The following is a 115,343-nucleotide window of genomic DNA, read 5'->3' on the forward strand; positions in this document are numbered from 1 at the left end:
GTAGCTCTAATATTTCAGCTCATTACTACATGAAAAGAAGAGATTTTATCCAGTTGTCTGGTTTGGGAGTTGGTGCGCTGATGGGTTCATCCATACCTGTATTAGGCAACGCGGTGCCGCTCGAACACCTGCTCGAACCGGGTGTTGATGTGGCCGTTAAGAAACGTCTCGCTGATGTTGCCCTCAATGCGGCAAAAAGCAAAGGCGCTACGTATACCGACGTTCGCATCGGGCGCTATCTGCAGCAGTTCATGTTTACCCGCGAGAAGCAGGTCCAGAACATTGTCAACGCTGAATCGTACGGCATTGGCATTCGGGTTATTGCGAATGGTACCTGGGGATTTGCGGCTACGAGCGACGTAACACCCGACGCCATTGCTCGATGTGCGGCCACCGCCGTAGCTATTGCCAAAGCAAATTCGAAGCTCCAGACCGAGCCTGTACAACTGGCACCACAGAAAGGCGTTGGCGAAGTAACCTGGAAAACGCCCATCAAAAAAAACGCCTTCGAGATTCCGGTTCAGGAGAAAATTGACCTGCTTATGAAGGTCAACAGCGAAGCCATGAAGAATGGAGCTGCCTTCGTTACGTCTAACCTCTTCTTCGTTAACGAGCAGAAATATTTTGCCTCGACCGACGGCTCCTATATCGACCAGGACGTTCACCGCGTTTGGCCGACGTTTACCGTATCGGCAGTCGACCGGACGTCGGGCAAGTTTAAAACCCGCGACGCGATTAGTTCGCCAATGGGCATGGGTTACGAATACCTCGACGGATTGGCTTCGGAGAAGATCCCAGCGCCCAATGGTTTAGTCGGCTACCGCAACTCGTACGACATGATCGAAGACGCCGTAATGGCGGCTAAGCAGGTTAAAGAAAAAATGACCGCCAAATCGGTTCAACCCGGTAAGTACGATCTGGTTCTGGACCCGAACCACCTTGGCCTGACAATCCACGAGTCAGTAGGCCACCCTACCGAACTCGACCGCGTACTGGGTTATGAAGCCAACTACGCCGGAACCAGTTTTGCCACCCTCGATAAATGGAAAACCAAGAGCTTTAATTACGGCAGTAAACTAGTCAATATTGTGGCCGACAAGACGCAGCCTTATACGCTGGGTACGGTTGGTTACGATGACGAAGGCGTTCCCTGCAAAGAATGGAATTTAATTAAAGACGGCATTCTGGTGAACTATCAGGCCATCCGCGATCAGGTAGCTATTCTGGGCGAGAAAGAGTCGAACGGATGTTGTTACGCCGACAATTGGAACTCCGTGCAGTTCCAGCGGATGCCAAACGTATCGCTCCAGCCCGGTACCGAAAAGCGCTCAGTTTCCGACATGATTAAAGGCGTTGACAAAGGAATTTATATTATTGGCCGGGGCTCCTACTCCATTGACCAGCAACGATATAACTTCCAGTTTGGTGGCCAACTCTTCTACGAAATCAAAAACGGCGAAATTGTAGGCATGCTCGACGACGTAGCCTATCAATCCAACACCCAGGAATTCTGGAACTCCTGCGCCCAGCTTTGCGACAAAGACGATTACCGTACGTTCGGTTCGTTTTTCGATGGCAAAGGGCAGCCCTCGCAGGTCAGTGCCGTTTCGCATGGTTCTGCTACAACGCGGTTCAACGGTGTCAACGTGATCAATACAGCCCGGAAAATATAATAGTCAGTTAGTGGTCAGTAGTTGTCATGAGTAGTCATTTTTTGTTGCCCTTCAGGAAAAACAATGAATGATTACATAACGACGATCAACGGCGCTCTCTGACAAGCAACTACGAAAACAATGGCGATCCTAAGTAAAGAAGAAGCAAAGAAGATAATTGATAAAGTACTGGCCTACTCGAAAGCCGATGAGATGAGTGTCAATCTGGCCGGTGGTCGTACGGGTAACATTCGATATGCCCGTAACTCTGTATCGACTAGTGGCGAGAGCAGTAATTTGTCACTAAGTGTTACGTCGGTTTTCGGCAAGAAATCTGGCACCGCCACCATCAACGAGTTTGATGATGCGTCGCTGGAAAAGACTGTTCGGCGGGCTGAAGAGATTGCCAGACTGGCCCCCGAGAATCCGGAGTACATGCCCATGCTGGGGCCGCAGACGTATTTGACAACAGATCCATACGCTGAAAGCACCGCTAAAATTAACCCGGATTTCCGGGCACAAGCAACCTTTGATAGTCTTGATCCCTGCCGAAAAAAGAACCTGACGGCGGCTGGCTACATGGAAGACCGCACTGGCTTCAATGCGATTGGCAACACAAAAGGCTTGTCAGCTTACAACCGCGAAACATCCGTTGAATTTTCGATCACAGTGCGCACCGCCGATGGATTAGGATCTGGATATGCCACCAGCGACGTAACCGACGTATCGAAGCTGAGCACGAAAAACTCAACCGAAATTGCGATGCAGAAAGCGCAGGCATCGGTGAGTGCACGAGCTTTGGAGCCAGGTAAGTATACGGTTATTCTGGAACCAGCAGCTCTGGTATCCAATGTCGATGCCTCGCTAATGGTAGCTCTTGTTCGATCGATGGACGCACGTAGTGCCGACGAAGGTCGTTCTTTCTTGAGCAAGAAAGGCGGAGGTACCCGTCTGGGCGAAAAACTCTTCGATGAACGCGTAACCATTTACTCGGACCCAACCAATATGGAAGTGCCGAACGGTGCCTTCAGTGGCGACGGACGTCCACAGGAAAAAGTCACGTGGATCGAAAAGGGCGTAGTCAAAAATATGCCTTACAGTCGGTACTGGGCAGAAAAGAAAGGCGTAAAGGCAATTCCGCCAGGGGGCAATTTCATTATGGAAGGTGGTACGCAGTCGCTGGCCGACATGATTAAAAGTACGGAGAAAGGCATCCTGGTTACCCGGCTGTGGTACATCCGTCCCGTTGATCCGCAAACGCTGCTGTACACCGGCCTAACCCGCGACGGGACGTTTTACATTGAGAATGGCCAAATTAAGTTTCCGGTGAAGAACTTCCGCTTCAACGAAAGCCCGGTCATCATGCTCAACAACCTAGAAGCCATGGGTAAACCCGTTCGCATTGGTGGAAACTTGGTACCTCCGCTGAAAATCCGGGACTTCACCTTTACGAGTTTGTCAGACGCTGTTTAGTTTTTTGAAAACACAGAGGCACAGAGCTTTTCACAGAGTAAACAGAGCCAACTTTGTGTTCTCTGTGCTTCCTCCGTTCCTCTGTGTTTAATCCTTATTATCATGAATCGTCGAGATTTTAATCAATTATTAGGTATGGGTGCGGCCGGGATCATAATGCCCACGCTGCCCGCTTTTTCCCGTACCGTTAGCCCCGAAGCCCTGCTGGAGCCAGGTTTGGACGTAGCCGTCAAGAAACGCCTGGCCGATGCCGCTCTGAACGCAGCGAAAGCGAAGGGCGCCACCTACGCCGATGTACGCATTGGCCGGTATCTGAACCAATTCGTACTCACCCGTGAAAACAAAGTACAGGGCATTATCAACTCCGAATCATACGGCGTTGGCGTTCGGGTCATTGCCAACGGTTGCTGGGGATTTGCCTCTGTTGGCGACGCACGCGACGAAACTGTTGTAGCGAAAGCCGCTGAACAAGCCGTTGCCATTGCCAAAGCCAATGCCCGTCTGCTCACTGAACCCGTACAACTAGCTCCGCAAAAAGGCTATGGCGAAGTAAGCTGGAAAGCGCCTATCAAGCGGAACGCGTTTGAAGTGCCCGTTAAGGAAAAAGTCGATCTGCTCCTGGAGGCTAACGCAGCGGCCATGAAAAACGGAGCCAACTTTGTGAACAACGTACTCTTCCAGATTAACGAACAAAAGTATTTTGCTTCAACCGACGGTACGTACGCCGATCAGGACATTCACCGCATCGGGCCAAGCTTTACCGTAACGGCCGTTGATCCGCAAAATGGAAAGTTCGCCACGCGGAACTCTTTGAGTGCTCCAATGGGCATGGGCTACGAGTACTTACAAACAAATCCAAGCGACAAACTTACTGGCGTCACGACCCGCTACAATAAAGGGTATGACATGCTGGAAGACATTACCGCAGCCGCCAAACAAGCTAAAGAGAAATTGACGGCTAAGTCGGTGGAAGCCGGTAAGTATGATCTGGTTCTCGATCCGTCGCACCTGTGGTTGACCATCCACGAATCCGTAGGCCACCCCCTCGAACTCGACCGCGTGCTGGGTTACGAAGCTAACTATGCTGGTACGTCGTTCGCGACCCTCGACAAGTGGCAGGCAAAGAATTTTAACTACGGCAGTAAAGAAGTCAACTTAGTGGCTGACAAAACGCAGGTAGGTTCGCTGGGCGCCGTTGGCTGGGACGACGAAGGAGTGAAGACCAAGAAGTGGGATTTGGTCAAAGATGGCATCTTGGTGAATTATCAGGCCATCCGCGATCAGGTGCACATCATTGGCGAGAAAGAATCGCAGGGCTGCTGCTACGCCGACAACTGGAGTTCGGTGCAGTTTCAGCGCATGGCAAACGTATCGCTGGAGGCTGGAAAAACACCTTTATCGGTTCAGAACATGATTAAAGACGTCAAAAAAGGAATTTACATCATCGGCGACGGTTCGTTCTCGATTGATCAGCAACGCTACAATTTCCAATTTGGCGGGCAGCTGTTCTACGAAATCAAAGACGGTCAGATCGCTGGTATGCTCAAAGACGTAGCGTATCAGGCCAACACCCGAGAATTCTGGAATTCCTGCGTTGCGGTCTGCGACCAAAGTGATTACCGGTTAGGAGGAGCATTCAATGATGGCAAAGGCCAGCCAGCGCAGTCGAGTGCCGTATCGCATGGTAGCGCTACGGCCCGGTTCAACGGTGTCAATGTAATTAATACAGCCCGGAAGATATAGACAGTTTACGGTTTGTAATCTACGGTGGGTTAGCGAGAAGTTTATCGTATCATCTCATCGTAAACCACAAACCGTACACCGAAACCTCAGAAATATGGCGATCTTAACCAAAGAAGAAGCAAAGAAGATAATCGATAAAGTACTGGCCTACTCGAAAGCCGACGAAACGAGCGCCAGTCTGACAGGCGGCCGTACGGGTAATATTCGATACGCTCGTAACTCGGTCTCGACCAGTGGCGAATCCGATAACATTGCCCTGAGTGTTACAGCCGTTTTCGGCAAAAAATCCGGCACCGCCACCATCAACGAGTTTGATGATGCGTCGCTGGAAAAGACCGTTCGGCGGGCCGAAGAAATTGCCAAACTAGCCCCCGAGAATCCAGAGTACATGCCGATGCTAGGGCCCCAGACCTATCTGGAAACGAAAAACTACGCGGAAAGTACGGCTAAAATCAATCCTGAGTTTCGCGCCCAGGCAGCCTTCGACAGTATCGACCCCTGCAAGCAGAAAAACCTGACCGCAGCCGGGTACATGGAAGACACGACGAATTTTGTGTGCATTGGCAATAGCAAAGGTAATTTCGGGTACAATCGGTCGACAAATGTTGATTTTTCGATTACAGTCCGTACCGCTGACGGTTTGGGGTCAGGCTACGCAAATCCAGACGTAACCGATGTATCTAAACTCGACACGAAAGCGACCACACAGATTGCCATGCAAAAAGCTATGGCATCGGCGAGTGCACGAGCGTTGGAGCCGGGTAAATACACCGTTATTCTGGAACCGACAGCGTCCGTCGAACTACTGAACAACATGATGCGCAGCATGGATGCCCGCAATGCTGACGAAGGCCGTAGCTTCCTCAGTAAAAAAGGGGGCGGCACACGCCTTGGCGAAAAGCTCTTTGACGAACGCGTTACGATCATTACTGATCCTTTAAATGCCGATTTACCCTTGTCGCCTTTTGGTGGCGGGGGCGGAGGAGGTGGCGGTGGCCGCTTCGGCGGGGGTGGTAATGAAGGTTTACCCCAGGAAAAACGGACCTGGATTGAGAATGGAGTCGTGAAAAACATGTTCTATTCGCGCTTCTGGGCCGACAAAAAAGGGGTTAAGCCGATTCCAGCGCCCGGCGGATTTATCATGCTGGGTGGCACGCAATCCTTAGCGGATCTGATCAAAAGCACTGACAAAGGTATTCTGGTAACGCGTTTTTGGTATATCCGCGCCGTTGATCCACAAACTCAACTATACACAGGGCTGACCCGCGACGGGACATTTTACATCGAAAATGGGCAAATTAAATTCCCGATTAAAAATTTCCGTTTCAACGAAAGCCCGGTCATTATGCTTAATAACGTTGAAGCACTGGGCAAGCCTGTTCGAGCAGGCGGCAACTTGATTCCGCCGATGAAGATTCGGGACTTTACGTTCACAAGCTTGTCGGATGCGGTGTAGTTTTTAAACACAGAGCCACAGAATTTCTCACCGAATTAACTGAGAAACTCTGTGCTCTCCGTGCTTCCTCTATTTCTCTGTGTTTAAATAGTCACCACGCAATGAACCGCCGAAACTTCAATCAACTTCTAAGTATGGGAACGGCAGGAATACTGCTTCCTACCCTTCCTGCCTTTTCTAGATCCGTCAGCCCCGAAGCCCTTCTGGAGCCGGGCTTAGACGTTGTTACTAAAAAGCGCCTGGCCGATGCCGCAATGAATGCCGCGAAAAGCAAGGGCGCGACCTATACCGATGTTCGCATTGGTCGCTACCTTAACCAGTTCGTAGTGACCCGCGAGGATAAGGTACAGAACATTGTAAACACAGAATCTTACGGTGTTGGCGTACGCGTCATTGCCGACGGCTGCTGGGGCTTTGCCGCTGTGGTAGACGCCAAGAACGAAGCCGATATGGCAAAGGCTGCCGAACAAGCCGTTGCTATCGCCAAAGCGAACGCCAAACTTATGAAGCAGCCGGTACAACTGGCTGCACAACAAGGTTACGGCGAAGTGAGCTGGAAAGCGCCTATTCAGAAAAATGCGTTCGAGGTACCTATTAAAGAGAAAGTCGACTTACTGCTGTCGGTAAACAACGCAGCCCTGAAGAATGGTGCCAATTACGTCAACTCGGTACTGTTCATGGTGAATGAGCAGAAGTATTTGGCCACCACAGACGGCACGTATGCCGACCAGGACATTCATCGTATCTGGCCCCAATCAAATGTAACAGCGATCGACCCAAAGACCGGCAAGTTTGAAACCCGGCAGGCACTGAGCGCTCCGATGGGCATGGGCTATGAGTACCTGCAAGCGAATCCGACTGACAAAGTAACGGGCATTACAACCCGCTACAACAAAGGGTATGACATGCTGGAAGACATTACCGCAGCTGCTAAACAAGCCCGTGACAAGCACAAGGCTAAATCTGTAGAAGCGGGTAAATATGATCTGGTTCTCGACCCGTCGCACCTATGGTTGACCATCCATGAATCCGTAGGCCACCCCCTCGAGCTAGATAGAGTCCTGGGTTACGAAGCCAACTTTGCGGGTACGAGCTTTGCTACGCTGGACAAATGGCAGTCGAAAAACTTTAACTATGGTAGTAAGCAAGTGAATCTATTTGCTGATAAAACGCAGGTTGGCTCGCTGGGTGCCGTTGGCTACGATGATGAAGGCGTTAAAACCAAACAATGGGATCTGGTAAAGGATGGTACGTTAGTGAATTACCAGGCTATTCGCGACCAGGCTCACATCATCGGCGAGAAAGAATCACAAGGGTGCTGCTATGCTGATAGCTGGAGTTCAGTGCAGTTTCAGCGCATGGCTAATGTTTCGCTGGCAGCGGGAAAAACGCCGTTATCAGTACAGGACATGATCAAAGATGTTAAGAAAGGCATCTACATCATTGGTGACGGCTCTTTTTCCATTGACCAGCAGCGCTACAACTTCCAGTTTGGCGGGCAGTTGTTCTACGAAATCAAGAATGGCCAGATTGCGGGGATGCTCAAAGACGTAGCGTATCAGTCGAATACCCAGGAATTCTGGAACTCGTGCGTGGCCGTTTGTGATGAAAAAGACTATCGGTTGGGCGGCTCATTCTTTGACGGCAAAGGCCAGCCACCGCAGTCGAGCGCGGTCTCGCACGGCAGTTCGACCGCCCGGTTCAATGGCGTTAATGTGATCAATACAGCCCGGAAAATTTAAATACCACCATGTCTATCATACTCACCGAAGCAGAAGCTAAGGCCTTGCTTCAAAAAGTCTTAAGCTACTCAAAGGCCGACGAGTGCGAGGTTAATCTATCCGGCGAAGAGCGGGGCAACCTACGTTATGCCCGAAATGAGGTTTCGACAAGTGGTTCGCTTCTTAATCAGAACCTAGTTGTGCAGTCGGCATTCGGCAAGAAAGTTGGCGTAGCAACGATTGATGAATTCGACGATGCATCCCTCGAAAAAGTGGTACGTCGTGCCGAAGAGCTCGCCAAACTAGCTCCTGAAAACCCTGAATACGTTGGCGTACTGGGTCCTCAACAATACATAAAATCAACCGGCTTTTTCGACTCAACGGCGAATGTAACCCCCGATACCCGTGCGGATGCCGTTGCCAAAAGTTTACAACTGACGCGTGATGGCAAGCTGACAGCTGCCGGTTTTCTGCAAGATAACCGGGGCTACTCGGCCATGATGAATTCAAAAGGTCTGTTCGCCTATTACCCAAGCACGAATGTCAACTTTTCGCTGACAGTTCGTACGGACGATGGCAAAGGCTCAGGCTATGTAGCAAGGGGCTACAGCGATTTCACAAAGCTCGATACCGCTACGGCTACTAACATTGCCATTCAGAAAGCACGCGGTTCAGCCGAAGCCCGGGCCATTGAGCCCGGCAAATACACCGTCATCCTGGAGCCAACAGCGGCTGTGGTACTGCTGGAAAACATCTACTTTAACATGGATGCCCGTTCCGCCGACGAAGGGCGGTCGTATTTCAGTAAAGCAGGTGGTAAATCCCGGCTGGGTGATAAAGTGGTAGACGAACGCGTAACGATCTACTCCGATCCAACTCACCCTGAATTACCGGCATCGCCCTGGTCAGGCGATGGCCGTCCCCAGGAGAAAACAATGTGGATTGAGAAGGGGGTGGTTAAGAACCTGGCTTACTCGCGGTATTGGGCGCAGAAGCAAGGTAAGAAAGCCGTTCCTAATCCGAATAATATGATCATGACCGGCGGTACCGCTTCGTTGGAGGATATGATTAAGAGCACGCAACGGGGCATTCTGGTCACCAAGCTTTGGTATATTCGTGAGGTTGACCCGCAGACGATTTTGCTGACGGGCTTAACCCGCGATGGTACGTTCTACATTGAAAACGGCAAGATTAAGCACCCCGTTAAGAATTTTCGTTTTAATGAAAGCCCGATCATCATGCTCAACAACCTCGAGGCACTGGGCAAGCCAGAGCGCGTTGTGAGCACGGAGTCGGACCAAAACTATCTGGTTCCCCCCATGAAGATTCGGGAGTTCACGTTCACGAGTTTGTCGGATGCGGTGTAATATGTTGTCAAGATTTTTCAATTAAAACTCTTTCTTAAATATGCAGTTCGGTAAAACTATCAAGATTTTTTTAATTGATGGCGACCCAAACGGCCGTATGAGTTGCGAGCTTTCAAACTGGACTGGGAAAGCTTATAAAATACCACGAATAAAAGTAAAGGACTGTGTTGATAGGCCTGACCTATTGAATACTGGCGTGTATCTTCTTTTCGGTAGAGATGGGGAAGGTCAAGATCAGGTTTACATTGGTGAAGCAGAAGAGGTCCGTACACGATTAAATCAGCATTTGACCCAAAAAGATTTTTGGAATGAAACTATCGTCTTTGTCAGCAAAGATGAAAACCTTAACAAGGCACATATCAAGTATTTAGAGAACCGACTTTACAACATTGCTAAAACATCAAATAGATATACAATTGAAAACTCTGTTATACCGACACAGTCCTCCATTTCGGAATCCGATAGAGCGGAAATGGAAGAATTTTTAGAAAACATCAAACTTCTAGTCAACACTCTTGGACATAAAGTTTTTGAAGAAAAAAGAGAGCAGAAGCCAAAAACGAAGCAGCAAGATATTTTTGTTATAGTTGCTGCTCGTGGAGCTAATGCTCAAGGAGAACCCACATCTGAAGGTTTCGTTGTTTTAAAAGGCTCAATGATTGCTACTTCAACTGTTCCTTCCTTCCCACCGTCGATGCATAAACTTCGTCAGGAAATGCTTGACAGAAAAATAATACTAAGGAACGGAGATGATCTTGTGCTTTCAGATGATTATATTTTCGGAAGCCCATCAACAGCAGCCGCACTCGTAATGGGACGACCAGCTAATGGACTTACAGAATGGAGGACTACCGATGGGCGCACCTTAAAAGGATTCGAAACAGATTCATCTGAATTACCTTCTAAAAAGTTTTTAATCTCTAAGAGCCCATCTAACGGTTCATTTGTTGAAACATAAACGCAACACTAAATGCTCGAATCACGCGTTCACGACCTCCTTGAAGCTCCCGATGCTAAACTTGTCATCGAACGGGCACAGGCTATTCTGGCCGACGAAGCCGAACGTCGTCGGGCATTCCGCGAGTGGTTACGAGATGACGTAAAAGCCGAGTTTATCAATGGCGAAGTCATTATGCACTCACCAGTAAAACGTCGGCATCTGGACGCTACAAAATATTTGGAAAACTTACTTCTGAACTTTGTAATGCTCAATGACCTTGGCGTTGTTGATTCAGAAAAGGCGCTGATAGGCTTGACACGTAACGATTATGAGCCGGACATCTGCTACTGGAACAGCGAAACAGCCGCTTCGTTTGAGGATGATCAGATGGAACACCCGGCACCGGATTTGATTGTGGAGGTCTTGTCGAAAAGCACGACCGGCCGTGACCGGGGCGTCAAATTTGAAGACTACGCGGCTCACGGCGTTCTGGAATACTGGATCATTGATCCCGTCCGAAAATCGGTTGAACAGTACAGATTAGACGAGCCGACAATGGCGTTTGCGTCGGCAGCTACGTTGTATAATGACGATACACTTGAAGCTTTAACCGTTCCAGGCTTTGCCATTCCGGTGCAAGCCATCTTTGACAAAAAAGTAAATATAGAAACATTACAGAAGCTGATGACAAAGTCAACCCTGTAATCTCTTTAAACAACTCACTCAACCGTTTGAAACCCTTCATCTTCACACGAATTCAATATACGTCCGGTGACTGGGACACCGACCAGCGAATGCCGGTTAATCTGTTGCATTCAATTGTTGAGTACACCACGATTCCCATTGATCAAAAGGAGAAGGTTGTTCAGTTAACTAGCCCCGACCTCTTTAAAAGTCCATTTTGTTATCTGAGTGGGCACAAGCTGGTCGAGTTTTCGAGCCAGGAGCGGGATCACTTCAAACGTTACGTTCAGAATGGCGGCTTTGTGTTTGTAGACGACTGTAACCACGACGTTGATGGGCTATTCGCCAAGTCATTCGAGCAGGAAATGGCTCGCACCTTTGGGCCCAAAGCCTTGCAGAAGATACCCAATAACCATCCGCTTTACACCTGTTTTTTCAAGTTTGCCGATGGTCCTCCAACCACATCATTCGAGTTGAATGGCTGGGGGGATGATCTGGTACACGACTATTTGAAGGCTATTACAATCAATGGACGAATAGGTGTATTGTACAGTAACAAAGATTACGGCTGCGAGTGGGATTACGATTTTCGGAATAAACGCTTTCTGGCCGAGGATAATACAAAGTTTGGAATCAATATCGTAACCTACGCCTTGACAGCGTAGATTTTTATCATTCCGACGCCGGAATGATAAACAATAAAGCATACAACCTGATAAACTGGAAATTTTGGAATCAACCGACTTAACCCACTACAAAACGCTGGTGGCTAAACTGCCGCAGCTTCGAAAAGAGATTGGAAAGGTCATCATCGGGCAACAGGAAGCGATTAGCGAAGTTTTGATTTCGCTGTTAGCCGGTGGGCATTGCTTGCTCGAAGGTGTTCCTGGTCTGGCTAAAACACTTATGGTTAAAACCATGTCCGATGCGCTGGCGATGCGTTTTAAACGTATTCAGTTCACGCCTGACCTTATGCCTGGCGACATCGTCGGCACAGAAATCCTGGAAGACGACCACGAAACAGGACACAAAGTATTTGTGTTTAACCGGGGGCCACTCTTCGCCAATGTTGTATTAGCCGACGAGATCAACCGAACACCGCCCAAAACCCAGGCAGCCATGCTGGAGGCCATGCAGGAGTATAAGGTCACCTACGGCGGCAACGACTACCCGCTGCCCCGACCCTTTCTGATCATCGCCACCCAAAATCCCATTGAGCAGGCCGGTACGTATCCCCTACCCGAAGCGCAACTGGACCGTTTTCTGCTGTACATTAAGCTCAGCTATCCGTCAGAACGCGAAGAGCTGGATGTGTTAAAGAGCACGACTGGTACTGCCCGACCTGAACTTCATACAGTGCTCTCCGACCAGGATATTATTGATCTGCAAAGCCTGACTCGGCAGGTGCACATCAGCGACGAACTCATTGAATACATCAACCGACTCGTGCGCGCCACCCGTCCGCAGGACAGCCCGTCCGCTTACGTGAAGCAGTGGGGCGAATGGGGTGCCGGTCCTCGTGCCGGTCAGGCGCTGGTACTGTGTGCCAAAGCCCGTGCGGTGCTGAACGAGCGTTTTTCGGTCATACCCGACGATATCAAGGCCCTAGCTTACCCTGTGCTCCGTCACCGCGTTGCCCTTAACTTCCGCGCTGAAGCAGAAGGGATTACAACGGATAAAGTCATACAGGAGTTGCTTCAAACTGTGAAATAAATCTTAAACCCAGAAGCACGGAGAAAACAAATTATTTTCTCGGTGAGCTCTGTTCTGTACCTCTGTGGTAGAGTGCTATGCTAACTACTGATCTGATCAAACTAAACAACCTGCAACTGGCCAGTAAACTCGTCAGTGATGAGCTGTTGCTGGGTATTCAAACCAGCAGGCGATCAGGCATAGGCACAGAGTTCGAGCAGTTTCGACACTATACGCCCGGCGACGATCCGAAACGTATTGATTGGAAGTTGTTCGCCAAAACGAGTCAATATTTAGTCCGCGAGTCAGCCACAGAGAGCAACCAGCAGATTCGGCTTCTGCTCGATTTGTCAGGGTCAATGAACTACGCCGAAGCCGATATTACCCGATTAAATTACGCCAAAATTTTGCTGGCCTCGCTGGCGTATCTCGGCAACCGACAAGGCGATCAGCTGAGCCTGTACAGTCTTCAGCATGGTGCTGTTCAGGCATTGGTTCCGGCCGGGAAACAGGCATTTCAGAAGATTGTGGCTGTCCTTGAACTGGCTCAGGCAGCCGGGCCGTGGCAAAATCAAGGAAGTTCTTTCCCGGAATTTAGCCGCAAGCAAAGCGAGGTACTCATTATAGCCTCAGACTTTCTTCAGGTGAACGATGAGTGGTTAAGCCTGATCCGAGGTGTAGCTGGCCCGCGTCGGGAAATTGTCATTTTTCAGATTTTAGGGGATCAGGAGCTTGATTTCAGCATGAGTGGCTTTTATCGCTTTCAGGATTTGGAGACCGGCAAAGAAGTAGAGCTGCAGGCCGACACTGTTCGGGATGTTGTCCGGCAAAGAGCCTCAGAATACATGACACATCTAGAAGAAAATTTACGCATACCCCACGTTCGGCTCATTCGGGTTCGCTTAAGCGATCCGCTAGCGTTGGTGCTGAAGAAATTCCTGACTAGTTGAGAAACCGTTTACATCATAACGAGATTATCCTCACGCTTGTGCGTTAGTTTATGCAGTTTATCGAGCCGTCTTTATTATGGGGTGCACTGGCTGTGGCAATTCCAATAGCTATTCACTTCTGGCATCAGAAGCGAGGAAAGCCGCAGCCCTGGGCTGCTACGCAATGGCTTGTTGAACGCGACCAACAGCAAAGCCGTGGGTTGCGCCTAGACAACATACTGCTACTGGTTGTCCGCTGCCTATTACTTGTTCTATTAGCATTCATGCTAAGTCAGCCACTTTTGCGACAAAATGCCCAATCAGAGCATAAGCATAAAGTACATCTGGTGCAGCCGAACGCCCTGTTGATAGACAACTTTAAGTTTGAATTAGATGAAGCAAGAAAGAAGGGCGAGTCCGTTTTTTGGGCCACGAAGGCTCTGGAGCCGTTTAACGATCAATCCATCAAATCGTTGAAGCCCGAATCGTTCAATGTGCTTACCTTACAAACAGCGCTCCAGCAAATAGACGCTCCAAACACCGAACTACATCTATACCTCATTAACGATCAGACACTGGCCAGCGTACCAGTTATTACGGTTCCGGCCGGATTTCGATTGCATACGGCTATCGATTCAACGATTCAGCCTAAAGCCTATTTGACAGGCAAAGACAACAAGAAACTGTTCGTAAATCGTGCTGGTAAATTAATAAGCAGCACCGTACTAGATCCTGGTTCAACGTATCAGAATTCGCCAGCACATACAGGCCCGATTCGGGTACTGCTTAATTTCCGAAACCAGCATGAACGGCAGACGATCAAGGCAGCACTGGCCGCCCTTACCGATGTATATGCCTTCGACCTGATGATTGAAGAGAAAGTAACACCTAATCAATCGTACGATTGGGTGCTAACTGACCAATTCCCAGTTAAGGTATCACCGAGAACGCTTTACGTACTTTCAGGAGCTGAGCAACCGGCCACGCCGAGTAACGTAATTTTCACGAACGAACCACTGACTCCGCAAACTTCTGATTTAGTAGCCACCGGCCGATTACCGGAGTGGTTGGGTGAGCGATTGATAGAAACATACGGACTTCTGAATAGTCGGCAGCCGTTGAGCCAGCAAGCTTTGCAAAGCCTGTTTGTGACCACCGTGACGTCAAATACAGCCAAACAGGCTGGTATTCAGAATCTGTTACTCCTTCTGTTTGTTGTTTTACTAGCAATCGAGCGGTGGCTCGCTTTGACCAAAAACGCATGAACGAACTGAAACGCCTTATATCGTCAGTTACTTACCAGCTCTACGCCAACGCCGTCCTTCGTTGCGTTTTGTTAGCGGCATCGGCTTATTTCCTAACGGCTACTTTCACCACGTCGCCAGTCTGGCCAATACTGGCTGGATTCGTGGGTTTTGGTCTGGGGGTTTGGCTCAGCCGACTTTATCAGGATAAGAAACCGCAGGCTATTCGGGTGATTCACCAAACCGTTGGCGATACAGAATACAGTTTACCGCTTCTCACGAAGTCTCCGTTAAATCTGGCAGAACAGCTTCAACTTGAACGGCTGAACGAACAAGTACAGAACGTTCGAATACCGCGGGTGCTATTATCTAACGCTGGACTTTATGGAGCAGGTTTATTGATTGCCCTGGTCATTCATTACGCCTACCCTTTGTTACAGAGCAATTCGCAGACACCGAACCAAAGAAGCTTCCTCCAGGCCTTTGTGGCAGAGCCTGCACCAACAGCTCCAACCTTTCAATCGGCAGAGGTACGCGTTCAACCGCCAGCCTATACGCGTTTGCCAGAAACTAATTCCAAAAACCTAAATGTATCGACAATCGTCGGTTCTATGTTGAGCTGGCGCTTACAATTCAGCCAATCTCAACAAGTAGCCGTGCGATTGGTGAATAGTCGAGGGCAGGAATTAACCTTTAAAGAGTCCGGAGGATCGTTTACGTATCAGGACCGGCTGGTGAGCTCAGGGCTTTACGCGCTCAAAGCTTACTGGCATGACCCGAAATCAGACCGTGATTCGTTGATTTACCAGTCTGATTTTTATCGGCTCGAAGCTAAGCCGGATTTAGCGCCTAAGATTGAGCCCGACTCCAAAGAATTATATCGCTTTCATTATTTAAAAGACCCTAAAACACTCAATGTAGCGGCTACGTTTTCTGATGATTTCAGCGTGTCACAGGCGTTCATTGTCGCCACCGTGGCACGCGGTTCGGGGGAGAACGTAAAATTTCGGGAAGTTAGAATGCCGTTGGGCCAGGCAAACTTTAAAGAAGCCCGGTTGAACAAAACAATCGACCTGAACGCTTTAAACTTCGCTCCCGGCGACGAACTGTATTACTACTGGGCGGCCTTTGACAACCGCCAGCCGGAGCCCAACTTTACGAAGTCGGACACTTACTTTGTCGTTTACAAAGATACGACGCAGGTAGAAGAGAGCGCCTTAGCGACAATGGCGGTTAACATCATGCCAGAGTATTTCCGGAGCCAACGACAAATCATTATTGATACAGAGAAGCTCATTGCTAACCGCAAAAAAACACCGACGAAGACGTTTAATAGCACATCGAACGAGATTGGCTTTGACCAGAAAGCGCTACGATTGCGATATGGCCAGTTTCTGGGCGAAGAATTTGAAACGTCAATTGGTGGCGGTCACGCTGGCCCACCGGACGATGATGAGAATCCACTGGCGGGCTACATGCACGACCACGACAAAGGCGAGGGCGAGCACGAAGCGGAGCACCATAAAGAAGAGCATGAAGAACACGGCCATGGCGGTGCCACCAACGAAGATAAAGACCCACTAGCGGCTTTGATGGAGCAGTACATGCATTCTCACGACAACGCCGAAACGAATACATTCCACGAGCAATCGACCAGGAGTTTGCTAAAAATGGCCCTGGAGCAGATGTGGCAATCTGAGTTGCATTTGCGTTTGTATGAACCCGAAAAGGCATTACCATACGAAAAGAAAGCGTTGGAATACCTGAAGTTATCGCAGCAAAAGGCCCGGTCTTACGTTAAGAAAACCGGCTTTGACCCTCCTCCTATTAAGGAAAAAGAACTACGCCTAACGGGGGAATTAAAAAATGTAACGCCAACATTTCGGCAGGACCGGGTCTACGATCAACAACGTATTGAGTCGCTCGTTGCACAGGCGCTTGGTTATTTGGAATTATCAAAGCTCTCGACCCAACAACGCCAGCTTATGCAGCAACTCGGCAATGCGCTGGCAAATAACCTCGTTAACAGCGGATTACAGAATTGGTCGGTACTGGCATCTCTTCAAAAGTTGGCCAGTGGAAAGTCTGTTTCAGACCAGGAACGCACTCAGTTAAAAACGAAGCTTTACGCGCTAAGTGGAGCCGCCGAGCGCACAGGCACGTCCTATGTTAGTGATCAATCATTGCAAAAAGCTTTTTGGCGGCACTTAAAATAACAAAAAAGGTAGCCTGGCCGGGCTGGCTACAATTATGCGAACATCAATAAATTGGAATGAGCCCATTAACTGGGCTATAGGGGGTATCCTGCTGCTAGTACTTGTTGGTCAAGTATGGCTCATTAACCGTAATAGCTCTTTATCAACTATTAGTAAATGGCTTAAAGTCGGCTTAAACTTCCTTTTATGGCTAGTGGTGGTCGGCTATTTCCTGCAGTTTCGCTGGCAAAGTGCCCAGTCAGCAAATCATGCCCTACTGGTTAGTAACGACGTTCCAGCAGACTTTGTACGCCGGGTAAAAGACAGCCTTCGCATTCAAGACAGTTTTACAGCCCGCAACTTTAAAGCGGATTACGACTCAATTACGCTAATAGGTCAAGAATTTCCGACCGCAAGCCTTACTCGGTTAAGCAATGCGGCTGTACATTGGATACCGTACGATGGGGTAGATCAGGTACAAGACATCCATTGGAAAGGAATTGTACGACAGGGGGAAATGCAACGAGTAACAGGGCAGCTTCGGTCGTCTAAGAAACAAACGCTGGCCATTCGATACGGAACTCGAACCATAGACAGCGTTGCTCTAAAGGAAGGGGCTAACCGCTTCGCCCTGGAATTCCCAGCGTTCACACGAGGGCGTACACAAACCGCACTTACGCTGGGTGACGTAACACTTGATACAGTTCGCTTCTATTCTCGCCCGACGGAGCCACTTACTGTGCTGTTTTTGCTAAACAGTCCTGATTTTGAAAGTAAAACACTGGCCAACTGGCTGGGCAAACAGGGCCATACCGTGCAACTGTCGACGACGCTTTCCAAAAATATAACCAGCGACGTTCGCATCAATAAGGTCGACAAAGCAACGAATAAAGTACCTGACCTGATTATAACAGAACCTGATAATGCAGCCAACGTAACGGTTCGCAAAGCCCTTGCAGATGGCAGATCCGTCTTATTTATTAATGTAGTCAATCCGGAGGTCGACTGTCGGACTATCAATCAAGCGGTTGGTAGCCGGTGGCAGGTTCGTAAAGTATCCAACGAACCGACGATTCCGCTTGGGAATGGCTTAAATGCCCTCCCCTATCGTTTCAGCGATGCCGTCAATCAGTTTCCGGTCACTGGGTACCCAATTGCGGTGCAACGAACCACAGGTCGGGTAGGCGTTAGTCTTTTAAGCGAAACGTTTCCGTTGTCGTTAAGTGGCGATAGTGTAACGTACAACCGCATCTGGACGGCTACGTTAACCCGTTTGTCAAATTCCGACAAGAATAATGCTTTGGTAGACGCGCCAATCTACAGCGGCTTACCCGAACCTGTTTCGGTTAACAACCTTACCAGCAGACCAGCTAAAGTACGAGTCGGTCAGGACACCCTTCAATTGTCATACTCCCCAATTAACCAACGTACCGCAAGCGCCACGTTTATTTCGCGCCGGTCAGGTTGGCTACCAGTACAGGACTCGTTAGCTGTCTACGTGGAAGGCAGGTCAGACGGCCAGGTTAGCGACCGTCGAATGGTTGAACAATTCGTGCGTGCTCACTCAGCCTATCAGACGGCAAGCCTTGACAATGCTCGTCAGATAAATGAGCAATTGCCCAACTGGGCCTGGTTTATTCTGTTTATCGTTTGCCTGACAGCTCTTTGGCTAGAGCCTAAGCTTTCGTAATGGCACTAATCAAGAATAACGGTCATTGCGCCAGGGATACGCGGTATTAGAGTAGCCACGTTCTTCCCAAAAGCCTAACTGATTCTTTGACAAAAACTCAATGCGCTTAATCCATTTCGACCCTTTCCAGGCATACAACTGTGGCGTAATCATACGAAGCGGTCCGCCATGTTCGCGGGCTAAGGGTTGGCCATCGGCAGTATGCACCAGCAGCACATCAGGCTTAAGTGCCTCTTCTAGAGCCACATTCGTTGAATACCCGTCGTAGCCATAGCACATTACGTGTGTAGCCGTCCCCTTTGGGTCAACCAGGGCTGCCAGATCCATGAATCGTACGCCAACCCAGGGAATATTTAACCGAGACCAGGTTGTGACACAGTGAAAATCGCTGGTATCTTCTACTTGCGGTAACGCCATCAGATCATCCCATTTAAGCCGGATGGGGTGGTTCACGTCGCCATCAATAGCAAGCTGCCATTTGTCGAGCGGAATGTTTGGCTGATACCCTAAATCCAGTACTGGCCATTTGCTGGTGACAGTTTGCCCGATAGGCACAGTTGGCATACCATGACGGTTAGTTGCGCCAGAACCACGAGGTTTATCGTCGATTACAGAGGGCGTTTGGGCCATTTTATCCTCAAACCGACGCTTAAGCTTCATTCGGGCTTCGACAATCCGATCCAGTTTATCAGGACTTTCGGATGAAGAGTTCGCTTCCATAGTAGAATAGTGTTTCTTACATACAATACATCTTCATAAACCGAAGATTTCCTTTTGTAGTTTTGAAAACTTAATGCTGATTTTATGAATACCCAGCCTAAAGCCTACTATACACCAGAACGTTATCTTAAGCTTGGACGGGAAGCCCAATACAAAAGCGAGTACTACCAGGGCGAAACTTTTGCGATGGCAGGTAGCAAACCATACTAGCACGCCGAAATGCAAAAAATTCTGTTCTGATTGAATGAGCAGTTAGGCCACTCGTACGTAACTGCCCAATAGCTTTACTTCAGCCGCATGGTGATTCAGGATTTCCTGAAGAGCCGGATCGCTGGCATGGCCTTCGCATTCCAGCAGAAACCAGTACCGGAAAGTGGCTCCGTCGCGCAATGGCCTACTTTCGATTTTAGTTAAGTTGATTTGTCGGGCATTAAACTCCTGCAAGAATTCGGCTAACACACCTGGCGACTCCGTATTGGGCAGCCGAGCGATCAATGTAGTTTTATCTTGCCCACTCGGCTGATTTATAAAGTCTTTTGCTAAGATTAGGAAGCGGGTCCGGTTTAAATCACTGTCTTCAATGTTGTCGAAGAGAACAGGCACATCAAATAACTTAGCGGCAATGTAAGAGCAAACAGCCGCTGTATTCGGTTGCTGAGCCGCTAGTTTAGCAGCCTTTGACGTCGACTCAACTGGCACCAGCTCGGCCTTGAGCCCCTCAAATGAGTCGTTCAGGAACCGGCTGCACTGCCGGAACGCAATATCTTTTGAATAGATATGCGTTATGTCAGCTAGATTTTCGGCCTTGGTTGCAAACGTAAAATGCACCGGAATCTGCGCTTCAGCAGCAATTCTCAGGTCTTTCTCGAGTAGTAAATCAATAGCTTCGCTGACAACGCCTTCCTGATTGTTTTCAATCGGCACCACGCCGAACCGAACGCGGCCCGTCTCTACGCTTTCAAACACGGATCGGATGGTGGGCAAAGCCATGTAAGCGCTCATAGCGCCAAATCGACTTTCGGCGGCCTGATGCGTGAAGCTCCCTTCTGGCCCCAAATAGGCTACTCGCTCGGGAAGTTCGAGGTTTCGGGATACGGCAAAAATTTCCAGGAATATAGCCTCAATTGCCGACCGGTTCAGCAGTCCACCGTTTTGCTGATGAAGTCGATCCAGAATCTGCTTCTCGCGTTCGGGTCGGTAAATAACGGTGTTGCTCGTGCGTTTGAGTTCACCTACCTGACGTACTAATTCCATTCGCTGATTAAGCAGGGTCAAAAGCTGGTCATCGAGAGCATCAATATTGTTACGGAGCGATTCGAGGGTTACGTTCACGGAAGCAGGTGTCGGTTATTGAAGTAAGATGTTAAGGCTACAGCGTTGAGATGTGGCCGCAAAAATAACGCTTCTGTTCACCGTAAAAGGATAATTAGCCACTTTTTATAAATTCTCCACATAAGGGCGCTTGCCAGGCCCTGTCAAACAACTTACTATCATATCATGTTTAAAGCCCTAATCAGCGCCGTCGCTCCATGAAAAGTGTATGATGCTGACTACGTGTATTCACTAAACTACGTCAACGCATGAAAAAGATAACATCAATTTAGGAATCAGTTAAGTTCATAATTGCCCTGTTTCTATGCGCAAGTACGTTTCTGGTAAGCTGCCAGCGAAATGATCCTGATCCGCAAGTACCCCCTACCGGAACCACAGGTCCGGGATCTTCGACTACTACCCCAGGCTCATCAACTACAGCCACTACGCCAGGTTCGTCAACAACGGCAACTACGCCTGTCGTTGTATCAGGAACGGACTACATCAACGGGGCCGCAAATCTGGCTTTGCTGGCGGCTGCCGTACAGAGAGCTGGCTTGGGCGATCAGCTGAAGCAAGGTAAGTTAACGATTTTCGCGCCTTCAGACGACGCTTTTCGGGCGGCTGGTTATGCCAACGTAGCGGCTGTTAATGCCGCCCCGGCCGCCGACCTGCAACGGCTTCTTCAATACCACGTGATTGCTTCTACGGTTGATGCTTCGGCTTTTCCGACGGGAGTCAACACGACCTATGCAACATTATTACCCAATACGCAGCCTCGGCAGGGGTCATCACTGTCGATAAAGCAAAGGTTATCCAGACTAATATTCCTGCTACGAACGGGGTTATTCACATCATTGACCAGGTGCTCACTCCACCTACAGTCAGTGTAGTTGACCTGGCAAAAGCTAATGCTGACCTTTCATTGTTTGTAGCTGCTATCAATCAAGCGGGCGTTCAATCCAATCTGACAGCAATTACTGATAAAGGAATTACTGTTTTTGCCCCTAACAACGCAGCCTTCAAAGCGGCTGGGTATGCTGACGAAGCCGCTATCAAGAAAGCTGATCCAAAGGTACTGGCCAATCTGCTGAACTACCACGTGCTGAACTACCGGGCTTATTCGGCCACATTCCAGGATGGGGCGGATGTAGTTACGGCTCAGGGTGGAAGCGTTCGTTTCAACGTTAGCGGTGGTAAAGTTACCATTACAGGCAAAGGCAATGGAACGAATGCCGCAAACATCACTCAGGGGGATTTAGGAACAACCAATGGTGTTGTTCACGTCATCGACCGAGTGTTATTGCCCTAACGGACAGTGATTAGTCTTGGAGCGACAAACAAAAACGGGAGATCTTGTGCAAGATCTCCCGTTTTTGTTCAACTAGTGCTTTTCAAACTAATGCTGCATCTTCTATATCTTTCTCAATGCGCAGGTTATCAATAATGAATCGCTGACGGTCGGGCGTGTTCTTGCCCATGTAATAGCTGAGCAGTTTGGGCACCGAAGTTTCCTTCTCCATAATAACAGGTTCCAGGCGCATGTTTTCGCCAATGAACAAGCCAAACTCTTCGGGTGAAATCTCGCCAAGGCCTTTAAACCGGGTGATTTCCACTTTCTTACCGCCCTTTGTCAACTTGTCAATAGCGGCTTGCTTCTCTTCTTCCGAATAACAGTACGTGGTCTCTTTGTGGTTTTTAGGATTACGTACACGAAACAACGGCGTCTCTAATATATATAGATGTCCGTTACGTACTAAATCAGGAAAGAATTGCAAGAAGAAAGTCAGCATCAACAGTCGGATGTGCATACCATCTACATCAGCATCGGTGGCAATAACGATTCGATTGTAGCGTAATCCTTCCAGCCCGTCCTCAATATCTAAGGCGTGTTGTAATAAGTTAAACTCTTCGTTTTCGTACACCACTTTCTTGGTCAGGCCAAAACAGTTAAGTGGCTTACCCCGCAAACTGAACACGGCTTGTGACTGTACATTACGCGATTTAGTGATCGATCCACTAGCCGAATCGCCTTCGGTGATGAACAGGGTCGACTGGTATCGATCGTCTGCTTTCAGATCGGGCAGGTGGTTGCGGCAGTCACGTAATTTCTTATTATGCAAGCTTGCTTTTTTGGCACGATCATTGGCCAGTTTTTTGATACCGGCCAGTTCTTTGCGCTCACGTTCCGACTGTTCAATCCGCTTTTTTAGGGCATCTTTCACAGCGGGGTTCATGTGCAAAAAGTCGTCCAGACGTTCTTTGATAAAATCTTTAACAAACGAGTTAACCGACTGAGCATTCGGCTCGGGCGACATGTTGATCGAGCCTAGCTTTGTTTTGGTCTGCGATTCGAACACCGGCTCCTGCACCCGAATGCTAACGGCCGCAATGATTGAAGCTCTGACATCGGCTACATCGTAGTTTTTGTCGAAGTGCTTGCGGATCGTTTCAACAACGGCTTCACGCAGGGCTGCGAGGTGTGTACCGCCCTGCGTCGTATACTGACCATTAACGAACGAATAATACTCTTCACCGTATTGATTACCGTGCGTCATGGCTACTTCGAGATCATTGCCCTTGAGGTGAATAATTGGGTAACGTAGCGAATCTTCGTCGGTTTTGTTACGTAGCAGATCCAGTAAACCGTTTTGTGAGATGTATTTCTGCTTGTTGAACGCAATAGTCAACCCGGCATTCAGGTAGCAATAATTCCAGATCATATTCTCCAGATATTGCGGAATGAAATGAAAATGCTTGAACACCGTATCATCGGGCTCGAAGCAAATAAGCGTTCCATTGCGCTCAGTGGTCACCTCGTCGCCTTTGTGCTTGAGGTCACCCCGCTCGAATTCGGCCCAGACCGTGCGGCCGTCCCGGAACGATTGAACCCGAAAGTAGCTGGACAACGCATTGACCGCTTTGGTACCAACGCCGTTCAGGCCTACCGATTTCTGGAAAGCCCCGGAGTCGTATTTGCCACCGGTGTTTATTTTAGAAACGACCTCAACGACCTTCCCAAGCGGAATGCCACGGCCATAGTCACGAACCTCGACACGGTGATCTGTCACACGCACGTCGATTGTTTTACCAAAGCCCATTACGTGCTCGTCGATGCAGTTATCTATCGTTTCTTTGAGCAAGACATAGATGCCGTCATCAGCGGCCGATCCATCGCCAAGTTTACCAATGTACATACCTGGGCGAAGGCGGATGTGCTCACGCCAATCCAATGAGCGTATACTATCTTCGTTATATTGGACGGGCTGATTTATCAATTCTGACATACAGGGTAATTAAGTAATAGATCAAAACAGGTGAAAACACGAATAAGTCACCTCGTGCAAACATTGGAAAAATTATACCTTGATGGAACAAGATAAGAAAATTTTCCGCATAATAGAAAACTGTTCGCAATCCGGCAAAAGTTCACTTACTTTGCCGACTGAACTGTGCTGCGTACTATAAAGCTAGATATATCGTTACAAACAGGTCTTCTCCTTCATGATTGCCAGCAGTGTTCGAGATCTTAAAAATATGCAAAATCCGCGACTTTTCCACGACATCCAGTCAAAAATCATTCTTTCTCTTACGGCTCTTTTACGACGCCAATCCAGCACAGGATTAGCTATCCTGCTCCTGTCAGCAACCAGTCTTATAGTCCAGGCTCAGGTTACCCCTGGCACCACAACCGGTGGCGGAACAACCGCCCCTGGTGTCATACGCTCGGGTACCTCGCCTGCCGGCCCAGCGCAGCCCGGACGCGGTGCTGCGCTACCAGCAGGTGTCAATGCAAGCAGTTTACCTCCCAGCATTCAGCAGCAAATTAATCAACAGGGCGGTCAGCTTCCTGGCCGCACTACTCCTCAAGGAACACAGACTCCAGCGGGAACTCAAAACCGCGGCAGAACCGGTCGGACACAAAATGCGGCCCCTGGCGATACAGCAGCTCAAGCTCAGTTGAACAGCAAAGAAGCGGTTGAGGATGGGTATGAACAAGCTCGTAACCGCGAGCGTGAAGAGGCTCGCCGGAAAATTTTCGGCTACTCAACTTTTAACGACCCAGCGATGGCCACTACGTTCCAGCCAAACCTGAACATTGCCACCCCTCGTAACTACATTATTGGACCAGGGGATCAACTGAATATTCAATTATATGGCTACTCGGAAACGGATTTCACCCAGACTGTCTCTCCAGATGGTAATGTGTATTTTGGGCAAGCCACCGGTATTGGTCCCGTGTTTGTATCAGGGCTGACGATTGAACAGGCGAAAAGCCGAATTACCAGCCGTTTGGCAAAACGATACGTTGGTCTGCGCAATACCTCCTACGGACCTGCCAACACCTTCCTGGAATTATCATTAGGAACAATCCGTAGTATTCGGGTAACGGTTACCGGCGAAGCTATCCGCCCCGGCACATACACGCTTTCCTCGCTTTCAACGGCTATGAACGCGATTTATCAGGCCGGAGGTCCAAATGAGCTAGGTTCGTTCCGAAAAGTACAGCTCATTCGTAATAATAAAGTATTGGCTACGCTGGATCTGTACGATTACTTGTTAAATGGTACACAGCGGAATGATTACCGCTTACAGGATAATGACAACATTCGGTTTAGCACGTACACAACTCGCGTCGAGATAACGGGAACCGTAAAGCGTAACAATCTTTTTGAGATGCTACCTGGCGAAACCCTTGACCGGCTTCTGTTCTACGCCGGTGACTTTGCCTCAAACGCCTACAAAGGGTTGGTAAAAGTAACCCGACTTACTGACCGCGAACTTAAAGTAGTTGACGTAAGCGCCCCTGAATTTAAGACGTTCGTTATGCAGGATGGCGACGTAGTTACTGTTGAGCAATTACTCAGCCGCTTCGAAAACCAGCTCACGATAGAAGGGGCCGTTTACCGCCCTGGTCAGTATTCACTTGAAAAGAATCGGACATTGAAACAACTCATTGCCACTGCTGAAGGCCTGAAAGGTGATGCGTTTACCGGTCGAGTAAATATTGTTCGGACACGGGAAGATTTAGCGCTCGAAAATATAACCGTGAATCTGGCTGCGATTTTAGCAGGTAGCGAACCCGACATAAACTTACAGCGCGAAGACCAGATCATCATTCCATCGCGTTTCGATTTGGCACAGCAGGCTACCATTTCGGTGATGGGCGAGGTGAACAGTCCGGATGAGTTTATCCCTTATCTGGCTAACATGACCTTGAATGATGCGATCGTGCGAGTCGGTGGCTTAAAAGAATCGGCAGCCGCATCGCTGGTTGAAGTAGTACGTCGCAAGAAAGATGTAGATCCCCGCTCTGCTTCTGCGCAGATAGCAGACATTCAGCGATTCAACGTCAATCGTGATCTATCTATCGATACGGATCAGAATAAGTTTGTTCTGGAGCCTTTCGACCAGATTATTGTGCGCCGGTCGCCGAACTACATGGTTCAGGTATACGCCAACGTAGAAGGCGAAGTGATTGTACCTGGCTCCTATGCTATACAGAGGAAAGACCAGAAGATATCCGATTTGATTAATTTAGCAGGAGGATTAACTCCTCAGGCGTATGTTGAAGGTGCAACGCTGATCCGTCGAGTAACACTTAGCCAGGAAGAAGTTGCCAGACTACAACGGTCGATTCGGGAAGGGTCTGATGCCGTTAGCACGGCAGGGCGGGTTGTTGTTGAGACTGATACCATCGCTACCAACAAACAGGAGTCAATTGGTATCAATCTGAAAAAAATCTTAGCCAAACCAGGTTCGTCGGAAGACATATTAGTACAAGAAGGAGATATCCTCCGGGTTCCGAAGGTTCTGGAAACAATCCGGGTTGAGGGCGAAGTATTGCAACCAACAACGGTCAAATTTCGCTCTGGGCAAACGTTCCAAGACTACATTTCTCAATCGGGTGGGTTTACTTCGAAATCACAGCGTCGTAAATCATTCGTGATTTATGCGAACGGGTCAATTGATCGCACACGGAAGTTTATGTTCTTTAATATTTATCCACGTGTAGAGCCCGGTTCTCAAGTATTCGTTCCTAAAAAGACGACGACACCACTGACGCCACAACAAATATTAAGCTCTACCGCCGGTACTATTTCCTCACTTCTCTCAGTTATCGGACTAGTAATTGCCTTGAGCCGAGTAGGAAATTAATTCATTAAAAGCCATGACGCCAACGAACGGTACACCCAATACTTTGACGAACGCGAGGCCGCTTCCGCCAGATCAGATTTCACCCAAGTCTGTTATATTACGCATTGCGCAAATAAAGCACGTAGCTCGTCGCAACTGGAAACTGCTGCTGGTCATTACCCTTATTGCAGGCTCAATAGGCCTTGCTTACGATTTGACGCACCAAACACGGCCAACGTACAACGCAATTATTACGTTTAACCTCGGTGGTGGCTCATCTGGCAGTGGCTTTGGTGGTGAATTAGGCCAGCTAGCGGGTGCTTTCGGCTTAAGTGCGGGAGCACCAGATGCCAACATTTTTGTAGGTGATAACTTCATTATTTACGCCAAATCGCGTCCAGTCGTCGAAAAGACACTGATGAAAATGGACACCATCAACGGTAAGGATACGTTACTGGTGAATTATTATATTCGGCATAGTGGTATCCGCGACGACGAATGGGCCGATAGTGATACTTTGCGTTCCTTTTACTTTAAGCGCAGTAAAAAACCGGAAGAGTATACCAAACTTGAGCAGTTAGCCATGACGGGAATATACGCCCGTATCAAAGGCGAGATGGGAGTGTCACAGCCTGAGCGAAAGTCATCGTTTATGGAACTTCGTTGCGCCATGGAAGATGAGCAGCTGGCCGCTAACTTCCTGACGACGCATCTCACGACAATTGAAGAAGACTACCGTCAGAAGCAAACCAAGAAAACCAGCGAGATGTATACCTTGCTGAGAGAACGAGCCGACTCAGTAGCCCGAATTCTAACTGGTACTGAAAATCGGCTGGCTCAGTACATGGATCAGAACTCGCAGGTTGTTGTTGCGCAGGGTCGTCTTCTTGAGAACAAACTGTCCCGTAACTCGACGTTTCTAACGCAATTGTATTACACGGCGCTTCAGGCAGCAGACAATATGCGCCTAACGCTTATTAAAGAAGCTCCGCTGTTCACGATCATTGAACCCGTGACCTTCCCCCTCTATAAAGACCAGAAGTCTCAAGTAGGTATGCAGGCGGGTATTGCCCTGGGGCTATTTTTAGCTATGATCATAATTTTCTTCCGGGAAACGTACCGCTCAATCATGCGGGAAGAATGATATCAACGTCGGTGAACGATTATCGAGCCAATTGAGTAGTAGCTTACTGCTTTGCCTAGTAGACAAAAGCAGCGGATTATTAATGAAAACACACGAAGTAATTATTCAACCCGGCCGCTCAGAACGGCATTATTGGCGGGACTTGTGGCGTAACCGCGAGCTCATGTTTATCCTGTCAATGCGGGACGTATCAGTGCGTTACAAGCAAACAGCTCTTGGTACAGCCTGGGGGCTTATCCGCCCGTTATTAACCATGATGGTCATGGTACTTGTTTTCAGCAAGATTGCTAAGCTCCCACCCGATCCGGGTATTCCATATGCATTAATGGTGCTGGGTGGCATTACCATCTGGACGTTTTTTTCCACCGCTTTTACCCAGATAAGCAACAGCGTAACTGTGAACGCTAATCTGGTCAGTAAGGTTTATTTCCCAAGATTGATCATGCCAATCAGTGCCATTGCGATAAGCCTTGTCGACTTTCTGGTTGCGCTGGGTTTGTTTGTTCTGCTGGCAATCTGGTATAAGTTTGTGCCCGACTGGCATTTGTTATTCTTACCCGCTTTCATACTATTAGCTGTACTGGCGGCCTTTGCTTTTGGCTTATTCTTTGCGGTTGTAAACGTGAAATTTCGTGATGTAGGCCAGTTAATTCCCTTTTTAGTACAGGTTGGCTTTTATGCCTGCCCCATTGCTTACAGCAGTCGGCTAGTTGCCGAAAAGGGCGATGTTTGGTGGGTTCCTTTCTATTGGGCGAACCCGATGGTAGGTATAATTGATGGGTTTCGCTGGTCATTATTAGGAGAAAAAGCGTATTTTAACCCCGAAAGTTTGGTGACCTCTGTAGCTATTGTAATCGTTTGTTTAGCTTTGTCGGTTTACTTTTTTCGTAAACGTGAGAACACATTTGTTGATGACATTTAAGGAATTACGAATTTCGTAGCGCAGTACGTTGTAACTCGAAATTCGTAGATCGAAATTCACTATGTCCGTAATTACCGTCGAAAATATAAGTAAGCAATACATTATTGATCATCAGAAAGGCAAAGGCGCTAACACCCTCCGTGATGTTATAACGGAGAACGTCAGGCACCTCTTTGGTGGTAAAAAACAGGAAAACGGGATAACCCAGGAAGAATTCTGGGCCTTACGCGATGTAAGTTTTTCGATCGAACAGGGCGACCGTGTGGGCATTGTCGGGCATAACGGGGCCGGTAAGTCAACCATGCTCAAAATTTTGAGCAAAATCATTGAGCCGACTACGGGTACAGTGCGAATTCGTGGCCGAGTGGCAAGCTTACTAGAAGTTGGCACAGGTTTTCACCCAGAGTTGACCGGCCGGGAGAATATTTACCTCAACGGATCGCTATTGGGAATGAGCCGCAGTGAAATTCGCCAGCAGTTTGATGCCATCGTGGCATTCGCGGGTGTTGAAAAGTTTTTAGATACCCCCGTTAAACGCTACTCTTCCGGAATGTACGTGCGGTTAGGGTTTGCCATATCGGCTCACCTCGATCCCGAAATTATGATTGTTGACGAAGTGCTGGCGGTTGGCGATGCTGAGTTTCAGAAAAAGAGCTTAGGCAAAATGCGCGACAACTCAGCCAGCGGCCGGACCATTATCTTCGTAAGCCATAACCTGACGGCTGTACAGGCGCTGTGTAACAAGACTTTGTATTTCGAGAAAGGTCAACTGATTGAGCAAGGCGAAACCAACCAGGTAATTGCATCTTACCTGAGTAAAGTCTCCAAAACCCGTCTGACGCGCCATTGGGATACTCCCGAGGAAGCCCCTGGTAATGATCTCGTTCGAATTCGCCGGATTGAGCTCACGCCAGAATACCAGGATAACCTTACGCACATTGACGTTCGCACACCAATGAAGCTCAGGTTCGAGTTCTGGAACATGATGGAGCGGGCGAACCTGAACCTCAGTATGCACCTCAATTCGCTCACGGGCGAGTGTATCTTTAACATCGGAACACAATCGCAGCCATATGGGAAAGGTTTGATTGCAGGAGAGTGTACCATTCCTGGCTATTTCCTGAATGATGGTTCTTACACTATCTCGGTAATGGTGGTTAAGGACACCGTTACCCCTCTTTATATTATGGAGGAAGGCATTACCTTTGATGTAGAGGACTACCGCGAAGGCATCGCCTGGTATGGTAAGTGGCCGGGGTACGTGCGTCCTCAATTCCCCTTCCATATGGAAATGCAGGAGGAAGTATCCGTTAAATAAGGGGCTTTGGTCTATGGTTTACGCTTGGCACATTCGATAATTTATGCACCACGAACCGTACACCGAGAATCCCGGTCGGGAGTCCCTAAAACCAAAACCATGATCAACGTAACCAAATCATACCTACCGGACTTAGAGGAATACACCAACTATTTGAAGGGCATTTGGGAACGGGTGTACCTAACAAACGATGGCCCGCTGCTCCGCGACCTAGAAGCTCAGATGAAAGAGTTCCTGGGTGTAAAGCATCTGAAATTCTGCACCAATGGCACCATTGTCCTTCAGATGGCGCTGAAAGCCCTAGACATCACAAAAGAGGTTATAACAACTCCTTTCTCCTACGTGGCAACAACCAATGCGCTGCTGTGGGAAGGATGTACGCCTGTTTTTGCAGATATTCGCCCCGACGACTTTTGTCTGGACGCTGCTAAAATTGAGCCGCTCATTACCGAAAATACGCAGGCGATTATGGCAACCCATGTCTACGGAAATGCCTGCCGGATTGAGGAGATTCAGGCTGTTGCCGAAAAATATAACCTAAAAGTCATATATGACGCGGCTCATACGTTTGGCGCTAGCTATAATGGCCGTTCTATTTTGAGTTACGGAGATATTAGCACCTGTAGCTTTCACGCGACTAAGGTGTTTCATACCGTTGAGGGAGGCTGTATCATTACCGATGACGATGAAATCGCCCAAAAATTGCATTTCTATCGTTCATTCGGGCACCGGAACGACGACTATTACAGCATTGGTATTAATGCGAAGAACTCTGAGTTTCATGCGGCCATGGGCTTATGCGTTCTGCCCAAAGTGCCCAATCTGATTGCCGCACGGAAACAGGTTTTTAGTTATTACGACACGCGACTTGATTTTTCGCAGGCTGATGGTCGCAAAATAAGACGCCCTACCCTAACGCCCGGCGTAGACTATAATTATGCTTATTACCCTGTTGTATTTGAATCTGAAGAGGTGTTACTGCGGGTTGTGGACGCCTTAAAAGCGCAGGACATTGTTCCTCGTCGTTATTTTTATCCTTCGCTCAATACCCTGCCATTTTCGGTAGGCCATCAGCCCTGTCCAATATCAGAAGACGTAGCTTTACGTGTGCTATGCTTGCCGATGTATCCCGATCTGGAAGAAGTCGATGTTGAGCGCATTGCCATGATTGTCAATGAAGCGGTTGCAGTCGTTAGTATCGAATAATACATACTGAACATTTTTCCATTGGCTGCTCAGCATTTAGAGAGCCTGATCTACTAGTTCGTATTCGATAGTATGACTTTCTTATATATTATTCCTTTAGTTGCCTTCATTTTTTACGTCGGCCAACTTTCAGCCAAGATTTGTCGTCGTTCATTAATAGAGTGGCTACTAACCACGTATTTGTTAGGAGTGGGCAGCGTCATTCTGACAGGTTTTGTTTTGTCGGCGCTATATCTGACGGCTAGTGAAGTGGCGTGGGCAGGTGCTGTTTTCGTTACGGCCACGTTACTTGGAGTAATTCTGCGACAATTATCGCCCAGTATTCAACCATTTTCAGTACTGGCACTCATTAAAGAACGCCAACGTACATTTAAAGAGTGGTTCCGTGATCTGTCCACTTTTCCTAAATTTTTATTCTCAACACTACTTGCGACACTGACCGTTATTGCTGTCACGAACCTTTTGCTGGTACTGTTTACCGTACCTAATGAATGGGATAGTATGACGGGGCACCTTAACCGGGTGATGCAATACATGCAACGGGGAACCATGCGGCATTTTGGAGGCACGAACTGGAATATCGACACGTATCCAAAGAGCGTCTGTAACCTACAGATTTATGGGTTCCTGATGACTGGCCATTTTGAAAATGGCTTTAAATTTATTCACCATTTAAGCTATTGGGCAGCCATTGTAGCCGTCTTCGGTATCGTACAACGGATCGGAAACAAACTGTCGGCTAGCTTTTTCTGTGCGTTAGCTTACGCCCTGTTGCCTGACTTTTTAATGCAGGCCATTACTACAGAAACCGACATTGTTTTAACGTCGTATTTGAGCGTTCTGCTCTATATGCTGTTTGCCTACCAAAGCGTTGGCACACAACTTGCTACAACAACAGGGAAGCCGACTACTAAAGACAGCCGGTATCTATATCTCGCGGGTATGGCTTTTGGCATTGCATTTGGTCACAAAATCACGTTTGCGTTGCTGCTGCCTTCGGTGTTCGTGATTATGGTCTATACCGTCTTCCTGTCGCCCTCGTGGTCAGTTACTATCGAGCGAACCTGGCGGCTGGGTGCAGCTATACTAGTGGGCGTATGTCTGTGGACATTACCTACGGGTTATCTTAAAAACATTGAAGTGTTCGGGCATCCCATTGGTCCACCAACGGCGTTGAAACACCAGTCGGTAGAGCGGGCGGGGCCATTGCGAAATCTACTTGAACAAGGAAGCCGCAATGTGGCGCGTTATGCGTATGACCACGTTAACTTAGATGGCATTCGAAACACGCGACTAGGTGCTACTGTAAACCATGCCATGCGCAAACCAATTGTGGTTTTGGAAGACAAGCTGCACATGCGATTAGACGAGGAAACCGACTTTTCAATTCAGCCCTTCGCCTTTGACCGCCGGTTTGCCTTTTACAACGCTAATCCTTACTGGGGCGTGTTCGGCTTCGGCTTGATTTTTCCGTTATTAGTTTTGGTTTTGATTGGTTTTGTGCGGTCAACTCCGCATTTGTTTTTAGGTCTGGCCTTGCTGCTTCATTTTGCGGCTCTCTCTTATTCGGCGCCCTATGATCCGTTTAAGGGCCGTTATTTCATAGAAACTGGCTTGTTTGGGGTTACGTTTCTAGCCCTTTTGTTTCTACATCCCAGGGTTAGAGTAGACCAGCCAAACCGCACCCTATGGAAGACTTACGTAGGCTTTGTAACCGTGCTAGGTTGCATTTCGGCCTTGCTATGCGTATTTTTAAACACACGAGCTTTGCCCTTTGCCTGGACCGCTCCCGACGGCCGATCGTTTCCGTCAGCCTTTAAATCGGATCGTATTCAGCAAATGACTCTCGGCCGACCCGATATTTCGGTAGCTTACAAGCGGTTTGATGAAATTGTGCCAGCCAACGCGACTGTCGGTTTGTACACGATTAATGACGATTACGAGTATCCGTTATATGGCCCTAAATTATCACGTCGGCTTCTGGCCCTTAATCCGTTCGAGCAGAGACTAAGGCCTGTTCCTAAAGAAGCTGATTATTTATTTTTTGCAAGAAGTATTGTTTGTCCGCAACCTGGCGATATACGTTTAGGCACAGACACAACAATGAAAAACGCCGTAATTGTACCCGGCGAAGACTATTATCTCAGAAAACTTAAACCGCATTAGATGACAGGCTAGTGTTGCCCCTCGTGGATAAATAAGCTTGTCAATTTTAGATGTATAGCACTATCATATTGTCAATGTCTTATTCTACAGTTTCTGACTACTACTATGAAACGCTGGGGTACACCTTTGCATCACTATGTAAGGTACATCGCCTACCTCTTGGTGATCACACCGATTCTGCTGTATAGTTATGTTTTTCTAAAATCGTTGGTCAACTTTCCCTTCTACGACGATTTCTTTTGGTATAATAAGCTTATTTTGAGAGCGGAGGGGCAGCCGCTGCTAACTAAACTAGCCTTGATTACTGAGCAGCACAGTGACCATCGGCTTATACTGTTGAAGGGGTTAGCTCTACTCCTATCGTCAATCGGCACGTTTGATTTTCGAGCCCCCATCCTTTTAACGAACTGTCTATTCCTACTTTTTTCAATTCATTTAATTGTTCACGTTTATCACGTTTCCAAGCATTGGTTCTTTACAGTTCCGTGTCTGTTCATACTCTACCAGTTCATACCCTACACGGTAGTTTTTTCGTATGGCTTGCAGACGCTAGGCGTTTTATTGTTTCTCTACTTTGCCCTGTACTACGTTTGGCTGACAAGCCGCTGGTCGTATGGGCTAACAGCTTTGATGGCGCTGCTCTGCGTATTATCAAACACGAATGGCTTATTGGTATTACCGATTCTTGCCCTAGTTTATTTCCTGACGCATCGGTATCAAGTAGCTGCTCTGTACATTTCGCTAACGGTTCTGATACCAGCCGTTTACTTTTCTTTTGGCTATCAGTGGAATGCGGGTGCAGTTCAGTATACTTCCCATTTCAGTAAGCCTGTCAATACATACTTATTTTTAGCTGAATTGATTGGCACCTGGGCAAATCTTAGCCACGCCTTCGGATACGCTATGGCGGTTACAGTAGGAACGCTACTACTACTATTGATTGCTTGGAGCTTAGTAGGCTTTGTGCGTTCCGTGAACTGGAGATCCTTATATGTGCCGCCTGTCACTGGCGCATCGGATACCGCCCGGCATCTTATCTTAACGGCTACGTTCATGTTGGGTTTTATTCTGCTTACCTGCCTACTGTTAAGTTACAAACGCTTTGCGGGTACCGAGCACACCAATAATGTTGTGCCCCACTACCGACAGTATTCTATGTTTGCACTTTGTTTTTGCTACGTTCTTGGCGTAGCAAAGATTGCGCAATCCCGGTGGCTTTGGAGTTATGCCGTTATCTGCGCCGTGTTAAGCATTACCGGCAATATAGCTTCTTACTTATATATTCACGATTCTCTTCGTCAGTACACGCTAGCTCTGCGAGCTGATGTGTACAATTGGCAGCATAATCAGTCATTCTTGTTTTTTCCGCATGTTGAAGGCGAAGTGGCCTGGCAAACGGTTACGACGGAGATGGCAACTAATTACCAAAAACACTTAATTGTGGAGCCTCCTCCTACTAAGCCTGTACATCTTATTTCGTCAAGTTTGTCTGCCACTGTATGCCAACGAGATCATGAGCAAGTTATCACCTTAACTGATCCGGCTACTCCCCATAGTTATTTAAGCAATGTCTTTTTAGTGCTTAAGAACCAACAGGCCACTTACTTTTTCCCATTTGTAAACACATTAAATTCCCCCCGAACGATTCTGAAACAAGCAGCCTTAGTAAGTTCCTATGGGCAGTCGGCTATCAGTCATTACATTTGCAAAGATTTTTTACCGTGTGGGTCTTATCAGCCCTTTCTGTACAATGAAGACCTGCATACGCTTCAACGTATTAACACAACAGTAACTATCTTTCCTGAAGCAAATTCGCAACGTCACAACAGGAAGAAAGTGATCAACAAGCAAATTCCTATAGCGTTAAATCAATAAGACAACTCCTATCTATTCGCTCACAACTCATTGCTATTTATGACGCTTGCTATAATGCAGCCCTATTTTTTGCCTTACATTGGATACATGCAATTAATGAATGCTGTTGACACGTTTGTGCTGTATGATGATGTGGCTTTTATTAATCGGGGCTGGATTAACCGGAATCGACTTCTGATAAACGGTCAGGAGTATTTGTTTACGGTACCTTTGAAAGATGCCAGCCAGAATAAACGTATCAATGAAGTTACGCTGGCAAATGACCCAAAGTGGCGTAGTAAACTATTGAAGACCGTTGAGCAGGGCTACCGAAAAGCGCCCAGTTACGGAACGGTCATGCCGCTAACCGAAAAAATAATCAACTTTGGCACCGATTCTATCGCCGAGTTGGTTCACTTCAGCCTTATTGAACTGAACGCTTATTTAGGTCTTAGCACTCATCTGGTGGCATCATCGTCGATTTATAATAACGTAGAATTGAAAGCTCAGGAACGAATATTAGATATCTGTCGGCAGGAGAATGCGGCACGTTACATCAATCCAATTGGTGGCACAGAGCTGTATGATAAGCCAACGTTTGAACAGGCCGGTATTGAGTTGAACTTCATTAAGTCGAAGTTAGTCACCTATCCTCAGTTTAGCCGGGGCAACGGACAAAATGAATTTATACCCTGGCTTTCCATCCTCGACGCACTCATGTTCAATGATGTGGCGACGGTAAGAACGATGCTCGACGCCTACGAATTAGTTTAATAAAGTACGCAAAAATTGAGTGCGGCATGGTTCATAGCAACGCTCGACTACCACCTAAACAAGCATGGCCAAAGTTATTATTTTCGGAGTAATGGATACCGCTGAACTGGCCCATTTCTACCTTACCCACGATTCTGAACATGAAGTAGCGGCTTTCACTGTAAGCCGTGAGTACATCAACGGGACAGAGTTTAAAGGACTTCCGCTGGTGGCGTTTGAAGACGTTGAAACCCTTTTTTCGCCCCAGGAATACAAGTTTTTTGCGCCTATGACGGGCCGTGGTATGAATCGCAATCGAGAGCGAATCTATTTGGAAGCAAAGGGAAAAGGCTACGAGTTTATTTCCTACATCAGCTCAAAGGCAACTACGTTTGGTAACCAGATCGGCGAAAATTGCTTTATTCTGGAGGACAATACCATTCAACCGTTCACCACAATCGGCAACAACGTCGTACTATGGAGCGGTAATCACATTGGCCACCATGGTCAGATTAAAGACCACGTCTTCTTTACGTCGCACGTGGTTATGTCGGGACATTGTGTCATTGAACCCTATTGCTTTTTTGGGGTGAACAGTACCATTCGCGACTTTCTGCACATTGCCACTGGCACCCTACTTGGCATGGCTTCGGCGATTTATAAAGATACCGATGAGTGGGGTGTGTACATTGGTAACCCCGCCCGGAAGCTGCCCAAACCTAGTCACGAAACGTATTGATAAACCGTAGGACAGGAAGGTGTGAGTTACGCATTTTCTTCCTGCCTTTCCTGTTCTCCATTGAAAAAACTTCTCGTTATTGGCCACGACGCCAATCGTGCTGGTGCGCAGCTGGTGCTCTTGAACCTTATGCGGCTGCTGAAAGCACAAGGCATTCAGATGCACTTAGTCCTGGGAGAAAGTGGTCCGCTTGTAGACGAATACCGCGCCATCTGCCCCGTTACGGTCTGGCCAGCGCCTAACCGTTACGTTGTCGACGCGGTAACGGACAAAGTATTGGGTAAGCTAGGGCTGTGGGAACAGTTTCATAATCGGCAGCTGAAAGAGCAACAAAAGACGGTTCAAGCGGAAGTACGCCCAGATTCGTTCGATGTAGTACTGGCGAACACCGTCATGAGTAGCCGCTGGTTCAGTCAATTAGGCGTTCCAGATAGAATTCCGGTTGTAACGTTTGTGCACGAGTTGGATATGTCTGTGCGCATCTATACCCAACCGGACGAATTGAAATATCTCCTCCATCGCACCAAGCGTCTGCTATCCGTTTCGAAAGCCACGGCGCGTTATTATGAGCAAAAGCATGGGGTTGATCCTACCCGCATAACGCTTTTTACCCTCATCGATACGCCTGCAATGGTGCGTAATGTAGCTCAGGCGCGTCAGCAACCAGATGTATATGCATCACTGAACTTATCCAATGCTGCATTAATTGTTGGAGGCTGCGGAAATGCCGAATGGCGTAAAGGCAACGATTTGTTTGTCACACTGGCTCGGCAGGTTATTGGACGTGCCCCTGACAAAAACATCCATTTTGTATGGGTTGGCATGCCACCAGGACCGCTACGTGACGATTTATTGCTCGATATTCGCAAGGCTGGGCTGGCCGATCAAGTTCACCTGATCCAGCCGACACCTGAGGTGCTACGCTACATGAGTCAGTTCGATGTGTTTGTGCTGTGCTCCCGCGAAGACCCTTACCCACTCGTAGTGTTCGAAGCTGGTTTGTGTCAGGTTCCCGTAGTTTGCTTCGATGGAGCCGGGGGAGCGCCTGAATTGATTGAGACAGACGGTGGATTTGTGGTTCCTTATCTCGACCTCGACGCGATGAGTAGCCAAGTTCTTACCCTGCTTGACCAACCCGACTTGCGTCGAAGGATGGGCGAACAACTCGAACGAAAAATACTGGAACGCCACCCGGCGCAACAAAGCGTCGAAACTCTCTTAACTTTGTTGATCCAATTGAGTAGTTAACAATAGATTGTTTAAGTCTCCGGCAGCACTGCTTGTAAGAAGGCATTGGATAATAAATGAAGCATTGCCTAACCATTGCAGTGTTACAGAAAAGAGACATTGTCATACTAGGGCATAAATTAGCTATTTGTGCGTTTGGAGCCCAGGAAGAATTCACTCATGAAGATAGCAGTTTGGCATAACGTACCTAGCGGTGGCAGTAAGCGAGCGTTGTATTATCACTTAAAGGGGCTTAAAGAACGTGGCCATACGATTGAAATCTGGACGACTCCACAGGCTGACAGCGAGTATCTGGATTTTTCGTCGTTAGGGCCAATTCATGTTGTTCCTTTGCCTCCACCGCAGCAAGTCGTTCCCTTCAAAGATCGATTTGGGTATTTTGTCTTCAGACAAGACTCTTACATGCGTCAAATGCAGATTCATTCGGCGTTATGTGCCGAGCAAATGCAGGCAGGCGGATTTGATGTTCTGTTCGCTAATAGTTGTATGGTATACGCTGCGCCTTACATTGGTCGCTTCATTAAAATTCCATCGCTCCTGTACCTGGCCGAACCTTCACGGCATCTGTACGAAGCAAATCCTATCTTACCTTGGATGGCTCCTGACGCAATGCATAGTTGGACTAGCCTGAGTTACTGGCGGATGTTGATCAACGATTTTTGGCGGGAACGCCGGTTTCGGGTGCTCGTACGCGAAGAACGCACTAACCTACTGGCCTTTCGTAAAGTTCTCGTCAATTCTTTGTTTTCGGTTGAGACCTGCCTACGTGTTTATGGTAAATCTACGGAGGTGGGCTATTTAGGTGTAGACACCAGTATATTTAAGCACTTAAATTTGCCCCGGCAGAAGTTTGTTATCTGCACTGGAAGTTTTCAGGCCCGAAAAGACCCGGCCTTTATTATTGAATCTCTCCAACAGGTAAAAGCCTCAAAACGCCCTGCTTTGGTATGGGTAGCCAACTACACTGACGCTGCTTTTGAAGCTCAGATGCGGGCATTGGCTAAGCAGTCAGGTGTTGAATTAATCTTGAGAAAGATGGTGTCGGATGAAGAACTCGTTAGCTTACTAAACCAGGCCAGCGCTTTCGTTTACGCGGCTCAGCTTGAACCATTCGGGCTCGCTCCCCTCGAAGCCTCCGCCTGCGGACTACCCGTAGTGGCCGTAGCAGAAGGTGGCATACGAGAAACGGTTGTTCATCAGCAGAATGGTCTGTTGGTTAGCCGCAGTACTCGTCAAATGGGCCGGGCGATCGAACGCCTGCTAGACGACGAACCTCTGTGGCAGCAACTCTCTACACAAGCTCTCGAACTCATCGAAAATCAGTGGTCCATGCGGCACTGTATCGACCGGATCGAGACGGCATTGTACGACACAGCTATGCTGGTTAAACAACCTACTGTTGAATGACACTTGCCTTTACCATTTGCTCGGTCAACTACCTGGCCCAAGCCCAAACGCTGGGAGATTCGTTAAAACAAACCAATCCTGATTATCAGTATGTAATCGGATTAGTCGACAAGCTCAGCGTAGCCAATTTACCGCCCGATCTGATGCCAGACTATCCGATGGTGGAAGTAGATAAAATCGGCATTCCCGACTTTGCAGGGATGTGCGAACGTTACGACATTACCGAGTTGAACACGGCCGTTAAACCGTTTTTCATTGATTACTTCTTTAGCACTCAAGCGGATGTTAAACAGGTTATCTATTTCGATCCTGACATTATTGTGTTTCAGCCGTTGGTGAAGCTGAATCAGGACCTGACGCAGTACAGTTTGGTACTAACCCCGCACATGTGCTTCCCGACACCCGACTGGGAGCGCCCCAACGAGCTTCACCACCTAAACACGGGTATTTATAACCTTGGCTTTATTGGCCTACGTAATGATGCCACGGCCCGCCAGTTTGTGAATTGGTGGAAAGATCGGCTTGTTTACGAGTGCCGTAACGATTTGTGCGCAGGACTTTTTGTCGATCAGCTATGGGTAAACTTTGCACCGATCTACTACGAAAACGTATTAATAGATTGTCGTTTAGGGTACAACGTTGCTTATTGGAATCTGCATGAACGATACTTGTCCAGGAACGAGGCCGATCAATGGCAGGTGAGCAACCCGGAGGCAGAAACAGCCGATGAGTTACAATTTTTTCACTATAGCGGTTACAATCCGTATCGACCAAAAGAGGTATCTAAATACCAAACTCGATACGATTTTACGATGCGCCCCGATGCCTGGCCGCTCTTCGACTTATACCGCGAACGATTATTAACTAACCACAACGACCGCTATCGCCACTATCCGTGTGTATATATAAAACCTCCTGTAGTATTACGTTACAAGCGAGTGCGAAAAGCGCTTAAAGCGCCTTTTAATCAAATAATTGCGTTACTGGAATCCTATTAAACTACCTTCCCGGCAGATTCTGCCATGACAAGACAATCTCAGGCTTTACGACGAGAATTAAGCGAGTATACTTCTCTACTAAGAGTGGCAGCCAGTAACGTATCCTATATAATTTAAGGTCACGCTGTTTGTGACTTATCTATCGAGTTTGGGCAATATGTTCGAATGAGTTAGTTTTGCAATCACTGTGTTAGTAACAATCTGTACAATCCGCCAACTACCTCAGGCTTTTGCGCTTGGAGATAGTTTCATTAAATACGCTGCTAGTCCAAACGGGCACCCTCAGGTGGTAATCGGTTTAGCCGACAACCCGGCGAATTTACCAGCTAGCTTCGTTCCGCCGTTTCCGCTGTTGCCGCTCGATGAGGTTCTTCAGCCTGTAACAGAGCTATCGTCAATGTATACGCCAACGGAATTTGCAGCCGCTTGCAAACCCGGCTTCATTACTGAAGTGTTTCGGCGATATCCGCAGGCCAATGAAGTCATTTACGCTGATCCTAATCTGCTTTTTTTTAACTCGTTAACGCCTATTAACGAAGGCTTGTCCGAGGCCAATGCCTTGCTAACTCCATTTATTACGCGTAGTCCGGCCGATGCTTGCTGGCCTGATGAAAAGTTTTTTCAGAACATCGGCTTATATAGTTCCGATTTTTTGGCCTTTCGGCGTTCGTCGGAAACGGATCGGCTGTTAGCTTGGTGGGATGACCGAGTACGTATCCGTGCTCGTATTGATTTTTGCGCTGGTTTGTGTCTGGATCAGATCTGGCTGATGCACGTGCCTGTATTATTCAAAAAGATAACCGTCGTCAGAAACCAGAATTGGCATGTAGGCCTTTGGAATTTACATGAGCGCCATTTACAACAGGAAGGCACTACCTGGTTCGTGACAGATGCTACCGGGCAATCTCAGTCGTTGCAGTTTGCCAACTTTAAGGGCCTGTTTCACTGGAAAGAAGGCTTTTTTCCGCATCAGAACCGCTTACAATTAACAACGCGACCCGACATAGCAAGGCTTACCTCAACCTACCAGGAGTTAGTTAATGTCCATAATCCAACTGCTTACCTAACTATAAATCCTGCCTACGGCTTACAAATCGAGCCAGTAGTTTTGCGAGGATGGCGCCAAACGACGGTCCAGGCATTGAAACGAATGAATCGATTTATAGATAAGGTGCCACTCCCTGTTATTCGGTAAATGACAGGCAGAGCCTTAAAATTGTATCGACAAAAATGCGTACTTTTGGAGCTGATTTTCTTAAAAAAATACAAAAGTTTACCTTTTTTCCAGATCTTAGTCGTTACCTATTGTGACACAACTTGTCAACGCGTACCAGCGAATTGGTACTACAATTTGTCCAAGTAGTAGGTAGCGGCCATTTGAAAAAAAGCGGTAAAGCCTAGTATCTTTATCCGTACAGCGCATTGAATCTTTAGTTAAAAACAAGCTCGCATTAAGGTTTTTCAAGTCTTAGCTAAAGTTAACAATTACCTAATCTGAGCTTACCTCAAAAATTCACTAGTCTATGAATAGCATTTTTCGCACGTTGAAGATGCTTGATTACATGCGAATGGTTCTGGGCATTTGCATTATGATCGATGGCTATCCGTTGATATTTTTCTTTCGGGACGCCATGCGGCTTGCTCCTGGAAATACAACCTTTACGGCTTTGGCCTTGGCGGGCGGTTTGATCTTGTGCGTTCCCTTTACGGTACTACGTCGGCTTTATCGGCCCAACTTCACGTTATTCTGGCTAGGCCTTGGGTTCATCGTAGTTTGTATCTTTTACATGTATGTGTACATGGGTGATTTGTCCTTTCAGCCTAAAGACTACCAAAAAGACCTAATCTATTACACATATATCCTTATTTTCCTGTTCATCCTGATCAATGTTCCTAATGATATTGCGCAAGTATTCATTCCGGTAGTCGTCCTCTTCACCCTGGTGTCTAATATGGGGCTTGTTTATTCGCTAATAACCGACCCAAGCTGGACCCTAGGGCAACGGGCCACCATCACGCTTAACAACAATGATGAAGGGTCGGGCAACCCGCACGTGTTTTCGCGAAATGCCTACATGAGTATCATTGCCTGTGCGATATGGTTATTCCGGCCAAACACCAATTTCTTTTTCAAGCTAATTGCCTTATTCTCCGGGGTATTTAGTGTAGCCATTCTGATCCTGACCCAAACCCGGTCGGCCACCTTAGCTTTTATTTTCGCCGTCATTATCTTTTTTTACTTCAATGTTCGGCCCGCCCAAATTCGGTCAACCGTTCGTAGTCTGTTCCGGCCCGGTCCAATTTTGATAATGCTTATCGGGGTGCTTGCGATCGTCTTCCTTTTAAAAAAGTATTACGGCGTTTACTCCATTGTGGAGGGCTACTTATCAAATTTCATAGAACGCAACATGGAGAACGTCTATGCGATCCTGGGCCTGAAAGCGAAGGGAACTAATTATAAAGCAGTATTGGACGATTCGGCTGCGGGACGTACGTTCAGTACTACATTTTTCTCAAACGTGCTTGTTGGCCACTTACACAGGCTTGTCTTTGGCTTTGGCTATAAGTATCTGTATCTCGACATACCGCTGTTAGAATCCTTAACCAATTTTGGGATTGTGGGTTTCGCCCTGTTTGGAGGGCTTAATGGCTTGATCGTATATCATGTCTTCGGCATTATGAGAGCTAACCCAAATCCTTTAAGTGTTTTTCTCGCTTATTTCTATTTGTTATTACTAGTTCAATTATTTGTGAACGGTCGACCCAATGAAATCTGGTTCTGGTTTCCGTTGGGGCTAATGATGCGGTTTATTGGCGTAGAGCATTTATTCCCTGCTTATTTGTCTGATCCCAAAACTCCTCCTGTCGAAGAAACCTACGCGGTGGTCCCAAATGCCCAGTCGGTCTGATGCGCGTTCTAATCGTACATAACATTCTGTGGGCTCACTACAAATCCAGTGTGTTTCAGGCCTTGCAGCAGCTTGTCGATAAACAGATTAATGTCGACATGAAGGTATTGCAGATCGCGCGTAATGAGCGGTCGCGTGCCGGCATAGAAACGACTGCTAACACGGATGGTGAAACTACGGCGGCCCCTGCTTACCAATACAATTATGAACTCCTTTTCGACCGCTTTGCCGAAGACATAGGGGTTGTAGAACGCACGCGAGCGTTACTCCAGCGGGCAAAGGCTTATAAACCTGATGTAATCAATCTTACTGGCTATTACGATCCTGCGCAACTCATGTTGCTCGTATGGGCGAAGAGACGCGGCATCCGGGTTATTATTCAAAACGAGAGTACAGTAGCCGACCACGAGCGCGGAGGCTGGAAAGAACGTTTGAAACGCTGGATTTTCAGCCAGTGCGATGGTTTTTTCTGCTTTGGGAGTAGCTCGGCCGACTACCTTATTCAATTAGGGGTTCGGCCTGAGCAAATTCTGCTTCGTAAAAGTGCCGTCGACAATAATGCCTTGCTGTCGGCTTATCAACGCGCCCTTCCTACCCGTTTGGCTCAGCAAAAAGCTTTGGGACTTTGTGCTAACAACTTTGTTTTTGTCGGGCGGCTCATTGACTTTAAAAACCTGCCAAGTCTGATCAATGCCTTTGCAGAAGCCCGGCGGCAGTCGATAGAATCGGCCGGATGGGGCTTAATTATGCTAGGCGATGGTCCGCAGTATGATGCTTTAATCCGCCAAGTTGCAAATTTAAATCTATCTGATTGGGTAAAAATATTACCAGGGCGACCTTGGTTTAAGGTGCCTGATGTACTAGCCTTGGCCAACGTTTTAGTATTACCCAGCCGCTCAGAGCCTTGGGGATTAGTTGTCAATGAAGCTATGGCTTGCGGCATGCCGGTGTTGGTTTCAAACCGCTGTGGCTGTGTGCAGGATCTGGTGCATGACGGTCAGAATGGTTTAGTCTTTGATCCCGATCAGCCCGCCCAGTTAACGCGCAGTTTACTACGCTTTATGCAAAATGAAGTCAACGCAGCACAAATGGGCCAGTTGTCCCAGCGTATCATTGCTCCCTATGCCCCAGAAATGGTAGCCCAAGAAATGCTGGATGGCTTTAAGAAAATCGTATAACATGAAAATTTTACATATCTGTGCCTATACATGGGCAATTGGTGGTCCTGCTAAAATGATCTTTGATCACACCCGAGTTCATGCCGCAGAAGGTCACCAGATTACTATTTTAACCCCCGTGTCGGCCGATGATGTGATCTACGACGCAGCCCCCGGTGTTCAGGTCGTTCCAGTGCCTCGCCATTGGTTCAGTCGTTTCTTTCCAGAGTTTTCTATTGAACTTTGGCACTACTTAAAACAGCACGGTAACGACTTTGATCTCATTCACGTCCATGGCCTTTGGCACTTTGGTAGCGTAGCACCTTACTTGTTGAAGCTGCGCCCCCCAAAGCTGATGACAATTCATGGTTTGCTGGATCGCTGGACAATCAGGCACAGCTACTGGAAAAAGCAACTCATGTCGACAATCGGGCAACGGCAGTGGGTGCGCCAAACGCCAATCATTCATGTAAACAACGAGCAGGAACGTGAAGATGTCCGCCGATACTTAGGTCATCCTCATCCTCAGGTCACCATTATCCCGAATGGCCTGCGCCCGTCGGAGTTTGCTCAGATTCCGACTCGTGGTCAGTTCAAGCAAGAGTATGGTATAAAGCCAGAGCAGCGGATCATATTGTTCCTGAGTCGGCTCAATGTCAAAAAAGGGTTAGATATTTTACTACCTGCGTTTAAGCGCCTGAGCCAGGAAAGGGCTGACCTACATCTGGTTTTAGCGGGTCCCGACGACGGTTATCTGCAGGAAATAGAACAGTTCATTCGTCAACACAAGCTGGAAGGCCGGGTTCTGTTACCAGGAATGTTAATAAAAGAACAGAAGCTGGCCGCGTTTGCCGATGCGGATGTGTTTACACTACCAACTTACTCTGAAAGCTTTGCCATTGCAGCTCTGGAAGCCTTAGCCACTGGCACTCCTTCATTGCTGACCGAGCACGTTGGCTTTGGCAATTACATTCGGTCCTACCAGTCGGCCCACCTTTGTGAACCGACTGAACAGTCTGTATACGACGGCTTAACGTATCTGCTCGACCATCCGGACTACTCGAAAGATTTAGCGAAAAATGCGCAACGGATGATCGCTCAGGAGTGCGACATTGATGTACTGGCCAAGCGGCTCCTTAAGGAATACGTTAAACTGACCAGTAACTGATCAAACTACACTTTATCTATCTGGCTAATTACCCGCGTAGGTACGTTCGTCCAGTCTACCTGGCGCTCCGCTTCGGCTAAGTCAATAAAAGGAAACTCCGTCAGCAACTGTTTTAACTTAGGCAGGCAATTCTTAAGACCATAATACGATTTAAACCGACGCGCCCGGCTTAAACCAGGGATCATGGGTTGCTCTGCATCAAAATCTCTCGGGTGAAAGTAGGTCATTACGTAATCGGACCGGTGCATAAGCCCCCGAATGGCCCGATAAGGTAATAAGCGAAAGTAGCCCCCTCCCGAAAAAATTAAGTCTTGGCCCATCACGGCAGCCGTGTTAATCGGAAACTCCTTCAACAGAGTACCACCAACATTGAGGTAGCCCGGTGCAAACATACCTAACGACGCATCGCCACCGTGTGCACGTCTTGCCGAAAATACCGAGCAGTCTATTTCAATACCTTGCTCCACTAAAATTGGAAACACCCAGCGGTTAAACTCTTTGATAGAAAAACCAGGCGCTCGGTATGATCGTACTTTTTTACCGGTTATGTCCTGCAAATGCTTGATAGACCGCTCTAAATCAGCCTGAAACTCGGCGGGAGTTTGTTCGTAAGCCAGCTGATGTGCGTATGAGTGGGTTGCAATTTCATATCCGGCCGCATCGATCCGCCGGATCACATCGGGATGCTTATCGGCTACCCAACCCAGGCAGAAAAATGTTGCCCGGCTGTTGGTATCGGCTAACAGCTGAAAAATGCGGTCCATGTTTGTATGGATGCGTGTATCGTAACGGCTCCACTCAGCCTCCGTACGAGTAGACGCGTTATCCAAAATATGAAACCACTCTTCAATATCGAAGGTCAGGATGTTCATGATAAGATGGGGCAGTCAGTAGCAATTTCAGACTGATTAATAGAAACGCTTGCCAGCCGCCAAAAATGCTTGTACATCGTCGCGGGTTGGAAACGAAAAATAGGTCATTTGAGACGCATCGTTCTCAATCAGCTCGTAGTTACCCGAATGAATTTTGTCGATGGATTCCAAGATAGCGTCCATACCCATTTTCTTCGTCACATCGATCAGTTCGGCCTGGCTCATGTTGCCGATAGCGAGCTTATTTTGTACCAGAATAGGTCCGCTGTCAATGCCTTCGTCGACAAAAAACACCGAGACGCCGGTATGTGTCTCACCGTTTTTAAGCACCCAGAACGACGGCATTAGGCCGCGATATTTGGGTAAGAGCGCTGTGTGCAAATTGATACAACCGTGGGTAGCGACGTCCAGAAGCTTCTGCTTGAAAATCTGGTTACCCGCAATGGATACCAATAAATCAGGCTTATAGGAACGTAACTTTTCCAGGTTCTCATCTTTATTGATGCTCCCTTCTATATGAATCAATGGAATGCCCCGATCCGCCAGCGTCTTACGGACATTGTTACGGCTATCTAATTTTGAAGCGACAAATTTGACTCCGTAACGCACAAAAAAGGGCAGCCCGAAAATATCGTAGGTCTTTTTTATCTTCTCCGTAAAACTTTCCCGTTTGCCAAATGGCGACACCTCAAATACCACGGTTGCTACCACTTCGGCATAAGACGGTAACTTTTTCAGTAAGTAGTCGATGTTACGGGCTAAATAAAACGGGTCATCCTGCGTAAGAATCACTAGGCGCATAAACGGTCATATAGCGATGGTTGAAGACACAAAACTACTGATTCTAATTGAAGGCTCATGTTCATTTTATCGACTGACATTTAAATAGTAAATGAGTTTACTAGCCCATCATTTATAAATCAGATTTAAATGATACGTTAATGCATTTTTCATAAAACTTGTACTCAGCTAATCATAGGTACTATTTGATGCTCTACCACAACTGATAATCAAGCATATATGTAATATCTTAATACTAGTAAATAGCATAAAAACAATATAATGCTTACGTAAAGTCTTTTTAACGACTTTTTCACGTCTAAAAAAAGTTATAGTATTGCGTAACTTATCAGATTAGTAGTACTAGGATAACAAAGTACCATATAAGGAGTGTCTGTTTGCCACCAGAACGCTTTTATAGTCTTATCATTTAAGCATGACTGACGTATCTGTCATCTTACTGACACACAACGAAGAAAAACACATTGCCCGGTGTTTGCAGAGCTTGCACTTATTTACTGATAAAATCTTCATTGTTGACTCCTTCTCGACTGATAAAACCGTTGAGATTGCACGTTCGATGGGCGCGGTGGTTGTACAAAACCCCTGGATTAATTATGCAAAACAGTTCAACTTCGGTATAGCCAATACGCCTTTCCAGACGACCTGGCTCATGCGGATGGATGCCGATGAATACGTGTTGCCGGAATTAGCCGAAGAGATCTCGCAACGCTTGTCTTCTCTGCCAACCGATGTTTCGGGTATTTATGTGAAGCGCAGAGTCTTGTTTTTCAACCGCTGGATGCGCCGGGGAGGTTATTACCCGATTTGGCTGCTCAGACTATGGCGCCGAGGTCAGGGAGTTTGCGAAGAAATCTGGATGGACGAGCATATTAAGCTCTCAGACGTTGCAGGTAAACCAGCTCAAACCATTCAGTTCCAGCACGATTTAGTAGACCACAACCTCAACAATCTAACGTGGTGGACTCAGAAGCATAATAACTACGCCATCCGCGAGGTCATTGACTTATTAAATATCAAATACAATTTTGACGAAACGCAACGCGTAGAACCGAAGTTATTTGGATCGCAGGAGCAACGTACTCGCTATCTGAAAATTCAATATGCATCTCTGCCTTTGTTTACCCGTCCATTTTTGTACTTTTTATACCGATACATAGTTCGCTTGGGTTTTTTAGAAGGCCGAGTGGGGCTTATGTGGCATTTTTTACAAGGTCTCTGGTATCGATTCTTGGTAGATGCTAAACTGTTCGAGGTATATTTTCACGCTGGTCGCGAGAAAGAAGCCATTATAAATTATTTCAAAACCGAATATGGGAAAGACCTTAGACCAACTCGATCCCCAAAAGTCGGGCAGCCCTGAGTCGGTTCAGCCAGTCAAAACCGATCTGTCACGATTCAATAACAGTTGGTATAATCCAGGGCCACGCTGGAAAGTATTGCTGTGGTTTTTAGCGAATCCAGTCTTTATAAACTCCTACCTTCCCATTCCTGTCTCTATCAAATTAGCGATTTTACGGCTTTTCGGGGCTAAGCTAGGAACGGGCGTTATGGTTAAACCAGCCTTAAATATTAAGTATCCTTGGTTACTTCAGGTCGGAAATTACGTCTGGATAGGTGAACATGTATGGATTGATAACCTGAGCAAAGTAGTCATTGGCGACAATGCCTGTTTATCGCAGGGGTGTATGATTCTGACGGGTAATCACGATTATCGGCGATCTACGTTCGACCTCACTACGCAGCCCATCACCATTGAAGATGGTGTATGGATCGGCGCTAAGGCCGTCGTTTGTGCCGGTGTTCAATGCGGGTCGCATGCGGTATTATCGGTCAATTCAGTAGCCACCCGGTCGTTAGACGCCTATGGTGTTTACCAGGGCAATCCAGCCATTTTTGTTCGCCAACGAACCATAAACCCGTGAAAGTATCTATCATAACAGTTGTCTATAACGGAGCCGAACACGTTCGGGACTGTATTGAATCAGTTGTCAGTCAGACGTATCCAGACATTGAATACATCATCGTAGATGGTAAGTCTACCGATGGCACCGTAGACATTGTAAAATCATACGGCACGAAAGTTGACCGATTCATCTCAGAATCCGACAAAGGGTTGTTTGATGCCATGAACAAAGGCATCGGGATGGCTACCGGCGACATAATAGGCTTGCTCAATGCCGATGACTATTATCGGCATAAACGGGTGATTGAAAATATGGTCGCTACGTTCGAACGCGCCCAAAGCGATGCGGTTTACGGTGATATGTTATATGTTGATCGCAATGACACGGGAAAATTGAAACGTTACTGGCGGTCAGGATGGTACAGCGAAAATGCGTTTTTGTGGGGATGGATGCCAGGGCACCTGTCGTTCTTCGCCAAACGATGGGTTTATGAACAGTATGGCGTGTTCAGGCTTGATTTGAAAACTGCAGCAGACTACGAACTTCTCCTGCGCTTTATCCACAAGAATAAAATCAAGCTTGCCTACATGGACGAGGTAACAATTGTGATGCGAGCGGGAGGACAGAGTAACAGCAGCCTTCGGAACCGACTGAGGGGCAACCGGGAAGATAAACTAGCCTGGAAGCTCAATGGACTTAAACCATACTTTTTCACACTATGGCTCAAGCCGTTACGGAAGATAACACAATACATAACTAAGCCACCGGGAGATCCAACGTATAAGGCCCCCGAAGTGTCGAACCGTTAAATCAAATAAAAATTGAAAAATTGGATAAATCAGTGAATTTTACGCAGCCACCGTCTATAAAATTCTTTGTTTCATGGTAAGGTTACGTAGCCTAACTGATATAGATTTTCCACGCCAGGTTTTATTGGGCGCTACAGTATTAAATAATCCTGCCTTATGAATATTGATTTATTGATTGCATTTCTGCAACATAAATTAAACGATGACTTGTTTACACTCGGTTTGTATCAGTGCACCCTCTCCTTTTTGGTAGCCTGTTTCATTTCGGTTGTAGCCATCCCTGTTGTCATAAAAATATCCGAATTAAAATCGCTCATGGAGAAACCTGGCGAACGCCGGTCTCACTCCACACCAACGCCTACTTTTGGAGGAATTGCCATTTATGCAGCCATTCTGATTGCTTATTTCCTATGGCCTAGCATTGACCAAACCGATATTTACCGTACAAACCTGTCAGTTGCAGGCATGACGATCTTATTTTTTATTGGTATTAAAGATGATTTAGTTGGCATCGATCCTAACAAAAAGATTCTTTTTCAGGTGCTGGCAGCTATGATTCTGATTTTCTTCGGCGATCTACGTGTTGATTATCTATATGGTATCATGGGCTTCCATCATATTCAGGAGATCATCGGCATCCTGCTAACGTGCTTCATTTTTATCGCATTAACGAATGCTATCAACCTGATCGACGGCATTGACGGACTCGCCGGAGGCATTGCCACCATTGCCAGCGGCACGTTTGGTGCTTGGTTTCTGCTGACCAATCATTTTACGATGGCGTGTTTAGCCTTTACCCTGTCGGGCGCTTTGATTGGCTTCCTGCGTTTTAACTTTTCAAAGACCAGTAAGATATTCATGGGCAATACCGGCTCATTGATTATTGGTTTTATGCTGGCTTTCTTCGCCGTACGTTTTGTCAATTTAAACGCATCTTACCGCTACGAACCAACCGCCTTTTTCAACGCACCAATTATTGCGATCGTAATTTTGATTATACCAATCTTTGATACGCTGCGTGTTTTCCTGGTAAGAATTTTAGCCGGCCGTTCACCGTTCTCCGCTGACCGTAATCACATGCACCATATTTTGCTGGACAACGGTTTATCGCATGCTAAGGCAACGGCTGTGTTGTGTGGCATGTCGTTGTTGAACACAATTCTCTTTTTCTTACTGCACAGAAACATCTCTAACACTCAATCACTGATTATTTTAGGCTGCTTATTTGGTATCTATATGATGGTGAGCTTTGTGCTTAAGATGCGAGTCATGTACGTTTCAACCCACCCACGTCGTCGCAAGGCAGTGTTACGCCGAGAGTTACAGAACGGCATAGTGAGTCGGCGTTTGGTCGATTACTTATAAACGAAACAGTATAAACAAAGAAAGCCGCCTGGTTCATCGACCAGGCGGCTTTCTTTGTTTATACTGTTCTCAACTAATACAGCACTAGAGAGACTATCTACCAAGCCGTTCCTACGTAAAAAAGAAAAATCTACGCTCACAACGCGTTTGGCATAGTAAATGTAGCAGCTTAGTCAAGCCATTAGATCATTTTACCATACCATTGAATGGCATTCGCTTAAAATAATTAGGCTATGGACGCAGCACTACAGAATGATTTTTTGACAATTATTGATTCCGCAATCACTAACCATCGGGTTGTTCAGATTAGGCACAAAAACACCTGGCGTACAATTGAACCTTATATAGCAGGTTTGTATAAAGGCACTCAAACCACAAGTCTTTATGGTTTTTGTAGAGATGTAGTTCCTACTGAACAGTCTGAAGCCAATAATCGATGGCAGCTATTTAGCCTTAATGACATCGAGGACATTGAACTCACATTGTACGAGTTTCATCCTCATTCAGATTATCTCGGCACTTACGAGTACATTCAGCCTGTTTATCTTAAACTTAACCTCTCAGACCGGTTACAAGTGAGCAGACGGTTTTAATAAGCTTATTCGTTCTGGCCGAGCTGCTAATAAGAGATAATAATTAACGACTATACAAACATTGCACATTCTGTAGTAACAATATAATCGATACAAGAGCCCCGGCCCAAATCGGGGCTTGCGCGTCTGTAGCTTGTAGGCTACGCTACGAACTTGAAGGCGTGGCTTAGAAAAAACGTTTCTTATCTAGGAGGACATTAGTACTTACCAACGACCATTACATTTTCGTTGTATAAGTGTAACAAGGTTATAAGAAGTACGTTTTTTGGGCTATGTTTATGTTAGTATGTTAAATGTTATCTCATATTGGTAAATAGCCGTTTATACAATATACAATAGAGAAATACCTTCTTATTAAAATATACTATACTTTCGCAAAGACTTTCTCCATCACCATGATAAGTTTAGATTTAACCCACCAAATGAGAATAGTTAAACAACTGCCATTTGTTGCGGAAGTTGGAACGCTGGACGACGAACGATTAATTGTTATAACGTTAGTTAACAAATTAGCCCGTTATCTACCAGTCTCTCGTGCTGTATTGAGTATAAGCGCTACTGACTTCTCTCTTGAAGCAGTAAAAGCGAGTTATCAGCGTAATGTGGTTGATTATTTGACTAGTACCCTCAAGCTTGCCGAAGAATTACAAGAAACAGCTTAATTCTTACCAGCCTGTTCAAGTCAACCCATTTATCAAACTTTTGCAAAATCATAAAAAAGCGATGGCGAAGCTCAATCAGCTTCGCCATCGCTTTTTTTGAGCGAACTCGTTACTAGGCGCTTGTGGTCTTGAGATCTTGTAATGCTTTTTCTAACGAATAGCCGACTTCTCGAAGCGACGTTAGATGAGGAACCTGATCCGGACGGGGGTTAGTGTTGATTAGTGCCTCGATGCGATTGAGCATCAATGGTATTAGTGGCTGTACATCGGCTGCTACAATATCCTTTGATGTTCCTATGGTTCGCTCAACTACATTGAGTTGATTTTTTGTATTTTCCAGTTCCATTTTTGCCTTCCTCAGTTCGAAGTGGGTATTAACTAACTTAGCCAACGCTTGCAACGACAGCAATTGATTGTCGGTTAAGGTACGAGGCCGGTTGTCAATAATGCACAATGTGCCCAGCGGATACCCATCAGGATTAACTAAGGGTACTCCTGCGTAGAAGACAATGTTTGGATAGCCAGTTGTCATTGGATTATCCGAGAAGCGGTCATCAAGCCGGGCATCGGGAACAACAAAAATCTCATCAGGATTTAAGATGGCGTGCGCGCAGAACGAGTATTCTCGCGGTGTTTCGTCCGACTTAAGACGCTGTTTTGACTTGAACCATTGCCGATCCTTGTCAATTAAGCTGATTACCGAAATCGGGGTTCGGCAAATTTCCGAAGCCAGTCGAGTTATGTCGTTATACACATCTTCCGGTAGTGTATCCAGTAGATGGTAATCTTTGAGGGCCTTGAGCCGATCAGATTCGTTGGGGGGTAATGGAGCGGAAGTCATTAATTACTTTCAACGTAAAGTTTTCGAGTGGAAAACAAGATTTATTAATATGCATTGCCGAACGTCTATTAAGCCTTGCTTCATAGATCTGTTCAGTATTGATCCGACTTACTACGTTACTAAATCCGGTAACACAATAAGTACTCATTAAAAGCTGCTTGGCATACCCTTTGCACCGAAAAACGCTTATTTACGATATGTTTGTTTAGCGACTGCTTCACATATAAACTGGCTTCTTTTACCTTAGTCACTTCCGTAACAATACGTTCTATCCGCATCGTATAAGCCAATGAAAAGAACTATTCGGAACCGAACCGTCCGCATATTACTGTTAACAGGCTTTGGCTTAACTATTCTGCTCATAACGATCCGGCACTATTACGAAGCAACCACATCTAACACAGTACGTACTAGTAACGAATCGGTGATTCAGTCGATTGGAGTATTAAACAATGCCATTGAGTTAACGCTCGAACTTAGTTATTCGCCCCATGAGCCATTGTCAAATACCACGGCTCAGGCCATCTACAAAAGTAATCGTTCGGCGCGTAACATGGCTGCTATCCGACCACTACTCGACTCGCTGGTTTCATTAACAAGCCAAACATCCGAGCTGAATCCACTGGCTCGTCGGTTACAAACTGAAGCCCAAGCCTTGCTACAAAGCGAACCAGCGGCTACTGAGCACCTCATCAGCAGCATCCTCTTTTCCTTCTCCGAATGGGCTGCCCGCTTTCGGCTGTCGTATGCGAACACAAATGTAAGCCTTCCTCCTACCGACTTACCCTTAAACCGAGCTCTACAAGGCAGGGCGGTTTCATCCCATAATCTTCGTTCGAAGACCGAAACCGGCTTTCGCTTGTTAGCCACCCCTGCAAGTCTACTCCAAAATCTGAAGGCGACATTGTTAGGGCCATATCCACCTTCCGCGACATTACTGAAGCCAACCGCAAAGAGCAGGAATTACAGCGAGCCAGCACCGTTGCCGAACAATCGCTTCAGGAACGGGAAATCTTCTTGGCTAACATCAGCCATGATATTCGCACCCCTCTAAATGCTATTTTAGGCTTCACAGAATTATTGAGTGAGAAACGATTAAAAGCGACGATTGCGTACAGTGGCATTGAAGCCATCAGATTAGTCGAGACAATGGCATTTGACCTGATTTTAATGGATATTCGAATGCCGGAAATGGATGGATACACCGCAACCCAGGTGATTCGGCAACGCCTGGCGTTGACTACACCAATTATTGCCATGACGGCCTATACTATGGTGGGTGAGCGTGAGTGGTGTCTGGCAGTTGGTATGAATGAGTATCTGTCTAAACCAATTCGCATCGAGCAAATCGATGGGGTGCTAAGTCGGTTTGTGCCAAGCGTTGCGCTGAACGCTACTTCATCAGCAACGACGCATGATACGGTCGGAGAGCCAGCCTTAATTGACCTAGCCTATCTGGAAGAAGTTACGGCTGGAGATAATGAATTACTGGCTGAGTTAGTGTCGTTATTTACTAGAGACTTACCTCGCTATCGCCTGACTCTGTTCCAGGCCATTGAAGCAAAAGACCGTCCTACGTTTAATCAGATTGCACATAAATTCAGGTCGTCGCTCAACTCATTGGCCATGCTGGGTATAGCCGAACAATTGAAAGCTCTAGAAAATGAAGATGCAGTGTTTGATTTTGAACTGGGTATTCGATTAGCGAGCTTATTTCAGGATATTAACCGGGGGGTCACTTCACTTGAACATCAGTTAGAAAATAGGCTCACAAAGTAACCAAAAAAGTTACTCTTAATTAATATAATGACCGCTAAGGATATTTTGCAGTAATCACTACTTACTTCTTTGTATGATAATTAACTTTACTAAATGGAAAGCGAATCGAAAAGCAGGTCATATACCATCTTAATTGCGGAAGACGAAACATTGGTATTGAAGATGTTGTCGTATCGGCTGCAAAAGGAAGGATACAATGTGCTCACCGCTAGTGATGGTAAGCAGGCCATGGAATGTCTCCGGACAAGCACACCCGATTTGGTCATTACAGACTTGATGATGCCTTATCATAATGGGTTAGAGGTTCTGGAGTACGTGAAGAAATCGCTCGGTAATTGCATACCAGTCATTGTGCTTTCGGCTTCCGGGCAGGAACCAACCGTACTGAAAGCGTTTAGTCTCGGTGCGGACGATTTCGCCTTAAAGCCTTTCAGCCCGAATGAATTAGTTCATCGCGTCCGTAAGCATTTAGGCATTGCCTGACCACCTAATTAGTGATCAGGGCGTATCTTTAAGCATTTATCCCAGTAGCTATTCACTCTCCTATCACTGCCTTATACCTTAATGAAATTTTCATTAACGAAACGCTTATACATTGGTTTTTCGGTTGCCATTTTGCTGGTTTTGCTGATTGGCATACTTTCTTATAAGACCTTCCAGCGACAATCGGAGGCCGGTAATTGGGTCAAGCATACGTATCAAGTTCTGAATAAGGCGGGCATGATCGAAAAGCTGGTGGTTGATATGGAAACCGGCCGTATCGGTTACCGCAGCACGGGCGTAAGGCAGTTTCTGAAACCGTATGACGACGCATTACTAAATATCAAACCGGTTCTTAACGACCTTAAATCATTAACAGCCGATAACGTTGTTCAGACCGAACGAATCAGCCGGATCGCGTCTAACGTAGAGACATTGCTGGAATTTTGGAACCGGCAGGCAGATGGCAAGCTCAGTCAATATGACCAGAAAGCCTTTGTTGATCTCATCACTCGCCAAAAAGAGTTTATTAAACTTATCCGAGACGAATTAGACCAGGTTGTCAATACCGAACGCATACTCCTGAACCAGCGCGAGGAACAAAATAAAAGATCTATTGAACAAGCGACATACGGAGTCGTCCTGGGCACGTTTCTGACGTTATTGATTGTGCTGACCCTTATCTATTTTACCATTCGGGAGTTCAATAACCACCGTAAGGCAGAAGCTATCCTTCAGGAAAATTATGAGGAGCTTGAACACCTGAACCAGATTAGCACAGAGAAAAACTGGCTGCTGACGGGCATGTCAGTTATTAACGACAGTCTGCAGGATACGAGCAACGTCAGGTCGCTAACGCAATCCATTCTGAAAACCGTCACCAAGTATCTGGATGTGCCAGCGAGTGCGTTTTATTGCTACAGCCCTAAACACTCTCAGCTACAAATCAACGCTTCTGTTGCCCTGCCCGATCATGCCAAGCATACGTATCAACTAGGAATAGGGGTGGTGGGGCAGGCTGCTACAGAACGCTCGCTAACGGTAGTAAACGACGTACCACCTGACTTCTGGGTGGTCGAAGCCGGTAGTGGGCAGGCATTACCGGGGCAGGTCGTTTGTTTACCCCTGTGGTATAACAAAGAGCTAAAAGGGGTTATCGAACTTGCCGCCTTTCGTCCATTGAACGAGCAGGCGCTACTGCTGCTCAAATCGGTTGCCAACAATGTTGCGGTAGCCATCAACGCAGCCGAAGATCACGAGAAAGTAATGAACCTGTTGCAACAGGTTCAGGAACAAAAAGAAGAGCTGGAAAACCAACAGGAAGAGCTTCAGCAGTCGAACGATGAGCTTACTCGGCAGGCCGAGATTCTTCACATTTCAGAGCAGGAGTTAAAAGTTCAGGAGGAAGAACTTCGCCAGATCAATGACGAGCTACTGGAACGGAACAAAACAATAGAAATAGCCCGTAAGGAGCTAACCGAAAAGGCGAAAGAACTGGAAATTAACAGCCGATTTAAGTCGGAGTTCTTGGCTAACATGTCGCACGAACTACGCACTCCTCTCAACAGCGTATTGATTTTGGCTCGGTTGCTGTCGGAGAACAAACAGTTCAACCTGACCGATAAGCAGATTGAATACGCCAAGATCATTCACAAGTCGGGCGCTGATTTACTCGAACTTATCAACGACATTCTCGATCTATCAAAGATTGAAGCTGGCAAAATCGAGCTCGTGTTTGAAGAGGCCCCCGTAAAAGGTATCGTCGACGACATTACTCAGTTATTCGGCGTTCTTGCCGACGAAAAAGGCATCCAGTTGTCAACCCGTGTTGATCCGTTGGTGCCCAAAGCCATTCGGACGGACAAACAGCGCCTTGAGCAAGTAATTAAAAACTTGCTATCGAATGCCTTCAAGTTTACCTCAAAAGGAGGTTCCGTTACGCTATCCTTGCAACTTATCGACCAACGCCCGGCTTCTTTCAAAGGGAATCTGACTATGGCGCAGCAGGTAATAGCCATTTCGGTAACGGATACAGGAATTGGTATCCCGCCCGAAAAACAGCAAATAATTTTTGAAGCTTTTCAACAGGTCGATGGCTCAATCAGCCGCAAGTTTGGTGGCACGGGCCTTGGCCTCTCCATCAGTAAAGAGCTCATTCGGAAACTGGGTGGCGAACTCGGCCTGCAAAGTGAAATTGGCAAGGGCAGTACGTTCACAATCTACTTACCCATAACCCTCACAGCAGAAGTCGATCAACCAGCGCCTACCGATGCTCCACAAATTACCCTGGCCGCTATACCGGAATCGGTCGCGCCAGCTCGCCCGTCTGACGATCGGCACAGCCTCACTCCGGGCCAAAAGGTGATTTTGATCATTGAAGATGACCCCGCCTTTGCCAGCATCATTCGGGATTTTGCCCGGGAAAAAAACTTTAAAACAATCATTGCCCTGCGAGGTGACGAAGGCTTACAATATGCACGTCAGTACACTCCCTCCGCCATTATTCTCGACATGGGCCTTCCCGTGGTCAACGGTTGGGATTTGCTTAAAATCATGAAAAACGAAGATGCCTTAAAGCATATTCCTGTTCATGTTATCTCCGCAATTGATAGTCCCGCAACCGTCAACGACGATATTCTGGCGTATACCACAAAACCAGTTGACAAGAAAGATCTGGAAAACGTATTGGCTGTTATCAGCAGCCACCTGGATGGCGAAGGAAAGAAAGGGTTAGTACTGGCCGGTACTTATTTAACCAAAACGTCGCTGATGCCGTTGATTGACAAACGGCATATTAACCTCGAATGTGACTACGTCAATACGTTGCAGGAGGCCCAGCAAAAGGTTAGCCAGCAAGCGTACGACTGCATCATTGCCGATATTGGACAAGACGTCGAGCAGGGCATCGCCGACCTCAATGCCTTGCAGCAGGCAGTCGCTCCCCGTGAGGTTCCGTTCATTATCTACCTCGATAAAGACTTATCTCGCAGTGCCGAACGCGAACTCAACAAAATTTCCAGCGTAATCATCCGTGATTCTTCGCTATCCAAAGACCGGCTCATGGACGAGCTCGAACTGTTCTTTCATAAGATTCACCAGCTTGAAACGGCCCCTACGCCTGAACGTCCGCAGAATGACTCGTTTGATGAAGGCATGCAAGGCCGAAAGGTCTTACTCGTGGACGATGACATGCGTAATGTGTTTGCGTTGAGTACGCTATTAGAGGCTAATCAAATGACGGTTGTAACGGCTGGCGATGGCCAGGAAGCCCTCAACCTGCTCAACAAGCATACCGACACTGCACTGGTGCTAATGGACATTATGATGCCGGAAATGGACGGCTACGAAGCGACTCGACGTATTCGTGCCGATCGGCGATTCATGAACCTGCCCGTTATTGCCCTTACCGCCAAAGCCATGACGGGCGACCGGGAAAAATGTATCGAAGCGGGAGCCTCCGATTACATCACCAAGCCGGTTGACAGTACACAATTGTTCTCCCTGATGCGGGTTTGGCTCTCCTAAATTCAGCCCATGAATAGCCTAAACGACAGGGGTGAGGGTGAACTGGATGACCTAATTAACGTAATTAAGGAAGTGTATGGTTATGACTTCAGTAATTACGCTAAATCGTCATTTTGGCGCCGTGTGCAGCGCCTGATGGCAAAAGCCCGCGTTGGCTCTGTGCACGAGATGGTACAGCAATTGTTAGTAGATAAGCCATTTTTCGACTGGTTTCTGGAGTCGGTTACCGTTAACGTCACCGAAATGTTTCGCGACCCCGACTTTTACAAAGAGTTGCGGACAAACGTTATTCCAACTTTAGCCTCCTACCCGACCATTAAGGTCTGGCATGCGGGATGTTCAACGGGCGAAGAAGTCTACTCCATGGCCATTCTGCTTTGGGAAGCAGGTCTGCTGAATCGCACACGTATATACGCCACCGATATCAATCCCGCAAATATTGAGAAAGCCCATCAGGGTATCATTCCATTAGCCAGCCTGAAAGAGTACACTACCAATTACCGTCAGTCGGGAGGTACCAACGACTTTTCGACCTATTACACGGGTCGGTACGACCAGGCCATTATTCACAAAGAGTTGCGAAAAAACATAGTTTTTCATCAACATAATCTGGTGACAGACCAGGTTTTTAACGAGTTTAACTTAATATGCTGCCGAAATGTATTGATTTACTTTAACAAAGAGCTACAGGACCGAGTCTTTCGCTTGTTTTTCGACAGTCTCGTTCCCTTAGGGTATCTGGCTACCGGTCTAAAAGAATCCCTGATGTTTACTAGTATCAACACAGAATTTGATACGATTAGTCAGCCATCCAAGATTTTTCGGCGCAAAGCTTGACACACTCATACTCCATACGACGTGGTGAACCTTTTTGATTGGTCACCCCCATTTTATGAATACAACAGAACAACCGAACGAGTTTACTATCCTGCTGGTCGATGATCGACCCGAGAATCTGATCTCACTTGAAGATATGCTGGCTCGGCCCGGTCGGGCCTTCTTAAAAGCCGATTCGGGCAACGAAGCCCTCCGACAGGTGCTAAAAAATCAGCAAATCGGCTTAATCATGCTCGATGTTCAAATGCCTGATATGGATGGGTTTGAAGTTGCCAAGTTGTTGAAGTCTAACCCTAAAACGCGCGACATCTCCATTATCTTCGTTACTGCCCTTAGCACAGAAGATCAGTACGTCTTGAAAGGATTCGAAGAAGGCGCTGTCGATTACTTACAAAAGCCATTAGATATCAACGTAACGAAAGCTAAAGTCAACGTTTTTGAAAAACTTTACTTCTATCAGCAGAACTTAAAAAATACGGTTAGCGAATTAGACAAGATCAACAAGCAGTTAGAACGCTTTGTCTATGTCGTTGCTCATGATCTCAAATCGCCCTTAACTGGCTTGATTGCCGCTTTATCGCTCCTAGAGATGCGCAATGAAGACGGTCACTTCGTGAAAGAGGAGGCCCTAGAGTACACTAATCTGGCAAAATCAGCCGCTTATCACATGTCAACCATGATCAGCGAATTGCTGGAGTACTCACGCCAAAGCATTGATCAGCAGGCGCTGGAAGAAGTCAACGTTCAGGAGTTGGTGACCCAAATTGCTCGTTTACTGTTTCCTCCGCAGCACGTTCGCATTCACATCATCGAGCCAATGCCGGTTCTCAAAACCCGACGCATGAAACTACAGCAGGTGTTGCAAAACCTGATCAGTAATGCCGTCAAATACAACGACAAACCGGCCGGGCTCATCGAAGTCGGCTGCCGAGACAAGGGCGATCTGGTCGAATTTTTTGTGAGAGACAATGGACCTGGCATTGCCGACGCCGATCAGGCCAGTATCTTTAATCTCTTTCGACGGGGCGACAATGAATCAGCTACGGAAAGCAGCACCGGTGTCGGCCTGAATATCTTGAAAATGCTGGTTGAAGAACAGAATGGTAAAATTCGTGTGGAGTCTATATTAGGGAAAGGTAGTACGTTCTTTTTTGAATGGACGAAGTAGTTAGCCTCTCCAAAAACGCTCATTTTACTTCAGCTTTATTTAATGACGGGGCGAACCGGTCAACTTAAGGTCGCTTTTGTTGTGACTAGTGCTTTACGGTTCTTCTGTTTTTTTCTTCGTTTTTTCCGGCTCCGGCGTCTGTTTTCCCACCAGAGAACGAAGATGCTCAAACTGACTACGCTTACAGTCATTGCCCCTGTTACATATATTCCTGGGTTGTCCATGATACAATTACGAGTTGAAGTAATTGTCAGAACAGCCTACTCATCTATCATTGTGAAACTATATTCAGTCGTTGAGAAGCGACCAATTAATCAGTAGCTACTTAGAGCTCTTTCCTCCTAAAAGCCATAACGTACTGCACTACTGCAACAAAAAAGCCCGACTGACACTGTGTCAATCGGACTGGTGCTTCTAACCAAGTGATGAGAGATTCTGACCAGCATGTAACATCAGTAGCACCAAAAAGGTACGTTAACAACGCTCAAGGATGAGGATTCGGCCCTAAAAAGCCCGACTACCAAAGCAATCGGGCTGGCCTTTCCAAGCCGGTGAGTAACTTCATCACTATAAAACCACAACGTTTGCAGGAAAACTATGTTTTTAAGCTATCTGCTCTAAACCCGCCAAAAGTTCATAATTTCTGCTGATGTAACCTGATTATAAATTGTCGTTAATTCGGCCATCAGTTGGATTCTGACGAATTCAGTAGTAAATATCGACTTGAATGAGTTAAGGCCATCGAGACCGTCATTCCATTGTCGGCTGACGCCAAAGCTGAAACGCTTTATCTAGACCAGACTATTAATGAAGCAGAAATTACCGAAGCGTTCAAATACGTTTGGTATTATCGCTACTATCCTGGGCCTAACGGCGTTTATGGTTCCTCGCCCCCTGTTACTGGCTTGTTTAGTGACCCTAACCCCACTGATTGCTCTTAGCTTCCTACGGGACCGCACTAAGCTACTTAGCTTCATGGCTACGTCTCTGGCGTTGGGTTTGTTGTACCTGGCCATTCAAGAAAAAGACAAAGGCGTTAGTATGTACGAGGTAAAGTACGAAGTCAACGGTAAAAACTGCCTTATTGAATACACCGATGCAACCGGTGGTACAATTCAGGAGATGAACGAATCAGGTATCTGGATCAAGAAAATGCAGATGAAGGGGGATGTTTTCATTCATCTAAGCGCTCGAAGCAAGGACAGCACCTCTAAGGTGCTAGCTGTAATTTTCGTAAACGACAAGCCAATCGAGGTCGAATCGGCTTCGGGAGCTTATGCTACTGCCAGTGTGAGTTGCCAGCCCCAAGATGTTACTGATAAGTAAAAGCTCGTCTTATGGACTAGTACTAAAAACGCCGAACTCGTAGCGATCCGGCGTTTCCCCAACAATTCATCTTAACTTAAACACTCCCTCTGGTAAACCAGCTAAAAGTTCACCATAAAGACACATAAGCCAGGTGAATGTTGCACAATGTGAGAAGCCTTCTTTCCGCAAAAGAAAGCAGCAAATAGATCTGAAGTTATTATTCAGAAGAATCTTTTCCTTTTTTCACAATAGCGTATGGGAAATGCAAACAACGTAAATAATTATGAGCATTCTGAAATCTAAATTTACTTTTTAGCCGTAAAGTGTCTTGAAAACCACTTCTTTAGATGAACATTACGGAGTACGCGCTGAACCGGCTTACGACCCCACAATTAGCCCGGTTTGCTTCTTCCCACGCCACTTTGCTTGCTAACGTCGAGCGGCCAACATTTAAGCTCGCCCTTTATCACTTGGAGGGACACTTTGTTGAAATTGGCTATTGTGCAAAAAAGCAGGCTGATAGCCCCAGCTGGGAGTTATATTCAGCTAATCACTTTCCGGATACGCCAGCCAACACAAAGTATCTGAACATTTATCTAAAGCAGATTGAACTAGGAGCCCACTGAACAAGTCATCAAAACCGGGCTCTTCGTAGATTATCTAAACCGATATTTAATTAGAGGGTGTCCGCTTTAAATGCTGCAACAAAGGCAAGCTAGTTACTTTAAGCTTCTTTCAATCAGACCATAGCATGAGTGAGTAAGTGGCACTGTGGCGAATAACCGATATTCGTCCGGATGAATATTTTCTCTAAAACTTACAAAGCGAAACTTTACAAGTTAAAGGAATAAACCAAACAAAAAAAGCCAACTAGCCCTAAAGCTAACCGGCTCAATATCAGTGTGATCCCGAAGCGATTCGAACGCTTGACCGTCTGCTTAGAAGGCAGATGCTCTATCCAGCTGAGCTACAGGACCAAATAAAAAAAGTTTACAGCTTTGAGTTCGCAGTTTACAGCAAAAACTGAAAACTATAAACTTTAAAACTGTAAACTTTTAGTGTCGGGGTGGCAGGATTCGAACCTACGACCTCCTGCTCCCAAAGCAGGCGCGATACCGGGCTACGCTACACCCCGAAAATCTGAGCTGCAAAGATAGAGAAACTTTATTATCTCTGCAACCTATAAACCTTTTTTAATTGGTTTGCGGAGAGAGAGGGATTCGAACCCTCGGTACCGTTACCAGTACGACAGTTTAGCAAACTGTTCCTTTCGGCCTCTCAGGCATCTCTCCGGATCAACCATTCAGTAGCTGAACGATTGGGACACAAAGATAGAGGGATTGAATCTTTTCAACAATAGTCTCGGCACAAAATCTTTTCAAAATCGCTAATTTCGGCCTTTCTGATGCAATAGACGATAACGTTCTAGGCTTGCATTAGCTTGATTATTACGCTGAATGAGTTGGTTATATCCATTTTCGAGAACCGAACTTTTTTTTATTGGGATGTTTATCATCCTCTACGGCTTCTACGTTTGGCGTACGTTTCGACTGGCCAACCAACTCAATACGTCAGCCTGGGGTGTTATCCCTAAATTCTTTCTCCGCAGTAGTTATCTAACGTTATTAATTATCGCATTACTAGGCCCCTCTTTCGGCGAAGTCGATGGAGATGTCGCTACGGCTGGCCGGGATGCTTTTTTTATTGTCGACGTATCACGCTCGATGGATGCTGGCGATATTGTGCCGACGCGATTGGAGCGGATAAAATATGATGTGCAACAACTGTGCGACACGTTACCCGCTGACCGATTCGGCCTTATACTGACTTCGTCGGAATCGTTTGTGCTGTCTCCGCTGACGGCGGACCATGATGCGCTTAAACAGTTCATGCGTGATGTTCATACGAGTGTTTCGCCAACGGGTGGCACAGACCTGTGCAGTGCGATCGAGCTCGCCCGTCAGAAACTGTTAACTGATCCGTCGACCCGCCAAAGCACGAAAGCGATTATCCTATTCAGCGATGGCGAGAACTTTGCCCCTTGTGACCGAGCTAGTCTGGCCCGACTACGCATGTTTGGCTTGCCACTCATTACGGTGGGTGTTGGCACTGAAGCAGGCGCGTCGATTCGTAGGGGTAAGGATTTTATTCGTGATAATGATCGACAGATTGTGCGAAGTCGCCTAAACCGTACGTTTTTGCAGGAACTAGCCCGCGACGGCCGAGGACAGTATGTAGAAGCTGACCCTGACGGGCGTTACGTGAATGAGCTATCAGGTATAATACGCTCATTACGCGGGCGGGTGGTCGATCAGCAGCGAGTAGCCGTGTCTACTAATAAGTACTATTATTTTGTCCTCATTGCGTTAATATTGGTCGCCCTCGATCTGATTGTAACGATCCGTACGTTTCGTTTGTGAGTTGATCTCGGGGTTTCGTCTTATTTTTGGCCGGTCGTACGTTAGCATAGCATGATCTATTTGTTCATCGTTGCCTGGCTCTGGTGGAACGAACCGCTACCTATGAACCAGATTTCTCAGAATAACGAAGCTCGTCGGCAAGCGGAAGCGGCTTACCGGGCGGGTTACTATGTGCAGGCCCTTACGCTATACACTTATCTAAGCCGTGTAACAACAACCATTGATCCGGCTGTTCGCTTAAATTTGGGACACACCTATTTTCAATTAAAGCGCTATGCCAAAGCAAGACCTCAATATGAGACGCTGCTTCGGTCAGATCGACCGGATCTGCGGACCGTAGCGGCTACCCAACTGGGCGTTATGGCTTGCCTGGAAGGCGACAGTGCTACGGCTCTTAGCTTATTTGAACAAGCCCTCCTGGAAAACGCCGACAATGAACCCGCACGATACAATTTTGAGTTAGTAAAGAAGTACTACTCGGGCAAAATGCCGTCAACAAACCCGCATCAGAAGCCATCGAAACGAAAGCCTCAGATGGTTAATAAGCCTCAGCCTTCGGGTGGGCAACAGGTAGAACGGTCGGCTCGACAGGATGAACTGCTGCGCCGGTTTCAACGCATGGACCTAAACGAAGAGCAAGCGTTGCAACTGCTCGATGCGATGCAAAACGATGACCTGCCCTATGCGCTGACTCGTTCGGCGCGGCAGTCAACAAAACCAGCACCAAGTGGCAACCGCTGGTAAACAACAAGACGTACATCAAAACCACTCATGAACGAAGTCGTAATTATTTCCGCTGTCCGAACGCCGATTGGCGGTTTCGGCGGTGTTTTGTCAACACTATCGGCCACTGACTTGGGCGCAGCTGCCATTCAGGGGGCGCTCACTCGGGCGGGTGTTCAGCCCGACCAGGTCCAGGAAGTGTATATGGGTAATGTCGTTTCAGCCAACGTCGGGCAGGCGCCGGCCAAGCAAGCGGCTCTCAAAGCAGGATTACCGGCTAATATTCCCTGTACAACGATTAATAAGGTGTGTGCTTCGGGAACTAAAGCTATTATGCTGGCCGCCCAAACGATTCAGTTAGGGCAGGCCGACATTATTGTGGCGGGTGGTATGGAAAGCATGTCCAACACGCCTTACTATGTTCCCAAAGCGCGGTTTGGTTATAAATACGGGAATGCAGAATTGGTAGACGGCCTGGCTCGCGACGGTCTGGTGGACGTCTATGATCAATGTGCGATGGGCGTATTTGCGGACCAAACGGCCACTAAATACGGAATTAGTCGCGACGCTCAGGACGCGTACACGGTTCAATCGTACAAGCGGGCCGAAGCCAGCACGCAAAGCGGTCGGTTCAGCGCCGAAATTGTGCCGGTCGAGGTGGCCAGTCGGAAAGGCACCGTTACGGTCAGTGAAGACGAAGAATATAAGAACGTGATCTACGACAAAATTCCGACCCTGAAAGCGGCTTTTACGCCCGACGGTACCGTTACGCCCGCCAGTTCGTCGCCCATTAGTGATGGAGCGTCGGCACTGGTGATTATGAGCCGTCGCAAAGCCGACGAACTGGGGCTTACACCTCTGGCGCGGATACTAGCGTATGCCGATGCTGAGCAAGAGCCACAGTGGTTTACGACCGCCCCTACCAAAGCTGTACCTCTTGCACTGGAACGCGCTGGACTAAAGGCTGATGACATCGACTTCTTCGAGGTTAACGAAGCCTTCGCTGTCGTTCCTTTAACGTTTAGCAAAGTGCTGGGTGTACCGCAGGAAAAATTAAATGTATTCGGTGGCGCTGTGTCCATAGGCCATCCGTTAGGAGCATCAGGGGCCAGAATTGTAACGACACTGACTAACGTGCTGCAACAGCATGAAGGCCGTTATGGTGCAGTCGGCATCTGCAATGGGGGCGGTGGCGCATCGGCCATTGTCATCGAAAAACTGTAATTTTACGGGTGACCTCGTGCTAGCCGGTACGAGGTCACTTTTTATTGATAGATAATGACCAAGACTCTAAACGCTATTCAGGAAACCAACTTCCAGTTTCCTGGCCAGACAGGCTTCTACCGCGGTAAGGTTCGGGATGTATATTCCTTCCCTGACAAACTAATTATGATTGCGTCGGACCGCATTTCGGCTTTTGACGTAGTGCTGCCCCGGCCTATTCCGTTCAAGGGGCAGGTGCTGAACCAAACGGCAGCCTATTTTCTGAAAGCCACGGCTGATATTGTACCGAACTGGCTATTGGAAGTGCCTGACCCGAACGCAAGTATTGGTCTCAACTGTGCCCCTTATGCCGTTGAGATGGTGGTACGGGGCTATCTGGCGGGTCATGCCTGGCGTGAGTACCGCGATGGACGCCGAATGCTTTGCGGGGTAGCATTACCCGACGGATTGCGGGAAAATGACCGCTTCCCTACGCCAATTATTACCCCTTCAACCAAAGCGCACGAAGGCCACGATGAAGACATTAGCCGCGAAGAAATCCTGAGCCGGGGCATTGTGAGCGAAAATGAGTACATTCAATTAGAGCGCTACGCCCTGGCTTTGTTTGAGCGGGGAACGGCGATGGCCGCCGAACGGGGCCTGATCCTGGTCGACACCAAATACGAATTTGGCAATCTGGACGGCAACGTGTACTTGATTGATGAAGTACACACGCCCGATTCGTCAAGGTATTTTTACGCCGATACGTACCAGGCTAACCTTCAGGCCAACCAGCCCCAGAAGCAACTGTCGAAGGAGTTTGTGAGAGAGTGGTTGATTGCAAACGGCTTTCAGGGAAAGACTGGTCAGACAGTTCCGACTATGTCCGATGAATGGGTAAACCAAATCTCTCAGCGCTACATTGAACTGTTTGAGACCGTTACGGGTCAATCGTTTCAGCCCGCCGAAGGCTCTGACTCACTTTCGCGTATTGAATCCGCCATTTTGAGGACACTTACTAAGTAATGGGCTTCGTTACTAACCATCAGTAGGTATTCCTAAACATCCTTTCTATTCTGAAGTATTCCTTCTACTATGAATTACACCATTGAAAAAAACGAACAATACGCGCTGATTCGCCTGGCCGAAAGTGCATTCGAAGGGGACGTTCCCGCCGAATTTGAGACCTTAAGCCGAGTGCTGTTTCGAGAAGGATACAGCAATATCATTGTGGATATGACGCCCCTGCAATCGGTCGACATGGCCGGTGTCAATACAATCCGAAAAATAAACCGGCAATGCACAAATGAAGTTGGGTTGTTGGTGTTGGTTACGAAGAACGATACCCTGATTGAATTTTTAGATAAAGCCAGTATCAGCGATCTAACTATCTTGCCAACGGTGGAAGAAGCAATCGATGCTGTTTTCATGAATGAGCTGGAAAACGATTTTAGGAGCGAAAACGACGATGAGTACGACGCCGGATGATGCATCGGCCGCGGCTACACCGGACATAATGGGCCAGCCAGCAACGGAACGCCACCGTTCGGCTCATTTACCATTTACACTCACTATACTGGGTGCCGGGTCAGCCACGCCCACGTTACGTCTCTCGCCAACGGCTCAGTTGCTCACCGTCGGCAGCGACTATATGCTCGTTGACTGTGGAGAAGGCACGCAGCTCCGACTGATAGAGCAAAAGATCCGGCCGGGACGCTTACGCTATATTTTTATCAGCCACCTGCACGGCGATCATTATTTTGGGCTAGCCCCTCTCCTATCAACCTTGAATCTGGGCGGACGTACTGAAGATCTGTATCTCTTCGGGCCGCGCGGCTTGGATGAGGTGCTGACGACTATCTTTCGCGTTTCGGATTCCAGATTAGGCTATAAGCTTCACTTTCAAGCCATAAATCCTGACCAGTCGGCGCTCCTGCTCGATCATCCGCAGGTAACGGTCGAGTCGGTTCCCCTACAACACCGCATTGACTGCACGGGTTACCTTTTCCGGGAAAAGCCGCACAAGCCACATCTACTACGTGAAAAGTTACCAGCTGATGTACCAGTGGAGTACTTAAAGCAGTTGAAAGACGGTCAGGACATTGTTGACGCGGACGGCAAAATCATGTATGCCGTTGCCGATTATACCGAGCCCGGCCCTCCTGCCCGTTCATTTGCGTTCTGCTCCGACACCCGTTACGTTGAAGCGCTAATCCCTCAGCTTCAGGGCGTAGACTTGCTCTATCACGAAGCAACGTTTTTGGAAGATAATGCCCAACGAGCGGCCGAAGTCTATCACTCCACAGCTAAACAGGCAGCTACGATTGCCGCTAAGGCTAAAGTCGGACGGCTGCTGATCGGTCATTTTTCATCGCGCTACAAACAGTTCGAGCCCTTTCTGGAAGAAGCCCGTACCGTTTTTCCAGAAACGTACCTGGCGATTGAAGGAGAGACCATCGACATAGGCAAACCATAGGTCATACACCGATTCTGAACCATGAAGGCTACGGTGTATGTTCCTCATGGGCTGCTGGCCCTTTTTGTTGATAAACTTTGGCATATTGAGGCTAACGACTTGATGCTACGTGGCCTCAACCTACCGACGTTGCATACGGAGTGGGTAATTAATTTTTCGGATCATTTTGCCGTTCAGCAATCCAGCGGATCATCAATTATTACGGATGAAAGCAGTTGGCTGAGTGGATTACAGACAACACCTCTTCGTACCATAACCGCTGGGCAACATGAAACCATGGGGGCTTTGCTGAAGCCATGGGGACTTTATGCACTGACTGGCATAGGCGGCTTTGATCTAGTTAATCAGACGATAGCTAGCCAAGATCTCGTTGGTCCGGCTCTGTATAGCGTACTCGACAGGCTTCAGCAAACGAATGAAGCAACGGTCAAACTAAAAATTCTCGAACGGTTTCTGGTTAGCCGCTACGTTGACAAAGACATTCCGGCGTATCTTTTTTACGCGAGCCATTACCTGCAAGAGCAACCATTTCAGGACGGTATCATTTCTGACCTATGCGCTACGCTACGAATCAGTCGTAAGTCGTTGAATGAGTCATTTCAGAAGTACATTGGTCTTTCTCCCAGCCACTACCTTCGCTTGAATCGGTTTCGAACAGCCGCAGAAGCCATAACTACTGAGCCTGGCCGTAAACTAACCGATATTGCTCACCAGCATCACTTCTTCGATCAGGCACACTTTATTCGTCTGTTCCGGGAGTTTGCCAACATGACTCCGGGCGATTATCAGAAATTCGTCCGAATGGGTAGTGTAAATCCGTTTGCCGCGACTGCTGACACGTTTTCACCCTCTTTTATTTGGGAAGCTGCGTAACACCTGTACAATTTTAGAGCGCCATTCATGCGGAATATTGCCGTATGAAAACTATACACCTTCTGATTGCCAGTAGCCTCGACGGCTATATTGCGGGGTCTAATGGCGAAGTCGACTGGTTAACCCCTTTTGAAAGCGTTGATTATGGCTATAATGCTTTTATTGACACTATCGATACAATCCTGATGGGTAACAACACCTACAAAGAGGTGTTGTCCTTCGGCGAATTTCCGTATAAAAGCAAGATCAACTATGTCTTCACCCGTAATGCAGAACCGCAGGATGCGCCTTACGTTCAGTTCATTACAGGAAACGCGACCGAGTTTATCAAGGCCCTAAAACAACAAAACGGTTTGGCTATCTGGCTTGTCGGTGGTGGCCGATTAATTACGACATTGTTGCAGGCGGAGCTTATTGACAAGATTACCCTGTTCATCATCCCAGTCACTATCGGCCGAGGCATACCGCTGTTTCCACCGTCTGACCACCTATCAAGCTGGACGTTGTTCGACGTTAAAGCACTCGACAAAGGGATGGTGCAGCTTGATTACATTAAGAAGTAAATAGGTGCCGACTGCGTCTGCTGTCGCAAGAGTAAGCAACATTTTACTTTGTAACACAAAAAGGCGGCTTACTCGAAAGTAAACCGCCTTTTCAATGTCCTGGTGCATCTTCAAACCCTTAAGCCGGAACTGGCTTATTGGCGTATTTTACCGTTACGGCATGTAGCTCCAGCAGCGGTTTCATGAACTCTTCCAGCTGTTCAATATTCAACTGGCTGGCGGCATCACAGAGTGCCTCTGATGGGCAAGGATGCGTCTCAATGAACAGTCCATCAATGCCAGCAGCCACACCCGCACGAGCGAGCACCGGCAAGTACTGCCGAGCCCCACCACTTGCGCTAGCCGACGGAATACCGTATTTCCGGATGGCGTGCGTTACGTCGAAAACAACGGGATAGCCCGTGCTGTTCATGTGATAAAAACTACGGGGGTCAACCACCAGGTCGTTATAGCCAAATGTATAGCCACGCTCGGTCAGGATGATCTGGTTGTTACCCGAATCTTCAATTTTCTTGACCGGATGCTTCATGTTCTCCGGTGCCAGAAACTGCCCGTGCTTTACGTTGATGATTCGCCCTGTTTTAGCCGCTGCCACCATCAGGGTCGTCTGCATACAGAGGTAAGCCGGAATTTGCAGCACGTCGACCACCTCGGCCACTGGAGCCGCCTGGTCAGGATAGTGAATGTCGGTCAGTAGTGGAAAACCAAACTGCTCTTTCACTTTGGCGAGTATCGCAATGCCTTTTTCCAGACCGGGGCCTGTATAGTATGTAAGATCTGAACGGTTATCTTTCTGAAACGACGATTTATAGATAACCTTGATTTTCAGTCGTTCCGAGATTTCTTTAAGCTGTTCGGCTACGGTCATCATCGTCCGCTCATCCTCAATCACGCAAGGACCCGAAATCAGGAAAAGCTCGTCTGAGCCACAGTCAATATCGCCTACGCGAACAATTTTTTTTTCCATCGTACTGCTGGTTTTAGTTAAAATGACGTAAAGACCACATACACATTTACAGCCGTCGGAACAGATCTTTCAGGCCATCAATCGTGATGTGCTGTTCCCAGTCTTCGCCAATGGCGTGGTGCCACATATGCGGCAAATTATACGATACGTGGGCCATTTTGGTAATCGTATCGTCGTCCCACTCGGCCGATAGCCCCTGCGGCAGATTAATCTGATGAAGGGCCGCCAGTTGCTTAAACTCCGCTACGCCTTCCGGATAATAGTCTTCAAGATGATTCATGATCAGGCAGTTGGCATAGCAATGCCGCGTACCCAGGATCTTCGACAAGCCATACGACAACGCATGGCATACGCCCACTTCGGAATACGTCAGGCTTAGACCGCCCATAAGCGAGGCTACCATCAGCTTCTCATCGGTTTCCGGATTCTGGCCGACGGTGAACACCTGACGACACAACGCCAGCGACTGCTCGGCATAAGCGTGGGAATACGCATTATTGAAATGCCCATTCTCCGACTCGATGCAATGAATAAACGTATCCATGCCTGTATAGAACCACCAGTCCCGTGGCACAGAAGCAATCAGATCCGGATCGAGCACGAGCTGATCAAACACCGTCCATTCGCACTTGAGTCCTAATTTTTTCACGGGTCCGGTCAATACGGCTGTCATCGACACTTCGGCCCCAGTGCCAGATATGGTTGGTACCCCCACGTGGTAAACGCCCGGTTTCTTAATCAGGTTCAAGCCCTGATACTGCGTAGACGAGCCCTCGTTGGTGAGCATCAGCGACAAGGCTTTTGCAATGTCCATAATGCTGCCCCCGCCAATGCCAATTACGCCCGCTGGTAAGCCCTGCTGCGCCAAAATTTCGTCGCGCAACGTATCAATCTGATCGGTGGTGGGTTCGTGTTCTTCAACACTGATAAAATAAACGCGGTCGTTGGCTTCGGCGGGTAGCCGCCCCGCCAGCGGTTTGCCTTTGAAGTAAGCATCAACCACAAAGACCATGTACGGATCGTCGCCGGTTCGGCGCGGGGCCAGAATATCGCCCAGCTGGTCGAAACTTCCCCGTCCGAAAACGGTCTTATCAACGCCTTTGAAATTCTTATGCATTAAGTCAGTACTATGATAGTAAATGATAAATTAGTCTTAGGCCGCGACTGGCATAGCTCGATTAACAGCGACCCCTATCTGATCGGCCAGAGCATCAACTTCTTCAGGCGTCCACGTAGCCCGGATACCGAACGAGATTAACCGGCCAATTACCTCCTGAGCCTTAGGAATGTCCAGGTTGTTGTAATCCTGCGGAGCGCCAAACTTTTCAATGGGCAAGGCCGAAGCCGTCCGCATTTCTTTCAGGTGATCCCACTGGTTGATGAAGTGGTACATGTTCGTGAACCAGTAATTGAAGCCACCAACTCCAGCAGCCTGAAGTTCGGCTACAGTCTGGCGGGCAGCCGCTTCGTTCGGCAACAGCAGGTTCAGGAAAGTCGCCGAATCGCCCGATGGGTCAGGGATGCGGGCAAACGATACACCAGCTACGTTCGATAGCCGGTCCATGAGCCGCTTTTTGTGGGTATTATTCTGCTGAACGATAGTTGGCACCCGGCGCGTTTGGGCCAATCCAACGGCAGCGTGTAGTTCGCTGATGCGGTAGTTAAAGCCCAGCACTGGATGTTGTTCCATGCCCCGGTTGCTACCGATATGGTCGTGACCGTGATCCGAATAGTTATCGGCGAAACGGTAAACCTGCTCATCGTTGGTCACCATAATGCCCCCTTCGCCAGCGGTCGCAATTTTGAAGAAGTCAAATGAGTAAGCGCCCGCTCGTCCCCAAAGCCCTGTCGAGATACCTTTGTAGCTGGCACCCATAGCCTGCCCGGCGTCTTCGACCAGCACGAGATTATGCTCGTTTACGACATCCATGATGGCGTCCATGTCGGCCATCTGACCGCACATGTGCACCAGGCAGATTCCTTTGGTGCGGGGCGTAATGGCGCGACGAATCCCTTCGGCGCTCAGGCAGAGCGTTTCGTCGATGTCGGCGAAAACCGGCAAAGCACCGGCCAGTAATACCGCTTCGATGGTGGCGACGTACGTAAAGGGTGGCACGATCACTTCATCGCCAGCCCCGATACCCGCGGCTACCATAGCACACAACGCTGCCGCTGAACCGTTGGCTACGGCATGAGCGTAGTTGGCCCCGACCAGTTTGGCTACTTCAGCTTCAAACTCGCGGGCTTTATACACGTTATTACGTTGTGCTTCGTGATTATAGCGAAACAGAATTCCTGTTTCGAGAACATCATTGATTTCAGCGCGCTCCTGGGCGCCAAAGAATTCCATGCCCGGCATAGAAAATAAAGGTTACGTGGCAGACACTGAGCCTGAGAAACCGTTCCGACGAACGCAAAAAACGTCATGAAACAGCGCCAGCGCCTTTGCTTATTAATTTTGTCCCAAATTTACGGAAGTGCGTCCATAGTCGGGCTACCGATTGCAGACTTGTTGGCCGATACGCCCCCAGCTCACGAAAACTAACCGTAACTTTGCCTCAATTTTGTCGATCATAACAGACGTAGACGTGTTATTCAAGGCAGCGTTTTGACTAGCCGGACACCAACCTTAAACATCACCTTATTTTGGCAGACACCTTGTTTATTGGCATTATACCGGCGCGTTATGGCTCAACGCGCTTCCCCGGAAAACCCCTCGCACTCATTAACGGCAAACCCATGATTCAGCACGTTTGGGAGCAGTCGACCCAGGCAAAATCATTGACGCACGTTGCCGTAGCGACTGACGACCAGCGCATTGTCGACGCCGTGCAGGCATTTGGTGGCAAAGCTTTACTAACCCGGACCGACCATGCCACGGGTACCGACCGATGCTGGGAGGCTTACCAGCAACTCCAGGCAGAATTATCATTGACTACGCCGGCTTACGTGGTCAATATTCAGGGGGATGAGCCATTCATTGACCCGAATCAAATTGATGAATTAACCACCATTCTTGACGGTGTGGTCGAAATAGCCACGCAGTGTACGGATGTTGATTCGGCGGAAGTGCTTCATAATCCTGACGAAGTAAAGATTGCGCTCACCACACAAGGCGAAGCGCTATATTTTAGCCGACAGCCAATTCCGTTTCTCCGGGGTGTCGACCCGGCGGATTGGCATACGCACTACCCGTATTTCCGGCACGTGGGTTTGTATGCGTACCGCGCCGACATCCTCGAACAAATTAGCCATCTGCCGCCCTCTCCGCTCGAAAAGGCCGAATCGCTGGAGCAGTTACGCTGGCTCGAAGCTGGCTTCCGCATCAACGTTACCTCAACCAAGTACATCGCCCAGAGCGTGGACAGTCCTTCGGATATTGAAAAGGTAGAACAACCGCCCACCAACTAGCGATTTTCTTCCCATAGCGGGCGGTTTGAACCGCCCGCTATGGGAAGAAAATCTATAAGTATAAACGATAGCAGCTCCGCTTTGCAAGGCAGTGTAATTCGCAAAGTCTACCTAGCTTAATCGCTTTTTTTATATGTCTCTAAACCTTAATCGTCGGGCGTTTCTCCGGCAACTTGGCTTCGGTGCCGCCGGCCTTACCATCGCCACCAACGTTACGTCATTAGGGTGGGCCGCTCCTACCCGGTCGTTGAAACTACCGCGTAGCTTGCCTGAAGTACAGGGACTTTCGGCGAGTAGGCTGCTCAATTTTGTACAGGCCGTCGAGAGTAATAAACTAAATCTGCACAGCATGATGGTGGTTCGCCACGGTCAGGTCGTTGCCGAAGGGTGGTGGGCTCCGTATGCTCCCCAACTTAAGCACACACTCTATTCGCTCAGTAAAAGCTTTACATCAACAGCCGTAGGGATGACCGTAGCCGAAGGCAAGCTGACGGTGGACGACAAGGTGGTTAAGTTCTTTCCCTCCGAACTACCAGCCACGGTTAGTGAAAACCTGGCGGCTATGCGGGTGAAAGACTTGCTGACCATGTCGACGGGTCATGATAAGGACACTACCGGACCAATGCTGGCAGCCGACGATAAAAATTGGATCAAGGCGTTTCTGGCGCAACCGGTCGAACACCAACCCGGCACGCACTTTGTCTACAACAGCGGAGCTACATACATGCTCTCGGCCATTGTTCAGAAATTGACAGGCCAGACGGTGCTGGCGTATCTAAAACCTCGGCTATTCGATCCGCTGGGGATTGAAGGGGCAGATTGGGAGGTAGATCCTAAAGGCATTAACACGGGCGGCTGGGGACTGCGACTACGTACCGAAGATATTGCTAAATTTGGCCAGTTATACTTGCAAAAAGGAATGTGGAACGGTAAACGGCTACTACCCGAGTCTTGGGTTGCCGACGCTACCAAGAAGCAAGTGCAGTCGGCAGGTGGCAAACGTAAGGCCGAAGAAAACGACTGGCTACAAGGGTACGGTTATCAGTTCTGGCGGTGCCGCCACGACGCTTATCGGGGCGACGGGGCCTTTGGTCAGTATTGCATCGTGATTCCTAAAGAAGACATGGTCGTCGCCATAACGTCCGAAACTGGCGATATGCAGGCCATCCTCGACGAAGTCTGGAACCATATTTTACCAACTACCCAATCAACCACGCCGTCATCCGACAAAATCGCCCAGGATGCCTTAAAGCGTAAGCTAACCACCCTGGCCCTGGCTCCGCCTGTGATGCAGTCAATCTCGCCGATGGCGGTGCAGGTGAGTGGCAAAACGTATGCGATAGAGGACAATTCATTGAAAGTAAAGTTGGTATCGCTTTCGTTTGGTAAAGACGGTTGCATTTTCAAAGTGCAGGACGACACGGGTGATCATCAGGTAACTTGCGGCATTAACCGATGGGTAGAAGGGGATACTACATTTTCGACCATTCCCCTCAAATTAGTAGCGACGCCTGTTCCCGGCGAGACCAAAACCCGAGTTGCAGCTAGCGGTACCTGGAGTGATCCAAACACGTTTGTTATGACCTGGCGATTCATTGAAACGGCCCATTACGATACCATCACCTGCCACTATGGCGACAAGGAAAGCGTTGACGTGAGTTTCCAGAATAGTCTGTCCAAACTGAACGGAACCAAAGATCAACGTCCAGCTCTGCACGGCAAAGCCCGGCCTGAATCAGTTTCTCAGAAAGAATAGCTATTCCTGAGGAGTGTACCAAGCAGCCGCATCACCGTCAATTGATGCGGCTGCTTTTATTAAGGAGCTATCAAGGCATTTGGGTAATGAACAGGTTGGAGTAGTTATTGCAAATTGACTGCGCCTTGACTGATAAAGTCCTTCTTTTTCCCGCTCTACGTTTAATAGCTGTAACTCAGCTTCAACCAAATTTGTAAGGGTTCATCAATCATAACCGGTGGTAATCGGTAAATAGGTAAGTATTCTTCTGAACAAAGGAGTGTCAACTCCCATCTGTACATACGATGTGCATTGTTTGCTAAAACAGAAAGTGTAGTGCTACAAAGCGCCTTATGGCTGCGGTGGTTCTCTGGCTAGCTGATAAATGGCGATTGAATAATTTATTTTATACTATTCAGTACTCCGTTAAGCGTTCTAATGACCTAATTTGCGGACTAAAATCGCTGATATGAATACCCTAACCCAAAAGCCTGCCACCGCCGACAACCGCTCGGCTCTATACACGCTGATGACCGTCTGGTTTTTCTGGAGCTTTGTGGCTGCTTCCAATGGCATTCTGATTCCCCTTTTTAAAGCAAAATTTGGCCTCTCCCAAACCCAGGCTCAGTTTATCGACTTCGCTTTTTATGCAGCCTACTTCGTTGGCTCGGTGCTGTATCTGCTGGTGTCAGCTTCGCTCAAGACAGACATCTTAAACCGGATTGGCTACAAAAATGGGATCATCTACGGATTGCTGATCTCGGCCGTTGGAACGCTCATGTTTTACCCCGCGGCCGAGTTCAAATCATACCCGCTGCTGCTGTCGGGCCTGTTTATTGTCGGGTTGGGGTTTTCGTTACAGCAAACCGCCACCCAACCGTTTATGATTGCGCTGGGCGATCCGGCGACGGGCGCCCAACGTATCAATCTCGGGGGGGCCGTTAACAACCTCGGCGGCACCATTGGGCCGACCATTGTCTCGCTGGCTATTTTTGGCAGCATTGCCGCTGATGCAGCCGCCAATGCCACCGTCGAATCGGTTAAAGTCCCCTATCTAATTGTGGGGGCGTTGTTTCTGGCACTAGCCTTGTTTTTTCGAGCATCTAAACTACCACGCATTACCAATGACGAAGAGGTGGAGGTGGGTACAGGCGTTCTACGCTACCCGCAGTTGGTGCTGGGCATGATCGCTATTTTTGTCTACGTTGGCGTGGAAGTGACCATCGGTAGCAACCTGGGCGAATACCTCGCTCAAACCCGCCAGCTCACCTCATCTCAGATTTCGCCGTTTATCTCGTTGTTCTGGGGCAGTATGATGATTGGCCGCTGGACGGGGTCTATTCCTAACTTCGACCTGAAGCCGAACACCCGCCGGATACTGATGGTGATTGTCCCCTTCGTAGCGTTCGGCATTGTGTTGGGCATTGCGGCCCTGGGCGGCTCCGATGTGAGCGTAATGTATCCGTATGTAATCTGCATCCTGGTCGTGATTGGCGCCTTTTTCGCCAGTGGTGGAAAACCCGTTCGGACGCTGCTCATCTTCACAGGACTGGGGGGAACGGCCATGCTCATCGGTCTGCTGACAACGGGCGACGTAGCGCTGTACGCCTTTATCAGCGGGGGGCTATTCTGTTCGGTTTTGTGGCCCAGCATCTTCTCATTAGGTACGGCGGGTTTGGGCAAATACACTAACCAGGGGTCAGCCTACCTAATTATGATGATTCTGGGCGGAGCCATCATTCCCGTTGCACAGGGTAAACTGGCCGATCTGATTGGCATTCAGCCCTCGTATGTGGTAGCGTTGCTCTGCTTTGGCTATCTGTTCTTTTTTGCGATCCGGGTTGAGCAGGTGTTGCGAAAACAAGGGCTTGATTTTGACAAGGACGTAGTAACAAAAGCTGGGCACTAGATTGCGTGAATTAGTAGCAACGACACGCTACGAGTATGAATTGACACCCTGCCGCCCAGTAGAAGGCTCGCCAACGGGTGAACCCCGGTTGGCTTTACCCGCGTACGAAACAGACCGCCCTGAAACAAGCCGGTCTGTTTGTAACCACCATTCACTACACTACCAAATCTGAGTGGGATGTATTTCAGAACTGACACAGCTCTGTCACCCCACTGATTAAGTTATAACAGATAGCAGTGGGCTTTAGCTGGGCAGTCGAGTTTGAAGTGAGCCAACGGAGCCGATCCAGCACAGGAATAGAACAAAAGTTGTTCGGTTATCGAATTGGAAATACAAGCAACACCTTCTATTTAATAAAAGGTGCCGTAACTTATGATCAAGAGTTAATTAATAACAGCTGGCTTCATCCTTATAGGCTTAACAAACTTTAACACAATGCCTTAACATACTTTAACGCTCCTCAGCCATAGGCCGGGCGATTTGCTATCTAGTTTTGAGCGCTACTTACACAGAAAATAATCAGTTGGCTCTCAACACTATGCAAACCTTTAAACGCCTAAACACCTTTGCCGGATGGGGTATCTTCGCCATCGCGCTTGTTACCTACGCACGTACCGTTGAACGTACCGCCAGTTTCTGGGACTGCGGTGAATTCATTGCTAGCTCGTTTAAACTTCAGGTACCCCACCCGCCCGGAGCCCCTTTCTTTCTCTTAATAGGCCGGATCTTTTCCATGCTATCGTTCGGCGATCCGACCCGTGTTGCGTATTGGATTAACATGGCGTCTGTGCTGGCCAGCGCCTTTACCATTCTGTTCCTGTTCTGGACCATCACGATGCTGGGCGAAAAACTGCTTAGTACCACTACCAACCGCTCAACCGACGATTACCCTATAAATGACAAGTTGTTGCTGTTGGGCACAGGAGCAGTCGGCGCGTTGGCTTACACCTTCTCCGATACGTTTTGGTTTTCGGCCGTCGAAGCCGAGGTGTACGGCATGTCGTCGTTCTTCACGGCCATTGTCGTTTGGGCTGCTTTCCGTTGGGAGCGCATCGAGGATGAAGCCGCGGCCAACCGCTGGCTCATCTTCATTGCTTATCTAACGGGTTTATCGATCGGGGTGCACTTACTTAACCTTGTCATATTACCAGCACTGGCCCTGATTTATTACTTCAGGAAGGCTTCCAAACCCACTTTTTGGGGAGGAACTATGGCGTTCGGGATTGGCTTAGTTGTGCTTGGCATCATCAATGCAGCCATTCCGGGCCTACCAGGTATGGCGTTTGCCGTCGAGCGATTGTTCGTCAACACGCTGGGGCTGCCGTTCAACAGCGGAGCGATTTTCTTTATATTAGCCTTGGTTGGTCTTGTTGCCTATGGCATTATCTGGTCGGTTCGGCAGCAGCGGGTCGTGCTTAATACGGCCCTCCTCGCGCTGGCCTTTGTGCTGATTGGTTATGCCTCCTACATGCAGGTACTCGTCAGGGCCGGGTTTAACCCACCACTTAACGAAAACGACCCGAGTAATGTCTTGAATTTTAAGGCGTATCAGGCTCGTGAGCAGTACGAAAGCCGTTCTCTTTTGTATGGCCCCGTCTTTACGGCCCACCCCATCGATCAAAAGCGGGGGGCGCCCATGTGGAAAAAGGAAGGCAACAAGTACGTTATCTTCGACTACCTACCCGAGTACGTTTACGCGCCAGGCGACCAGATGCTCTTTCCTCGTATTTACAGCAGCCAACGGGACCACCCACAACTTTACCGCCAGATACTGGGTTTGGCTGAGGGGCAGAAGCCGACCATGGCTGATAACCTTAAGTACCTCTTCAGTCACCAGTTGGGCCACATGTGGTGGCGCTACCTGATGTGGAACTTTGCCGGCCGGGAAAGCGACGAAGAAGGTGCTGGCTACCTCCTACCCTGGTCTGACGATCAGCAGGCTCCCGACTTACTCAAGGCTAACAAAGCCCGCGACAACTTCTACATGCTTCCCTTTGTGCTGGGCCTGCTCGGCATTGTTTTTCAGTACTTCCGGCGTCGGCACGATGCGTTAATTATTGGGTTACTATTCCTGTTTACCGGCATTGCCCTGCAAGTCTTTCTGAACTCGCCCCCCTCCGAACCCCGCGAGCGGGACTACATTTACGTGGGTTCGTTTTATTTCTTTGCCATCTGGTTGGGGCTGGGCGTGATGGCCATTGCCGAGGGAGTGCGCTACGTCCTTAAGGATGATTCCGTTCGCAGTAAGCTGGTGGTTGGGCTATGCTCGCTGGTGCCGCTGATGATGGGAGTCAAAAGCTGGGATAACCACAACCGCGACAATCGCTATCAGTCTGTTGACTTTGCCAAGAACCTGCTTAGTTCCTGCGCTTCCGACAGCATCTTATTTACCGAAGGCGATAATGATACGTTCCCACTCTGGTATGTGCAGGAGGTAGAAGGTTTCCGACGCGACGTGCGGGTTTGTAACCTAAGCTTGTTAGGCACCGAATGGTACATCCAGCAAATGAAGCGCAAAACCTACGAGTCAGAAGCCGTACCTATGTCGCTGGAGTTCGACCAGTTCAACAAGGGGAAGAACGAGATTATACCGTTTTACGAAGTGTCGGGGGTGAAAAGCGGGATTGACCTCAAGCAATACCTTAACCTCGTTAAGACCAATAGTCAGGCCATTCAGGTGCCGCTCACGAGTGGCGACATGACCAACATTTTGCCGTCGTCGGTGCTATTTCTGCCCATCGATAAGGCGGCCGTCGAGAAAGCCAACTTTGTCCCGGCTGATCTCAAGCCTTTACTAAAAGATACCCTGCAATGGACGATCGGCAAAAAGGACCTCTATAAACCTGACCTGATTATGCTCGATATGATTGCCACCAACAACTGGCAGCGGCCCATTTACTTTTCGAGTACGCTGGCCACGGAGCACTACCTCAACCTGAAACCCTATATGCAGTTGGAAGGCTACGCGTATCGATTGATGCCGGTAGCCATACCAGGAGCGCAGGATGGCTACGTTAACTCCGACATTATGTATACGAACCTGATGAAAAAGACGGCCTGGCGGGAATTTGACAACCCCGACGTGTACTACGACGAGACCTACAAACGCTCCCCAACAATTACCGCCCGGCTGGCTTTCCTCCGACTGGCCGATCAGCTGATTCGGGAAAATAAGCCCGATAGAGCCCGACAGGTGCTCACGTATTCGTTGCAGATAATACCCGATAAAAGCATTCCGTACGACTACTTTTCGTCGAACTACGTACGGTTGCTATTAGCCGTGGGCGACACAAAGAAAGCGCTGGAAATTGCGGATATTATGGCTACCCGCGTTGATCAAAACCTGACGTATGCCAAACGTGGCAAGCGGTTTGGCGATCCAAACTCGGATTTGTACAGCCTGCAAACCATTGTCGAAGCCTGTAAAGAGGCTAAGCAAACGGCTGCGGCCAGCAAGTACGAAGCTATCATCCAGAAGCACATTAACACCCTAGGCTAATTAGTTAAGGGAAACGTTCCCATCGCTATCCACTTCCTTGATCTGATACGATACGGCGTGAGCCGCCGGTTCGGCTGCCAGGTGAATCCACTGGGCATACTGACGGGTAAAACTCGCGCCGTAGTAAAAAATCAAGGCAGAGTAAAACACGAAAAGCAGCACCAGAATCAGCGCCCCGGATGTCCCGTACAGCGAGCTAACCTGGCTATTGATTAACAACCGGTCTAATACCTGCTCGCCAATTTCAACCAGCACACCCGTTACCAGCCCTCCTACCCAAACGGCCCGCCAACGAATGCGAATGTCGGGCAAAAACTTAAATACAAACGCAAACCAAATCGTCAATACAACAGCCGATAGCAGATGATGCCCTCCATTTCCTAACCACTCGTAGTTAACCCCCTCAGGAAGGGCCCGATTTTGTAAGGACGACAATAGCCGGTGCAACTTTAGCGAGATCACAAACAGTATTCCTGAGAAAAGAATGATGCCCAACGCCACTAGTTTGCTCACTAGCGTATACAAAACACGCTTTCCGGTGGTAGGCTTTACATTCCAGAGCTGATTGAGCGAATTTTTGATAATGGCAAACAACGTAGTGGAAGCCAGCAGTAAAATAAACCCACTCAGAATGGTCAGCACCTCGCTGGACCGGCGTTGTTGCAGGTGTTGCGAAATATCCTGAATCTGCCGGGCACTCTGATAGCCAAACAAATCGGCCAGCTTTCGGAAAAGCTGGCCGCTAAATCGTTGCTCCCGTTCGTTAAACAACCCGCCATATAACTGACTCAGAATAATGACAATGGCTGGCAGGGCGAAGAAGGTGAAAAAAGCGGTGGCAGCCGCCATTCGAATCGGGTCGTTGGCCTTTAAGTTATCAAAGGCTTTAACGGCTAATTGAAATATGGGCGCAACTTTTTTCACAAGTTATTTGGGTACCATGCTTTCTGCCTAACCGCGCACGAAGTCACATAGTTTGAATTTGCGGCTATCTCCTGATAAACTATTTGCATTGATCAATCAGCCTTTTGTTGAGCGTGATCTCCAGACTACCGTCAGCGCTTCTACGGCAAAGTCCTGTTTTAGAACATAGATTTTCACTTTGCCACCTATAGCGCAACCCGCGTCGCTAGCCTGACCTTTAGGTACAATTTTAGAAATCGTAAGCTAAGAGCAGCCGGCAATTGACGAACTGTTACGGAAGACGAGCAGCGACGAATGAATTGACTTTATGGAACGCCGATTGTTATGATGTTTATGATAGACTATGATCATGAAAATCATACGTATCATAACAATCGGCGTTCTCTTGATTACGCTTATTTTTACGGGACGCAATCTCATCTTATGTATACCTTATACGCCATTCCGAATTGCGATACCGTGAAGAAAGCCCGTACCTGGCTGGCCGAACGCGGTGTTGACTACCAATTTCACGATTACAAAAAACAAGGTATCAATCGGCAGACGATTGAACGCTGGCTCACTCAGAAGCCCTGGGAAGAGTTGGTTAATCGAGCCGGAACAACCTGGAAAAAACTGCCCGACGCTGAAAAACCAACGGATGCTGAGGGCGCTATTACGCTCATGCTCGACAAGCCGTCCGTAGTCCGCCGACCATTGATTGAATCAGATGGTCAGATCGTTGCTTTAGGCTTCAAAGCCGACGACTACGACAAAACGTTTGGCGTGTAAGGCGGTAAAGAAAGCCCTGCATAAGCTTTCTACTGTCATAGCTCTTATACCAGTTTTTATGCGCAGTTCCTTAAAAAGACGCCAGTTTCTAGTCAGTATAACCCAAGCTTTGGGTACGTCAATGCTGATCAATACGCCACTGCTGAGCCAAGCCTACCCGTTGAGCGATGGTAAAGCTCCACTTACAGTTGGGCAGATAATGGAGATGATTCTGAAAACGATTCCTGATGCGCCATTTCCTAAAACGGTTGATACGTTAAAATCCGGAAGTGCGTCTCAGCCCGTAACGGGCATTGTGTCCACCATGTTTGCAACAACGGAGGTCATTGAAAAAGCCGCTAAGGCCGGGGCCAACTTCATCATTGCCCACGAACCCACGTTCTATAACCACGCCGACGAAACAGATTGGCTGAAAGATAGTGATGTCTTACGTTACAAACAGAATCTACTGACCAAACATGGCATTGCTGTCTGGCGGTTTCACGACTACTGGCATTCGCACCGCCCCGATGGCATCTGGACGGGCATGTTGTCGAAGCTGGACTGGGCTAAATATGCCAAGGACGATAACTCGCACGTGCTGACCATGCCTGCAACACCTCTGCACCAGCTGATTGCTCACGCCAAGCAGAAACTTGATATTAAGACGGTACGTGTCGTTGGCGATCGAAATCAGGTTTGCCAGCGAGTATTACTGTTGCCCGGTGCATCGGGTGGACGCAACCAGATTGCCGCCATTGAGAAAGCCAGGCCTGAGGTTGTCATCTGCGGAGAATCCAGCGAGTGGGAAACGCCCGAATACGTACGGGACGCACGCCGTTCGGGACAGAAGTTATCGTTGGTGGTGTTGGGTCACATCATGAGTGAAGCCGCGGGCATGGAATGGCTTGTCAGCTGGCTCAAACCCCAGGTACCCGGCATTAACGTCACGTATATTCCATCGGGCAACCCGTTCTCCTACGAGTGATCGTGATTGAATTAAATAGGTAGTCAACTGCGTTAAACGGTTGTGAGATAGTACTACATAACCAACCGTGTTTGCCACCTAGCGCTCCCTGTTTACAAACGCATAGTCATGCACAAGCAAACCCTCGATTCGCCCGAAGCCATACGGTTTCTGGTCAATTCGTTTTACGATAAAGTGCGGGTCGATCCACTAATTGGTCCGGTTTTTACGGATGTAGCGCAGGTTGACTGGTCGAGTCATTTGCCCAAAATGTACGCCTTCTGGGAAACCATCATTCTCGGCAACAACACCTACAACGGACACCCGTTTCGGCCTCATCTGCTGGTTAATCAGAAGCATACATTACGTACCGAACACTTTGAACGCTGGTTGCAGTTGTTCTACGCGACCCTCGCGGAAAACTTTACCGGCGAAACCGCCGACCAGGTGCGGCAGCGCGCTACCCAGATCGCCATAGTCTGGAATCAGAAACTAAATTATTTGAATAGCTAGTCCGTTGATATGACGCCATCACAACCCAATAACCCATTGCACGGCAAGACGCTGGAAGCCATTTTAACGGAACTCGTTACGCATTACGGTTGGGACGAACTTGGTGACCGCATCCGAATTAATTGTTTCGTAAGCAATCCGAGCATCAGGTCGAGTCTTACGTTCCTGCGGAAAACGCCCTGGGCCCGGCAAAAAGTCGAAGAGCTATACCTGAAAACCTTTTGGAAGTAGCAGCTAATCGTCTCTGGGCGACTCCCCACCGCATGGTTACTACAGCGGCTGTAACCTCACCAACTTACATTCACAAAGTGCACGTTGTCAGTCGTTGACGACGTAACCGCCAGGCCCGCTGTTTGGCTATTTAGAAGCGCAAAGCCTTCTAATTCATCAGCTTTGTCGGTATCAATTACCTTGATAACCTGCTGCTGGCCCGACTCGACTGATTTTTTTAAATCTATAAACGTAAAGCGCCATTTCCGGCCCTGAATCTGGTTCTGAATGAGCACCAGCAGGCCTTTCGAAGGAATCCAATGCAGATTTTGTACCCAGGGCGTGCAGGTGAACTTCCTGACAACAACACCTGGTTCACTAGTTTTCTTTGCTTTGGCCAGTTTCTCAGGATCGTAGAACCGTACCTCATTGCCCTTATCACCATAGTCAGCCGTGGCTACGTACCACTTGTTGTTATACTGGACGTATTCGGGCCGAGTCCCCTGAATACAGGCATCGTCTTCAATGGTGTTCAGCAGATTACCGTCCAGCGTTTGGGTGCGCAGCAGTCCCTCCCAATTGACGCAATAGATGACGGCCCGCCATTTGGTACCTTCGGGATTCAAGCGAATGCTGTTGCCAATGAAGGTAGGCCCTTTTCCATTATAGGCTATGCCAGTTGGATGGTTGATAACATCTTTCCCACCTTCGGTCAGTTTAACCTCCTGCCCCGTGTAGGTTAGTCCGGTTTGTCCCACATTGTAAGTGCGAATCATTCCTACCTCACGGTCTCCGTACAGATAGGCCTTGCCCTGCTGGTAACTCACACCCTGGCACGCACCGAGCGAGTCGATAGTGGTTGACTGAGTAAGCGTTAGACTCACGTCTACGTCTGTCTTATGCAACGAAAGTAATCCGGCTAAGCAGGCGGTAATGAGGATTAACGTCTTCATAGAAATGTAATGGGAAATGACTTCGTCAGAACAAGAGTCAATTCATGAGATTACTACTCACGCTAAGACATTCTTTAACAATAACAGCGCATCACTCGCCTAGGTGGTACTATTATCATTTCTGCATACCTGATTCACGTATTAAGTAAAATGAGGCAATAGAAAAAGGCTCTCATAAGTCCATTGATTCCGTCATGATTAGGCGTCATTAATCACAGAATACTCATTCCGAGGAGCATCCTCACTTTTTCCCTGTTGCGTTTCGGCAACACCAAGTGGGTGCAAAGCTGTTGTCCAATCCAGGTAAATAAAGCAATCGTACCGCTGGGGCAAATTGGTAGGGACGTAGTTACCCCACTCACGTTCGGGCCGATACACCACCCCAATGGCCCGCTGCCCTCTACGGCTCGTTAAATCGGGGGTGTTACGTAGCTGATCGAGCAGTAGCAGCTTATCTTGCGAGCTGATGGAATGCAGGATGTCGCCCCAACTGCCCGACTGCGCCTTGGGAACCGGTAGTCGCTGATACGGCGCTCCCCACCGATGGGAAGCAATTACCTCTCCTTCGTAAGTCCCAAAACCAACGATGTACACTCCTTCGTCGCCATGCCTCTCGCGGACCAGCTGGCCCAGGTTAATCATGTTCTCGTCGGTCATGTCGGTATAGCGAGCATCACCCACGTGGGTGTTGTGCGCCCAGATAATGACTTTAGCGTTAGAGCCATGAAAGTCCATAAGTCGATCGAGCGTCTGCGCCATGTGCCGATCCCGAACGTTCCAGGATTCGTTCCCATCGCGGACCATGGTATAGTAATAGCGTTCGGCTTCCGCCACTACATACCCATTTTGGATGAGAGCAAACCGCTCGTCGGGGTTTAGCTCAGGCATAGGAGCCGTTTGCAGCGCATGAAGTAAATCCGCTACCGGCCGATCGCACTGACGACCATGTAACGTTCCTAATGCATACGTCTGTTCATCGCGCCGGTAAGGGGCAAAGCAGTTGTGCACTTCCTGAGCCAAGGCAAGCAAGGGTGAGTCAATCCGTGTAAGCGTTTGCTGAATTTCGTCTAATGACTCCCACAGACTGTACACATCCAGACCATAAAAACCGACCTGGGAGGTATTTAGGCCAGTGCGGTCGTTGTACTCACGGAGCCACTCAGCTAATTGAGCAATTTCTTCATTAGCCCACATCCAGGTTGGCCAGCGGTTAAATCGCCGGAGCACTTGCCGGACGCGGCCGGGTTTATCATCACCTCGTATATACTGGTTCAGGGCATACGCGTCGGGCCAGTCGCCCTCAACGGCAATCAGCGTAAAGCCTTTTTCCTGAATGAGTCGGCGGGATATGGCAGCCCGCCAGGTATAGAACTCCGCCGTGCCGTGTGAAGCTTCGCCAAGCAAGACGTACCGAGACGTCCCAATCTGATCGAGCAGCACATCCAGATCCTGCTCATTCACCAACGGATGAATGCTGTTTTGCAGGTCTTTTGCACTAGCCTGGTTGGATGCCGACTCCGGCCAGCCAGCTTTCAGGTCGTATTGTTGTTTTGTGAGTTGGCTCATCTGTCTACCCTTCTACCTACTTTCATATCGAGCTATCTGCTGCTGAAACCGCGACAGATAGGGAAAGTTTGGCATTAAAGAGCTTATGGAAAAACCGTCTAACTACCCTAAACCAACCATATCCCGCCAGATAGCAACAACAGACTGTCAACGTAGCCGTAGTACCAGTAGTCAGATGTAGTGGTGCGCAATCGTCCCGTAACGACTACCAGCAAAATCAATGGCAACGTAGCCAGGCTTACTTGAGCATTGGTCATGCCGTGGTGGTGCAGTCGGAAAAGAGTTAGAATAAAACCACCAACCAGTCCACCGAAAAATAACATGGCCTGCTGCTCACTCATGTCGGCTACCAGTGTCAGGTGGGGCGACAAACGATCTTCGTCCCGGTCGCGATAATCGAACCAGAAACAAACGCAGTATATCCAGAAGAAGCGGTTCAACACCCACCAGCTCATGCGTTCGGGCCAGGCAGACGCGGCCATCAGCAAGGGCAGCAAGACTGTTACATACGTCCAGGCCGAAGCCAGATACGCTGTTTTCAGCACGGCAATGCGTCGCAGGTAAATGAACGGATAGCGGTTAATTTTCGGGGCCGTATACAGGAACGTAACAATGGCAGCTGGCAACCAGAGCAACCAATACCGCGACAGGGCCACAAGCATAACTAGTGTAACAACTGCCGCTCCGGCGAACAAACCGAGTAAAACCTTTTTATGCTCGTTAATCCAGCCAATGCGTCGGCGGGTGGTATCCGTCGACACCGTTAAATAACTGTGCAACGAATAGCTACACAAGGCGCCAAAGAACAACAAACCCCAAAATGACGACGGCAGTTGCAAGCCGAATACGTGAGCCGTCGCGGCACCCATCGCTAGTGCACAGCACGCAATAAGACTGTTACTAAAGATTATATAGTCTAGAACGGCCTGGCCAATACGTAGTAAACGATTCATCCGTTCGTTGAGCGCGCTTAATGTATAAGGTTAACTCATAAAGTAACTCACCGTCCCGACTATCTTACCGAATCAGGAATCATAAGCTCCCAAATGCAATCATTGATCGTTACACTAACTCTTTCCAGCCGCTTTTGTAACTAATCACTGATGTACAGATTGGATTCTGATTATCTTTAGCCCCAAAACTTTATACGTTCATTCATGCTGGCATTTCGCCTGGGATTTTTAGATGTTGGCTGGCTCGACCTGCTCGACATTGGGCTAGTAGCCCTGTTAATTTATCAGATTTACAACCTTGTGCGAGGCAGCGTAGCCAGCCGGGTGTTTATTGGTTACCTGCTGGTTTATCTGGCTTATCTGCTGGTAAAGGCGCTGGGTCTTAATCTGATGACTACCATTCTGGAGTACTTCATCAGCGTGGGCGCATTAGCCCTGATTATCATATTTCAGCAGGAGATTCGCCGGTTTTTACTGCTTATTGGCAAATCTACCAATTTGACGAACAATCGCTTACTTCGGCGGTGGTTGTTACGGCAATCGGACGCAACAGATGCCCGGACGCCATTGAAGCCCATTCTGGATACCTGTCGCGCCTTAAGTACGGAGTTTTCTGGAGGCTTGATGGTACTTCAGAAAAATGATGATCTGGAAAAGTTCGCGCAGTCGGGCGAGATCATTGACGCCGATGTTTCGAAACCCTTACTGCTGGCTATTTTCAGCCAATATAGCCCACTGCACGACGGAGCCGTCATTATTAGCGACGGGCGCATTCGGGCGGCTCGCTGCATACTGCCTGTGTCCGACGATGATGAGCTTCCGCCGGCGCTGGGGTTCCGCCACCGGGCCGCCCTGGGCATGAGCGAAGCTACGGATGCCGCCATCATCGCCGTATCGGAAGAAAGTGGTCGATTGTCGCTAGCGCTCAACGGAGAACTTTTTACCAACCTTAACCAACCCGAGCTGGAGAGTCGGCTCGAACGATACCTGCGTGAGCCTAAACGATAGAGTGGAACGTTGTCTTCTGCCTGCGAACCACTCGGCTCCTATCTTAAGAAAAATCAAAGGCAGATACGTAGACGGGTAAATTCGATTGTATCTGGGCATCGGTTAACCCGACTGGCTTTATCATTACGTGAGTGGAAACACCTTTCTGATAACCGCTTAACCGGCCCATTCCTGGCCTGGAGAACAGCGCGGCATAAGGCGCCTGCGGATCGATCTGCAGTAAGGCGGTATACAGACCAAAATGAGCAAGTACACTTTCTAACAGTACGTAAACTGACTCTTCCCGTTCTCCTTTGTAATACAATCCTTCCAGCACGGCGAATGTATAGTTCGACGGGTCAAAAAAGCGTCGGGTGGCCGAAACCAATGGAAGCAGATTCATCATTACCCAGCCACCAGCGCCGGGCATATTCATGAATTTCCAGCGAACCACATTGGCCTGAACTCCGGCAATGATTTCATCCCCTTCTTTGAGAACGAAATAGTTATTCTGAAAACCGATGCGGGCGAACGTGGTCAGGTGAAAGTTTTGGTAAAACGAGGTTAGCCGGGTTAACAGGTTTTCTTTTTCCGACGGATTCAACTGACTAAAGCGCGGGTCCGCCTGGGGAGCATATCGTCGGAAGACAAACGTTTTCAATACACGACTTGATTGAAACCCTTCTTTCTCAGATATCCGCAGGGAACGCGTGTTCTTTTCCTCAATGTAGGAGTAGAACAGCAACGGCGGTGGATAATGCGTTTCTACGTACGTAACGGCGTATTGTTTAAGCAACCGCCCATACCCCTTACCGGCATGGGCGTTATCGACAGTTAAGTAACGACCATAGAACCCACGTACGGCGACGTCCGACATTGTGAGCGGTCGTTGATCGAGGCAGTACAGCCCAACTAAGGTTTCTCTTTCATACAAGTGAAAAAAATGCGGGTCATTCAGCTGAGTAACTTTCAGCTCCTGTCCCGTATGCTGATAGCGAATACCACGGGTACCATAAACGGTTCGCTGCAAAAGTGCAACAGCCGCCGGATCAGCTTCGCGTTTCACTTGTATACTTAGATTAGCGGGCAACATAATTCCCTGCGTCATTTCAAAGATCAACTGAATAAACCCCAAAAGTAAGCCTTAGCTCAAAGGTGCACGTTACGAAAAAAGTTAACTTGCCTCCATGTTACAGACCATAAAAAAGTTTAGCCTGAGCGGGCTAATCATCACCTCGCTGCTGAGTGGCTGTCAGTCGGCCGATCAAGCGCCCTGTGATGCAACTCCCGTTACTGTTAAGGCTCCCGAGGCCGAAACTACTACGCTCAAACAGTACATAGAAGCAAACCGAATTAACGCTACGGCCGACGCCCGAGGCTTCTATTACACGATTCAAACGCCGGGGACGGGCCCCAAGCCAACGGTATGCTCTAACGTTACGGTCAACTACAGTGGCCAACTGACAACGGGTAGCACGTTTGACAGTGGCAGCGGGGTCAGCTTCGGTTTAAATCAGCTCATTGTAGGCTGGCAGGAAGGCATTCCGTTAATTGCCCCTGGCGGAAGCATTACACTTTATTTACCGCCCACGCTTGCCTATGGCGCTCAGGAACAGCCTGGCATTCCGGCGAACTCCATTCTCATCTTCAAAATTGACCTGATCAAGATCAACTAGGTGGTTCTGGTAGCACAAGTAGCGTCGCTACCAGAACCACCTTATTTTTATGGACTACTATAACGAAGTCTTCACCGACATTGAGCAACTTCCCCTGGTTTGGGCTGACCATGAGTTTGAACAGTGTACATTTAAGAAACTGGACCTGTCCCGAGCTGTCCTGGCTAAGGCTAATCTGATTAACTGCCGTTTCGAAGACAGCAAATTAACCCAAGTCGACTTAACTCAGGCCAAGTTGAATGATGTAAAATTCATTAATTGCCAACTTCCCCAGGTAGATTTCAGCGTTTGCAACAGCTTTGGGTTTGGGGTTGCTTTTGACGGCTGTCAACTCGATTACGCGGTTTTTCTGAATCTAAAACTTAAGAAGACTTCCTTTATCGATTGCTCAATGAAAGAGGTTCACTTCGTTGCTTGCGATTTGACGGGCAGCGGGTTTAAAAACTGCAACCTGGAATTAGCTAAGTTTGATAATAACAATCTAAGCCAGGTCGATTTCAGCACCTCCTACCACGTCAGCCTTGATCCAGCTGAAAACAAAGTAAAAAAAGCCCGCTTTTCGGTACACAACTTACCCGGTTTATTAACCAAGTATGACTTAGTTATTCGCGAATAAATCCGTTTAGAGTAGCGGCCATCGGAATAAGATGGCTTTTTCTCTAAACGGTACCCGCTACTCGTTTACTCGCTTATACTTTTCAACGATCACCCGGTCAATACCAAGCTTTTCAAGTTTTTCGACACCTTTTTGAACCAGCGTATCACCTTCGGTTTTAACAACGAATTCAAATTTGTTATTCTCCCAGGCCTTGTCAATGAAATATTCCAGGTACTCGGTGTAAACACTATCGACCAACGTATACTTACCTCCGCCAGCCGTGAAACCAGCTTTAGACGTATCCTGGCGGTCTCTATTGAGATCGTGATTCAGGAAAGCAAAGTGCGTCGAGTTAATTATTTTGATCATCTTCTGTTTCGGATTAAACGTCGAGTAGGTTGAGTCTTTCTCTGTCGCCGTTGCCGAAATTAACTCCCAGGTGCCAACTAGTGGAGTGGCGGCTTGTTGTTTATTGCATCCGCTTACGAAGGAAATTAGTACTATCAGAACAAGGGGAATCTTGAAAGGTACACGCATTCGTTATGTTTTGTAGGTTTGGTTTGCTACACAGCAAGTAACACTATTTTAAAGTTCTAACAAAGGCGGTAGGCGCTGGGCCTGTTCAATAAAATTACTCACCTGCTCAATTGAAGGGGGCCGCTGGGTGAACTGTCGGATGCGATTAATACTAATCAGTTTCGCATGTAAGCTTTCAGGCGAACGCTGGGCTAATTCTTTTACGGTGTCAACACCAACTTCTTCCAGAAGGTCGCTGTAGACGCGGCCAATGCCTTTTATACGAGTCAGATCAGCACGATTAGCCAATTTCAAGATAAACGTAGCGTCAACCCCTGACACGGCTGCCAGTGCTTGCCGGCCTTGTGATGTGGTGGCCGCTTCGAGCAAATCATCACTATTATTCAGTCCCTGCCCTCGCAGAGCGTTTAGAGTGGCATCCGTCATCCCTCTCAATTCTCCTAGTGTGCTGCTCATATCAGACAAGAGTGTAGGTACAAACCGCCCTGATTGTTAGGCAATTCTACCGCATAATATACTTTCTGCGCGTATCGTTTAAAAGAAATTTCTTCTGAGCGGTAAAACTTTCGGGGTGCATCTGCCCAAACTCTTTTTGCCATTCAGCATACACAGTAGGTTCAGCTTCCCTGAATCGGTTTGCGTCAATCTTCTTTTGGCCTAAATATTCATCAAATGTCATTGCTTTCCCTGCCGTTTTAACCGAAAACTCTTTTTTCTGTACGCTCATTGAGTAATGATCACAGCAAAGATGCCAAAATGGCGGGTAAAGCTCCCGCCATCCATGATAAAACCCTGTTGGAATAAATAATGAAGCGCGTCATCAATCCACGTAAACACTTTACTCATGGACACACTCTTTGTTTCTTCTGCGGATGCAGCTCCGCAAACCGGTGGAGCCCCCGACCAGGACCCTATCTTACTGGATGCGTACTCGAACACGGTTGTGAACGTAGCCAGGAAAGTTAGCCCGTCGGTGGTCCAGATCAAGGTTAGTGGCCGGGCTAACCCATCAACCCCTGGCGGCAGGCCCGGACCAGCAAGACCCGATCGGGGTAATAATGATGGCGGTACCGGATCAGGCTTTATCATTTCAACGGACGGCTACATCATTACCAACAATCACGTAGTGGCTGGAGCCACCAAAATCGATGTTGCCTTACCAGACCGGAGCGACGGCCCCGGACGCGACTTTGAGGCTACTCTGATCGGTCGTGATCCGGCTACCGATATTGCGGTAATCAAGATCTACGCTGACGGTTTAAAAGCGATTCGCTTTGCCGACTCCAAGCAGGTGCAGGTTGGCCAAATTGCTATTGCCATCGGTAACCCCTATGGCTTTCAGTACTCGTTGACGGCCGGTGTCGTTAGCGCTTTGGGCCGGACATTACGTTCAGAGTCGGGTCGGTTGATTGACGATGTCATCCAAACCGACGCGGCTCTGAACCCTGGCAACTCAGGTGGTCCGTTGGTTAACTCGAATGGTGATGTTATTGGCGTCAATACGGCCGTCATTTTACCGGCGCAGGGTATTTGTTTTGCGGTTTCGTCTAATCTGGCTGCGCTGGTCGCGGGCAAACTGATCATGCACGGACGAGTGCGACGAGGATACCTGGGTATTGCCGGGCAGCTTATCAATCTAACCGAACGCATTAAGCAATATAATCAGCTCACGGCTAAAACCGGCGTGATGGTTGCCAGCGTGGAAGCCGATGGCGTTGCCGGTAACAGCGAACTTCTGCAAGGCGACATCATTGTTGGCTTCAACGGTCAGCCCGTTGCCACGGTCGATGATCTGCATCGCTTACTCACCGAGGATACCATTGGCCGCCGAATTCAGCTAACGGTGCTACGCGAGAATCGTCAACAGGGTATCATGGTAACACCAGGCGAGATGCAGTAAACCACGTTTAATCAGCAAAAACCCGCGAGAGAAGACTTCTTCCGCGGGTTTTATTTTTTGCAGCAGGTGTTGGCGCTTACCGCTTAGTTAATTTCGCTGCCATTTAACGTTACGTAATTACCTGTTTTTCAATATGTTAAAATTCTATTGATATACGTCCATTTTGCCCTAGAGACGTCAACAACGTATGTTCGCAGTGTAATTTGTTTTTCCATTAATGCAACTTGTTTTAACAACCATTCATGAAGCGTATTTTATCATTTGTTTTCGTGCTGGTAGCGCTTTCGGCTGCGGCACAGGAGTATAAACCGTTCAAATTCAATAGTTCATTAGGGTACGCAAAACCAACGGGCTCTGCTGCGTCAGGAGGGGTTTTGTTTTCGCTGGAGCCCAAATACGGCCTCAACGACCAGCTCGATTTAGGACTTCGCCTGGAAACAGCGATCATGGCTCGAGCTTACACAATTGATGGCGAACTCATAAACGGAGAAGTAAAGGCGGCTGGCTCGTACTTACTGACAGGCACTTATCTGTTAACCCAAACAAACTTCCGCCCTTACGTTGGCCTCGGCGCGGGTTTGTTTACATTAGCCAGCACCGAAGTAGTTATTGAAGACGAGACGTCTACGAATGGCACCAGCATTGCAGGTGGCTCAAAATTTGGCGGCATGATTCGAACGGGCTTCAAAGCAGGGCACTTCAATTTGGGACTAGAGTACAACCTTGTGCCAAGCACAACGGGTGTTGCTTTTAGTTCACAAGGAGTAGTTCAGACTTATCAAAGTCCGAATTCCTATTTCAGCGTTAAGCTGGGTATCGACATCGGTGGCGGTCGTCTATAGTCAATTTGTACTACGAGTACTTACCAAGCCAGCTAGTAAATCTACTACTTATAAGCAGAAAAAGCATCTCTGAATACGGGATGCTTTTTCTGCTTATAATCAATGGGTTCACTCAATTTTTTGTTTCTGCATTTAGATTTTATCCCTGTAGAATTTACACCTCCCTAAAACAACTTGCTACCATTATCTATTACTATATGTCGTTATCAGTTTTATTAATTTTTCATTATTTACTACACGTATGAAAAAGTTCCTTTTCTCAATGTTCATGTTGGCGGGTTTGTCAGCATCAGCCCAGGAGTTTAAGCCATTTAAGGTAAATGTTTCTGTAGGTTACGCTAAACCGTTCACTTCGGCTGCGTCGGGCGGGGTTTTGATTGCCATTGAACCCAAATATGGCCTTAGTGACCATTTCGACCTGGGTCTACGCTTAGAATCGGCGTTTGTCGCTCGGGGCGTTGTGACTAACGGGCAGACAGTAACCGGCGACGTGGGCGCTTTTGGTTCGTACATGCTCACAGGAACGTATTTGTTTGGCACCGGAGGTATTCGTCCTTTTTTGGGCATTGGAGCCGGGGCTTACAGCATCGGTGGCGCTGGTACGGTAGTGATTTCGCAGAACGGGCAACCTAATCAGGACATAACATTTGTGAGCGACACCAAATTCGGTGGCTTGGTTCGGGCTGGTATCAAAGCGGGTCACTTTGTAGCAGCTGTTGAATACAACGCAGCCCCAACAACATCGAACCGGCTGGCCAACACAACCATCAACAGCGAAAATGCTTACCTGGGGGTTAAAGTAGGCTTTGATATTGGTGGAGGACGGAAATAAAGAGTGAAAGAGATAAAGAGCGAAAGAGTGCCGGACCACTTTTGTTTGGCCGCTCTTTTGCTCTTTATCTCTTTCACTCTTTCGGTAGTATCAGCGGGTGGAATCGAAGCCCTCTTAGTCGGTTGAACTCCAGTGACGGCGCTGGAATCTTGAAGAATTGCGCTGTACCGATAAATCGCTGCAATGACGGACTGAACGTACTGATACGTGACAAATCGGCGTCGGGAGAGATAAAAAACTGCCGATACCGCTCAAACTTCACTTCGTTGCCGTCTCTGTCGAACGCCCGCGGGTTTTCGTGACCGCCAATCATACCGCTGCCGCTGTAGCCAACATCCAGATTCAGCCAGCGCGGAAACGAGGGGCCAACCGGCAGTACCGACGCCAAATTGACCGAAAGCCAATATTGCTGACCGTTATAATCTTTGAGCATTTGCTGCCCCGTTGTTTTCCCTAGTAGATTCGGGCGGTACGGTGGAAAAATTGTTTTACGAAATCCGTATTTCAGGCTGACAACCTGTTGCCCCGCGCCGTACTGCTGCCCCATGAAAAGAGCCGTTCCGGCAACGTTGGCAACCATATCGCCTTTCGAGAATCCCCATCCTTCGGCGTGGCCATCGTAGACTTCAAGCGTAGTTTGGAATAATAAGGCCAGCAATCCACCGGTCAGAATGCTGGCTTGCTCATTGACACCACTCCAGCGCATGAGTTCATATCCACCGCGACTCATGCAGTACGCCGTTGCCCCATGGCCCACTTTATCCATTTGCAGCCATTCGCGGTTGTCGTTGAAGCTGTGAAATGGCACCTTCTTCTTGTACCACTGCTTGCGCAGCATCAGCAGCGTAATGGTGTAAAAAGCGGCCGTACCAATAACAACCCCAATGAACCGCCCCTGCCGAATACCGGTTTGTTCAGGCGTAGAAGTCGCAGCACTCGTTAGCGGTATAGGTTGTGCCTGAAGGGTTTGGTGAAGCAGACACCAGCACAACCCCATCAAGGCAGCAGCCCGGATTTTATTTTTCATGCGCTAAAAGTACCCAGAAATCAGTTGACCAACTGTGCGAACTCGGTATCTGACACCGTCAGCAACCCAACTTTAGGCAGTCGCCGGGTCATTTCGCGCCAGTTCGCATCTTTAGCATAAATACCGCGCAGCATCGCAGCGGCCTTTGGTACCTCCTTGGTATTAGCCAGCGCGATGGCCGTCCAATACTGCATTTCCAGGTTTTGAGGAAACATCTTCATCGCGGCACCGTACTCCTGCATGGCCAGCTTCATGTTGTTTTTCTCGACGGCCAGATCGCCATTGTTCATATGCTCGTAAGCACGGTGTGTACGTAGCAACCGGTCCAGCTCGCGGAGCGGCTGGTCGTTGTCGTCTACCCGCAGATCCACCAGGTGGTTATCGTCCCAGGGCGCTCCGGTCGACGTTCCTTTCACGACCAGAATAACGGCGGATTGACGCCCGCGAATGTCGCCACCCACCTGCTGGGCAGCCTCCAGCGACTTAAGCACGCGCTCGGCTATAGGCAAGCTGGCATTTTTTTCAAACGCCGTCGCCATGGCGTCGGGTACCTTGTTGGTGAGCATCATGTTCGACTGCACCGAATAGGTTGAACCCTTTCTGTGGCCCGCAAAGTCAACGCATTTCTTGCCGGTATGCACGGCTACATTTCCTTTGGCATCGGCAATGGCCACTTGCCGTACCTCGCGACCTTCGTCGTCTGACAATAGTATGTTTAGTGCTTCCTGAGCCGTTTTGCCGTCTTTCAGAAGTTGCAACCCACGAATCCCAAACGACTTATTCACAAACGACTGCGTAGCGACAACCCCTACGCCCGCTTCGCCCCACGACACGGTTGTGCCAACTGAAAACCAGTGGCTTTGCACACCCACAGCGAGATCCCCCGTTTTTTCATCGCGGGCAACTATGGAGAATGTGTGCGCAAAGGGTTCATGCTGGTGGGCAGGTTGGGCAAAAAGGGATACAGGGATGAAGAATGACAGAAGAATAAGTTGACGCATGATGAATGAATGTTATAGTGGTCAAATTTAACGGTAACAATCAATTTATAGAGAGCACCACCGCTTACAATCGCCTATCACCGTAATTTGCAGTCATATATTGTTCATTTTTATTCATGAATCTCGAACAGGCTCCTCCACTCAATCGCGCTCAGGAATCCCGCGTTGCCATCGAACGGCTCTATATCACCATGCGTCACCTCTTCAACCGTGGTTTTTACAAGCCATCCGGTGTGTCGGGCGAGGAGATCCGTCGGGCGCTCCTGACACTCCAACCCGAAATCTACGGACTCGTGGGCGATCCGCAACGGGTCGAGCTGGACGGGCTGGTATACGTAATGGACCGACTCCCTAAGGGCATTGAAGCCTGCCGGATTATCACCTTAGCATCGCGGGAAGGTTTTGAGCATTCGCACTTTCCAGTGCTGGTTCCCGCCAAACGTCGCCGGAATTGCTACCGTATCGACCAGGAGCAAATGGTGATCGAGATTACGAACGGCCGCAGCGAGATTTACGACATCCTGACGCACCTGACGTTTATGTTCATGGAGGCCGACAAAATTCGGCGGAATGCCTTCCAGGAACGAGGCAGCAAAACCCGCGAGTGGGAAAAGCTGGAAATGATTATCCAGTCGGGTGGCACCGTCACCGACGACGAGCGCGAATTAGCCCTGACCTACCTCAGTTCGATTCTAGGCCGTACGTTTGAAGAGACCCAGCGGGCGTATTACCGATTCGAAGAAACGGCCGGTACCAACAATGGCTTATTCCAGATTGTGTATAACCTTGGCAGCGTGTCAATCAGCGAAATCGGGACCGGGCCGCCGACGCGGTCCCACACCGACCGCGAAGTTAACTTTACACCTATGCTCCGTGAACGTATTGGGCAACACCTTTACGGCGAACGCTGGGCTACCCGGATCAAGCAGTACATCTGGGAAAATGGGCTACAGGAGCGGCCGCTGCACATCATCAGCGCCAATCCGCATAGTGTTATGAATTGCCTGTATGGTCCGGCCGCTTTAGCTGGCGCCACCACCTGGGACAACCTGTACGATCTGGCACTGAAACTCAGCCAGCCTGCTCAACAGACGCTTCGGCAGAAAGTAACCGATTATGCCCTAACTCATGGCCTGCACGAACTAGCCGACGCCGGTGGCACGAATTTGTTAGTTCAACTGATCGATACGTCCCGGCTGGACACTACACAGTTGTCTCCCGAAATAACCCATGATCCGGAGCACATTCGGGTGACGCAACCACTCTTGTTGGTAATGGACTACGCTTTTGGTGAACAAGCTTTCGAGACGATGGACGAGTTGTTGAAGCCCTACGAACCTGATGACAGCTGTTACCCGCTCAACGTAGCGTCCATCTCTATTATCGGCAAAGCGGGCATTCTCACCGGCGACAAAGGCGATCTGATGCTGCCAACAGCCCACATTTTTGAAGGCACAGCCGACAACTACCCGCTCAGCAACGACTTCTGCAAAGCTGATTTTGAAGGGCATGGCCTTGAGGTGTACGAGGGAGCCATGATTACCGTACTGGGCACTTCCCTCCAGAATAAAGATGTGCTGAGTTATTTCTGCCACTCGTCGTGGAAAGCGATCGGCCTGGAAATGGAAGGGGCGCATTATCAGAAGGCTATTCAGGCGCATCTGGAAATTCGCAGCAGCATCCCCGATCACGTCAAAGTGCGCTATGCCTATTACGCTTCCGATAACCCGCTGATTACCGGCGCTACGTTAGCTTCTGGTAGTCTGGGCTCACTGGGCGTGAAACCGACGTATTTGATTACGGTGAAGTGCCTGGAGAAGGTGCTGAAATAAACGGATCTAGTGGGTGAGAAGGCTCACCCACTAGATCCGGGGTTTAAGTCGTCATGGTGAAGCGCTCGTACACAGTCGTGATGACTACATCCTTAACACCCGCCTTGCTGTAGAGTCGCCGTTTATTAACGACCCGAAGGCGACCGTTATCGTCTATGGTAACGGATTCGGGCCGCCCCCAGCGAAATGATTTTTCATTATCGTTGGGGTTAACAGTAATCTGTTTTAGGTCCGTCGAAAAGGAGAAACTGCGGCTGGCACCCTGAAAATCATAATTGACCACGTATTTCGGATCGTACGCAATCAGTTCGTTATTATCCCAGTATTTATTGCCGAGTCGTATAGACTGCTCAGGCCACCATTGCATAAATGAGAAATACGTCTTGGGGTCTTTCTGCGTAGGTCCGTAAATTCTAAGCTCGACACAGTATTTCGTTCTGTCATTCGTTTGTAGTTCAGCCAGTTCCTGAACCATGTCTAAAGAAGCAACTCCATCGAAATTAATATCCAAGGGTTCAATGCTTACCGAACTAATTACTCTGTATTTGCCATGAAATTGCTCGTGCAGCCGATTCACGCTTTCATCAGGCGCGGGCTTTACTGTTACTACGGGGTTAACGACGGCGACGGTGCTGTCCGGCGAGCAGCTCACTATACCAGCCAGCCCTACAAAACCAATAATAAATAGTTGCTTCATAGTAGGTTGAGATGTTTAAGCGATAAAAAAAATAAGCCGAAACGATAAAAACAATCAGGTACATATTACCAGAATATTATCATTCTATACTTTACCAACAGACATAGTTCAACTCTATTTAGCACACTCATAGATGTAGGTACTAAGGCCTGTTCGTCGGTACTTAGCGATATGCAAACGTAGCGTCAATTTTACGGTTATGCCTTTATGATCACCGCAAACTTCCGGTTTTACAGCACGCTTAATGACCTTCTGCCTGCTCATCGACAAAACGTATCATTTACCCACACGTTCGGCGCTCGTGTATCAGTGAAAGATGTGATTGAGTCGTTGGGCGTGCCGCATCCGGAAGTTGGGTTGTTGCTTGTTAATAGCGAATCGGCTGATTTCTCGTACATCCTTCGAGACGCAGACGTTGTAAGCGTTTATCCCACGTTCACCGAACTGGACGCTTCGACCGTCTCGCGGGTTCAGCCGCCGTCGTTGGTTACTGTGCGGTTTGTGCTCGATGTTCATCTGGGCACGCTGGCAACGTATTTGCGCATGTTGGGCTTCGATACACTTTATCGAAACGATTATGGCGATGAAGAGCTGGCCCGGATTTCTCATACGGATACCCGCGTATTGCTCACGCGTGACCGGGGCCTGCTGATGCGCAATCTGGTTGTGTACGGCTATTTCCTACGCAACACCGACCCGCAGAAACAGCTTATTGAAACGATACAGCGGTTTTCGTTAGACGCACAAATCCAGCCGTTTCAACGTTGCCTGGCCTGTAATGGTCTGCTGGCCCCGGTTGCGAAGGATGCCGTCATTGATCAGCTACCGCCTAACGTACGTGAACGGCACGAGCAGTTCTGGCGCTGTCAGCAGTGCAAAAGGGTATACTGGGAAGGCACGCACTACCAACGTATGCAGACCTTCGTTGAGGAAGTTCGGGAGCGGTTAAGTATGTAATGGTATCTATCCAATATGCGACTACACTTTAGTTACTTTATTGGCCACAATCACAGTTTTTGGAACAACCCGCTCCCCAATTTTGTAAAATAAGATGGGCGATATACCCAGCTACATTTATGGCTACCAAAGCACAGTCTACTTCAAATCCCGATATTATTTTAATTGGGGCCGGCATCATGAGCGCTACTTTAGGCGTGATGTTGAAAGAACTTCAGCCGGACATTACTATTGACATTTACGAACGATTGGATGGCGCAGCTGCTGAAAGCTCGGATGCCTGGAACAACGCAGGTACCGGCCACTCAGCGTTCTGCGAATTAAACTATACCCCCGAACGTCCCGACGGCAGTATCGACGCGTCAAAAGCGGTGAAAATTGCCGAATCGTTCGAGCAGTCGAAGCAGTTCTGGTCGTTCCTGGTTCAACAGGGCTTTTTGTCCGACGCCCCCGGATTTATCCGCTCGATTCCGCACATGAGCTTCGTTTGGGGCGAAGACAACGTAAATTATCTGCATAAGCGTTTCGAGGCTCTTCAGCAGAGCCATTTGTTTCATGGCATGCAGTACTCGGAAGATCCGGGGCAACTGGCGCAGTGGATGCCCCTGGTCATGGAAAACCGCGATCCGGCCCAAAAAGTAGCGGCTACCCGCATGGATATTGGTACCGACGTTAATTTTGGTGCCCTTACCCGCAGTATGTTCTACCGCCTTCAGGCCATGCCGGGCGTCCGGATGCACTTTGCCCACGAGGTTCGCGACATCTGGCGGTCGAAGTCAATGGGCGGCTGGAAAATTCGGGTCGAGAACGTAACGACGAATCATGTGCGCGACGTTCGAGCCCGGTTTGTCTTTATCGGCGCAGGTGGTGGTTCGCTACGTTTGCTGGAAAAATCAGATGTCCCCGAAGCCCGCGGTTATGGCGGTTTCCCGGTGAGCGGTCAGTGGCTGAAGTGTGTAAACCCCGACATTATTGCGAAGCACCAGGCTAAGGTGTATGGCAAAGCGTCGGTAGGCGCTCCGCCCATGTCGGTTCCCCACCTCGACACCCGCATGATCGAAGGTCGGCAGGAATTGCTGTTCGGCCCCTACGCTGGTTTCTCGACCAAGTTTTTGAAACATGGCTCCTACATGGATCTGCCGAAATCAATTCAGATGAGCAACCTGGCCCCGATGATGATGGCTGGCTTACACAACATTCCGCTGACCCGCTATCTCATTCAGCAGGTGATGCAGTCGCCGGAAGATCGGCTGGCGGCCCTGCGGGAATATTACCCCGATGCCAAAATGGAAGACTGGGACTTAGAAATAGCCGGTCAGCGCGTGCAGGTTATCAAGAAAGATGAAGAAGAAGGGGGCGTTCTGGAGTTCGGTACGGAGGTCGTTAGCTCGGCTGACGGTAGTATTGCCGCCTTACTGGGCGCTTCGCCGGGGGCTTCCACGGCCGTATCGATTATGATTGACCTGCTCAACAAGTGTTTCAAAGACGAAATGGCCTCCGACGCCTGGCAGCAGAAATTGGGTCAGATGATTCCTTCCTACGGCCGTTCATTGGCGAAAGACCCTCAATTGTTGCAGGAAATCCGGACCCACACCAGCGAGATCCTCGGTCTGACCGTTGGCGAACAAATAACGGAAGTGACACGCTGATTGCTTATTATAGATTACTTATTTACCCCGTTAATATGAGTTTGGCTCATATTAACGGGGTTTTCTTTTTTGACAAATCACTACAGATTTTAGGCCATTTCTGGTAAATTCGAAGTCAATTATTCGTCTAAATCATCAACTATGCAGAATTATACAAAATCTTGCTGGTTTACCTTCTTTGTTTGCACGTTAGTTTCCTTAACTAGTTTAGCGCAATCCACCGTCCGTTTCGCCTTCGCTGAACCCAGCCTCTCCCCCGACGGAACCGAGATTGCCTTTATATCAGGTGGCGACATCTGGACTGTGTCAGCGAACGGTGGCGAAGCTCGGTTACTAGTATCACACGCTGACAACGAATCTCGCCCGTTGTATTCCCCAGACGGGAAACATCTGGCCTTCACGTCGACCCGCACGGGGAATGGCGATGTTTATCTGCTCACGCTGGAAACCGGCGATTTGAAACGCCTGACCTACGACGACGGCAGCGAAGTACTCAACGCCTGGTCACGCGATGGGAAGTATTTGTATTTCCAGGCCACCAGCCGCGACATCTCCGGCATGAACGATGTCTTCCGGGTAAGCGTCGGCGGGGGTACGCCCATGCCCGTAACCGCTGACCGATACGCCAACGAGTTTTTCAGTATGCCTTCGCCTGATGGCGCGACCCTGGCGTTCGCAGCCCGGGGCATTTCATCCAACCAGTGGTGGCGCAAAGGCCGTAGTCACCTCGACGAAAGTGAAATCTGGCTACTCCGCCCGAGTGGCAAAAAAGCCGACACGCCAAACTACGAGCGTGTTACGGAAGGCGGAGCCAAAGAACTATGGCCGATGTGGAGTGCCGACGGGAAAACGCTGTATTACGTATCCGACCGTAACGGCACTCAAAACCTGTACGCTCATCCGCTCAACGGCAAACCAACGGTCCTGACTTCGTTCAAGGGCGGGCGGGTACTCTGGCCATCCATCAGCTACGACGGCCGGGCGATTGTATTCGAGCGAGATTTTCAGATCTACAAGTTCGACGTAACCACCAGCCAAGCAACTGCTTTGCCCATTCGGCTACGGGGTGCTGCGGCTGGGCCAGCCGTAGAACGGATGAAGCTAACATCGCAATTTCGGGAATTAGCTCTCTCGCCCGACGGCAAGAAAGTCGCGTTCGTGGCGCATGGCGAAGTGTTCGCGGCCTCCTCTAAAGACGGGGGCGATGCTGTTCGGATCAGCACCACTGCGGCTGCCGAATCGCAGCCAGTCTGGCTTCCCAATAGCCGCAGCTTGGTTTATAGTTCTGACCGCGATGGCGTTGCGCACTTATATCAATACGTATTTTCAACGCGCACCGAAACCCGCCTGACCAACGAAGATACCGACGACAGTTCGCCCATTGCGTCGCCGGATGGCAAGCAGTTGGCTTTTATTCGCAACAGTCAGGAGCTACGCGTGCTCGACATGGTCACCAAGAAGGAGCGTTTGCTGTTTAAAGGTTACCTGGGCCGTCCGCCGTTTGCGAGTGGGAGTTCGGTTACCTGGTCACCCGATAGCAAGTGGATTGCGTTTGCCAGCTACGGCGCTAAAACCTTCCGCAACATTTCAGTGGTATCCACGGCAGGCGGTGACAGCAAACCCATTAGTTTCGTCGCCAATACGTTCGGGGGCGACGTAAACTGGAGTCCCGACGGAAAATATATTCTGTTCGAAACAGCCCAGCGTACCGAACTTGCTCAGATCGCCCGCATTGACCTGATGCCCAGAACACCCAAGTTTCGGGAGGATCAATTCCGGGACTTGTTCAACGAAGAAGTTCCCAAAACGCTAACGTCTACAACTCCAACCACCAAAAAGCCAGCTACCCGCGATACGACGGCTCTTTCAGCTCCCGTCGATACGGCCCAGAAATCGGCGGGGAAACAGCCCGTACGGATTGTGTTTGAAGGTATTCGGCAGCGGTTAAGCGTATTGCCGGTTGGCGTCGACGTGGATGCGCATACCATTAGCAAAGATGGTAAGACGTTATTGCTGATTGCTACCGTAGCCGGTCAGCAAAATTTGTACACGTACTCCCTCGACGAGTTAGCCCGCGAACAGTCGGTTGCCCGGCAACTCACGTCAACATCTGGCTCAAAGAGTGACGCCCAGTTTTCGCCCGATGGTAAAGAGGTGTTTTATCTGGAACAAGGCAAGATTCAAACCGTATCGCTCGACAAGCGCGAGCCAAAGCCCTTAGCTATAACGGCCGAAATGGATGTTGATTTCTCGGCTGAGAAAGTGCAGGTGTTCCGCCAGGCCTGGGACGTACAGAACAAAGGATTTTACGACCCAGCGTTTCACGGCGTTGACTGGAAAGCCGTAAAAGCCGAATACGAACCCTTCACATCGGCAGCCCGCACGCCCGACGAACTACGCCGGTTGCTCAGCCTGATGGTGGGCGAACTAAATGCCTCGCACTCGGGCGTATCGGGTCCTGCTGGTTCCGTTCAGACCTCGACAGGACGTATCGGTTTACGTTTCGATCGAGAAGAGTATGAACGCTCAGGAAAGCTGCGCATTACCGAAGTGATTGCCCTAAGCCCGGCGGCTCTGACGGGTACGATTAAACCCGGCGATTATTTGCTAGAAGTGGATGGCACGACCATTGACGCCAGAACAAACCTCGACCAGTTGCTGGACAATAAGATCAATCGGCGCGTTACGCTTTCGGTTGGTGCATCAGCTAATGCCTCTCCGCGCGAAGTGACAGTTCGGCCGGTGAGTCTGGCAACCGAAAAAGGACTACTCTACAAGCAATGGGTGCAGGAACAGCGCGATTACGTAGCCAAAGTCAGCAATGGTCGGCTCGGCTACGTGCACATGTTCGATATGTCCGCCGAATCATTGTCGCAGCTTTATGTTGATTTGGACGCCGAAAACCACACCCGAGAAGGGGTCGTAGTAGATGTGCGAAACAACAACGGCGGGTTCGTGAATGCCTATGCTCTTGATGTGTTTGCCCGCAAAGGTTACATGACCATGACCCCGCGTGGCTTGCCTTCGGCCCCCGCCCGCACGCAGCTAGGTCAGCGCGCCCTCGAAACGCCAACGATTCTGATCACCAATCAGCATTCGTTATCTGATGCCGAAGATTTCACGGAAGGTTATCGGACGCTCAAGCTAGGTAAAGTCGTTGGTGAACCGACGGCGGGCTGGATTATCTATACATCAGCCGCGCAACTCATCGACGGCTCTACGATTCGGTTACCGTTCATCAAAATCACGGACAACGCAGGCAAGAATATGGAATTAGCACCGCGCCCGGTCGACATTCCGGTGTCGCGGCCCATCGGCGAGAGCTATACGAATCAGAATGTTCAGCTAGACGTAGCGGTCAAAGAACTGCTCAAACAGTTGGACGAAGGCCGAAAGGTGCTGACGGGGAAGGAGTAAACAGTCTTATCAGCCGTTTAAAACGCAAAAGCCGGAAGTTGAAGCTTCCGGCTTTTGCGTTTAGTACTTTACAATAGGCGTTATCTCTTGAAGGTTAACGCCTATGTTGTAATCAATCATTAACTATTAATCTTTCGAATCATTATAATGCTTTTCTTCAGCAATTGTTTCTACTCCGTCTCTAACTAACGTCCGCCGGATTAATCTTCCTTTACGGTCATAGTAAAACCCTTTCCGAGTACCATCCTCATTATAATCAATTTCGATGATTGTTTGCCTGATGCTACCGTATCGCTGAGATTGAACCTGTTCTGAGACACTGGTATACTGAATATTACCATTTTCCTGGTAGTGGGTAGTGTAATTAATAGCTTTGTCAGGAAAACTGATGGATTCAAATAATAACCGTCCAGTTCGGTAATAGCTTTTACTATATGTCTCATGCCCTTGCTGATTGTATAAGCTCACATTGAGTAGTTGGTGGCCACCATATAATCGTTGGGCAGAATCTAGCGTAATATGTTGTGCACCGCTTATAAATTTTAGTGATGGCAAATAAGTCTCTTTTTCATACCAACTTTGGCTAGTGTCTACTAAACTTCCGGCTTTGTATTTTTCTTTACGTGCCAAATGCCCATCATCAAACCTAACCTCGGCAATTCCGTCTTTTAGACCATCTACATACGTTTCGTGGCCCCATAACTGGCCGTTCGGATACCAATATAATCGTTCGCCCTCAAGCCTACCGTTCTTATAAAATTCTTTATATTCAATTTGTCCAGTTGGATAAAACGATTGTTTCAACCCATCTTTAGGGACACTCTGTTTTATCCCGAACGCTTGACGAAGTATATTGAGGGCCTTTTCTGTTCCCTGATAAGCTAAATCACGTTTGCCATTTTTGTCTCGATATTGAAACGAGCGACTACAAGGAAACACCGTAGCATAATTATGAAAATCATTGGCTAGTACTAGCCACTCTTCTCCTGGCCGTAAGCCCATATCACAGGAAGTACGATAACCTTCTAGAAGCAAAGTATCGGGAACAGGCGCTTTGTAATTTTCCAATACATCTACAGTGAACTTAGCCGTGCTGACACTTTGCTGCTCCTCTCTGGTGAGTCCAGCTATAGAAAATGGCTCAAACGACTTGATTCTGACATAGGCTATATATTTGTACTTCTTGAAAAGTACATTATCAAAAGGCGTATAATCATTGCATATACAGGCTAACGACGGTTGTGTCAGCAAAAGCAGAGCAATTACAATGAACATCTTCATATAAAATGGAGCTTGCCAAAGAGTGCGTATTGACTACTACCAAGATCGGTAATAAAACTGTTCTAAAACAAAAAACCGGGAGCTTACGCTTCCGGCTTTTGTATCAGCAGATATAATTAATTCACTTAATCTCCCCTACCATTTCTTCCGGCTTGGGCCACTCGTTAAACAGCTCGGGCATTACGTAATCCAGCTTGACGACGGTTTCCTTAAACGTCGAACTATTCTTACAGGTTTTGTTTATCAAACGGGTGTAGCGATGAGTTTCACCCGATACGCCTTCAATGTCTGATTGGCTTTATCAATGTAATCAGCTTTCATATACTCGTACTGACTAATCATTGATGAATCGCTGGAGTGATTCCGATGAAACTCAATCATCTCGTCCAATTGCCTGATCTGCCGAAGTAAATCATTCAAATGAACATCCAATGGTAGTTCTTCAGCTTCCATATCTACTCCGGTTTGTAAACAACTTCAACGAATCCTTTCTTATAACGTTTCCCAAAACGATTTGGTCTGGTTTGCGTGAACCAATCATACCAATATGCTAAGTCATATTCGGTAATGTAGTGCTTCGAACTTTCCGCTTCGTAGCAGCGAACTGTGTATACATCTAAACCAGGGAACAACTGTTTGGCCCCACCTAACCTAAAGTTACTTTCAATCAATGACTGATGTACATCATAACACGCATCTGGAATCAAAACGACAACATCCAGATCATTTGGATTCAGCTTGTCTGTAACAAAACTGCCGTCAATCCAATGCGTGCATTCAGCACAGACTTGTTTGGTAAATTCCTCTATAAATCGACGATAGGAGGCAAAAATGGTTTGGCGGGTTCCTGAGTCAGGAAATACTTGTACGAAATGTTCCTCAAACTCAGCAATCGATAACGAAACCACCTTTGCCGGAGCTAATAGCCCTCTCCCATCAAAAATCATAAAAATTACCTCGTTATTTTCCTGCAGAATCGTCAATCTCCCCTACCATATCCTCCGGCTTGACCCACTCGTTAAACTCTTCTTCGGTTAGATAACCCAACTTCAAAGCTGTTTCTTTAAGCGTTGAGCCATTTTTATGGGCGGTTTGGGCAATCTCGGCGGCTTTGTAATAGCCGATCTTAGTGTTCAATGCCGTTACGAGCATCAATGAAGAATCGACGTGCTTTTTGATGTTCGCTTCGATTGGTTCGATACCTTCGGCGCATTTATCGTTGAACGATACACAAACGTCACCAATCAAGCGGGCCGAATGCAGGAAGTTATAGATCATTACCGGCTTGAACACGTTCAGCTCAAAGTGGCCCATTGCCCCGCCAAAGTTGATGGCTACGTCGTTGCCCATAACCTGTGCGGCTACCATTGTCATGGCTTCGGATTGGGTCGGGTTCACCTTACCCGGCATGATGCTCGATCCAGGTTCGTTGTCGGGAATGAACAACTCGCCGATGCCCGCGCGAGGACCACTCGACAGCATCCGGATATCGTTACCAATCTTCATCAGGCTGGCAGCAACGGTTTTCAAGGCACCGTGTGCTTCCACAATAGCGTCGTGGGCGGCTAGCGCTTCAAACTTATTCTCGGCCGTTACGAATGGTAAGCCCGTCAGGTTCGCAATGTGCCTGGCAACGTTTTCTGAGTAGTTGGGGGGGGTGTTAATGCCAGTACCGACGGCCGTTCCACCCAACGCCAGCTCGCTCAGGTGAGCCAGCGAGTTATTGATCGCCCGCAGACCGTGGTCTAATTGCGAAACGTAACCCGACAACTCCTGCCCGACCGTCAATGGCGTGGCATCCATGAAGTGCGTCCGGCCGATCTTCACGACATGCATGAACTGCTTCGATTTAGCCGCCAAGGTGTCGCGCAGTTTGGTGATACCAGGGATGGTTACATCAATCAGAATTTTGTAGGCCGCAATGTGCATGGCCGTCGGAAACGTATCGTTGCTCGACTGCGACTTGTTAACGTCGTCGTTCGGGTGCAGAAACTTCTTCTCGTCAGACAGTTGACCGCCCTGGAGCACGTGTCCCCGGTAAGCCACCACTTCATTGACGTTCATATTCGACTGCGTACCCGAGCCCGTTTGCCAGACCACCAACGGGAACTGATCGTCCAATTTACCCTCCAGGATTTCGTCGCAAACCCGGCCGATCAGGTCGCTTTTCTCCTGGGGTAGTACGCCCGCGTCGAGATTGGTCAGCGCAGCGGCTTTTTTGAGGTACGCAAACGCCCGGATGATCTCGCGGGGCATCTTATTAATGTCCTGAGCAATTTTGAAGTTCTCAATAGAGCGCTGGGTTTGTGCGCCCCAATACACATTAGCCGGCACTTGAACCTGGCCCATTGTGTCTTTCTCGATGCGGTATTCCATGTTTAATGAGCGAATTAGTGAATGAGTGAAAGAGCGTATAAATGAGGCTGCTTTTCGCTCTTTCATCCTATCACTCTTTCACTCTTTAGATTTCGGCGCAAAGGTAGGACGCAACAGAACAGGGTTGCAAGGAATTATTATCTTTGTCCGGCTGTTATCTTTTGACAGCGCGTAAACAATCAAATGACCATGCAAGTACCTATTCGACAAATCATGGAAGGATTAGGCGGAGATCGCTTCATCAAACGACCAATCCGGCACGAGTTTGATCTTATCGAAATTGTTAAAGAAGGCCTACCGATGGAGTCGGTCGCGTTTCTTCAAAACAACTTCGGTTTCACCAATAAGGAGATGAGTCGTATTCTGGCGATCTCTGAAAGCACCTATCAACGGCGGGTTAAGGCTAAATCAAGGCTGACACAAGACGAAACCGAAAAAGCTATTTCACTTTCAGAGTTATACGCAAAGGGAATTGACGTATTCAGGAACCAGGCCGATTTTGAAAACTGGCTTCAAACAAAAATACCGGCTATGGGCAACCAGCGTCCAACAGACATGCTCGATTCGATGATTGGTCGTCAGCACGTTATGGATGAGCTAAACCGAATTCTCCACGGCATATTTTCGTAAATTAATTATGGGGTATACCCAATGCCTGGGACAGGTTTCATTGCTCGTTGGATGCAGTTTACCTTTGCCTTATGACGCTTTATCGAATTGCTGACGACCGCTACGCGAATGACTTGAAGGGCACTGGCGGTTTGTTCGCTCCAGGACGCTGGCATCGACGTGGAATGCCCGTTGTTTATTTAGCTGAACACGTATCACTGGCTAAATTAGAAGTATTGGCTCACTCGCCCAGTTTACCAGAAGGCCGAGCGTTGGTCACGGTAAGCCTGCCAGATGATCCATCTATGCTTGTTGTCGAGTCAAAAGATCTACCTCACGGCTGGCAAGACTGGCCTTACCTGGATGAGCTGGCGGATATAACTGAACAATGGATAGCAGAGGGAGTGTTCTGGATTATGCGCATTCCATCGGCTCAATCTCCTTCCGAACACAATTATCTGCTCAACCCGCTTCATCCTGAGCATCAGACAGCACAGATCATCAGCCTTGAGCCTCATACCTTTGATACAAGGTTGAAATAATTAAAAGAGGCTTAGCCGTTATTGGTTGTTATTACGAATAAGGCTCTATTTGCAATCACCATGGCAACTTACAAATTACCCCAGAAAATAGCCGCCCGGCAGCACGAAATCACGGCCGAGTTCCTGGCCATAATCGACCGCCATCTGGACGACCTACTGGCCGGACGCGTAACGGACATGTATGAGATTCGGGACATTGCCGGAGAGATGAATATCCACCCAACCCACCTGAGCAATACCATTAAGCTCACTACCGGCAAAGCGCCCTGTTTCTTTTTCGAGGAGAAAATTTTAGGTATCGCCCGGACTTTGCTGCGGGATACCCAGCAGCCCATTGCCGAAATTGCCGCTACCCTCACTTACGATCCGTCGAATTTCACAAAATTTTTTAAACGATTTCAGGGCGTAACTCCCAAGCAGTTTCGGGAAGAAGTTTGGCAGAAAGCCCGGGAAAAATCTGAACTACTCACCATTTAATCTGAAACTGTCACCATAATTAAGCGGGCTGCACCGCCCAATTTTGTGCCATCAATAAAATACAACAAACGATGGCAACTGAAAACAAAATTGCGTTAGTAACTGGCGGTAGCCGGGGATTAGGTAAAAATATGGCCCTGAGCCTGGCCCATAAAGGCATCAATGTACTGCTCACCTACCACAGCAAACAGGATGAAGCCCAAGCGGTGGTAGACGAGATTAAATCTCTTGGACAAAGGGCAGCAGCTTTACAACTCAACACGGCTGACGTCAGAGGCTTCGACCCTTTCTACGAACAGGTGAAAACCACGCTGCACGACAACTTCGGTACAGATCACTTTGACTTTTTGATCAATAACGCAGGAACGGCCCTCTATGCTCCCATTGCAGAAACAACCGAAGCGCAGTTTGACGAAATGGTTAATATTCACCTGAAGGGCGTCTTTTTTCTGACACAAAAGGCCCTTCCCCTGCTCAACGACGGCGGCCGAATCATCAATATCTCTTCGGGGCTAGCCCGCTTCTCCTATCCGGGTTCGTCTGCATATGGCAGCATGAAAGGTGCTATAGAAGTCTTTACTCGGTACCTGTCCAAGGAGCTGGGAAGCCGGGGTATTGCAGCTAACGTAGTGGCTCCCGGCGCCATCGAAACCGATTTTGGCGGGGGGCGTGTCCGGGACAACGAGCAGTATAATCGTCAGATAGCCTCGGCAACGGCGCTGGGACGTGTCGGCTTGCCCGATGACATTGGTGGCGTGGTGGCATTCCTCTGCACTGAGGAAGCGCGGTGGATCAACGCTCAACGCATTGAGGTTTCGGGAGGTATGTTATTGTAATGTAGCCCAGGGTACGCGGGTTATTAAACACAGGTATTTGCTTAAGAATCGGAAAGAACAAGATAATCTTATTTTAGCTCTACTTAGGCGTAAACGTTAAAATAGGATTATCCTGTTAAGGTATATTTTATTTTAAGCGTATAGTTTTTTTGCACAAACGACAGAATAATACAAAAACCATAAAATCTATTAATTTTATATTAATAACTGTCCATCAATTAATTATCTCAATAAAAATCTTGGCAGGTCGAATATTGCTTTATAAATTAGTGGATTATTCTCATAATCCTCTCTTCGACTATGTTATCTACTCACTCAACTGGTTTGCCTTCCGTAGCTACCAAAAGCTGGTCGGCACCGCAGCGTCAGGAGTTAATTTGTTTCGATTGCTTATCCCAGGCACTCGATTATCGTGAGTCAATAGTAGAGCAAATTGGCCAGCATCACAGCATCATTCGGTTGGCCAAGTCGCTCTTTGGTGTAGCCCCACTGCCGTTAGTTCAAGTGTTGAAGGCCGCTGGATTTACAGTCATGGTTCGGTAAGAAAGTGCCAATTAGCCGTTGAGTATCTGTTGGTGTAGATTAAAGATCGTCTGGTCTCAGAAAGTTTTGTAACACACTGGGTTACTTTTTTTACTCTGGAGAATTAATAGATGAAAACTTTCTGACCACTAAAACTTCTTACCCCCATGGCAAAATCTGCCTTTTTTCTGTTAGCAATGATGGCCCTGGCTACAGCCTGCTCTAGCACCAAGACCGAGACGAAAGAAACGTCTACAACTGTAACAGACAGCACCGCTAGCATGTCGTCTGACTCATCGTCTACCCAAATGGCTGGCGATTCAGCAACGAGCGATACGACCAAGAGAGATTCGATTAAGTAATTTATTTACGTAGAATAATACCAAAGACCTTCATTCGTGGGGGTCTTTGGTGTTTTAGGGCTAGCTATATATTTATTGACATCAAATTCAATTTTTAAGAGTATAAAAGGCAGGCATACAGGTTTGATGAAGAGCAGCACGATTCGGGTCTGAGTAATGTTACAGGGTTAATTCTTTCCGAAAAATATGACGCTGCTAATCGGCTGATCAGCGTATTTGAATTGATTGTGCCCTATTCATCGATAGTATCTCCATAATGGCCAATTTGATTATCGACAGCCAAAAAGATCGTACGTACGACGCCATTGTAATTGGCTCCGGCATCAGCGGTGGCTGGGCCGTTAAAGAGCTTACTCAAAACGGCCTTAAAACCTTACTGCTCGAACGGGGACGTGACGTCAAGCACGTTACCGATTACCCTACCGCTACCCTGAACCCTTGGGAGTTAGAACATAGGAACGAGGTACCGCTTCATATCCGCAAAGACTACTCGATTGCCAGCAAGAACTACGCGTTCAAAGAAGACACCGTCCATTTTTTCGCTAAAGACAGCGACCAGCCGTATGTGCAGGAAAAGCCCTTCGACTGGGTACATGGCTATCAGGTAGGCGGACGTTCGCTGCTGTGGGGTCGGCAAACGCAACGCTGGAGTGATTTTGATTTTACGGGTCCCGCCCGCGATGGGTTTGCCGTTGACTGGCCCATCCGGTACGCCGATATAGCACCCTGGTACAGCCGCGTCGAGAAATTTGCCGGGATTACGGGCAATAAAGATGGGCTGGCTACGCTGCCCGATGGTGAGTTTTTACCTCCGCACGAAATGAGTTGTGTAGAGTCGTATTTTAAAGCGAAAGTCAGTTCCCGCTATAAAGATCGGCAC

At 48.3% G+C, this 115,343-nt stretch carries 102 protein-coding genes and 3 tRNA genes (1 of these 105 cut by a window edge); 78 read left to right on the forward strand and 27 right to left on the reverse strand.

All coding sequences use genetic code 11. The annotated features are described in order from the left end of the window. Positions 1 to 29: 29 nt before the first annotated feature. The 14 genes from ACFSUS_RS02100 (at position 30) to ACFSUS_RS02165 (ending at position 18,786) form a co-directional block, all read left to right on the forward strand. A complete protein-coding gene (locus tag ACFSUS_RS02100; RefSeq protein WP_381518383.1) occupies positions 30 to 1,673 on the forward strand; it encodes a TldD/PmbA family protein in 1,644 nt (547 codons plus the stop codon). Between the two features lie 120 nt (positions 1,674 to 1,793). Beyond that, complete coding sequence (locus tag ACFSUS_RS02105) at positions 1,794 to 3,125, forward strand: TldD/PmbA family protein (protein WP_381518385.1); 1,332 nt, start codon at positions 1,794 to 1,796, stop codon at positions 3,123 to 3,125. A 102-nt stretch (positions 3,126 to 3,227) separates the two neighbouring features. After that, on the forward strand, positions 3,228 to 4,868 hold the full coding sequence (locus ACFSUS_RS02110; protein ID WP_381518387.1) for a TldD/PmbA family protein: 1,641 nt from the start codon (positions 3,228 to 3,230) through the stop codon (positions 4,866 to 4,868). A gap of 94 nt (positions 4,869 to 4,962) precedes the next feature. Next, complete coding sequence (locus ACFSUS_RS02115; protein ID WP_381518390.1) at positions 4,963 to 6,324, forward strand: TldD/PmbA family protein; 1,362 nt, start codon at positions 4,963 to 4,965, stop codon at positions 6,322 to 6,324. Between the two features lie 101 nt (positions 6,325 to 6,425). Further along, entirely contained in the window at positions 6,426 to 8,066 is a 1,641-nt protein-coding gene (locus ACFSUS_RS02120; RefSeq protein ID WP_381518392.1) for a TldD/PmbA family protein, read from the forward strand. Positions 8,067 to 8,074: 8 nt separating this feature from the next. After that, positions 8,075 to 9,412, forward strand: coding sequence for a TldD/PmbA family protein (locus ACFSUS_RS02125; protein WP_381518394.1), 1,338 nt, complete (start codon positions 8,075 to 8,077; stop codon positions 9,410 to 9,412). Between the two features lie 40 nt (positions 9,413 to 9,452). After that, positions 9,453 to 10,370 carry a GIY-YIG nuclease family protein gene (locus ACFSUS_RS02130; RefSeq protein WP_381518396.1) on the forward strand — a complete coding sequence of 306 codons (918 nt, stop codon included), beginning with the start codon at positions 9,453 to 9,455 and terminating at the stop codon, positions 10,368 to 10,370. Positions 10,371 to 10,382: 12 nt separating this feature from the next. Continuing rightward, on the forward strand, positions 10,383 to 11,057 hold the full coding sequence (locus ACFSUS_RS02135; protein ID WP_381518398.1) for a Uma2 family endonuclease: 675 nt from the start codon (positions 10,383 to 10,385) through the stop codon (positions 11,055 to 11,057). A gap of 26 nt (positions 11,058 to 11,083) precedes the next feature. Continuing rightward, a complete protein-coding gene (locus ACFSUS_RS02140) occupies positions 11,084 to 11,701 on the forward strand; it encodes a DUF4159 domain-containing protein (protein ID WP_381518399.1) in 618 nt (205 codons plus the stop codon). Between the two features lie 64 nt (positions 11,702 to 11,765). Then, positions 11,766 to 12,749 (forward strand): AAA family ATPase, encoded by a 984-nt coding sequence (locus ACFSUS_RS02145; protein ID WP_381518401.1) that lies wholly within the window; start codon positions 11,766 to 11,768, stop codon positions 12,747 to 12,749. Between the two features lie 77 nt (positions 12,750 to 12,826). Continuing rightward, positions 12,827 to 13,678: a DUF58 domain-containing protein gene (locus ACFSUS_RS02150; protein ID WP_381518404.1), complete on the forward strand. Its 852-nt coding sequence runs from the start codon at positions 12,827 to 12,829 to the stop codon at positions 13,676 to 13,678. Positions 13,679 to 13,728: 50 nt separating this feature from the next. Continuing rightward, complete coding sequence (locus tag ACFSUS_RS02155; protein WP_381518406.1) at positions 13,729 to 14,922, forward strand: BatA domain-containing protein; 1,194 nt, start codon at positions 13,729 to 13,731, stop codon at positions 14,920 to 14,922. Continuing rightward, a complete protein-coding gene (locus ACFSUS_RS02160) occupies positions 14,919 to 17,117 on the forward strand; it encodes a hypothetical protein (protein WP_381518409.1) in 2,199 nt (732 codons plus the stop codon). The genes ACFSUS_RS02155 and ACFSUS_RS02160 overlap by 4 nt, the downstream gene beginning before the upstream one ends. Positions 17,118 to 17,151: 34 nt before the next feature. Further along, complete coding sequence (locus tag ACFSUS_RS02165; protein WP_381518411.1) at positions 17,152 to 18,786, forward strand: hypothetical protein; 1,635 nt, start codon at positions 17,152 to 17,154, stop codon at positions 18,784 to 18,786. A gap of 9 nt (positions 18,787 to 18,795) precedes the next feature. On the opposite strand, the gene ACFSUS_RS02170 is transcribed toward ACFSUS_RS02165, so the two are convergent. Both ACFSUS_RS02170 and pheA read right to left on the reverse strand, forming a co-directional pair. Continuing rightward, positions 18,796 to 19,506, reverse strand: a complete 711-nt coding sequence (locus tag ACFSUS_RS02170; protein WP_381518414.1) for a sulfite oxidase-like oxidoreductase — start codon at positions 19,504 to 19,506, stop codon at positions 18,796 to 18,798. A 252-nt stretch (positions 19,507 to 19,758) separates the two neighbouring features. After that, a complete protein-coding gene (pheA, locus tag ACFSUS_RS02175; protein WP_381518417.1) occupies positions 19,759 to 20,838 on the reverse strand; it encodes a prephenate dehydratase in 1,080 nt (359 codons plus the stop codon). A 506-nt stretch (positions 20,839 to 21,344) separates the two neighbouring features. Between pheA and ACFSUS_RS02180 the strand changes: the two genes are divergently transcribed. Continuing rightward, positions 21,345 to 21,710: a fasciclin domain-containing protein gene (locus ACFSUS_RS02180; RefSeq protein ID WP_381518419.1), complete on the forward strand. Its 366-nt coding sequence runs from the start codon at positions 21,345 to 21,347 to the stop codon at positions 21,708 to 21,710. Next, positions 21,644 to 22,129: a fasciclin domain-containing protein gene (locus tag ACFSUS_RS02185; RefSeq protein ID WP_381519150.1), complete on the forward strand. Its 486-nt coding sequence runs from the start codon at positions 21,644 to 21,646 to the stop codon at positions 22,127 to 22,129. The genes ACFSUS_RS02180 and ACFSUS_RS02185 overlap by 67 nt, the downstream gene beginning before the upstream one ends. A gap of 82 nt (positions 22,130 to 22,211) precedes the next feature. On the opposite strand, the gene ACFSUS_RS02190 is transcribed toward ACFSUS_RS02185, so the two are convergent. Then, positions 22,212 to 24,104, reverse strand: coding sequence for a DNA topoisomerase IV subunit B (locus tag ACFSUS_RS02190; RefSeq protein WP_381518421.1), 1,893 nt, complete (start codon positions 24,102 to 24,104; stop codon positions 22,212 to 22,214). Between the two features lie 250 nt (positions 24,105 to 24,354). Here ACFSUS_RS02190 and ACFSUS_RS02195 point away from each other — a divergent pair, with 250 nt between their 5' ends. The 16 genes from ACFSUS_RS02195 (at position 24,355) to ACFSUS_RS02270 (ending at position 45,944) form a co-directional block, all read left to right on the forward strand. Beyond that, complete coding sequence (locus tag ACFSUS_RS02195) at positions 24,355 to 26,976, forward strand: polysaccharide biosynthesis/export family protein (protein ID WP_381518422.1); 2,622 nt, start codon at positions 24,355 to 24,357, stop codon at positions 26,974 to 26,976. Positions 26,977 to 26,989: 13 nt separating this feature from the next. Further along, entirely contained in the window at positions 26,990 to 28,099 is a 1,110-nt protein-coding gene (locus ACFSUS_RS02200; RefSeq protein ID WP_381518425.1) for a GumC domain-containing protein, read from the forward strand. An 82-nt stretch (positions 28,100 to 28,181) separates the two neighbouring features. Continuing rightward, positions 28,182 to 29,021 (forward strand): ABC transporter permease, encoded by an 840-nt coding sequence (locus ACFSUS_RS02205; protein WP_381518427.1) that lies wholly within the window; start codon positions 28,182 to 28,184, stop codon positions 29,019 to 29,021. Between the two features lie 61 nt (positions 29,022 to 29,082). Then, a complete protein-coding gene (locus ACFSUS_RS02210) occupies positions 29,083 to 30,339 on the forward strand; it encodes an ABC transporter ATP-binding protein (RefSeq protein WP_381518429.1) in 1,257 nt (418 codons plus the stop codon). A 99-nt stretch (positions 30,340 to 30,438) separates the two neighbouring features. Beyond that, a complete protein-coding gene (locus ACFSUS_RS02215; protein ID WP_381518432.1) occupies positions 30,439 to 31,545 on the forward strand; it encodes a DegT/DnrJ/EryC1/StrS family aminotransferase in 1,107 nt (368 codons plus the stop codon). Between the two features lie 72 nt (positions 31,546 to 31,617). Then, positions 31,618 to 33,711 carry an ArnT family glycosyltransferase gene (locus ACFSUS_RS02220; protein WP_381518434.1) on the forward strand — a complete coding sequence of 698 codons (2,094 nt, stop codon included), beginning with the start codon at positions 31,618 to 31,620 and terminating at the stop codon, positions 33,709 to 33,711. Positions 33,712 to 33,816: 105 nt separating this feature from the next. Then, positions 33,817 to 35,586 carry a hypothetical protein gene (locus ACFSUS_RS02225; protein WP_381518436.1) on the forward strand — a complete coding sequence of 590 codons (1,770 nt, stop codon included), beginning with the start codon at positions 33,817 to 33,819 and terminating at the stop codon, positions 35,584 to 35,586. A gap of 39 nt (positions 35,587 to 35,625) precedes the next feature. Continuing rightward, entirely contained in the window at positions 35,626 to 36,339 is a 714-nt protein-coding gene (locus ACFSUS_RS02230; RefSeq protein WP_381518438.1) for a WbqC family protein, read from the forward strand. 64 nt (positions 36,340 to 36,403) lie between these two features. Continuing rightward, the gene (locus tag ACFSUS_RS02235) at positions 36,404 to 37,057 is read left to right on the forward strand and encodes an acetyltransferase (RefSeq protein ID WP_381518441.1); all 654 of its coding nucleotides are present in this window, start codon (positions 36,404 to 36,406) and stop codon (positions 37,055 to 37,057) included. 60 nt (positions 37,058 to 37,117) lie between these two features. Further along, positions 37,118 to 38,305, forward strand: coding sequence for a glycosyltransferase family 4 protein (locus ACFSUS_RS02240; RefSeq protein ID WP_381518444.1), 1,188 nt, complete (start codon positions 37,118 to 37,120; stop codon positions 38,303 to 38,305). A 159-nt stretch (positions 38,306 to 38,464) separates the two neighbouring features. After that, positions 38,465 to 39,712 carry a glycosyltransferase family 4 protein gene (locus ACFSUS_RS02245; RefSeq protein WP_381518447.1) on the forward strand — a complete coding sequence of 416 codons (1,248 nt, stop codon included), beginning with the start codon at positions 38,465 to 38,467 and terminating at the stop codon, positions 39,710 to 39,712. Next, the gene (locus ACFSUS_RS02250) at positions 39,709 to 40,710 is read left to right on the forward strand and encodes a glycosyltransferase family protein (RefSeq protein WP_381518450.1); all 1,002 of its coding nucleotides are present in this window, start codon (positions 39,709 to 39,711) and stop codon (positions 40,708 to 40,710) included. Before ACFSUS_RS02245 ends, ACFSUS_RS02250 begins: the two co-directional genes overlap by 4 nt. A gap of 187 nt (positions 40,711 to 40,897) precedes the next feature. Continuing rightward, positions 40,898 to 41,905 carry a hypothetical protein gene (locus ACFSUS_RS02255; protein WP_381518453.1) on the forward strand — a complete coding sequence of 336 codons (1,008 nt, stop codon included), beginning with the start codon at positions 40,898 to 40,900 and terminating at the stop codon, positions 41,903 to 41,905. A gap of 328 nt (positions 41,906 to 42,233) precedes the next feature. Further along, on the forward strand, positions 42,234 to 43,619 hold the full coding sequence (locus ACFSUS_RS02260; RefSeq protein WP_381518455.1) for a hypothetical protein: 1,386 nt from the start codon (positions 42,234 to 42,236) through the stop codon (positions 43,617 to 43,619). Continuing rightward, the gene (locus ACFSUS_RS02265; protein ID WP_381518458.1) at positions 43,619 to 44,797 is read left to right on the forward strand and encodes a glycosyltransferase family 4 protein; all 1,179 of its coding nucleotides are present in this window, start codon (positions 43,619 to 43,621) and stop codon (positions 44,795 to 44,797) included. The genes ACFSUS_RS02260 and ACFSUS_RS02265 overlap by 1 nt, the downstream gene beginning before the upstream one ends. A 1-nt stretch (position 44,798) precedes the next feature. Continuing rightward, on the forward strand, positions 44,799 to 45,944 hold the full coding sequence (locus ACFSUS_RS02270; protein WP_381518460.1) for a glycosyltransferase: 1,146 nt from the start codon (positions 44,799 to 44,801) through the stop codon (positions 45,942 to 45,944). Between the two features lie 5 nt (positions 45,945 to 45,949). Here the strand turns inward: ACFSUS_RS02270 and ACFSUS_RS02275 are convergent, their stop codons facing one another. Further along, a complete protein-coding gene (locus ACFSUS_RS02275) occupies positions 45,950 to 46,816 on the reverse strand; it encodes a polysaccharide deacetylase family protein (protein ID WP_381518463.1) in 867 nt (288 codons plus the stop codon). A gap of 36 nt (positions 46,817 to 46,852) precedes the next feature. Further along, positions 46,853 to 47,617 (reverse strand): methionyl-tRNA formyltransferase, encoded by a 765-nt coding sequence (locus tag ACFSUS_RS02280; protein WP_381518466.1) that lies wholly within the window; start codon positions 47,615 to 47,617, stop codon positions 46,853 to 46,855. Between the two features lie 415 nt (positions 47,618 to 48,032). Here ACFSUS_RS02280 and ACFSUS_RS02285 point away from each other — a divergent pair, with 415 nt between their 5' ends. The 5 genes from ACFSUS_RS02285 (at position 48,033) to ACFSUS_RS02305 (ending at position 52,953) form a co-directional block, all read left to right on the forward strand. Beyond that, positions 48,033 to 48,980: a glycosyltransferase family 2 protein gene (locus ACFSUS_RS02285; RefSeq protein ID WP_381518469.1), complete on the forward strand. Its 948-nt coding sequence runs from the start codon at positions 48,033 to 48,035 to the stop codon at positions 48,978 to 48,980. Further along, positions 48,931 to 49,542, forward strand: coding sequence for a WcaF family extracellular polysaccharide biosynthesis acetyltransferase (locus ACFSUS_RS02290; protein WP_381518472.1), 612 nt, complete (start codon positions 48,931 to 48,933; stop codon positions 49,540 to 49,542). Before ACFSUS_RS02285 ends, ACFSUS_RS02290 begins: the two co-directional genes overlap by 50 nt. Then, positions 49,539 to 50,333: a glycosyltransferase family 2 protein gene (locus ACFSUS_RS02295; RefSeq protein ID WP_381518475.1), complete on the forward strand. Its 795-nt coding sequence runs from the start codon at positions 49,539 to 49,541 to the stop codon at positions 50,331 to 50,333. Before ACFSUS_RS02290 ends, ACFSUS_RS02295 begins: the two co-directional genes overlap by 4 nt. Before the next feature lie 156 nt (positions 50,334 to 50,489). Beyond that, on the forward strand, positions 50,490 to 51,698 hold the full coding sequence (locus ACFSUS_RS02300) for a glycosyltransferase family 4 protein (RefSeq protein ID WP_381518478.1): 1,209 nt from the start codon (positions 50,490 to 50,492) through the stop codon (positions 51,696 to 51,698). Between the two features lie 988 nt (positions 51,699 to 52,686). Next, positions 52,687 to 52,953, forward strand: a complete 267-nt coding sequence (locus tag ACFSUS_RS02305) for a hypothetical protein (RefSeq protein WP_381518481.1) — start codon at positions 52,687 to 52,689, stop codon at positions 52,951 to 52,953. A gap of 112 nt (positions 52,954 to 53,065) precedes the next feature. On the opposite strand, the gene ACFSUS_RS02310 is transcribed toward ACFSUS_RS02305, so the two are convergent. Next, positions 53,066 to 53,794 carry a GAF domain-containing protein gene (locus tag ACFSUS_RS02310; RefSeq protein WP_381518484.1) on the reverse strand — a complete coding sequence of 243 codons (729 nt, stop codon included), beginning with the start codon at positions 53,792 to 53,794 and terminating at the stop codon, positions 53,066 to 53,068. A gap of 289 nt (positions 53,795 to 54,083) precedes the next feature. Between ACFSUS_RS02310 and ACFSUS_RS02315 the strand changes: the two genes are divergently transcribed. The 8 genes from ACFSUS_RS02315 (at position 54,084) to ACFSUS_RS02350 (ending at position 63,517) form a co-directional block, all read left to right on the forward strand. Then, a complete protein-coding gene (locus ACFSUS_RS02315) occupies positions 54,084 to 54,848 on the forward strand; it encodes a hypothetical protein (protein WP_381518486.1) in 765 nt (254 codons plus the stop codon). Beyond that, positions 54,812 to 55,573, forward strand: coding sequence for a response regulator (locus ACFSUS_RS02320; protein ID WP_381518489.1), 762 nt, complete (start codon positions 54,812 to 54,814; stop codon positions 55,571 to 55,573). The genes ACFSUS_RS02315 and ACFSUS_RS02320 overlap by 37 nt, the downstream gene beginning before the upstream one ends. 93 nt (positions 55,574 to 55,666) lie before the next feature. Then, on the forward strand, positions 55,667 to 56,056 hold the full coding sequence (locus ACFSUS_RS02325) for a response regulator transcription factor (protein WP_381518492.1): 390 nt from the start codon (positions 55,667 to 55,669) through the stop codon (positions 56,054 to 56,056). An 81-nt stretch (positions 56,057 to 56,137) separates the two neighbouring features. Next, positions 56,138 to 59,578: a response regulator gene (locus ACFSUS_RS02330; RefSeq protein WP_381518494.1), complete on the forward strand. Its 3,441-nt coding sequence runs from the start codon at positions 56,138 to 56,140 to the stop codon at positions 59,576 to 59,578. A 9-nt stretch (positions 59,579 to 59,587) separates the two neighbouring features. After that, a complete protein-coding gene (locus ACFSUS_RS02335) occupies positions 59,588 to 60,415 on the forward strand; it encodes a CheR family methyltransferase (protein WP_381518497.1) in 828 nt (275 codons plus the stop codon). A gap of 55 nt (positions 60,416 to 60,470) precedes the next feature. Beyond that, positions 60,471 to 61,583 (forward strand): sensor histidine kinase, encoded by a 1,113-nt coding sequence (locus ACFSUS_RS02340; protein WP_381518500.1) that lies wholly within the window; start codon positions 60,471 to 60,473, stop codon positions 61,581 to 61,583. Positions 61,584 to 62,390: 807 nt separating this feature from the next. Further along, positions 62,391 to 62,909: a hypothetical protein gene (locus ACFSUS_RS02345; RefSeq protein ID WP_381518503.1), complete on the forward strand. Its 519-nt coding sequence runs from the start codon at positions 62,391 to 62,393 to the stop codon at positions 62,907 to 62,909. Positions 62,910 to 63,238: 329 nt separating this feature from the next. Beyond that, a complete protein-coding gene (locus ACFSUS_RS02350; RefSeq protein WP_381518506.1) occupies positions 63,239 to 63,517 on the forward strand; it encodes a hypothetical protein in 279 nt (92 codons plus the stop codon). A gap of 277 nt (positions 63,518 to 63,794) precedes the next feature. On the opposite strand, the gene ACFSUS_RS02355 is transcribed toward ACFSUS_RS02350, so the two are convergent. From ACFSUS_RS02355 to ACFSUS_RS02365, 3 genes are all read right to left on the reverse strand, one after another. After that, positions 63,795 to 63,868, reverse strand: a tRNA-Arg gene (locus ACFSUS_RS02355). 84 nt (positions 63,869 to 63,952) lie between these two features. After that, positions 63,953 to 64,026: transfer RNA gene (locus tag ACFSUS_RS02360), tRNA-Pro, on the reverse strand. A 70-nt stretch (positions 64,027 to 64,096) separates the two neighbouring features. Continuing rightward, positions 64,097 to 64,183: transfer RNA gene (locus ACFSUS_RS02365), tRNA-Ser, on the reverse strand. 213 nt (positions 64,184 to 64,396) lie between these two features. Between ACFSUS_RS02365 and ACFSUS_RS02370 the strand changes: the two genes are divergently transcribed. The 8 genes from ACFSUS_RS02370 to ACFSUS_RS02405 all read left to right on the forward strand — a co-directional run bounded on the left by ACFSUS_RS02370 (position 64,397) and on the right by ACFSUS_RS02405 (position 71,149). Beyond that, positions 64,397 to 65,311, forward strand: a complete 915-nt coding sequence (locus ACFSUS_RS02370) for a vWA domain-containing protein (RefSeq protein ID WP_381518508.1) — start codon at positions 64,397 to 64,399, stop codon at positions 65,309 to 65,311. Positions 65,312 to 65,362: 51 nt separating this feature from the next. Then, positions 65,363 to 66,055 (forward strand): tetratricopeptide repeat protein, encoded by a 693-nt coding sequence (locus ACFSUS_RS02375; RefSeq protein WP_381518511.1) that lies wholly within the window; start codon positions 65,363 to 65,365, stop codon positions 66,053 to 66,055. A gap of 27 nt (positions 66,056 to 66,082) precedes the next feature. Next, entirely contained in the window at positions 66,083 to 67,258 is a 1,176-nt protein-coding gene (locus ACFSUS_RS02380) for an acetyl-CoA C-acyltransferase (protein ID WP_381518514.1), read from the forward strand. A gap of 54 nt (positions 67,259 to 67,312) precedes the next feature. Then, positions 67,313 to 68,263 (forward strand): phosphoribosylaminoimidazolesuccinocarboxamide synthase, encoded by a 951-nt coding sequence (locus ACFSUS_RS02385; RefSeq protein ID WP_381518517.1) that lies wholly within the window; start codon positions 67,313 to 67,315, stop codon positions 68,261 to 68,263. A 69-nt stretch (positions 68,264 to 68,332) separates the two neighbouring features. Continuing rightward, positions 68,333 to 68,725: an STAS domain-containing protein gene (locus ACFSUS_RS02390; RefSeq protein WP_381518520.1), complete on the forward strand. Its 393-nt coding sequence runs from the start codon at positions 68,333 to 68,335 to the stop codon at positions 68,723 to 68,725. A 28-nt stretch (positions 68,726 to 68,753) separates the two neighbouring features. After that, positions 68,754 to 69,713 (forward strand): ribonuclease Z, encoded by a 960-nt coding sequence (locus tag ACFSUS_RS02395; protein WP_381519153.1) that lies wholly within the window; start codon positions 68,754 to 68,756, stop codon positions 69,711 to 69,713. 21 nt (positions 69,714 to 69,734) lie between these two features. Then, positions 69,735 to 70,586, forward strand: a complete 852-nt coding sequence (locus tag ACFSUS_RS02400) for a helix-turn-helix domain-containing protein (RefSeq protein ID WP_381518523.1) — start codon at positions 69,735 to 69,737, stop codon at positions 70,584 to 70,586. A gap of 44 nt (positions 70,587 to 70,630) precedes the next feature. Next, positions 70,631 to 71,149: a dihydrofolate reductase family protein gene (locus tag ACFSUS_RS02405; RefSeq protein ID WP_381518525.1), complete on the forward strand. Its 519-nt coding sequence runs from the start codon at positions 70,631 to 70,633 to the stop codon at positions 71,147 to 71,149. A 118-nt stretch (positions 71,150 to 71,267) separates the two neighbouring features. Here ACFSUS_RS02405 and kdsA read toward each other — a convergent pair whose 3' ends face one another. The 3 genes from kdsA to ACFSUS_RS02420 are packed head-to-tail and all read right to left on the reverse strand — an operon-like array spanning position 71,268 to position 74,475. Continuing rightward, positions 71,268 to 72,116, reverse strand: a complete 849-nt coding sequence (gene kdsA / locus ACFSUS_RS02410) for a 3-deoxy-8-phosphooctulonate synthase (protein WP_381518528.1) — start codon at positions 72,114 to 72,116, stop codon at positions 71,268 to 71,270. A 46-nt stretch (positions 72,117 to 72,162) separates the two neighbouring features. Continuing rightward, positions 72,163 to 73,233, reverse strand: a complete 1,071-nt coding sequence (locus ACFSUS_RS02415; protein ID WP_381518530.1) for an iron-containing alcohol dehydrogenase family protein — start codon at positions 73,231 to 73,233, stop codon at positions 72,163 to 72,165. Between the two features lie 36 nt (positions 73,234 to 73,269). Then, complete coding sequence (locus ACFSUS_RS02420) at positions 73,270 to 74,475, reverse strand: DegT/DnrJ/EryC1/StrS family aminotransferase (RefSeq protein ID WP_381518532.1); 1,206 nt, start codon at positions 74,473 to 74,475, stop codon at positions 73,270 to 73,272. A gap of 287 nt (positions 74,476 to 74,762) precedes the next feature. Between ACFSUS_RS02420 and kdsB the strand changes: the two genes are divergently transcribed. From kdsB to ACFSUS_RS02440, 4 genes are all read left to right on the forward strand, one after another. Further along, a complete protein-coding gene (gene kdsB, locus ACFSUS_RS02425; RefSeq protein ID WP_381518534.1) occupies positions 74,763 to 75,527 on the forward strand; it encodes a 3-deoxy-manno-octulosonate cytidylyltransferase in 765 nt (254 codons plus the stop codon). 133 nt (positions 75,528 to 75,660) lie between these two features. Beyond that, positions 75,661 to 77,283, forward strand: coding sequence for a serine hydrolase domain-containing protein (locus tag ACFSUS_RS02430; RefSeq protein WP_381518537.1), 1,623 nt, complete (start codon positions 75,661 to 75,663; stop codon positions 77,281 to 77,283). 448 nt (positions 77,284 to 77,731) lie between these two features. Next, complete coding sequence (locus ACFSUS_RS02435) at positions 77,732 to 79,171, forward strand: MFS transporter (RefSeq protein WP_381518540.1); 1,440 nt, start codon at positions 77,732 to 77,734, stop codon at positions 79,169 to 79,171. A 538-nt stretch (positions 79,172 to 79,709) separates the two neighbouring features. Beyond that, positions 79,710 to 82,670 (forward strand): glycosyltransferase family 117 protein, encoded by a 2,961-nt coding sequence (locus ACFSUS_RS02440; RefSeq protein WP_381518542.1) that lies wholly within the window; start codon positions 79,710 to 79,712, stop codon positions 82,668 to 82,670. On the opposite strand, the gene ACFSUS_RS02445 is transcribed toward ACFSUS_RS02440, so the two are convergent. Beyond that, positions 82,671 to 83,594, reverse strand: coding sequence for a YihY/virulence factor BrkB family protein (locus tag ACFSUS_RS02445; protein ID WP_381518545.1), 924 nt, complete (start codon positions 83,592 to 83,594; stop codon positions 82,671 to 82,673). It lies immediately after the preceding gene. A 423-nt stretch (positions 83,595 to 84,017) separates the two neighbouring features. On the opposite strand from ACFSUS_RS02445, the gene ACFSUS_RS02450 reads away from it, so the two are divergent. The 4 genes from ACFSUS_RS02450 to ACFSUS_RS02465 all read left to right on the forward strand — a co-directional run bounded on the left by ACFSUS_RS02450 (position 84,018) and on the right by ACFSUS_RS02465 (position 86,055). Further along, the gene (locus tag ACFSUS_RS02450) at positions 84,018 to 84,365 is read left to right on the forward strand and encodes an ArsC family reductase (RefSeq protein WP_381518548.1); all 348 of its coding nucleotides are present in this window, start codon (positions 84,018 to 84,020) and stop codon (positions 84,363 to 84,365) included. A gap of 58 nt (positions 84,366 to 84,423) precedes the next feature. After that, a complete protein-coding gene (locus tag ACFSUS_RS02455; protein ID WP_381518551.1) occupies positions 84,424 to 85,332 on the forward strand; it encodes a Nif3-like dinuclear metal center hexameric protein in 909 nt (302 codons plus the stop codon). 108 nt (positions 85,333 to 85,440) lie between these two features. Continuing rightward, positions 85,441 to 85,824 carry a group III truncated hemoglobin gene (locus tag ACFSUS_RS02460; protein ID WP_381518554.1) on the forward strand — a complete coding sequence of 128 codons (384 nt, stop codon included), beginning with the start codon at positions 85,441 to 85,443 and terminating at the stop codon, positions 85,822 to 85,824. A gap of 9 nt (positions 85,825 to 85,833) precedes the next feature. Further along, positions 85,834 to 86,055, forward strand: coding sequence for a VF530 family protein (locus ACFSUS_RS02465; protein ID WP_381518557.1), 222 nt, complete (start codon positions 85,834 to 85,836; stop codon positions 86,053 to 86,055). A 56-nt stretch (positions 86,056 to 86,111) separates the two neighbouring features. On the opposite strand, the gene ACFSUS_RS02470 is transcribed toward ACFSUS_RS02465, so the two are convergent. The 3 genes from ACFSUS_RS02470 to ACFSUS_RS02480 form a co-directional block, all read right to left on the reverse strand. After that, positions 86,112 to 86,987, reverse strand: coding sequence for a hypothetical protein (locus ACFSUS_RS02470; RefSeq protein WP_381518560.1), 876 nt, complete (start codon positions 86,985 to 86,987; stop codon positions 86,112 to 86,114). 198 nt (positions 86,988 to 87,185) lie between these two features. Continuing rightward, positions 87,186 to 88,553 (reverse strand): erythromycin esterase family protein, encoded by a 1,368-nt coding sequence (locus ACFSUS_RS02475; protein WP_381518563.1) that lies wholly within the window; start codon positions 88,551 to 88,553, stop codon positions 87,186 to 87,188. 107 nt (positions 88,554 to 88,660) lie between these two features. Further along, complete coding sequence (locus tag ACFSUS_RS02480) at positions 88,661 to 89,506, reverse strand: UbiA prenyltransferase family protein (RefSeq protein ID WP_381518565.1); 846 nt, start codon at positions 89,504 to 89,506, stop codon at positions 88,661 to 88,663. Positions 89,507 to 89,710: 204 nt separating this feature from the next. Between ACFSUS_RS02480 and cdaA the strand changes: the two genes are divergently transcribed. Next, complete coding sequence (gene cdaA, locus ACFSUS_RS02485) at positions 89,711 to 90,514, forward strand: diadenylate cyclase CdaA (protein ID WP_381518568.1); 804 nt, start codon at positions 89,711 to 89,713, stop codon at positions 90,512 to 90,514. Between the two features lie 43 nt (positions 90,515 to 90,557). On the opposite strand, the gene ACFSUS_RS02490 is transcribed toward cdaA, so the two are convergent. Next, positions 90,558 to 91,559 carry a GNAT family N-acetyltransferase gene (locus ACFSUS_RS02490; protein WP_381518571.1) on the reverse strand — a complete coding sequence of 334 codons (1,002 nt, stop codon included), beginning with the start codon at positions 91,557 to 91,559 and terminating at the stop codon, positions 90,558 to 90,560. A 121-nt stretch (positions 91,560 to 91,680) separates the two neighbouring features. Here ACFSUS_RS02490 and ACFSUS_RS02495 point away from each other — a divergent pair, with 121 nt between their 5' ends. Together ACFSUS_RS02495 and ACFSUS_RS02500 are read left to right on the forward strand one after the other, a co-directional pair. Continuing rightward, positions 91,681 to 92,169 carry an FKBP-type peptidyl-prolyl cis-trans isomerase gene (locus ACFSUS_RS02495; protein ID WP_381518573.1) on the forward strand — a complete coding sequence of 163 codons (489 nt, stop codon included), beginning with the start codon at positions 91,681 to 91,683 and terminating at the stop codon, positions 92,167 to 92,169. 49 nt (positions 92,170 to 92,218) lie between these two features. After that, positions 92,219 to 92,785: a pentapeptide repeat-containing protein gene (locus ACFSUS_RS02500; protein WP_381518576.1), complete on the forward strand. Its 567-nt coding sequence runs from the start codon at positions 92,219 to 92,221 to the stop codon at positions 92,783 to 92,785. A 57-nt stretch (positions 92,786 to 92,842) separates the two neighbouring features. Here ACFSUS_RS02500 and ACFSUS_RS02505 read toward each other — a convergent pair whose 3' ends face one another. The 3 genes from ACFSUS_RS02505 to ACFSUS_RS02515 are packed head-to-tail and all read right to left on the reverse strand — an operon-like array spanning position 92,843 to position 94,031. Then, positions 92,843 to 93,304: a hypothetical protein gene (locus ACFSUS_RS02505; RefSeq protein ID WP_381518579.1), complete on the reverse strand. Its 462-nt coding sequence runs from the start codon at positions 93,302 to 93,304 to the stop codon at positions 92,843 to 92,845. Between the two features lie 48 nt (positions 93,305 to 93,352). Beyond that, entirely contained in the window at positions 93,353 to 93,760 is a 408-nt protein-coding gene (locus ACFSUS_RS02510) for a DUF4332 domain-containing protein (protein WP_381518582.1), read from the reverse strand. 46 nt (positions 93,761 to 93,806) lie between these two features. Then, positions 93,807 to 94,031, reverse strand: a complete 225-nt coding sequence (locus ACFSUS_RS02515) for a hypothetical protein (protein WP_381518584.1) — start codon at positions 94,029 to 94,031, stop codon at positions 93,807 to 93,809. 117 nt (positions 94,032 to 94,148) lie between these two features. On the opposite strand from ACFSUS_RS02515, the gene ACFSUS_RS02520 reads away from it, so the two are divergent. From ACFSUS_RS02520 to ACFSUS_RS02530, 3 genes are all read left to right on the forward strand, one after another. Further along, a complete protein-coding gene (locus tag ACFSUS_RS02520; protein WP_381518586.1) occupies positions 94,149 to 95,204 on the forward strand; it encodes a S1C family serine protease in 1,056 nt (351 codons plus the stop codon). Positions 95,205 to 95,446: 242 nt separating this feature from the next. After that, a complete protein-coding gene (locus ACFSUS_RS02525) occupies positions 95,447 to 96,046 on the forward strand; it encodes a hypothetical protein (protein WP_381518588.1) in 600 nt (199 codons plus the stop codon). Positions 96,047 to 96,287: 241 nt separating this feature from the next. Beyond that, positions 96,288 to 96,878: a hypothetical protein gene (locus ACFSUS_RS02530; RefSeq protein WP_381518591.1), complete on the forward strand. Its 591-nt coding sequence runs from the start codon at positions 96,288 to 96,290 to the stop codon at positions 96,876 to 96,878. Positions 96,879 to 96,951: 73 nt separating this feature from the next. Here the strand turns inward: ACFSUS_RS02530 and ACFSUS_RS02535 are convergent, their stop codons facing one another. Both ACFSUS_RS02535 and ACFSUS_RS02540 read right to left on the reverse strand, forming a co-directional pair. Further along, entirely contained in the window at positions 96,952 to 97,905 is a 954-nt protein-coding gene (locus ACFSUS_RS02535; RefSeq protein WP_381518593.1) for a DUF2279 domain-containing protein, read from the reverse strand. A gap of 20 nt (positions 97,906 to 97,925) precedes the next feature. Further along, positions 97,926 to 98,906 (reverse strand): DUF1028 domain-containing protein, encoded by a 981-nt coding sequence (locus tag ACFSUS_RS02540; RefSeq protein WP_381518596.1) that lies wholly within the window; start codon positions 98,904 to 98,906, stop codon positions 97,926 to 97,928. Positions 98,907 to 99,022: 116 nt separating this feature from the next. On the opposite strand from ACFSUS_RS02540, the gene ACFSUS_RS02545 reads away from it, so the two are divergent. Next, on the forward strand, positions 99,023 to 100,738 hold the full coding sequence (locus ACFSUS_RS02545; protein WP_381518598.1) for a DUF6909 family protein: 1,716 nt from the start codon (positions 99,023 to 99,025) through the stop codon (positions 100,736 to 100,738). Positions 100,739 to 100,781: 43 nt separating this feature from the next. Here the strand turns inward: ACFSUS_RS02545 and ACFSUS_RS02550 are convergent, their stop codons facing one another. After that, the gene (locus tag ACFSUS_RS02550; protein WP_381518601.1) at positions 100,782 to 101,435 is read right to left on the reverse strand and encodes a hypothetical protein; all 654 of its coding nucleotides are present in this window, start codon (positions 101,433 to 101,435) and stop codon (positions 100,782 to 100,784) included. Between the two features lie 207 nt (positions 101,436 to 101,642). On the opposite strand from ACFSUS_RS02550, the gene ACFSUS_RS02555 reads away from it, so the two are divergent. The 3 genes from ACFSUS_RS02555 (at position 101,643) to ACFSUS_RS02565 (ending at position 107,458) form a co-directional block, all read left to right on the forward strand. Next, complete coding sequence (locus ACFSUS_RS02555; protein WP_381518604.1) at positions 101,643 to 102,392, forward strand: Mut7-C RNAse domain-containing protein; 750 nt, start codon at positions 101,643 to 101,645, stop codon at positions 102,390 to 102,392. A gap of 119 nt (positions 102,393 to 102,511) precedes the next feature. Further along, on the forward strand, positions 102,512 to 104,041 hold the full coding sequence (locus ACFSUS_RS02560) for a malate:quinone oxidoreductase (RefSeq protein WP_381518606.1): 1,530 nt from the start codon (positions 102,512 to 102,514) through the stop codon (positions 104,039 to 104,041). Positions 104,042 to 104,182: 141 nt separating this feature from the next. Beyond that, positions 104,183 to 107,458, forward strand: a complete 3,276-nt coding sequence (locus tag ACFSUS_RS02565) for a S41 family peptidase (protein ID WP_381518608.1) — start codon at positions 104,183 to 104,185, stop codon at positions 107,456 to 107,458. A 126-nt stretch (positions 107,459 to 107,584) separates the two neighbouring features. Here the strand turns inward: ACFSUS_RS02565 and ACFSUS_RS02570 are convergent, their stop codons facing one another. The 4 genes from ACFSUS_RS02570 to fumC form a co-directional block, all read right to left on the reverse strand. Next, positions 107,585 to 108,739 (reverse strand): toxin-antitoxin system YwqK family antitoxin, encoded by a 1,155-nt coding sequence (locus tag ACFSUS_RS02570; protein WP_381518610.1) that lies wholly within the window; start codon positions 108,737 to 108,739, stop codon positions 107,585 to 107,587. Between the two features lie 243 nt (positions 108,740 to 108,982). Then, positions 108,983 to 109,192: a hypothetical protein gene (locus ACFSUS_RS02575; RefSeq protein WP_381518613.1), complete on the reverse strand. Its 210-nt coding sequence runs from the start codon at positions 109,190 to 109,192 to the stop codon at positions 108,983 to 108,985. 2 nt (positions 109,193 to 109,194) lie between these two features. After that, positions 109,195 to 109,686, reverse strand: a complete 492-nt coding sequence (locus ACFSUS_RS02580; RefSeq protein WP_381518615.1) for a DUF6932 family protein — start codon at positions 109,684 to 109,686, stop codon at positions 109,195 to 109,197. 13 nt (positions 109,687 to 109,699) lie between these two features. Then, positions 109,700 to 111,115, reverse strand: coding sequence for a class II fumarate hydratase (fumC, locus tag ACFSUS_RS02585; RefSeq protein WP_381518618.1), 1,416 nt, complete (start codon positions 111,113 to 111,115; stop codon positions 109,700 to 109,702). Positions 111,116 to 111,304: 189 nt separating this feature from the next. Here fumC and parS point away from each other — a divergent pair, with 189 nt between their 5' ends. From parS to ACFSUS_RS02620, 7 genes are all read left to right on the forward strand, one after another. Further along, positions 111,305 to 111,745: a type II RES/Xre toxin-antitoxin system antitoxin gene (gene parS / locus ACFSUS_RS02590; RefSeq protein ID WP_381518622.1), complete on the forward strand. Its 441-nt coding sequence runs from the start codon at positions 111,305 to 111,307 to the stop codon at positions 111,743 to 111,745. Between the two features lie 71 nt (positions 111,746 to 111,816). After that, positions 111,817 to 112,266: an RES family NAD+ phosphorylase gene (locus tag ACFSUS_RS02595; protein ID WP_381518625.1), complete on the forward strand. Its 450-nt coding sequence runs from the start codon at positions 111,817 to 111,819 to the stop codon at positions 112,264 to 112,266. 60 nt (positions 112,267 to 112,326) lie between these two features. Continuing rightward, positions 112,327 to 112,743, forward strand: a complete 417-nt coding sequence (locus ACFSUS_RS02600; protein ID WP_381518628.1) for a helix-turn-helix domain-containing protein — start codon at positions 112,327 to 112,329, stop codon at positions 112,741 to 112,743. 71 nt (positions 112,744 to 112,814) lie between these two features. Next, a complete protein-coding gene (locus ACFSUS_RS02605) occupies positions 112,815 to 113,579 on the forward strand; it encodes an SDR family oxidoreductase (protein WP_381518631.1) in 765 nt (254 codons plus the stop codon). Between the two features lie 300 nt (positions 113,580 to 113,879). Then, positions 113,880 to 114,122: a hypothetical protein gene (locus tag ACFSUS_RS02610; RefSeq protein ID WP_381518633.1), complete on the forward strand. Its 243-nt coding sequence runs from the start codon at positions 113,880 to 113,882 to the stop codon at positions 114,120 to 114,122. A gap of 146 nt (positions 114,123 to 114,268) precedes the next feature. Continuing rightward, the gene (locus ACFSUS_RS02615; RefSeq protein ID WP_381518636.1) at positions 114,269 to 114,463 is read left to right on the forward strand and encodes a hypothetical protein; all 195 of its coding nucleotides are present in this window, start codon (positions 114,269 to 114,271) and stop codon (positions 114,461 to 114,463) included. A 256-nt stretch (positions 114,464 to 114,719) separates the two neighbouring features. Beyond that, positions 114,720 to 115,343 carry the 5' portion of a GMC oxidoreductase gene (locus ACFSUS_RS02620; protein WP_381518639.1) on the forward strand. 1,089 nt of this gene lie beyond the right edge of the window, so only the first 624 of its 1,713 coding nucleotides appear in the window; it begins with the start codon at positions 114,720 to 114,722; its stop codon lies beyond the right edge, outside the window.

The organism is Spirosoma soli (assembly GCF_042684525.1).
In the GTDB taxonomy this organism is placed as follows: Bacteria; Bacteroidota; Bacteroidia; order Cytophagales; family Spirosomataceae; genus Spirosoma; species Spirosoma soli.

Excerpts from the sequence above, each read along its gene's own strand:
- ACFSUS_RS02110 (WP_381518387.1), top strand. The coding sequence starts at position 3,228 with ATGAATCGTCGAGATTTTAATCAATTATTAGGTATGGGTGCGGCCGGG.
- ACFSUS_RS02350 (WP_381518506.1), top strand. The coding sequence starts at position 63,239 with ATGAACATTACGGAGTACGCGCTGAACCGGCTTACGACCCCACAATTA.
- ACFSUS_RS02135 (WP_381518398.1), top strand. The coding sequence starts at position 10,383 with ATGCTCGAATCACGCGTTCACGACCTCCTTGAAGCTCCCGATGCTAAA.
- ACFSUS_RS02565 (WP_381518608.1), top strand. The coding sequence starts at position 104,183 with ATGCAGAATTATACAAAATCTTGCTGGTTTACCTTCTTTGTTTGCACG.
- parS (WP_381518622.1), top strand. The coding sequence starts at position 111,305 with ATGCAAGTACCTATTCGACAAATCATGGAAGGATTAGGCGGAGATCGC.
- ACFSUS_RS02435 (WP_381518540.1), top strand. The coding sequence starts at position 77,732 with ATGAATACCCTAACCCAAAAGCCTGCCACCGCCGACAACCGCTCGGCT.
- ACFSUS_RS02290 (WP_381518472.1), top strand. The coding sequence starts at position 48,931 with ATGGGAAAGACCTTAGACCAACTCGATCCCCAAAAGTCGGGCAGCCCT.
- ACFSUS_RS02120 (WP_381518392.1), top strand. The coding sequence starts at position 6,426 with ATGAACCGCCGAAACTTCAATCAACTTCTAAGTATGGGAACGGCAGGA.
- ACFSUS_RS02105 (WP_381518385.1), top strand. The coding sequence starts at position 1,794 with ATGGCGATCCTAAGTAAAGAAGAAGCAAAGAAGATAATTGATAAAGTA.
- ACFSUS_RS02250 (WP_381518450.1), top strand. The coding sequence starts at position 39,709 with ATGACACTTGCCTTTACCATTTGCTCGGTCAACTACCTGGCCCAAGCC.
- ACFSUS_RS02285 (WP_381518469.1), top strand. The coding sequence starts at position 48,033 with ATGACTGACGTATCTGTCATCTTACTGACACACAACGAAGAAAAACAC.
- ACFSUS_RS02115 (WP_381518390.1), top strand. The coding sequence starts at position 4,963 with ATGGCGATCTTAACCAAAGAAGAAGCAAAGAAGATAATCGATAAAGTA.
- ACFSUS_RS02535 (WP_381518593.1), bottom strand. The coding sequence starts at position 97,905 with ATGAAAAATAAAATCCGGGCTGCTGCCTTGATGGGGTTGTGCTGGTGT.
- ACFSUS_RS02260 (WP_381518455.1), top strand. The coding sequence starts at position 42,234 with ATGAATAGCATTTTTCGCACGTTGAAGATGCTTGATTACATGCGAATG.
- ACFSUS_RS02385 (WP_381518517.1), top strand. The coding sequence starts at position 67,313 with ATGACCAAGACTCTAAACGCTATTCAGGAAACCAACTTCCAGTTTCCT.
- ACFSUS_RS02610 (WP_381518633.1), top strand. The coding sequence starts at position 113,880 with ATGTTATCTACTCACTCAACTGGTTTGCCTTCCGTAGCTACCAAAAGC.
- ACFSUS_RS02510 (WP_381518582.1), bottom strand. The coding sequence starts at position 93,760 with ATGAGCAGCACACTAGGAGAATTGAGAGGGATGACGGATGCCACTCTA.
- ACFSUS_RS02210 (WP_381518429.1), top strand. The coding sequence starts at position 29,083 with ATGTCCGTAATTACCGTCGAAAATATAAGTAAGCAATACATTATTGAT.
- cdaA (WP_381518568.1), top strand. The coding sequence starts at position 89,711 with ATGCTGGCATTTCGCCTGGGATTTTTAGATGTTGGCTGGCTCGACCTG.
- ACFSUS_RS02265 (WP_381518458.1), top strand. The coding sequence starts at position 43,619 with ATGCGCGTTCTAATCGTACATAACATTCTGTGGGCTCACTACAAATCC.
- ACFSUS_RS02165 (WP_381518411.1), top strand. The coding sequence starts at position 17,152 with ATGCGAACATCAATAAATTGGAATGAGCCCATTAACTGGGCTATAGGG.
- ACFSUS_RS02215 (WP_381518432.1), top strand. The coding sequence starts at position 30,439 with ATGATCAACGTAACCAAATCATACCTACCGGACTTAGAGGAATACACC.
- ACFSUS_RS02205 (WP_381518427.1), top strand. The coding sequence starts at position 28,182 with ATGAAAACACACGAAGTAATTATTCAACCCGGCCGCTCAGAACGGCAT.
- ACFSUS_RS02550 (WP_381518601.1), bottom strand. The coding sequence starts at position 101,435 with ATGAAGCAACTATTTATTATTGGTTTTGTAGGGCTGGCTGGTATAGTG.
- kdsA (WP_381518528.1), bottom strand. The coding sequence starts at position 72,116 with ATGGAAAAAAAAATTGTTCGCGTAGGCGATATTGACTGTGGCTCAGAC.
- ACFSUS_RS02405 (WP_381518525.1), top strand. The coding sequence starts at position 70,631 with ATGAAAACTATACACCTTCTGATTGCCAGTAGCCTCGACGGCTATATT.
- ACFSUS_RS02400 (WP_381518523.1), top strand. The coding sequence starts at position 69,735 with ATGAAGGCTACGGTGTATGTTCCTCATGGGCTGCTGGCCCTTTTTGTT.
- ACFSUS_RS02515 (WP_381518584.1), bottom strand. The coding sequence starts at position 94,031 with ATGAGCGTACAGAAAAAAGAGTTTTCGGTTAAAACGGCAGGGAAAGCA.
- ACFSUS_RS02230 (WP_381518438.1), top strand. The coding sequence starts at position 35,626 with ATGACGCTTGCTATAATGCAGCCCTATTTTTTGCCTTACATTGGATAC.
- ACFSUS_RS02475 (WP_381518563.1), bottom strand. The coding sequence starts at position 88,553 with ATGAGCCAACTCACAAAACAACAATACGACCTGAAAGCTGGCTGGCCG.
- ACFSUS_RS02190 (WP_381518421.1), bottom strand. The coding sequence starts at position 24,104 with ATGTCAGAATTGATAAATCAGCCCGTCCAATATAACGAAGATAGTATA.
- ACFSUS_RS02495 (WP_381518573.1), top strand. The coding sequence starts at position 91,681 with ATGTTACAGACCATAAAAAAGTTTAGCCTGAGCGGGCTAATCATCACC.
- ACFSUS_RS02545 (WP_381518598.1), top strand. The coding sequence starts at position 99,023 with ATGAATCTCGAACAGGCTCCTCCACTCAATCGCGCTCAGGAATCCCGC.
- ACFSUS_RS02380 (WP_381518514.1), top strand. The coding sequence starts at position 66,083 with ATGAACGAAGTCGTAATTATTTCCGCTGTCCGAACGCCGATTGGCGGT.
- ACFSUS_RS02555 (WP_381518604.1), top strand. The coding sequence starts at position 101,643 with ATGATCACCGCAAACTTCCGGTTTTACAGCACGCTTAATGACCTTCTG.
- ACFSUS_RS02270 (WP_381518460.1), top strand. The coding sequence starts at position 44,799 with ATGAAAATTTTACATATCTGTGCCTATACATGGGCAATTGGTGGTCCT.
- ACFSUS_RS02420 (WP_381518532.1), bottom strand. The coding sequence starts at position 74,475 with ATGCCGGGCATGGAATTCTTTGGCGCCCAGGAGCGCGCTGAAATCAAT.
- ACFSUS_RS02310 (WP_381518484.1), bottom strand. The coding sequence starts at position 53,794 with ATGACTTCCGCTCCATTACCCCCCAACGAATCTGATCGGCTCAAGGCC.
- ACFSUS_RS02170 (WP_381518414.1), bottom strand. The coding sequence starts at position 19,506 with ATGGAAGCGAACTCTTCATCCGAAAGTCCTGATAAACTGGATCGGATT.
- ACFSUS_RS02280 (WP_381518466.1), bottom strand. The coding sequence starts at position 47,617 with ATGCGCCTAGTGATTCTTACGCAGGATGACCCGTTTTATTTAGCCCGT.
- ACFSUS_RS02465 (WP_381518557.1), top strand. The coding sequence starts at position 85,834 with ATGACGCCATCACAACCCAATAACCCATTGCACGGCAAGACGCTGGAA.
- ACFSUS_RS02160 (WP_381518409.1), top strand. The coding sequence starts at position 14,919 with ATGAACGAACTGAAACGCCTTATATCGTCAGTTACTTACCAGCTCTAC.
- ACFSUS_RS02235 (WP_381518441.1), top strand. The coding sequence starts at position 36,404 with ATGGCCAAAGTTATTATTTTCGGAGTAATGGATACCGCTGAACTGGCC.
- ACFSUS_RS02345 (WP_381518503.1), top strand. The coding sequence starts at position 62,391 with ATGAAGCAGAAATTACCGAAGCGTTCAAATACGTTTGGTATTATCGCT.
- ACFSUS_RS02225 (WP_381518436.1), top strand. The coding sequence starts at position 33,817 with ATGAAACGCTGGGGTACACCTTTGCATCACTATGTAAGGTACATCGCC.
- ACFSUS_RS02100 (WP_381518383.1), top strand. The coding sequence starts at position 30 with ATGAAAAGAAGAGATTTTATCCAGTTGTCTGGTTTGGGAGTTGGTGCG.
- ACFSUS_RS02300 (WP_381518478.1), top strand. The coding sequence starts at position 50,490 with ATGAATATTGATTTATTGATTGCATTTCTGCAACATAAATTAAACGAT.
- ACFSUS_RS02575 (WP_381518613.1), bottom strand. The coding sequence starts at position 109,192 with ATGGAAGCTGAAGAACTACCATTGGATGTTCATTTGAATGATTTACTT.
- ACFSUS_RS02580 (WP_381518615.1), bottom strand. The coding sequence starts at position 109,686 with ATGATTTTTGATGGGAGAGGGCTATTAGCTCCGGCAAAGGTGGTTTCG.
- ACFSUS_RS02440 (WP_381518542.1), top strand. The coding sequence starts at position 79,710 with ATGCAAACCTTTAAACGCCTAAACACCTTTGCCGGATGGGGTATCTTC.
- ACFSUS_RS02415 (WP_381518530.1), bottom strand. The coding sequence starts at position 73,233 with ATGCATAAGAATTTCAAAGGCGTTGATAAGACCGTTTTCGGACGGGGA.
- ACFSUS_RS02220 (WP_381518434.1), top strand. The coding sequence starts at position 31,618 with ATGACTTTCTTATATATTATTCCTTTAGTTGCCTTCATTTTTTACGTC.
- ACFSUS_RS02455 (WP_381518551.1), top strand. The coding sequence starts at position 84,424 with ATGCGCAGTTCCTTAAAAAGACGCCAGTTTCTAGTCAGTATAACCCAA.
- ACFSUS_RS02305 (WP_381518481.1), top strand. The coding sequence starts at position 52,687 with ATGATAAGTTTAGATTTAACCCACCAAATGAGAATAGTTAAACAACTG.
- ACFSUS_RS02130 (WP_381518396.1), top strand. The coding sequence starts at position 9,453 with ATGCAGTTCGGTAAAACTATCAAGATTTTTTTAATTGATGGCGACCCA.
- ACFSUS_RS02325 (WP_381518492.1), top strand. The coding sequence starts at position 55,667 with ATGGAAAGCGAATCGAAAAGCAGGTCATATACCATCTTAATTGCGGAA.
- ACFSUS_RS02275 (WP_381518463.1), bottom strand. The coding sequence starts at position 46,816 with ATGAACATCCTGACCTTCGATATTGAAGAGTGGTTTCATATTTTGGAT.
- ACFSUS_RS02615 (WP_381518636.1), top strand. The coding sequence starts at position 114,269 with ATGGCAAAATCTGCCTTTTTTCTGTTAGCAATGATGGCCCTGGCTACA.
- ACFSUS_RS02315 (WP_381518486.1), top strand. The coding sequence starts at position 54,084 with ATGAAAAGAACTATTCGGAACCGAACCGTCCGCATATTACTGTTAACA.
- ACFSUS_RS02560 (WP_381518606.1), top strand. The coding sequence starts at position 102,512 with ATGGCTACCAAAGCACAGTCTACTTCAAATCCCGATATTATTTTAATT.
- ACFSUS_RS02395 (WP_381519153.1), top strand. The coding sequence starts at position 68,754 with ATGGGCCAGCCAGCAACGGAACGCCACCGTTCGGCTCATTTACCATTT.
- ACFSUS_RS02525 (WP_381518588.1), top strand. The coding sequence starts at position 95,447 with ATGAAGCGTATTTTATCATTTGTTTTCGTGCTGGTAGCGCTTTCGGCT.
- ACFSUS_RS02390 (WP_381518520.1), top strand. The coding sequence starts at position 68,333 with ATGAATTACACCATTGAAAAAAACGAACAATACGCGCTGATTCGCCTG.
- ACFSUS_RS02570 (WP_381518610.1), bottom strand. The coding sequence starts at position 108,739 with ATGAAGATGTTCATTGTAATTGCTCTGCTTTTGCTGACACAACCGTCG.
- ACFSUS_RS02370 (WP_381518508.1), top strand. The coding sequence starts at position 64,397 with ATGTTTATCATCCTCTACGGCTTCTACGTTTGGCGTACGTTTCGACTG.
- ACFSUS_RS02335 (WP_381518497.1), top strand. The coding sequence starts at position 59,588 with ATGAATAGCCTAAACGACAGGGGTGAGGGTGAACTGGATGACCTAATT.
- ACFSUS_RS02520 (WP_381518586.1), top strand. The coding sequence starts at position 94,149 with ATGGACACACTCTTTGTTTCTTCTGCGGATGCAGCTCCGCAAACCGGT.
- ACFSUS_RS02595 (WP_381518625.1), top strand. The coding sequence starts at position 111,817 with ATGACGCTTTATCGAATTGCTGACGACCGCTACGCGAATGACTTGAAG.
- ACFSUS_RS02375 (WP_381518511.1), top strand. The coding sequence starts at position 65,363 with ATGATCTATTTGTTCATCGTTGCCTGGCTCTGGTGGAACGAACCGCTA.
- ACFSUS_RS02340 (WP_381518500.1), top strand. The coding sequence starts at position 60,471 with ATGAATACAACAGAACAACCGAACGAGTTTACTATCCTGCTGGTCGAT.
- ACFSUS_RS02540 (WP_381518596.1), bottom strand. The coding sequence starts at position 98,906 with ATGCGTCAACTTATTCTTCTGTCATTCTTCATCCCTGTATCCCTTTTT.
- ACFSUS_RS02195 (WP_381518422.1), top strand. The coding sequence starts at position 24,355 with ATGCAAAATCCGCGACTTTTCCACGACATCCAGTCAAAAATCATTCTT.
- ACFSUS_RS02200 (WP_381518425.1), top strand. The coding sequence starts at position 26,990 with ATGACGCCAACGAACGGTACACCCAATACTTTGACGAACGCGAGGCCG.
- ACFSUS_RS02480 (WP_381518565.1), bottom strand. The coding sequence starts at position 89,506 with ATGAATCGTTTACTACGTATTGGCCAGGCCGTTCTAGACTATATAATC.
- ACFSUS_RS02505 (WP_381518579.1), bottom strand. The coding sequence starts at position 93,304 with ATGCGTGTACCTTTCAAGATTCCCCTTGTTCTGATAGTACTAATTTCC.
- ACFSUS_RS02450 (WP_381518548.1), top strand. The coding sequence starts at position 84,018 with ATGTATACCTTATACGCCATTCCGAATTGCGATACCGTGAAGAAAGCC.
- ACFSUS_RS02530 (WP_381518591.1), top strand. The coding sequence starts at position 96,288 with ATGAAAAAGTTCCTTTTCTCAATGTTCATGTTGGCGGGTTTGTCAGCA.
- ACFSUS_RS02125 (WP_381518394.1), top strand. The coding sequence starts at position 8,075 with ATGTCTATCATACTCACCGAAGCAGAAGCTAAGGCCTTGCTTCAAAAA.
- ACFSUS_RS02150 (WP_381518404.1), top strand. The coding sequence starts at position 12,827 with ATGCTAACTACTGATCTGATCAAACTAAACAACCTGCAACTGGCCAGT.
- ACFSUS_RS02245 (WP_381518447.1), top strand. The coding sequence starts at position 38,465 with ATGAAGATAGCAGTTTGGCATAACGTACCTAGCGGTGGCAGTAAGCGA.
- ACFSUS_RS02600 (WP_381518628.1), top strand. The coding sequence starts at position 112,327 with ATGGCAACTTACAAATTACCCCAGAAAATAGCCGCCCGGCAGCACGAA.
- ACFSUS_RS02500 (WP_381518576.1), top strand. The coding sequence starts at position 92,219 with ATGGACTACTATAACGAAGTCTTCACCGACATTGAGCAACTTCCCCTG.
- ACFSUS_RS02460 (WP_381518554.1), top strand. The coding sequence starts at position 85,441 with ATGCACAAGCAAACCCTCGATTCGCCCGAAGCCATACGGTTTCTGGTC.
- ACFSUS_RS02155 (WP_381518406.1), top strand. The coding sequence starts at position 13,729 with ATGCAGTTTATCGAGCCGTCTTTATTATGGGGTGCACTGGCTGTGGCA.
- ACFSUS_RS02470 (WP_381518560.1), bottom strand. The coding sequence starts at position 86,987 with ATGAAGACGTTAATCCTCATTACCGCCTGCTTAGCCGGATTACTTTCG.
- ACFSUS_RS02430 (WP_381518537.1), top strand. The coding sequence starts at position 75,661 with ATGTCTCTAAACCTTAATCGTCGGGCGTTTCTCCGGCAACTTGGCTTC.
- fumC (WP_381518618.1), bottom strand. The coding sequence starts at position 111,115 with ATGGAATACCGCATCGAGAAAGACACAATGGGCCAGGTTCAAGTGCCG.
- ACFSUS_RS02605 (WP_381518631.1), top strand. The coding sequence starts at position 112,815 with ATGGCAACTGAAAACAAAATTGCGTTAGTAACTGGCGGTAGCCGGGGA.
- ACFSUS_RS02330 (WP_381518494.1), top strand. The coding sequence starts at position 56,138 with ATGAAATTTTCATTAACGAAACGCTTATACATTGGTTTTTCGGTTGCC.